Origin of the sequence: Streptomyces sp. NPDC005262, from assembly GCF_042872425.1 — a bacterium.
Lineage (GTDB): Bacteria > Actinomycetota > Actinomycetes > Streptomycetales > Streptomycetaceae > Streptomyces.
Map to the genome: position 1 here is coordinate 158920 of NZ_JBIAKK010000004.1, position 110817 is coordinate 269736.

A 110817-nucleotide genomic window follows, 5' to 3' on the forward strand; every position below is an offset into this window, starting at 1 on the left:
AGGTCGAGCCGGTCGTGACCGGCCCGCAGCCAGTCGTCCTGGCTGCGGGGCACAACCATCACGACCAGGATCTTGTGCACCGACACGGGCGTCCGGGCGAGCTTCACGAGGTGGGCGTTGTCCAGCGTGAAGGCGAACGTCGGTCCGGATGGGTGCGGTGGTATCTGATAGGTGCATTTCAGCTGCACCTTTATGGTCACCTCGTCGTCGACGAGGTGACCGGGGGCGCCGTGGCTGACATGCCAGTCGATGCCGTTGTCGGGGAAGGGTTGCGACAGGGAGCACCCCGCCGCGGCCGCGACCGCGTGCAAGTAGCCCACCTGGAGGGTCTCCATGCAGGCGGTGGTGGCGAGTGTGCCGCGCAGCGGAGCGATCTGCTGGGGCAACAGCCCTCCCCCGTAGCCTTCGGCACGGGAGGGGCCCCCTGATTCGGGCTGCGCGAGCGCCATGGCTCCGTATGCCTTCCGGGCTGTGCCGTTCGGTTTGTTCGGTTGGTGAGTCCTCGGGGCAACTTCCGCGCCCGTCACATGTGTTGTCACCGCACGGAGCGGTCCGCAAACGGCGTATCAGGCAAAGGGCCCGGGTATCACCGAATCGGGCAGGGGAATCACGCCATCTGCCGGTCGGGCACGAGGAGTTCGGGGATGACTCACTGGTATGAGGGGCCACTGGCCGCTTTTGACACCGAGACAACAGGGGTGGACGTCGAGGAGGACCGCATCGTTTCGGCGGCCCTGGTCGTCCAGGACACGGCGGGCGGGCGCATGCGCGTGACCCGCTGGCTGGTGAATCCGGGGGTGCCGGTGCCCGTGGGGGCCACCGAGATCCACGGTCTGACCGACGATCACCTCCAGCGCAACGGCCGCTGGCCGGCGCCGGTGGTGGAGGAGATAGCCAGGGCGCTCGCCGAGCAGTGCGCGGCCGGGCGGCCTCTCGTCGTGATGAACGCGCCGTTCGATCTGACGCTGCTGGACCGGGAGCTGAAGCGGCACCGGGCGTCGTCGCTGGCCGGGTACCTGGAGAACACGCCGCTGTGCGTACTGGATCCGCGGGTCCTCGACAAGCATCTGGACCGCTACCGCAAGGGCCGGCGCACGCTCACCGATCTCTGTGCGCAGTACGAGGTGGTGCTGGACGGCGCCCATGACGCGGCGGCCGACGCGGCGGCGTCGCTGGAGCTGGTGCGGGCGGTGGGGCGGCGCTTCTCGTCGCGTCTGGAGCGGTTGTCGCCGTCGGAGCTGCATGCCTTGCAGGCCGTGTGGCATGCGGCGCAGGCGCGCGGGCTGCAGGCGTGGTTCGCGAAGAGCGGTACGCCGGAGGCGGTGGACCCCGCTTGGCCACTGCGCCCGGAACTTCCGGCGGCGGCATGATCGCGGGCCTGCGGAAGCAGGTCCCATGACCGTGATCCGGACATGCAGAGGCCGGTCCGTCGATGACGCCGACGGACCGGCCTCTCCCCGGGGTGGGCGATACTGGTTTCGAACCAGTGACCTCTTCGGTGTGAACGAAGCGCTCTCCCACTGAGCTAATCGCCCGGGAACGCAATGAACCATACAGGCCCCGGCGGGTGTGGTTCAAACTGCTTCGAGGCGGGCCACCAGTCCTCGGCGTCCGGCCCGCATCATCAGCGCGTGGTTCGCCCGGAACACCGCGCGTCCCGGCACCGCGAGCAGCCGCATCATCGTCCGGCGCACCTCGACCTCCTGCTCGTACGTGGCGCGGGTGCCGGTGCCGTGTGCGGTGACGGTCCAGCGGGCCCAGCCGTCGAGGTCACCGTCGAGGGTCACTTCGAGCACTCCGGCCGCCGGGTCGCGGCGGCTCTCGCGGACGGTCATGACGAGGTCGTACGGGAGGAAGGAGCGGATCCGCATGGATCCGGTGGCGTCGTCGACGGTGGCGACCTCGCGGATCTGCGGCCACCATCGCGGGTACTCCTCGGCGCGTTCGAGGACTCCGTACACGGCAGCGGGTGGGGCGGACACGTCCCAGGTGCTCACAAAGCGGTAGTGGCTCCAGTCCATGGGTCCCAGTTTGCGCGTACTCAGTCCCCCGACTGAGTATCCGAGCGCATGTCCGAAGCTGTGGGCCGCGCCACACTCCGCTCATGGAACATGTGCCGCCGCCCGCAGAGGAATTGGCGCTCCTCGACCGTGAACTGGCCCGGCTGGACGCCCGCCGGATGCAACTGCTGACCCGTCGTGCCTGGCTGCTGAGTGTTCTGCAGCCGCCGGCCACGCCTCCCGCAGCACCGCCCGGACAGCCGGCCCCGGCCCCGCGCACACCCTCGTCCTCCTCGGCGGCCCCCGTGCCGCCGCGCAGTGCACAGAATCTGCTGCTGACCCTGGGCGGTCTGCTGCTGACGATCGCGGCGATCGCATTCACCCTGGTCAGCTGGGGTCAGATGGGGATCGGCGGCCGCTCGGCGGTGCTCGCACTGGTGACGGTCGCCGCCCTGGCCGCGCCCGCCGTGCTGCTGCGCCGTGGGCTGTCGTCGACGGCCGAGTCGCTGGGCGCGCTCGCACTGGTGCTGATGGTGCTGGACGCCTATGCGCTGCACCGGGTGGCGGCGCCGGACACCGGCGGTCTCGGGTTCGCCTCGGCCGCCTCGGCGGTGCTGGCCGTTCTGTGGGCGGCCTACGGTCTGGCGCTCGGCAAACTGCGTCTGCCGCTGCCGATGGCCGTGGTGAGCGTGCAGTTCACGCCGGTGCTGTGGAGCTGGGCGGTGGGTGCGCAGGCGTCGGTCGTCGCCGGGGCGCTGCTGCTGACGGCGACCCTGGACTGCGCAATCGCCCTGCGGGGCAAGGGTGTCGCGGTGCGGGCGACCGCTGCCGTCGGTGGTTGTCTCTCAGGGGCGGCCGGGCTGCTGGTGGCTCTGGCGCTGTCGGTGACGGCCGGTACGCCGGCGGCGGCGGTGGCGCCCGGGGCGCTGCTGCTGACGGGGGCGGCGGTCGCGCTGTTCGGGGTGTGGCGGGCACCGAAGGAGTTCGCGGTGGCCGGTGGGGTGACGGCCGGGCTCGCCGTGGTGGCCGGGGTCGGCGGCGTGCTGCGTGCGGGGGCGGCTGAGGACTGGTCGGTTCCGGTGTATTTGCTGTGCGGTCTGGTGCTGCTGACGGCGGTAATCGCTCCGCTGCCGCGACCGGCAGGGCAGGGGGTGCTGTGGGCGTCGGGCGTGGTGGTCGCCGGGTCGGTGCTGTCGGCGGCGCCCGCGGTCGGGATGACGCTGGTGGGTCCGGTGTCGCGGTTGACGGCGGCGTGGTCGGGTGTGCCGGAGGGACGTGTCCGCGGTGCGCTGGGGCCGGCGGGGATGGAGTGGTCGCAGTTCTCCACGGCTCCGGTGATTCTGTTGGTGGTGGCCGGTCTGACGGGGGCGGCGTACCGCTGGTGGACGTGGTGTGCGCGGGCGGCCGGAGCGGTGGTCTCCGCCGGTCCGGCATGGCGGGGTGCGGCGGGTGCGAGTGCGCTGGTGCTCGACTGGGCGGGGCTGCTGGTGCTGCCCGTTGCCCTGGACGCTCCGTACGCGCCGGCGGTGGCGGTGCAGTCGGTGCTGATCGCGGTGCTCCTCGCTGTGACGGTACGGGCGGTGCGCCTCGGCACGACCCTTGTGGCGTCGGCCGCGCTGGTGTGCGCCGTGGTCGGAGCGGTGAGTGCGGGGACGCTGTCCCTGGCCGTGGAACCCGCCACCTATGGGGTGTTCGGCGCGCTGCTGGTGCTGTTCGGGGCGGCGGCGGTGGGGACGCGTGCCGATGCGGCGCCGGCGGCGCGAATGGCCCGGCTGTTCCAGGCGGTGCCGGCGTGTGCGGCCGTGGTGTGCGCGATGGTGCTCGCCGGTGCGCTGGGGGCCTCGCTGGAACTGGCGACGTACCGGGCCGCGCCGCTCATGCTGGTCGTCCCCACGGTGACGGTCCTCCTCGGGGCGCGGCTGCGGGGCGGCCCGTCGGCGTTGCCGGTCGAGCTCACCGGCGCCGTCGCCGGTGCGGTGGCGGTCGCGATGGCCGTACCGGATGCGCCGTTCCTGGCTCTGGTCCTCGCGCTGTGCGGGGTGCTGGCGGCGGGCACCGCCCTGCGTGCGGAGCGGCGGCCGGCGGCCGGGTATCTGGCGGTGGTCCTGTTCGTCCTGGCCACCTGGCTGCGGCTGTCGGCTTCGGATGTGTCGGCCCCGGAGGCGTACACCCTGCCGGTGACGGTGCCCGCGCTGGTGGTCGGTGTGCTGCGGCGGCGCCGTGATCCGGCGGCGTCCTCGTGGACCGCGTACGGGGCGGGGCTGGCGGCGACGCTGGTGCCCAGTCTCTTCGCGGCCTGGATCGACCCGTCATGGGTGCGGCCGCTGCTGCTCGGCGTGGCGGCGTTGGTGATCACGCTGGCCGGGGCGAGGCTGCGGCTGCAGGCGCTGCTGCTGCTCGGTGGTGCGGTGCTGGCCATGGACGCGCTGCACGAACTGGCGCCGTATGTGATCCAGGTCGTGGGTGCGCTGCCGCGCTGGCTGCCGCCCGCGCTGGCCGGTCTGCTGCTGCTGGTGGTCGGGGCTACGTACGAGAAGCGGCTGCGCGACGCGCGGCGGCTGAAGGACGCCCTGGGCCGGATGCGCTGACGAAGGTCGTGGTCGGCGCACCGGCCCGGGGCGTGCTCCGGCTGCCTCAGGCCGGCATCCGGTCACCGAGGAGCGCGAGGTTCTCGATGGCGGCGAGTCCGTGCAGCGCGGTGTCGTTGGTGCAGACCCAGTTGGCCTCGCTGCCGGCGACGGTGGTGACGGGTCCGCTCACCTTCTCCGTCTTCCAGGGGGCTGACTCCTGGTAGCCGTCGCTCTTGTAGAACTTCTCCCAGGCGCGGGCCGCGGGCTTCCCGTCGACGTTCCCGGCCTTCTCCAGTCCGGCGCGGAAGTTCTCCATGCTGAGATTTCCGGCCTTGACCCGGGAATTGAGGTCGAGCAGCACACGCTTGTCGTCGTACTTGCGCAGAAATGCGACGGAGTTCTGGAAGACATGGGGGGCATTGCCCGCGGAGGCCTGGGTGTTGAACTTCTTCCAGAAATTCTCGCAGTCCTGGAAGTCCGTCTTGACCTTGATGTTCGGATGCTTCTTCTCGAACAACGCGATCGTCTTGTTGATCAGCGTGGCCCGCTCCTGGCCGCCCCACCAGGAGTAGCGGATCTCAACCTTTCCGTCGGCCCCCGCTCCCCCGCCGTCACCGCCGCAGCCGGAGGCCATCAGCCCCGGCAACCGCCACACCGATGCCGCCGCACGCAGCCCCTGGGCACTCCGCCAAGACCTCATGACACACCCCTCCCGGGCGGCCAGCCCCGCCACCACGGTCGATTGAATCGTTTTAGAAAGCGCTTGCTGGGCTGCTAGAGATCCGATGGGGTTGCGTCGACGACTCAGACGAAATCGATCGAAGCGCTTCGACCGGAGCGCGGCGACGGAGGCCGGCGGCGCCGGATCGGGCCCGGAAAACGCAGAGGGCCCGTGAGACTTTGCAGTCTCACGGGCCCTCTGTCCGGGTGGGCGATACTGGTTTCGAACCAGTGACCTCTTCGGTGTGAACGAAGCGCTCTCCCACTGAGCTAATCGCCCGGGCGCACCGCAAACATTACCCCATGTCAGCGGCGCCCTCCGACCACCGTCGGGTCACTCGTGGATCTTCCACGGCATCGTGATCCCGAACTTCCAGACATAGATCCCGACCAGCACGGCGACGATCACCAGACCGACCACGGTGAGGATGATGTTCCGTCGCCGGACCTTGGGGTCGAGTGCCTTCTGCGCCGCCTCGGTGACCTTGCGACGGGTCCAGCGCAGCACCAGCTGCGCCCAGACGAACTCGGTCGCCCAGATCGCCATGCCACCGAAGATCACCAACCAGCCGGGCCCTGGCAGCGGCAGCATGATGATGCCCGCCACGACCACGGCGAGGCCGACCACGAAGACGCCGACCTGCCAGCTCACATGGAGCGCTCTGGACGCCTTGATGAAGCCGGGCGCCCGCGATCCGAGCTCCCGTTCCTCCTTCGTCACACCCTCCGTGACGCCTGGCGTCACGCCCTCCGTCACGTCCCCCGTAGCGGGCGCCGGGGCTGCCGGTGCGGCCGCCTCGTCCCGCGCGTCACTCTCCGCATTCATAGGCCCCAACTTACCGGAACGGTCTTTGTCACCGGAATGGCCGCATAACCCAAAGTTACACACCGCTGCACGAGCTACCTGAAGCGCCACAAAAAGGTCAGAGGGGTTTACAACGCCACCGTAGGTGGCATGTCGATTTCGCCGACGTGCGAATCCCCGAGCGCACACTGAGCGAAAGGCCCTGGCGCTTATGAACACCACGGTCAGCTGCGAGCTGCACCTGCGCCTCGTTGTGTCGAGCGAGTCCTCACTGCCTGTACCCGCGGGCCTGCGGTATGACACGGCCGATCCGTATGCCGTGCACGCCACCTTCCACACCGGAGCGGAGGAGACGGTCGAATGGGTATTCGCCCGCGACCTCCTTGCCGAGGGGCTGCACAGGCCCACCGGCACCGGAGACGTTCGTGTCTGGCCATCTCGAAGTCACGGCCAGGGCGTCGTCTGCATCGCGCTGAGCTCCCCAGAGGGCGAAGCCTTGCTCGAGGCCCCGGCGAGGGCCCTGGAGTCGTTCCTGAAGAGGACCGACGCCGCGGTGCCGCCCGGCACCGAGCATCGTCATTTCGACCTCGATACGGAGCTCTCACACATCCTGGCCGAGAGCTGAGCCAGATCGAGAGCTGCAGGGTGCCGTCCGACTCGGGGCGACGGTGCCGCGCAGACAACCGCATAGGGCAGACACCGGCGCCGTGACCACGGAAACCACCGTGGTGACGGCGTCGGTGCGATGTGCGCCGGTGCGCACCTGCGCACATCCGGCCCACCGATCCGCGCCTGACATGCCCAGCGCGCCCCCAGTGCCCCCGTACGCCTTCGCAGCCCCTTGGTGCCCACCCGGGGCCGGTAAGCGCTCCTCGCCGGCTCCACGGGCCTTCTCGGGCCCCTGTGCGTCTTCGCCGAGCCAGTAGAGTCAGCCGGCATCGGCGGGCGCCCGCTCGCCGGAGGCCAGGGAGCGAAAGCGTGCTGATCCCCCACGACACCCGGATCGCCCTCGACACGGTGGTCGATCTGGTGAACACCGCACCGGAGACGGACCGGCCCGAGGACGAGCGGAACGACGGCCTAGCCGGCGTCGAAGCGCTTTACGAATTCGCCCTGCGACACCGCATCAGCGGCGTGGGCGACCTCGGCGAGAAGGACCTGCGGGCCGTACAGGACGTACGGACCCGGTTCGCGGAGATCTTCGCGACGCAGGACACCCGGATGGCCGCCGGTCTCGTCAACAGCCTCGTGGCCGCCGCGGGCACCACGCCTCAGCTGAGCAACCACGACGGCTATGACTGGCATGTGCACTACTTCGCGCCGGACGCGTCGATCGCCGACCATCTCGCGGCCGACTGCGGCATGGCGCTGGCCTTCATCGTCGTGGCGGGCGAGCTGGAGCGGCTGCGGCGCTGCGAGGCACCGGACTGCCGGGACGCGTTCGTGGATCTGTCCCGCAACCGCTCCCGCCGGTACTGCTCCAGCCGCACCTGCGGTAATCGGCTGCATGTCGCCGCGTACCGGGCGCGCCGCAGGGAAGCGGCCGGCTGACCGCTCACCCCGCTCACAGCAGGAAGAGATCGTGCAACGCGGCCATCAGCAGCAGGCTGCCGACCACCGCGAGGAAGATCATCAGAGGGGGCTGGGAGAGCGCGAAGAGGCAGCCACGCGGCTCTTCGTCGGGGGGTGCGGGGGCATCGCCCCGGGAGGTGTCCACCATCTCGGGACGATCATGACGCAGGCCGGACCCCGTTGGCGATCAACACGCCTTTTTGTGACGGGAGTTCACTCCCGTCGCGACGGAGAGGATTCGCTCCGGCGTCCGATTCGCCGTCACATATTCGGGGCCGTGTCCGGCTTCCCCGCGCACTCCCCCGCCCCGTACCGCTCAGCCGAGGTCGCGCAACATGCGCAGCTGGACGGCCCGGTGGGCCGATGAGCCGCCCTCGTGGTTGTTCCAGGGGTAGACCTCGATCTCCTTCGGACCCGCCCAGTGGTTGTAGGCGGCGAAGACCGTCGATGGCGGGCAGATGGTGTCCATCAGCGCCACCGAGTAGAGCGCCGGGGCGGTGGCCCGCGCTGCGAAGCTGATGCCGTCGAAGTAGGAGAGCGTGCGGAACACCTGCTCGGCGAGCCCGTGTTGGGTGGCGAGGAAGCGCACGATCTCCTGGTACGGGTCCTTGTCCGTGATCTCGACGGCCCGTCGGAAGTGGGACAGGAAGGGTACGTCGATCAGCGCGGCCTTCACGTGCGGGCTGAGCCCGGCCACCGCCTGGGCGATGCCGCCGCCCTGGCTGCCGCCGTGCACGACGATCCGGTCCGGGTCGACGGACGGATGCGTACGGGCCACCTCGACCGCGCGTACCGCGTCGGTGAACACGCGCCGGTAGTAGTACGCGTCGGGGTCGAGGATGCCGCGCGTCATGAATCCGGGCGACTGCGGGTTGGCGCCGCCGTGCGGGTCGGGCGTGGAGCCCGCCGAGTGGCTGTTGACGGCACCCTGGCCGCGGGTGTCGACGAGCAGAGTGGCCCAGCCGGCCGCGGGCCAGACCAGGTGGTCGTGCGGCAGTCCGCGACCGCCGCCGTAGCCGAGGTAGTGGACGACGCACGGGAGGGGCCCCTCGGTGCCCGCGGGAACGTTCAGCCAGGCACGTATGCGGTGACCGCCCCAGCCGGAGAAGGTCACGTCGTGTACGTCGACGGTGCTCAACGCCCCGTCGTACGGCTCGAATTCGGCGTCGAGCGGGAACGCCGACGACTCGTCGAGGGTGCGCTTCCAGAAGGCGTCGAAGTCGGCGGGTTCACCGGACTCCGGCCGGTAGTCGCGGAGTTGATCCAGAGGAAGGTCGAACAGGGGCACGGCGTCTCCGTTTCGGACATGTGACGGGAAGGGACGGACGGACAGGAACACGGGAGGAGGCGAGCCCCGGGCGCGGACCGGGGAACCGGGCGCCGGCCCGGTCAGTGCGCTGCCGCGCTGGAGGCGCGGACGACAAGCTCCGGCTGGAGCACCACGCTGCGGTGCTCGTGCGTGTCGTCCTCCTCGTCCGCCTCCTCCAGCAGGAGCTCCGCGGCCAGCCGGCCCATCATGACGGCGGGCTGGCGGACCGAGGTGAGCGGTACGGCTGCGGCGGCGGCGAATTCGATGTCGTCGTAGCCGACGATGGCGATGTCCTGCGGCACCCGCACGCCGGCCGCGTACAGCGACTGCAGTACGCCGAGAGCCAGCAGGTCGTTCGCGCAGAACACGGCGGTCGGCCGGGGTACGAGTCCGAGCAGCCGGGCTCCGGCGTCGCGGCCCGCCGCCACGTCCAGGCGCTCGGACGGGATCTCGACGAGCGCCTCGGGTCCCAGCCCGGCCCCGGCGAGGGCCGACAGGGCACCCTCGCGGCGGTCCCTGATCTGGTGAAGGTCGCCGGGGCCGCTGACATACGCGACCGCGCGGTGGCCGGCCGAGACGAGGTGACCGACGGCGAGGGCGCCGCCCCGCACGTCGTCGACGGAGACCGCACAGGTCCCGGTGGAGGACGCGACCCGGTCCACCAGCACGAAGGGGATGCGGTGGCGCCTGAACGCCTCCAGATTCCGGCCGGTCGCATCGGCCGGCGTGACCAGCACACCGCACACCCGCTGCTCGGCGAGGAGTCCCAGATACTCGGCCTCCTCCGCCGGGCTCTGGCCGCTGTTGCAGACCATCACCCCGAGGCCGGCCTGCCGCGCGGCGCGCTCGGCACCCCGGGCGACGTCGACGAAGAACGGGTTGCCCATGTCGAGGACCAGCAGCGCCATGATCCGGCTGCGGCCGGCCCTGAGCTGGCGCGCGGACTCGCTGCGTACGTACCCGAGGTCCTCGATCGCGGCCAGGACTCTGGCCCGGGTCTCCGGCAGCACCGCTTCGGGCCGGTTGATCACATTGGACACGGTGCCCACGGAGACTCCGGCCTGCCGGGCCACATCCTTGATCCCTGCCACACGCGCCACTTGCCCTGCCCTACCTGAATTGTTTCAATCCGACCGGGACGCTAGCCCCAACCCCGTAGAGCGTCAAGGATCACGGGACGGCGTCAAGGGTCACATGTGAATCGATTCACTCTCGATTCGTCTCTGCCCGGCCACCGATTCCCTGCCTGCGGGATCTCAGATGCCGTGCTTCTTCAGGATGGCCTCGATGTCGCTGAAGTCTTCGCCCGCTGCGGTGGCCTGCTGCTTCGGCTTCGACTTCGCCTGCGGCTGGGCCGCCGGTACGCCACCCCCGAGGGAGGGCGCCGACGCGGCGGGCGCGACGGCGTCACGCTGCACCGCCTGCGCGGCGGCCTTGCGTTCCTTGCGGGTGCCGACGCCGCGGCGCTCGATCGCGCGCGTGGTCATGAAGAGCAGCCAGGCCACCCCGAGCAGTCCGAAGCCGAGCCAGACACTGGGTTTGAAGGCGATGTCGGAGACCCACTGGACGACCCCGGTCATCACCAGACCGATCGGGACCAGGGAGTAGGCGGCGATCCGGGTCGCGGCCAGGAAGCGCTTCCGGTACGCGGTCACGGCGGCGATGCCCAAGCCCGCCGCGGACACCGCGGAGCAAATGGTCTCGGCAAGCATCGGGGCCTCCAGGCGCGCGGGGAAACGTCCCTTCCATCCTGCACCGCCCACCCGGCGGGTGGCCATGATCCAGGACCACATCAGGGACATTTCAGGGACGGGAATCCTCCCCAGGTGCCGACCGGAGTCCGGTCGCACACCCAACGGGGCCGGGGCGGATGCCCTCCGCGGCCGGGGCTGAGGCCCACCGCGGCCGGGGCGGATGCCGATTGGGATGCGCACGCGGGCCCTGGGAGACTGGCTCCATGAGCGATTCCACCCCCGCAGCCCCGGTCGTCCTCGATGTCTGGTGCGAGCTCCAGTGCCCCGACTGCCACCGCGCCCTCACCGATGTGCACGCCCTTCGCGCCCGGTACGGGGACCGGCTCGACGTGCGCCTGCGGCACTTCCCGCTGGAGAAGCACAAGCACGCCTACGCCGCGGCGCAGGCCGCCGAGGAGGCCGCGGAGCAGGGCAAGGACTGGCCGTACATCGAGGCCGTGCTCGCCAGGACCGACGAGCTCGGCCGCGCGGGCGAGCCGCTGCTGATCGATGTGGCACGTGAACTCGGCCTGGACGCCGAGGAGTTCGACACCGCCCTGATCGACGGGCGGCACATGCTGATGGTCGACGCCGACCAGGCCGAGGGCAAGGCCATCGGCGTGACGGGCACCCCCACGTATGTGATCGGCGGCGAGACGCTGGACGGCAGCAGGAATCAGGACGGGCTGCGCGAGCGGATCGAGGAGATCGCCGACCGGCTGCTCGCCGAGCGGGCCTGAAGGCACCCCTACGCGGCCGGCCCGGACCTGCCGACGACTACAGGGGCTTGACGAGGTTGTACCGGGTCGCTGCGTAACCGAGCGACTCGTACAGCCGGACCGCCGGAGTGTTGGACGAGAGGACGTGCAGACCGATCCGCTCGTGCCCGGCGTCCAGCGCGATGCGTTCCGCCTCGAGCATCAGCGCACGGCCGAAGCCCCGGCCGCGGAAATCCTCCCGCACCTCGACGTCGAAGACGTACCCGACGACCGTCCCGGGGTGCATCTCGAACCGCGACACCCAGACATGCCCCACGGTCCCGTCCTCCTCATGGACCAGGGTGTGCAGGTGCGCGCCCTCCGTGGCGAGTCCGTGCGGCAGATACGTCCGGTGGGAGATCTCGGCCTTCCGCATGGCCTCGGCCTCCGGGACGCCGCGGGCGATCCAGGTCCCCGCGTAACCGGTGATCGCGGTGCTCTCCCACTGCGCGAAATCCTCCGGCGTCATCGGTCGCCCGGTGACGCCGTCCGGCAGGACCGGAGGGGTCTGCGGCAGATCCTTGATCATGTTCTTGCTGCGCTCGGTGTAGCCGAGCGCAGCGGCGAGCCGTCGTCCGGCGGTGTTGTCCGGCTCCACCGAGAGCGCCAGCCGGGAGCATCCCCAGCCGCGCAGCACTTCCTCGGCGGCGAGTGCGGCGATGGTGCCGCGGCCGCGCCTGCGGCTCGGTTCGTCGATCCGCAGGGAGTGGAGCACCCCCGCCGTCGCTCCGAACCCCGGGTCGGTGCCGATCTCGACGGCCCCGACCGGGCGTCCGTTGTCGCACACGTCGTACGCGCGGGTCCTCGCGCCGTCGGCGCCTTGCTGGATCGGCCCGGTCGGCCGGATGGTCGTGGTCATCACCGGTGTTCTATCCGCTGCGCCGCCGCCCGTCACCCGATTTTGCGGATCCGGCCACGGGACGGATCGGGCTCACGGATCGAGGTCGTGCCCGGCACGCTCGTCGAAGACCCGCATGGCCTTCGCCGTCACCGGCCCTGGCGTGCCGGGCAGTTCGCGGCCGTCGATCCGGTGGACGGCCTGGACGTCCCGCAGGCTCGAGGTCACGAACACCTCCTCGGCGTGCTCCAGCACGTCCATGGACAGTTCGGTCTCGTGCGCCCCCGCCCATTCGACGACCAGTGCGCGGGTGATCCCGGCGAGGCAGCCGGAGGCGAGCGGCGGGGTGTGCAGCCGACCGTCGAGGACGACGAAGACGTTGGTTCCGGTGCCTTCGCAGAGCTGCCCGACGGTGTTGGCGAAGAGCGCCTCCGAGGCGCCCTGCTCATGGGCGCGGGCGAGGGCGACGACATTCTCCGCGTACGAGGTGGTCTTGAGCCCGGCGAGCGCGCCGCGCTCGTTGCGCGTCCAGGGGACGGTGATCACGGCGGTGGTGTCGTGGCGCCGGGTGGATTCCCCGAGGGCGACGACCAGGCCCGCCCCGTCGTTGCCACGGTCGGAGCCGAGAGGGGAGAGCCCGCCGGTGTACGTGATGCGCAGCCGTCCGAGCTCCATGGGGTTGGCGTCGACGACCGCGGCGCAGGCGCGGCGCACCTCGTCGAGGTCGGGATCCGGCAGGCCGAGACCGCGGGCCGAGCGGGTCAGCCGGTCGAGGTGCCGGGTGAGGGCGAAGGGCCGGCCGGCGGTGGTCTTGACGGTCTCGAAGATGCCGTCGCCCACGGTCAGTCCGTGGTCGAACACGGACACCCTGGCATCGGCCTCGTCGCGCAGCGCGCCGTTGACCCAGATCCTCATCACGCGGTCCTTCCAGTCGCTTGGTGGGCGCCCGACGCTACAGCGAGCAGCCGGGCCGCCTTCAGCTCGGTCTCGTCCCATTCGCGCTCCGGGTCCGAGCCCCAGGTGATGCCGGCGCCGGTGCCGAACCGGAGGACCGGGGCGGCTTGGGTGCGGTCGACCCAGAAGGTCCGGATACCGACGGCGAGGCCGGCGGTGGAGCGGTCGGCGTCGACCCAGCCGATGCCACCGCAGTAGGGACCGCGGGGCGCGGTCTCCAGTGAGTCGATGATGCGGAGGGCGCTGGACTTGGGTGCCCCGGTGACGGAGCCGGGCGGGAACGCGGCGGCGAGCAGCTCGGGCCAGCCGACGCCGTCGGCAAGGCGGCCGCGCACGGTGGAGACGAGATGGACGAGCCCCGGGTGCTTCTCCACCACGCAGAGGTCGGGGACGGTGACCGATCCGGTGGCGCAGACCCGGCCCAGGTCGTTGCGGACCAGGTCGACGATCATCACGTTCTCGGCGTGGTCCTTCTCCAGCAGATCGGCTTCGGTACGGCCGGTGCCCTTGATCGGTCCGGACTCGACGGTCCGGCCGTCCCGCTTCAGGAAGAGTTCGGGGGACGCGGTGGCGACCTCCACGCCGTGCGCGGGCAGCCGGATCGTTCCCGCGTAAGGGGCGGGGTTGCCGAGTGCCAGCAGCGCGGTGAGGGCGTCGACGTCCGCGGCAGCCGGGTCCGGCAGCACCGCGGTCATGACCCGGCAGAGGTTGGCCTGGTAGACCTCGCCCGCCGCTATGTACTCGCGGATGCGACGTACTCCGGCGGTGTACGCGGCCCGGTCCAGCGACGAGATCCAGTCGCCGGCTCCGGGGCCGCGCCAGGCGCCGGGTACGGGCGCGGGCACCGGCGCGGTCCGTACGGTGCCGAAGCGGGCGCAGACGAGACCGCCCTCGAAATCGGCACATACGGCCCAGAAGCCGGACGAGTCGAGGGCGGCGGGATCACTGGTCACGTCCTGCAGATCGGACGCGATGAGGCCGTCGAAGCGGGCCATTGGGGCGAGGTCGTGCACGTTGCTGAGTCTAGGACGGCCCGCGATGACCTGCGCCGGGGCGAACGCACCGCAGCACGCTGCACAAACGCGTTTTTGTACTGGCCCGGGAATCCGCTAGAGTTCAACACGTCGCCGGGACACGCAAGTGAAACGGAAACGACAAGCGGACGTGGCTCAGTTGGTAGAGCATCACCTTGCCAAGGTGAGGGTCGCGAGTTCGAATCTCGTCGTCCGCTCGAAGTGGGGGATCTTTTCCCGAACCCCTGCACTCCTGGTGGAGTGGCCGAGAGGCGAGGCAACGGCCTGCAAAGCCGTCTACACGGGTTCAAATCCCGTCTCCACCTCCAAGGACGATTAGCTCAGCGGGAGAGCGCTTCCCTGACACGGAAGAGGTCACTGGTTCAATCCCAGTATCGTCCACTGGTCCGCAAGGATCCCCCCGCGCGATTAGCTCAGCGGGAGAGCGCTTCCCTGACACGGAAGAGGTCACTGGTTCAATCCCAGTATCGCGCACGCAGTACACGCAGGTTCACCCTGCGCGATTAGCTCAGCGGGAGAGCGCTTCCCTGACACGGAAGAGGTCACTGGTTCAATCCCAGTATCGCGCACCAGCCGAAGCCCCGGTCGTCGAGACGACCGGGGCTTCGTCGTATCCGCGGCGGGGGCCGACCGACCGGGGTCAGCCGGTGAAGAGTTGGGTGGCCTTACGGATCAGTTCGTACAGCCCGTAGGCGAACGGCAGGGCGACCCAGAGCCAGACCACGGCAGTGAGTGTTCTACGACTGCTGGTGTGCACGGGTCTTCCTCTCCGCTGCCTCGTGGAAGCGTGGATGGACGGGGCGTACGAGCTCATTGGCGACGAAGCCGACGATCAGCAGTCCGATCATGATCGCCAGCGATGTCGTGTAAAGGTCGGACCCGCTGCGGCCCGCCCGCTCGCCCGCGTCCGCCACCCAGTTGACGATCAGCGGGCCGAGGACGCCGGCGGTGGACCAGGCGGTCAGCAACCGGCCGTGGATGGCGCCGACCTGATACGTGCCGAAGAGGTCCTGCAGATAGGCGGGGATCGTGGCGAATCCGCCTCCGTAGAACGAGAGAATCACCAGCGCGCAGCAGATGAAGAGCGGTTTGGAGCTGCCGAACTCGACGATCGTGAGGTACATCAGGGCGCCGACGCCCAGGTAGATGCGGTACATGTTCTTGCGGCCGATGAGGTCCGAGGTCGAGGACCACAGGAGCCGGCCGGTCATGTTGGCCAGGGAGAGCAGGGCCACGAAGCCTGCCGCGGCGGAGACCGTGACCGGGGCCGAGGTGCCCGTGAAGAAGTCCGAGATCATGGGCGCGGCCTTCTCCAGAATGCCGATGCCCGCGGTGACGTTCATGCAGAGCACCACCCACAGACACCAGAACTGCGGTGTCCGCAGCGCGTTGCGGGCGGACACCTGGGCCGTGGTGACGAGGCGGCGGGGCGCCGCCTCCGGCCGGTGGCCGGCCGGGAGCCAGCCGTCCGGCGGCACCCGGACGAGGAAAACGCCGAGCGCCATGAAACCCGCGTAGGCCACACCGTGGACCAGGAAGGCGGTGGCGATTCCCGCGCTGTCGGAGCCGAAGGATTCGAGCATCCCGGTCGACCAGGGTGAGGCGATCAGCGCTCCCCCGCCGAAGCCCATGATGGCGATGCCGGTGGCCATGCCGGGGCGATCGGGGAACCACTTGATGAGCGTGGAGACCGGCGAGATGTAGCCGATGCCGAGTCCGATACCACCGATGAAGCCGTAGCCGACGACGACCAGCCAGAACTGACCGGTGGCCACGCCGAGGGCGGCGACGAGGAAACCCGAGGAGAAGCAGACGAGGGAGACGAACATCGCCCAGCGCGGTCCGTTGCGTTCGACGAGGGTTCCGCCGAAGGCCGCGGAGAGGCCGAGCATGACGATGGCGAGTTGGAAGGGCAAGGCGCTGGCGGTACCGGAAAGGCCGAGAGCCGACTCGAGCGGGGGCTTGAACACGCTCCAGGCATACGCCTGCCCGATCGAGAGATGCACCGCGAGGGCGGCTGGCGGGACTAGCCAGCGGCTCCAGCCGGGTGGCGCGACGGTCCGGGACCTGTCGAGGAAGGTCATGGGCCGGAACTTTAAGGATCAACCATGTCGGTGCCTAGAGGTGCGACAAGACTTTGTCCACGGTATGCACTACGGCCGGGCCGTGCGCAGTGCGCGCTGCGGGCCCGGACACCGTGCGTCCGGGCCCGCAGCGTGGCCTCGGCCCGATCAGGACGAGAAGAGCATGTGGCCGAAGCTCTTGTGCCGGTAGTGACCGCCGTGGTGGCCGCCGTGGTGCTGCGGAGCACCCCAGGCGGGGGCGGGTGCGGCCGGGTATGCCTGAGGGGCCGGCGGCACGGGCGGCGCCTGCTGCGTCCACTGCGCCTCGATGCGGGTCAGGGACTCCAGCTCGCCGTAGTCGAGAAATATCCCCCGGCAGCCGCTGCACTGCTCGATCTGGATGCCATTGCGGTTGTATGTCTGCATCTGCGCGTGGCACTTGGGACACTGCATGGTCGGCTCAGCTCCTCGCCGTCGGTTCGCCGTCCCGGAATTCATGCCCGGAGACGATCGGTTCACCCTACGACGAGTGTTCGGCGGCCAACTCGTGCGGGAGGGACGCAATTCGGGCACAGGCGTCGATCATCATCTGTTCCACTTCATCCGGAGTTCTCCCCTCCGTGGCAGACTTGGCGAACGCCAGCGCGGCGGTCTGCACCGTCAGGGCGCGGGCCGGGGCGTCCAGGTCGGGCCAGGGGTCGCCATCGGCGCGTACGGCCGGCCCGCCGGCCGCCCGGTAGGCGTCCAGGAAGCGCAGCCAGACGTCGGGAGGCAGCAGCCCGGCCGCGTACCAGGCGGCGGGGCGCGCCAGGTCCCAGGCGGGGTCACCGAGGCCCAGGTCGTCGACGTCGATCAGCAGCCAGGGGCCGTGCGGGGCGGGGTGGCGGACGAGCTGGCCGAGATGCAGATCGCCATGGCAGAGGAAGCGCGAGCGGTGCGGGGGCGCGACGTCCTCGCCGCGGGCCCAGGCGGGCAGCCGCCGCCATGCTTCGCGTATGGGGACGGTGGCCGGGTCGCCGGGCCGGGCCCGGCACATCCGGGCAACGGCGAGTGCGGCCTTCGCGGGGCCGCGCATCGCGGGGAAAGCCCGCATGGCCCGGGGCGGGGTCGGTGGTGCGGTGCGGTGGAGGCGGGCCAGGAGCACGGCCGCATCCTCCCAGGGCGCGGCGTCGGGGTCTGCGGGGTCGACGGGTTCGCCATGGGGCCACAGCGTCACGGAGCGGCCGTGCACCGTGGAGTCGGGGGCGGTGGGCCGGGGTACGGGTGGCAGGAGGATGCCGGTCAGGGCTGGGGACGCCGCCAGGGCGAGGCGGGCGGCCAGGGCGGTGGTGTCGGTGTCCGGGGCGTGGGCCTTCGCGACCACCGGACCGCTGCGGACGACTGTGCCGTCGGCGCGGTCCGCGAGCACCGCCGGGGCCGGGCAGGTGCACGGAGCCTCGGCACCCGTGGGCGGGTGGGCCGCGTCATGAGCGAGGGCGCCCAGCGCGCGGACGACTGCGGTGGTCACGGTCTCCCCCGGTGGCAGCAGGTGCGGCCCGGTTCCGACCGGGCCGCCGATGAGCGTACGCGCAGCCGCGCACGCCGCGGTCCGGCGCCGAGGGCCGGCGCCGAAAACTCCGGCAGTGCGTGCCGGGCGCGAGGTACCCCGGAAAGCGCGATGTCCGGTCAGCTCCCCAGCTGACCGGACAAACGCTGCCGTCCGCCGCACCCCCGTCCCCACGGGGCTGTTGGCCCGATGTCCCGGTCCGGACCGCTCTTCCGGACCCGGGGCGCCGCTCAGCGCCCCAGCATCACACCTACGGACGACGCCTGTGTGACCACTGCGTCCCAGCCGCCGAAGACGACTACGAGCAGGGCCGCCAGAGGAAGAACCATGGCCGTCGCCACCAGCGGGTGGCGCGTACCGGACGACGGGCGGCCGCCGAACGCGGCATGTGCCCTGCGCCCCTCCGTACGGATCATCGTCCGCGCTGCCGTGTGCGCCATGGTTCCTCTCCTGACCTGTTGTGGGAGCGGCGGGCATCTGACCTCGGGGGACGAGTGCAACGCCCGCCGCTCGAATTCAACATTAGGGACGCCCGGGGCGCGGGTCGTCATGCCCGCGTATCGAATGCCGGGCCTCCCGGAGGATGAGCCGTCGGTGCTCGGCGTACTCCTCTGGGTGGAGATCGGGCACTAGACCTTGGGGTCTTCCCGGAGGGGGCGCTCGGACGCGTCCTCCCGGGGGACCGGCTGTTCGACCAGGGCGAGCACCCTGGCCGCCATGAAGCGGGCGGTGCGCACCACGGAGCCGTTGCGAGTGACTTCACTCACTTCGACCACCCCTCGGCGGACGGCCGTCTCCACCCGGCGACCCGCTCGGCCGGCCACCACTTCGTAGGTACGCGTCGTGTCCCCGGCGTCCACGACTATTTCGACTCGATCGCCCTTCACTGATCCAATCCCCCTTCTGCGACGGACCTTTGAGATCTCGCACGGGCCGGAGAGCGTGGATCCGCGGCTCCCTGACCACCCTTCAAGTTTCCCACCCGGCACTGACAATCGATGGGCGGACGAGGGCGCGGCCTCTGAGCGCGCCGGGCCACGGGTACGTAAGCTGTGCCACGTCAGGCGGACCAGGCAGCGGGGATGGGCAGACATGGCGATGATGCGGCTCCGGCGCGAGGACCCGCGTGTCGTCGGCTCGTTCAGACTGCACAGACGGCTCGGAGCGGGCGGCATGGGTGTCGTCTATCTGGGTTCGGACCGGCGCGGCCAGCGGGTGGCGCTCAAGGTGATCCGCCCGGATCTCGCCGAGGACCAGGAGTTCCGTTCGCGTTTCGCGCGCGAGGTGTCGGCGGCGCGGCGGATCCGCGGCGGCTGTACGGCACGTCTGGTGGCGGCCGATCTGGAGGCCGACCGCCCGTGGTTCGCCACGCAGTACGTCCCCGGCCCCTCCCTGCACGACAAGGTGGCCGAGGAGGGCCCGCTGTCGGCGGCCGAGGTGGCGTCGATCGGGGCGGCGCTCTCCGAGGGGCTGGTGGCGGTGCACGAGGCCGGTGTCGTCCACCGTGATCTGAAGCCGTCGAACATCCTCCTCTCCCCCAAGGGCCCCAGGATCATCGATTTCGGGATCGCCTGGGCGACCGGGGCGAGCACGCTCACGCATGTGGGTACGGCCGTGGGCTCGCCCGGCTTCCTGGCGCCCGAGCAGGTGCGGGGCGCGGCGGTCACCCCCGCGACGGACGTGTTCTCGCTCGGTGCCACGCTGGCGTACGCGGCGATGGCCGACTCGCCTTTCGGGCACGGCAGTTCCGAGGTGATGCTGTACCGCGTGGTGCACGAGGAACCGCAGTTGTACGACGTTCACGACGCGCTGGCGCCGCTGGTGAGCGCCTGCCTGGCGAAGGACCCGGAGGAGCGGCCGAGCACGCTTCAACTCTCCATGCGGCTCAAGGAGATCGCCGCCCGCGAGGCGCAGGGACTGCACGAGAGCCGGCCGCCCGCGCAGCGCTCGGCGCAGGAGCTGGACCGGCCGACCGGCCGGCTCGACGGCCCGTACACCGAACAGCAGACCCGGCGCGCGGCGAGCCCTGCGGCGCCGCGTCCGCAGACCCGGCAGACGGCACCCTCGCGCACGACGGCCCCCCGTACGGGGGGCTCACGGCCGCAGCCACCGCGCAACACCACCCGCTCCGGCAAGCGCCCCCAGGCCACCAACGGCACGAACGGCACGAAGGGGCGTCCGGGCACTCGGCCCGGGACCCGTACGACATCGACGGGCCGGCGTCCGGCCAACCCGCGGCTGCTTCGGCAGCGTCTTTTCGTCTTCGTCGTGGTGACGCTGCTGGTGGCGCTGGGGATCGCGGCGGCGCAGGGTTGCCAGGGACCGGCCCGTGGGCTGGGCGCCACACAGGCCCCGGGACAGCAGGAGCAGCACGGAGTGCAGGAACAGCCCCAGGGGCAGCGCCTGCTCGCCCGGCGGTAGGGGCCGGCAAACAGCCGGTCAGTCCTGCGGGCGGCCCGTCGCCACCGCGTAGAACGCGACTGCGGCAGCCGCGCCCACGTTCAGCGAGTCGACGCCGTGCGCCATCGGGATGCGTACCCATTCGTCGGCAGCGACCAGGGCCTGTGTGGACAGCCCGTCGCCTTCGGCGCCGAGCATCAGCGCCACCTTGTCCATCCGGTGCGGCGCCGCCTCGTCGATACTGCTGGCCTTGTCGTCGGGGGTGAGCGCCAGGAGCTTGAAACCCGCCTCCCGTACGGTCTCCAGGGCCTTGGGCCAGCTCTCGAGACGCGCGTACGGGACGGAGAAGACCGCGCCCATGGAGACCTTGACGGAGCGCCGGTACAGCGGGTCCGCGCAGTCCGGGGAGAGCAGCACCGCGTCCATGCCGAGGGCGGCGGCGCTACGGAAGATGGCGCCGATGTTGGTGTGGTCGTTGACCGACTCCATGACGACGACCCGGCGGGTCGTCGTCAGCAGTTCGTCGGCCGTCGGCAGTGGTTTGCGCTGCATGGAGGCCAGCGCGCCGCGGTGCACGTGGTAGCCGGTGACGCGCTCGGCGAGCTCCGGGCTGACCGCGTAGACCGGGGCCGGGACCTCGTCGATGACGTCACGCATCAGATCGACCCACTTCGCCGAGAGCAGCATGGACCGCATCTCGTACCCGGCGTGCCTGGCGCGTCTGATCACCTTCTCGCCCTCGGCGATGAAGAGTCCCTCGGCGGGCTCTCGCCTGCGTCGGAGTTCGACGTCGGTCAGGCCCGTGTAGTCGCGCAGGCGCGGGTCGTCGGGGTCGTCGACGGTGATGAGATCTGCCACAGGTTGATACTGCCTTGTCCGGTGTGTGGTGCCAACGGCTCGGAAGAAGATCCGTTACCGCTGGTTACTCGGCGGGGTTCGGGAGGGTGGCCGTACCGACCGCGACGACGTCACCGATGACGATCACGGCCGGCGGGCGTACCTCTTCGGCGGCGGCCCGTTCACCGACGGTCGCGAGGGTCGCGTCGACCCTGCGCTGTGCCGCCGTGGTGCCCTCCTGGATCAGGGCGACCGGTGTACCGGGCGACTTGCCGTGGGCGATGAGGGCCTCGGCGATGGCGCCGATCTTGTCCACGGCCATCAGCAGCACGAGGGTGCCACGGAGCTGTGCGAGGGCCGCCCAGTCGACCAGCGAACGCTCGTCGTCGGGGGCGACATGACCGCTCACCACGGTGAACTCGTGGGCGACCCCGCGGTGGGTGACGGGGATACCGGCCGCGCCGGGTACGGAGATCGAGCTGGAGATGCCGGGGACGACGGTGCAAGGGATGCCCTCGGCGGCGAGCGCCTGTGCCTCCTCCATGCCCCGGCCGAAGACGAACGGGTCGCCGCCCTTGAGCCGTACGACGGCCTTGCCCGCCTTGGCGTGCTCGATGAGCGCCTGGTTGATCGCCTCCTGCGCCATGAAGCGGCCGTACGGGATCTTCGCGGCGTCGATCACCTCGACGTGCGGCGGCAGTTCGTCGAGCAGGTCGCGCGGGCCGAGCCGGTCGGCGATGACGACATCCGCCTCGGCGAGGAGGCGCCGCCCGCGCACGGTGATCAGGTCGGGGTCACCGGGGCCGCCGCCGACGAGGGAGACACCAGGGGTGGGGCGGGTGCGGTGGTGCGGTGCGGCGAGCGTGCCGTCGCGCAGACCCTCGACGATGGCGTCGCGGACGGCGGCGGAGTGGCGCGGGTCGCGGCCCTGCGCGTCGGTGGAGAGTACGGCGACGGTCACGCCCTCGCTGCGTCCGGTGGCCGGGGTCCAGGCGGTGGCGACATCGGCGTTGTCGCTGCGCACGCACCAGGTGCGGGTGCGCTCGGCCTCGGCGGACGCGGCCTCGTTCGCGGTGGCGTCGTCGGAGGCGATGAGCGCGTACCAGGTGTCGGTGAGGTCCCCGTCCTCGTACCGGCGGCGCTCCCAGTGGATCTCACCGGCGTCGGCCATCGCCTCGACGGACGGCGTCGCGGACGGAGATACGAGGGTGATGTCGGCGCCCGCCGCGATGAGTGCGGGGAGGCGGCGCTGCGCGACCTGACCGCCGCCGACGACGACGACGCGGCGCCCGCTCAGGCGCAGTCCGACGGGGTACGCGGGGTGATCTGCGTGCTCGGCCATGGCGGTGCGGGCTCCTCGGGCGATACGGGGTGCGTGCGGGCCGCTACGGCGGTGGAGCGGCTGTGACGTGCGGTTTTGTGGGGTGTGAGTCCACGATACGGGGTGCGGCGGGGCGGGCCGGTGGGGGTGGGGGCCGCTGCACAGAGCTCTCCCCCACCCACCCCTTCCGGGAACCCGGGCTCCGCCCCGGCCCCCGCGCCTCGAGCGCCGGCGGGGCCGGCCCTGCCCGGGCGCTACTTCTCGGTGACGCCCGCCGAGTCGAACGTCGCCACCTCGTGCATCGCCCGCGCCGCACTCTGCACGATCGGCAGCGCCAGCAGCGCACCCGTGCCCTCGCCGAGGCGGAGGTCGAGGTCGACCAGCGGGCGCAGGCCCAGCTTGTTGAGCGCGGCGACATGGCCGGGCTCCGCGCTGCGGTGACCGGCGATGCATGCGGCGAGGGCCTCGGGGGCGATCGCCCGGGCGACCAGGGCAGCGGCGCCCGCGCTCACCCCGTCCAGGACCACCGGCGTACGCAGCGAGGCACCGCCCAGCAGGAATCCCGCCATCGCGGCGTGTTCCAGGCCGCCGACCGCGGCAAGTACGCCAATCGGGTCGGACGGGTCGGGCTGGTGGAGTTCGAGGCCACGGCGGACCACGTCGACCTTGCGCGCGTGCATCTCGTCGTTGATGCCGGTGCCACGACCGGTCACCTCGGCCGGGTCCATGCCCGTGTACACGCAGATCAGCGCGGCGGACGCGGTGGTGTTCGCGATGCCCATCTCGCCGGTGAGCAGGCCCTTGTTGCCCGCTGCCACCAGATCGCGGGCGGTCTCGATGCCGACCTCGATGGCCGCGAGGACCTCCTCACGGGTGAGGGCGGGCCCGGTCGTGAAGTCGGCCGTTCCCGCACGCACCTTGCGCGGCAGCAGACCGGCGGTCGCGGGCAGTTCCGTGGCGACGCCGACGTCGACGACACACACCTCGGCGCCTACCTGGGCCGCGAATGCGTTGCAGACCGCGCCGCCGCCGAGGAAGTTGGCGACCATCTGGCCGGTGACCTCCTGCGGCCACGCGGTGACGCCCTGGGCGTGCACCCCGTGGTCCCCGGCGAAGATCGCGACAGCCGCGGGCTCCGGGATCGGCGGCGGGCACATCCGGGAGAGACCCGACAGCTGCGCGGAGATGATCTCCAGCATGCCGAGCGCACCCGCCGGCTTGGTCATCCGCTTCTGGCGTTCCCAGGCCTCACCCAGCGCCTTGGCGTCCAGCGGACGGATGTTGGAGATGGTCTCCTGCAGCAGGTCGTGCGGCTCCTCGCCGGGCAGCGCGCGGCGACCGTACGTCTCCTCGTGGACGACCCAGGACAGCGGGCGCCGCTTGGACCAGCCCGCCTGCATCAGCTCGGGTTCCTCGGGGAACTCGTCGACATAACCGACACACAGGTACGCGACGACTTCGAGGTGCTCGGGCAGGCCGAGGGCGCGGACCATCTCGCGCTCGTCGAAGAAGCTGACCCAGCCGACGCCGAGACCCTCGGCGCGGGCTGCGAGCCACAGGTTCTCGACGGCGAGCGCCGAGGAGTACGGGGCCATCTGCGGCTGGGTGTGCCGGCCGAGGGTGTGGCGGCCACCGCGGGTGGGGTCGGCGGTGACGACGATGTTCACCGGGGTGTCGAGGATGGCCTCGATCTTCAGTTCCTTGAACTGCTTGGCCCGGCCCTTGGGCAGCGACTTGGCGTACGCCTCGCGTTGACGCTGCGCCAGTTCGTGCATGGAACGGCGGGTCTCCGCGGAGCGGATGACGACGAAGTCCCAGGGCTGCGAGTGGCCGACACTGGGCGCCGTGTGCGCGGCCTCGAGGACGCGGAGCAGGACCTCGTGCGGGATGGGGTCACTACGGAAGCCGTTGCGGATGTCACGGCGTTCGCGCATGACCCGGAGCACCGCTTCGCGCTCGGCGTCGTCGTACCCGGAGGCGGCGGCTCGGTCGGAAGTCTCCGCGGAGGGCTGCGGCACCTCGTCGGCCGGCGCCTCGGCCACCGGGGCCTCCTCGGCAGGGATCCGTACCGGCCCCGCGGGCTCCTGGTCCGGCGCGGGCGCCGCGATGTCCGGGCCGGCGTCCGTGAACGTGAGGTCCGGGGTCTCGATGACCTCGGGGCCGGTCTCGGGCTCGGGCACGAGGACCGGTTCGGGAGCCGTCCCGGCGGCGGGCGCGAGGACGGGTTCCTCCGGAGTGGCCAAGGGTTCCGGCGCGGCCACGAGTACGGCGGCGGGCGCGGCCACGACCACGGGCTCGGGGACGGCCGCCGGCTCCGGCGCGGGGACCGGTCCGGGCGCGACCACCGGTTCGGGCGCGGGCACTTCGGCCACAGCGGGCGCGGCTGCGACGGGCTCGGGGGTCTCGAAGGTCTCGTGGGTCTCGACAACCGGGGCCGGTACCGGCTCGACGGCGATCGCGACCTGCTCGGGCCGGGCCTGGGGCTCCTGGAGGGTCACGGGCTCGGGCGCCGGCTCGACGACGGCTTCCGGCTGCGCGACCTGCTCCGGGACGACCTGCTCCACGACGGCGTGTTCCACGACGGCCTGCTCCACGACCGGCGTCGGGGCCAGGTGCGGAGTCGTCGGCACGGATCCCTCCACGGGCACGAACCGGCCCAGGGACGCGCCGTCCGCAAAAGCCTCGGCAGCGGTGGGTACGGCCTCCGGGGCGGCCTCGACCGGCTGTGCGACCGGCACCGGCTCGGCAACCGGCTCCGGGACGACCGTTTCTGCGGCCGCTTCCGCAGTCACGGCTTCCGGTTCCACCGCCACGGGCGCCACGACCTGTTCGGGTGCGTGCGCCGCCCACGGGCTTCCGGCCTGCGGCGGGATCTCGCCGAGCTGAGGGCCCGGCAGGTCGAGGTACTCGGGACCGGTGGTGGGCGGTCCCGCGTGCCGTGCGGGCATCGGGTTCTGCGGCGCCTCGGCGGGTCCGCGGTCGGCGAGCGAACGGACCACACCGCCGGTCGGTGTCCCGCCGTACGACAGGCTCGACTCGCCCGAGGCCGGGCCGCGGTGCAGCGGCCGGCGCACGGGGGTGGCCGCGACCGGTGCGGCAACGGAAGCCACGGCCGGCATGCGTACGCCATTGAGATCGACGGCACCCGAGTCACGACCGCCCGACTCGTGCGTGCCCTGCCCGGTCTCGGTCATCGCTCCGGCCACCGCCTGCTGCACGGCGTACACGGCCGGGTCCGGCGCCTCCTGGACCTGCACGGTTCCCTGGGCCCGCACGGCCTGCACACCACCGACGTAGCCCTGCGGCTGTGCCTGGTAGGCGGCCTGCCCCTCCAGTAGCGCCGGTGCCTGTACGGCGCCGCCGTCCACCGGCTGACCGGGGACCGGTGCGACCTGCGGTTCGCTCCAGGCGCCCTGTGGGCTCGGCATCAGCAGAAGATCGTCGTCCTCGGGCGCATGCTCGGAGGGAGCGAGGAAGGTGTACGCACCCGGGGCGGGGTTGCCCGGCTGCTCCACCATGCCTGCGTTCTCCGGCAGTCCCTCGCCCGGGATCTGGCCGGTGTCACTCATGCGTACCCCTCGCCCATCGTCAGTGCTCCTTCGGCCCTTCGCCCGGGACGCCCGAACACGGCACGCCGGCGCTCGTCATGAAGAACGAGCGGGCTCGCCGCGCGGCACGAATCGGTCGCGGACACACATCATTCTCGCGGCCGTTCGCCGCCGCGGCAGGCAGTTCCGCCACGGCTCGCTGTGGACTGCGCCACGTTGCGCATCCCCCGGGTCCGCCGTACCACAACGGGGCCCAAAACGGTCCCCTTTTCCGGACATTGACGAACGAAGCGACGAACGGCCGGGTGCGGTACAACGATCGGCCAGCCTACCCCGCGCCGTGCACCGACCGGGTCAGGGGGCGAGGTCCGACCGCAGCGCCGAGAGCAGAAACACGACCGAGCGTTCGCGCTCCGACCATGCGGCCGTGTCGAGTTCGACGGACTGGAGGAGGGCGCACTCGACGATGTAGCCGTTCTCGGCGAGTGCCGCACCGAGCGCCTCGGCCTCGTCCCGGGTCGACGCGTGGGTGACGATCCGCTCCGGCCTGCGGTCGGCGACAGCGGTGACGACGGGGACCCCGCCGCCGCCGATGCGTACGACATCGGGCTCCGGCAGCCGCTCCAGCACGTGCGGGGCGCGGCCCTGGACGACCTGGAGCTGTACGCCGAAGGCCCGGCCCGCGGCCGCCGTCCGGGCGCAGGCGTCCGGGTCGCTGTCGACGGCCAGCACCGCCGCACCGAACCCTGCGGCCTCCACGGCAAGTGCTCCGCTGCCGGAGCCGATGTCCCAGACGAGGTCGCCGGTACGCGGGCCGAGGCGGGCCAGTTGGGCGGCCCGCAGCCCCGGGGACTCGCCCTCGCCCGACTCCCCTCCCGGGTCCGTCGCTCCGCCGGGGTATGCGTCCGAGGGCAGTGCCCAGCCGCGTACGCCCTGGGGGTGGCGGCCGGCGATCCAGGAGCCGGTGCCGGTGGACTGCTGCTCGGGGCCGCCACCGATGACGATCACGACGTTCGGGTCGCGCCAGACGTGGTCGGCGGCCTTGTCGGAGGTGACGACGGCGACCTGTTCGCGTGCGGTGCCGAGTTCCTCGCAGATGACGAAGGTGCGGTGCACGCCTTCGAGGAGCAGGGCGAGTTCGGCGGGTCCCGCGCCGGGCGAGGTGAGGACGGCGACCTTGTGGTGGGCCCGGCAGACGTTGACGGCGCGGCGCAGGGTGCGGGGGTGGGCGACGACGATCTGGGCGTCCTCCCAGGGCATTCCGGCGCGGGCGAACGCGGTGGCGACGGCGGACACGGCGGGCACGACTTCGACTTCCAGGCCGTGTTCGGGTGCGCGGAGATTGCGTACGACTCCGAAGAAGCCGGGGTCGCCGTCGGCGAGGACCACGGCGCTGCCGCGGTGGCCGGCGATCCTGCGGGCGGCGAGGTCGATGGAGCCGAGACGGATCCGTTCGGCGGTCGCCGGGACTTCGGGGAGTGCGAGGTGATGGGCGGCGCCCGCGACGAGGGTGGCGGCCGAGAGCGCGGCCCCGGCCGCTGCGGTCAGTGGCGAGCCGTCCCAGCCGATCACCGTGACCCGGTCGGCCATCTTTCGTCAGTCTCCTGGAGTTGTCGCAGGTGGGGCTGCCCACGCGCGGCGGGCACGGTGAGAGTACCTGGTCCCCGTCCGGTCCGGACCGGTGCGGTCCCCGGCGTCGGTTCCGGCATCAGTTCCAGTCGCTGTAGGTGCCGTAGCCGCCTGCGTCGGCCAGCTGCTCGGCGACTCCTTCGAGGTCCTCGGGAAGCAGCCCCCAGACGATCAGATCGGTCCTGATGTCGGTCCAGCCGCCGTCCTCGGTCTGGGTCCTCGCTATCCGGGCGTTGCGCAGGACCCCCTCGCTGATGCAGCCGAGCTTCTGGGCGACCTGCTGGGACGCGGTGTTGTCGGCGGCGGTGCGCAGTTCGATGCGTTCGAAGGCCTGGTCGCGGAAGAGCCACTGGGCGACGGCGAGCAGGGACTCGGTGGCGTATCCCTCGCCGCGAGCCCAGGGGGCGGTGATGTACGCGGCTTCGGTGGCGAGCGTGCGCCAGTCGGTGTTCCGGAGCCGCACCGAGCCGACGAGGCGCTGGGTGAGGAACTCGGTGACGGCGAAGACTATCCCGTCACCGCTGGTGCGCTGCGCGGGGGCGATCCGGCGGACCCAGCGTTCCGCGTCGACCTGGGTGTAGGGGTGGGGCGCCTCCGTCCAGGCGGTGACGAGTTCGTCGTTCATCATCTCGATGTACGCCGGGACGTCCGTCATGTCGAACGGTCGCAGCACCAACCGATCCGTGCTGATGGAGATGGACGGAAAGGTGGAAGTCATGCGCAGCTCCATGCCGAAGACCGTGTAAAGGCACAGCATGCAGCATCGGGCGGACGTTGTGCATGGCCGGGTGCGCACGGCGGAGCCCCGCGCACCCGGGTGGGGTGCGCGGGGCTCGGCCACGCTCGTGCGGTTCGGGTGTCAGGAGTTGACGAGGGGGCCGAAGTCAGGGATGACCGAGCCCTGGTAGGTGTCCTCGATGAACTTCTTCACCTCGGCGGAGTGGAGGAGCTTCACGAGCTTCTCGACGCGGGGGTCCTTCTCGTTGCCCTTCTTCACGGCGAGGAGGTTGGCGTACGGGTTGCCGTCCGCCTTCTCCAGCACCAGGGCGTCCTTGGCGGGCTTGAGCTTGGCCTGGATGGCGTAGTTGCCGTTGATGACGGCGGCGTCGACATCGTTCAGGGCGCGGGGCACGGTTGCGGCCTCCAGCTCCTTGAACTCCAGGCCCTTCTTGTCCGTGATGTCGCTGATCTTGGCGTTGGTGCCGACACCGTCCTTGACGGTGATCAGGCCGTTCGCGGCGAGCAGCTGGAGGGCGCGGCCCTCGTCGGTGGTGTCGTTCGGTACGGCGATGGTCTGGCCGGCCTTGATGTCCTTGAGGTCCTTGACCTTGTTGGAGTAGAGGCCGAGCGGCTCCAGGTGCACGTTGGCGACCGCGACGATGTGGGTGTTGTTCTTCTTGTTGAAGTCGTCGAGGTACGGCCGGTGCTGGAAGAAGTTGGCGTCGACCTGGCCGTTCTCGGTGGCGGTGTTCGGCAGGACGTAGTCCGTGAACTCCTTGACCTCCAGCTTGAGGCCGGCCTTGGCCGCCAGGTTCTTCTTGACGAAGTTCAGGATGTCGGCGTGCGGCGTCGGGGACGCCGCGACGACGAGCGCCTTGGACGTGTCGGCGTCGGCGCCGGTCCCGCTCTTGGAGGCCGGGTCGGACGACGTGCCGCAGGCGGTGAGGCCGAAGGCGAGGGCTGCGGTGGCGGCGGCAGCTGCGGTGATCTTGATGTTCTTACGCACGAAAAGTGCCTCTTTCTGATGGTGAGGGTGGTGCGCCCGGACAAGGAGTTCGGGCTTGTGAGCGGAGAGAAGGTCTCAGGAGGCGGTGCGGCCCCGGCGGGCCAGCAGGCGTACGGCGACATCGCCGATCAGCTGGACCACGGTCACGATGACGATCAGCAGCGCGACGGTGATCAGCATGAACTGGTTGTCGAAGCGCTGGAATCCGTAGGTGACGGCCTTGGAGCCGAGCCCTTCGCCGCCGACCGCGCCGGCCATCGCGGAGTATCCGATGAGCACGATGACGGTGGTGGTGACCGCGGAGACGAGCGACGGCAGGGCCTGCGGCAGCAGGACCTTGCGCACGATCGTCGGGATGGATCCGCCCATCGACTGGACGGCTTCGACGAGCCCGTGGTCGACCTCGCGGACGGCCGTCTCGACGAGCCGGGCGAAGAACGGGATGGCGCCGACGGCGAGCGGCACGATCATCGCGGTCGGGCCGATGAAGGTGCCGACGACCCAGGTGGTGAAGGGGATCAGGGCGATCAGCAGGATGATGAACGGCAGCGAGCGGCCGATGTTCACGATCACGCCGACAGCCTTGTTCACCACGGTGTTCTGGAGCAGTCCACCCTTGTCGGTGAGGACCAGCAGTACGCCGAGCGGCAGTCCGACGAGAACCGTGACGACCGCGGACCACAGCACCATGTAGAGGGTGTCGACGGTTCCCTGGGACAGCAGTGGCTGCATTTCGGACCAGGTCACTTGGCCACCTCCTTGGTGAGCGGGGTCCGGGTGAGTGCGGCGGGGGTCTGCGCGGGGATGCCGTCGGCGGCGGCCGCGTCCACGACCTCGGCCTGCAGTCCCTGCTCGCGCAGGAAGCCGATCGGGACGACGTTCTCCTCGAAGCGGCCGGGCAGCTCGATGCGCATCCGGCCGACTTGGTTGCCGCCGACGGTGTCCATCGCGGCACCCAGGATCGAGATGTCGATGTTGTACGTGCGGGAGAGCTGGGAGATCACCGGCTGGGTCGCGGCCTCGCCGTGGAAGGTGACGTCGACGACCGTGCGGTCGGGACCGGAGGCCGTACCGCCGACCGGGAACAGCTCATGGGCCAGTTCGGAGCCGGGGGTGGCGAGCAGCTCGCCGACGGTGCCGGACTCGACGATGCGGCCCCTCTGCATGAGAGCTGCCGAGTCGCAGATCGTCTTGACGACGTCCATCTCGTGCGTGATGAGCAGGACGGTCAGACCGAGCTGCTGATTGAGGTCGCGCAGCAGTTGGAGGATGGAGCGGGTGGTCTCCGGGTCGAGGGCGGACGTCGCCTCGTCGGAGAGCAGCACCTTGGGGTCTCCGGCCAGCGCCCGGGCGATGCCGACGCGCTGCTTCTGGCCGCCGGAGAGCTGGCCGGGGTAGGCCTTCGCCTTGTCGGCCAGGCCGACCAGGTCGAGAAGTTCGAGGGCCTTGCGGGTGCGGTCGCGACCGGAGACGCCGAGGATCTCCAGCGGGAGCTCGATGTTGTCCTGGACGTTGCGCGAGGCCAGCAGGTTGAAGTGCTGGAAGACCATGCCGATACGGCTGCGCGCCTCGCGGAGCTCCTTGCCGGCCCGGCGGCCCCGGCCCGCGAGGGCGGTGAGGTCCTGACCGGCCACGGTCACGGTGCCCGAGGTGGGGCGTTCCAGCAGGTTGATGCAGCGGATCAGGGAGGATTTGCCGGCGCCGCTCTGTCCGATGACGCCGTACACCTCTCCCTCGCGGACATGCAGGTCGACGCCGTCCAGAGCGGTGACCTCTCGGCCGCGCGACTGATAGACCTTCGTGAGGCCCGTAGTGGTGATCACAGGGGTTTCCGTCACTGTCGAGTGCACGACGCGGTGTCCGCCGGGCACGGGGCATTCGTCTGAAGAGACTGTTCGGACTCGGGTGTTCGGCCGGTGGGTCTCGGCACGGCTGCGGCGGCGCTCGGCCGGGACAGGTACGTGCTGGAGCAGCTCGTTCCGCTGGGTGCGGACGGCGTGGGCTCGGTCTCGCTTCGGGGCGCGAGGCTCAGGCGGGGGCCCTCAGAAGGCGCGCATTCGACACATACAACGAGCACCGGGCGTCGTGATCGCCTCGGTCGCAAGGGTGCGGCTGCTCGTCGTGGTCATGCGCCAAGTAAAACAGACGTAACGTTCCGGCCTGCCCGCCTGTCCGTATAGCGGACAGCCATGGACCGTCGCGGCGCCCGGTTCAGTCCGCAGTGGAGATTTCCACTCCCGCAGCTGTGACCTGCACCGATATGGCGGAGAGATCAGTGACGACCGCATCGGCGACCAGCTCGGCGCGTTCGTGCGTTGTGGCCAAGGCCACGGTCGTCATCCCGGCCGCCCGTCCGGCCCGCAGTCCGGCGGGGGCGTCCTCGAAGACCACGCAGCGGGCCGGGTCGACGCCGAGGCGACGGGCCGCGAGGAGGTACGGCTCGGGGTCCGGCTTGCCACGGGTGATGTCCTCGGCGGCGATCATCACCGGGAAGTCGATGCCTGCCTCGCGCAGCCGCGCCTCACCCAGCGGGCGGGTGGCGGAGGTGACGACGGCCCAGCGGTGCGCGGGCAACGAACCGAGCAGCTCCTTGGTGCCGGGCAGCACCACGACGCCGCCGGGGACGTCCTCGACCTCCAGCTGTTCGATACGGGCCAGAGCCCCGTCGACCCGGTCCGCGGGCAGCAGCTCGGCGATGATCTCGACGGCCGTACGGCCGTGCAGTTCGATGCCGGAGAAGTCCTCCGCCGTGACGCCGTACTCCTGTGCCCACCTGGTCCAGCAGCGGCGGACGGACTCGATGGAGGAGAGCAGCGTTCCGTCGTTGTCGAACAGCAGGGCCTCGGCGTGGATCTTCATGTTCGCCGACCCTAGCGCCCGGGTACGGGGGCGCACGCAGGGGGCCGATTGGTCCGTAATACCCTCGGCTCATGCTTGACGCCCTGACGATCACGGTCTCCGTGACCGCGCTCGCCCTCGCCGCCTGGTGCGGTTTCGCCGCCTACCGGGACCAGCCGACCAAGGACTGGCACTTCATCGGCATGGCCGTGGTGTCGCTGCTGGCGCTGGCCCAACTGGTGGTGGGGATCGTGCAGCTCGCCCGGGGCGAGCGGCCGGACCAGGGCATGACGATCTTCATCTGCTATCTGGTCGGGGCGTTCGCCGCCGTGCCCGCGGCAGGTTTCCTGTCGCTGACCGAGCGGACCCGATGGGGTTCGGTGACGGTGGCGGCGGGCGCGGTCGTGCTGGCCGTTCTGCAGGTACGGCTCTACGACATCTGGGGAAGCTGACCGTGACCGAGACCGACACCACATCCGGTTCCGCATCCGGGCAGAAGGCCCGGTTCGAGCTGGGGACCGGCCCCGGCCGCGTACTCGTCTGGTTCTACGGGGTGTTCACCGTCGCGGCCGCCTCCCGCTCGATCGTCCAGATGATCCTGGACTTCGGCAGGGCGCCGCTCGCCTACGTGCTGTCGGCCGTCGCCGCTCTGGTGTACGGCTTCATCACGTACTCGCTGGTCCGCGGCGGCGAGAAGGCCCGCAGGACGGCGCTGGTGTGCTGCGCCGCCGAGCTCGCGGGCGTCCTTCTCGTCGGTACGTGGACCCTGGTCGAACCGTCGGCCTTCGCGGACGCCACCGTCTGGTCGTATCTGGGCCGGGACTACCTGTTCATCCCGGTGATCCTGCCGGTCACCGGGATGATCTGGCTGCGTCGCGCCAAGAACGTGTGACGTCCGCTTCGTCGCCGGTCAGGCGCTGGCGACGTAGGCCCGCGCGGCGGCGTCCTTCTCCAGCAGGATGAGCCGGATACCGTCCTGACCGGTCGCGTTGCCCACGGGGGCGTAACCCGCCCGCCGGTAGAGCCGCAGGTTGGTCTCGCTGCGGTGCCCGGTGTGCAGCCGGAAGCGGGTGGCCGACTGCTCGTCCGCGAGCGCGGACTCGGCGGCCCGCAACAGCCGGGCGCCGAGGCCGTGCCCCTGGAGCCGGGGGTGGACGCAGAGCTTGGCTATCTGCCCGGTGCCGTCCGGATCAATGGATCCGCGTACCGCGCCGACTACTTCGTCCCCGAGCCGCGCCACGAACACCAGATTCGCGGTCAGTTCGTCACGGACCGATTCGAGAGTCTGCACAAGCGGGTCGATCCGGTAGTTCCCGTACAGCTCCGCCTCGCTCTGAAAGCTGAGGTACTGGAGCTTCAAGATCTGTTCGGCGTCCTCTGTCGTCGCCGCCGAGATGATCACACTCATGCCCATGTGTGCATGCCTCCCGCTCACCTGATCCGCCGGTTGCCTAAGAGCTCCTATCCCCGCAGTTCAGGAACGACAACCTCCGCCGCGAGCATTCTGCGCAGACATCCAAGGCATCGGGAACGGATCGGACCCAAACTGCCTTGTGACATACCCAACTTCCCTGCGATCTCCCGGTAGGTGGGGTCGCCCGGAGCGAGCATCGCGGCGAGCAGTCCGGCGCACCGCCCCGGCAGTCGGCCCACCGCGGCGTGCAGCACCCTGCGTTCGTCGGCGCCGACCGCCAACCGCTCGGGGCTGCGGGCAGGCTCCGCGATGGTCTCGTCGGCGTAGGGACGTTCGCGCCGGGCGGTACGGCGAGCACGGCGCACCTCCGCCCGTACGGTGTCACGGACCCAGCGCGCCGGGTCCGCCGGAGGTCGCTGATCCGCGAGCAGCTCCAGCAGCCGCAGCCAGACAGCCTGTTCGAGATCGGCGGGTTCGACGGCCGCGCCCGCCGCCGCGTCGCTCGCCTCGGCCGTCGCCTCGGCGCTGACGAGGGGGTACAGGGCGTGGACCACGGCGGCGGGAGCCTGGGCGCCGGCGTCTGCGAGTAGCGTCATACCTCACCCGACGTGGACCGGCGGACGGCGGTTGCCGTCCGCGGGACGCACCACCCGACCGGGGCATGCCCGGCCGGGTGCTGACGTGCGCGGCGGAGTCAGTTCCCGGTGAAGTCGGCCGCGGCGAGCAGAGCCGTGTCCGGGTTGTCGGAGAAGATGCCGTCGATGCCCGTCGCGAAGTACGTCTGGAACGCGCCGAATGCGTCGCCGTACGCGTTGGGGTCCGTACCGCGCCTGAAGTCGGCGGGCAGGAAGGTGTTCTCGTTGCGCATGGTGTACGGGTGCAGGATCAGGCCCTGCGCGTGCGCGTCCTTCACCAGGGTGGTCGGCGTGGCGAGCCGGCCCGACGCGTCCTTGGGGATGATCAGGTCCAGGGTGGGGCCGATGCCCTGCGCGAAGGACGCCAGCCACGTCAGCCCCGTGGGCTTCACGAGATCGTCGACGGTGCGCGGGTCACCGGTCGCCACGAAGTCCCAGGGCTTCGATCCCGCACCGGAGAGCAGGACGACACGCGGGGTGGCGACGAGCTTCGCCAGCCGCTGGATGCTGGTGGGCTCGAAGGACTGGAGGATGAGCGGCGACTGCTTGCGGTGGCGGTCGTAGCGGCGCAGCAGCTTGGCGAGCGGCTCCTCCAGTCCGAGGCCGAGGCCGCGGAAGTAGGTGGGGTGCTTCGTCTCGACGTACAGCCAGACCTGCTTCCCGCGCCTGCGGCCCTCACGGTCGGCCCACTGGAGCACCTCCTCGAAGGTGGGGACCTCCCAGCGCCCGTCGTAGAGCGTGTTCTTCTGGCGGTTTCCGGGGATGCGCTCCTTGGCGCGGAGCGTCTTCAGCTCGGCGAGGGTGAAGTCCTCGGTGAACCAGCCGGTGAGGGAGACGCCGTCGACGGTCTTGGTCGTCCTGCGGCTCGCGAACTCGGGGTGCGCGGAGACATCGGTGGTGGCGGTTATGTCGTTCTCGTGACGGCAGACGAGGTGGCCGTCCTTCGTGGGTACCAGGTCCTGCTCGATGATGTGCGCACCCATGTCGAGCGCCAGCTGGTACGAGCCGAGGGTGTGCTCGGGACGGTAGCCGCTGGTACCACGGTGCCCGATGACGGTCGGCACCGGCAGGTCCAGCCGGTGGCCGTGGCCGCCGGACCGTCCGTCGACGGACCCGGCCGTGTTCTCGGCGGCGTTCGCCGTGCCCGGCAGTCCGAGGGCGGCCGCCCCCAGGACGGCCGCACCCGCTCCCAGGACGGTCCGCCGACCGGGGTTCGCCTGCGCACGCTCTGTCATGACTGCTCCCTCGCATGTGATGTGTGGCACCGTCGAGCGAGGCCCGATCGTAGGGAACTGCGCCATCCGCGTGGCAGCCCGTGGACGAACATGGCGGAAACACACGTCAACACCGTGTATCCACTCGATGAACCCGATGTGCGATCAGCGAGTACCCGCGAGTATCGTCCTCACCTGCATATACCGTCACGATCCCGTACCTCGGCCGGCCCTGGCCACTACACCGGAGGAACCGTTGTCCCGACACGCACTCATCAAGGCAGTGCTCGGACCGCTCTTGCGCCTGATGTTCCGCCCCCAGGTGGAAGGCGTGAAGAACATCCCCGGAGACGGTCCGGTGATCCTCGCGGGCAACCATCTGACGTTCATCGACTCGATGATCATGCCGATCTGCTGCGACCGGCCGGTGTTCTACATCGGCAAGGACGAGTACGTGACGGGCAAGGGAATCAAGGGCCGGATGATGGCCTGGTTCTTCACCGGCTGCGGCATGATCCCGGTGGACCGGGACGGCGGACGCGGCGGTGTCGCGGCGCTGATGACGGGCCGTCGGGTGCTGGAGCAGGGCAAGGCCTTCGCCATCTATCCGGAGGGCACCCGCTCCCCCGACGGGCGGCTCTACCGGGGCCGTACGGGCATCGCGCGGCTGACACTGATGACGGGCGCGCCGGTGGTGCCGTTCGCGATGATCGGCACGGACAAGCTGCAGCCAGGTGGTGCGGGCCTGCCCAGGCCCGGCAAGGTGACGGTCCGGTTCGGTGAGCCGATGGAGTTCTCCCGATACGAGGGCATGGACCGCGACCGCTACGTGCTGCGGGCGGTGACGGACTCCGTGATGGCCGAAGTGATGCGGCTCTCCGGCCAGGAGTACGTCGACATGTATGCGACGAAGGCGAAGGCCGCCTGATCGGGCGGATCCGCAGGACATCCGAAGGGCCCGTACCCCGCTTGGCGGTACGGGCCCTTCCGTATCTCACAACCACTCGTACGGCCGAAGGCGCGGCAGCTCGCGGGCGGATCTACGGATGCTCGATCTCCTCCTCCAGCGCCTGGCCGCGCAGCAGGAACCAGGCGGCGGCCGCTGTCGCGATCAGGACCACCGCGCCGATGCCCGAGGCGATGTGCAACCCGTCGACGAACGAGTCCTGTGCCGCCGAGACCAGTGCGTGCGCCTGCTCCGCCGGGAGGCCGTGGGCCGATTCGACGGCGCCGCCCAGGGATTCGTGAGCCGCCGCGGCGGCATCGGCCGGGACGCCGTGCGGGGTGACGAAGTCCTGGTAGACGCCGGTGACGATGGAGCCGAGCAGGGCGATGCCGAGGGCCGCGCCGAGTTCGTACGCCGTCTCGGAGACCGCGGACGCGGAGCCCGCGTGCTCCTTCGGGACGCTGGAGAGGATCACGTCCGAGGTCACGGTGAAGGCGAAGCCCGCGCCGATGCCGACGACCAGCAACAGAAGGCCGATCAGTGGATAGCCGGTCTCCTGGTGGACGAAGGTGACGGCGGCGAGCGAGAGGCCGACTGCCGCGAGCCCGGCGGACACCACGAACCGGACCGTGAACCGGCGGGCGGCCCGACCGGCGATCAGACCGCAGGTCACCGCGCCGACGGCGGCCGGCAGCTCGGCGAGTCCGGCCTCCAGCGGGCCGCGCCCCTGGACCAGTTGCAGGAACTGGGAGAGGAAGAAGACCAGCCCGGACAGGCCGAGGATGGTCAGCAGATCGGCGAGGACCGCGCCCGAGAAACCCCGGTGGTGGAACAGCCGCATGTCCAGCAGCGGATCCGGCAGCTTGAGCTGCCTGCGTACGAACCACCAGAGCGCGGTCGCGCCGCCGATACCCGCGACGGCGACCTCCCAGCTCGCCCCGTGCGCGGCCAGATCCTTGATGGCGTACACGACCCCGATCATGCCGACCAGGGAGAGCGCGACGCTCATCAGGTCCCAGGGGCCCGGCGCCGGGTTCCTCGACTCGGGGATCATCCGGATGCCGACGACCACGAGGACCGCCATCACCGGCAGGTTGATCAGGAAGACCGACCCCCACCAGAAGTGCTCCAGCAGGAACCCGCCGACGACCGGGCCGACGGCCGCGCCCGCGGAGGCCGCGGCACCCCAGATGCCGATGGCCAGTGAGCGCTCGCGCGGGTCGTTGAAGAGGTTGCGGATCAGGGCGAGGGTGGACGGCATCAAGGTGGCGCCCGCGACGCCGAGCAGCGCCCGCGCCAGGATCATCGTCTCGGGGCTGCTCGCGTACGCGTTGAGCACGGAGACCGCGCCGAACGCGGTGGCGCCGCTCAGCAGCAGCTTCTTGCGGCCGATGCGGTCACCGAGGCTGCCCATGGAGACCAGGAGCCCGGCGATGACGAACGAGTAGACGTCGCCGATCCAGAGCAGCTGGGTGCCGGTCGGCTCGAGGTCCTCGGTGAGGAACGGCGTCGCAAGGCCCAGGACCGTGGCGTCGATGGCCACCAGCAGCACGGCGAGGACGAGCACCGCCAGCGCGATCCACCGTCCGGGGCGGCGCAGCTCGTCCGAGGTCTTCGCGTGCTGTTCGATGCTGGTCATTGCTCCACGCTCCGGCGTGCTCCGCCGAGCAACAACTCGACGATCATGAATTGGAAGTCCTGTCCGGCGACCCGGCCCGCCTGGACGGCCCAGGCGCCGGTGGAGACGAGCCCGTACAGGGCCTCGGTCAGCCAGGCGGGGGTCAGGTCGATCCGGAACTCGCCGCGCTCCTGACCGCGCCGGAAAAAGGCGGAGACCCGCGCGTCAAGCCGGTTCCAGCCCTCGTTCACCTCGTCGCCCTCGAAGAGCTGGTTCTCGGTGACGAGGAAGGACAGCAGTCCGGCGCTCGGTTCGACAGCCGCGATCAGCCGGCGCAGTGCCTGCTCCGCGGGGCCTTCGTCGAGCGCGGCGGCGTCCAGGGCCGCTTCGAACTCCTGGATCCCCAGGTTCTCCAGCGCTCTGACCAGGGCATCGCGTCCGGCGAAGTGCCGGTGCAGGGTGGCGCGTCCGATGCCCGCGGCCTTGGCGACCTCATCCATGGTGGCGGTCGATTTACGGGTCAGCAGAGCGGCGGCGCTGCGCAGCACCTGCTCGCGGTCGACAGTCATGAGACAACTATAACCCAAATGAGACACCATCGTCTCATTCTTGATCGGGTTCCCCGGTGCGCGGCGCTGGTCGCCGGCACCGATCCGGACGCCGGGGCGGCTTCAGGGCACCGGAAAGAGTGAGATGCGGGTCAGCCGCGGCACCACGGTCGCGGCCGACCTCGGCTTGCCGCGCCGGCTGATGCCTGCCAGGTCGATGGTCGTCATGCGGGCGACCCTAAGTTCCGGCGGGACCGTCTGCGGCACGTCGTGACCGGGCGAGTCCGCGATTCACCGGTTCGCGCGCCGTCGCGCCTCCACGCGCCGACCGCTTCATGGCCCGGGTCGCAGGCATCCACCGGACGGGCGGAGAGCCTCGGGCTGATGGCCGCCCTGTGGCCCGTGCAGAGCCGGCCGCCGGTGACTCGTGAAATGCGTGAAGGACTTCTCGTTCCGCGGCTGCATCCGTAGGCCCGTGGGAATCCTCCTGGGCCGACAGTGCCGTACAAGACGCGGCGCTTCCCGAGGAAGTTGTCCGTCCGCAGCGGACGAGGAAGGGGGAAAGGGGGAGTACCCGCTCCTTTCCACTCTCAACGTATAGCGCATGGGGGGCCTTGCGGCAAGGCCCTGGTCATGCCGCAGAATCGGCGGCCGAAGCCGGAACCGACGGAATCGGGAGAGTCACGAAGTGCGTGTGTTGCTGTCTACGTATGGGTCGCGCGGGGACGTCGAACCGCTGGTGGGACTCGCGGTGCAGTTGCGGGCACTCGGCGCGGAGGTGCGGGTGTGCGCGCCGCCGGACGAGGACTTCGCGCGGCGGCTGGCCGATGTCGACGTGCCGATGGTGCCCGTCGGCCGGTCGGCGCGCGCGCTGACGACCGCGGCGGCGGCGCCGTCGTCGGCGGACCTGCCCCGGCGCGCCGCCGAGTTGATCACCAGTCAGTTCGCCGCGGTCACCGCGGCGGCCGAGGGGTGTGACGTGCTGGTGGCGACCGGCGCGATGCCGGCCGCGGCCGGCGCTCGGTCGGTGGCCGAGAAACTGGGCATCCGCTCGGTGTCCGTGACCTTCCAGCAGCTCACCCTGCCGTCGCCGCACCACCCGCCGCTGGCCTATCCGGGCCGGCCGTTCCCGCCGGACGTGACCGACAACCGGGTGCTGTGGGACCTGGACGTCCAGAACATCAATGCGCTGTTCGGTGAGGCGCTCAACGTCAACCGGGCGTCGATCGGCCTGCCCCCGGTGGGCAATGTCCGCGACTACGTCATCGGCGACCAGCCGTGGCTGGCGACGGACCCGGCACTGGACCCGTGGCAGGAGACGCCGGACCTCGACGTCGTGCAGACCGGCGCGTGGATCCTGCCGGACGAACGCCCTCTCCCCGACGGCCTGGAAGCGTTCCTCGAGGCCGGCGAACCACCGGTGTACGTGGGCTTCGGCAGCATGCCCATGCGCGCCTCGAAGGACGTCGCCCAGGTGGCCGTCGAGGCGGTCCGTGCGCAGGGCCGCCGCGTACTCGCCTCCCGCGGCTGGGCCGGCCTGGCCCTGGTCGACGACCAGGACGACTGCTTCGTCGTCGGCGAGGTCAACCAGCAGAAACTGTTCGGCCGGGTGGCCGCCGTCGTGCACCACGGCGGCGCGGGCACGACGACGACGGCCGCCCGGGCCGGCGCGCCTCAGGTGGTGGTACCCCAGTCGGCGGACCAGCCGTACTGGGCCGGCCGGGTCGCCGACCTGGGCGTCGGCGCGGCACACGACGGTCCTGTCCCGACCACCGAGTCCCTGTCCGCCGCGCTCAGGACGGCCCTGACACCTGAGACCCGCACCCGAGCGAGCGCCGTGGCCCGCACGATCCGCACCGACGGCGTGACGGTGGCCGCGAAGCTGCTGCTCGACACGATCAGCCGGGAAGGAGCGCCGATGCCCGTGTGAACCACGCGGGGATCACCGAGCCAGGACCCGGAACACACGAACCCGCAAACCCTGACGACCTCGGCCGACAACGGCCACGGGTCCACGCCGGGCGGAGCGTTGCTCGTCATGGCCACCCGAATCGTCAGGCCAGTCCAGACGCCTTGCCACACGCACATGGTCGCGAGCGACCTCAGATCGGAGCCGATTACGTGAACCCGCTGACCACCAGCGTGTTTGACCTTCCCGACCACCTCTCCCCCAAGGCCGACCCGGCGCTGATCGCCGGTGACGAGCAGCACTTCGCGGCCCTCGCGGAGAGCCTTGAGCAGGCGATCACCGAACTGTCCGACCGCCTCGATGCCGAACGCAGGGCTCCCGGCGGCGTGGGCCGGCAGGCGATGGACCGGGACGCGGAGATCCACCGGCTGACCACTCGCCTGCGCGCACTGCGTCGCTTCGGCCTCGACCTGTGCCTCGGACACATGGTCGGCGCGGACAGCTCCGAGCCGGTGTACGTCGGACGACTCGGCCTTACGGACAGCACGGGCCGTCGGCTGCTGCTCGACTGGCGCTCCCCCGCGGCCGAACCGTTCTTCGGAGCCACCCATGCCAACCCGATGGGTCTGGCAAGCCGCCGCAGGTATCGCTGGACCCGCGGCCGGATCAGCGACTACTGGGACGAGGTCTTCACCTCGGACGGGTTCGCCGGGCACGCCGCGCTCGACGACCAGTCCGCCTTCATCGCCAGCCTGGGCAGCAACAGGTCGGCACGGATGCGAGACGTGCTCGGCACCATCCAGGCCGACCAGGACGCCATCATCCGTGCGGGATCCCGCGGCGCTCTCGTCGTCGACGGCGGCCCGGGTACGGGCAAGACCGTCGTCGCTCTGCACCGCTCCGCCTACCTCCTCTACTCCGACCCTCGCCTCGGTCACCGACGGGGCGGTGTGCTGTTCGTCGGCCCGCACCGGCCCTACCTGGCCTACGTGGCCGACGTCCTCCCCAGCCTCGGCGAGGAGGGCGTGCAGACCTGCACCCTGCGGGACCTCGTCACCGAGGGAGCCGCAGCGGCGGTCGAGGCCGACCCGGACGTGGCCGCCCTGAAGTCGTCCGCGAACCTGGTGAAGGGGATCGAGACGACCGTCAGGTTCTATGAGGAGCCGCCCACCAAGGGAATGACGGTCACGACCCACTGGTCCGACATCTGGCTGAGCGCCGACGACTGGGCCGTGGCGTTCGAGGCGGCGGAACCCGGTACTCCGCACAACGAGGCACGCGACCAGGTCTGGGAGGAGCTGCTCACGATCCTGGTGGACAAGCACGACGGAGACGTCTCGGCCGACCTGCTCCGCAAGTCGCTGCGGCAGAACAGGGAACTGCTCACGACCTTCGACCGCGCGTGGCCGCTGCTCGAAGCGGCTGACCTCGTCGGAGACCTGTGGTCGGTACCCGCCTATCTGCGGATGTGCGCTCCCTGGCTCGGCCCCGACGACGTCCGGAAGCTGCAGCGCGGGGACGCCCAGGCCTGGACCGTGTCCGACCTGCCGCTCCTGGACGCGGCACGGCAGCGGCTCGGCGACCCGGAGGCCGCGCGGCGCGAGCGTCGGCACAAGGCCATCCTCGCCGCCCAGCGCGAGCGCATGACCCAGGTCGTCGACAGCCTGATCGAGGCCGTGTCCAACTCCGGCGCCGACGGTGACGAGGGCGAAGGCCTGGTGACGATGCTGCGCGGCGAGGACGCCCAGGTCAGCCTGGTCGACGAGTCCGAACTGACCACCGTCGACCCGGACCTGCTCGCCGGCCCGTTCGCGCACATCGTCGTGGACGAGGCTCAGGAACTGACCGACGCGGAGTGGCAGATGCTGCTGGTGCGGTGCCCGTCCCGGAGCTTCACCATCGTCGGGGACCGTGCCCAGGCCAGGCACGGGTTCACGGAGTCATGGCAGGAACGGCTCGAGCGGATCGGACTCGACCGGATCAGCCTGGCCTCCCTGAGCATCAACTACCGGACGCCGGAAGAAGTCATGGCGGAAGCCGAGCCGGTCATCCGGGCCGTGCTCCCGGACGCCAACGTGCCGGCCTCCATCCGCAGCAGCGGCGTTCCCGTCGTACACGGGTCCGTTTCAGATCTGAGCTCGATCCTCGACACCTGGCTCGCCGCACATGCCGAAGGGATCGCGTGCGTCATCGGCGATCCGACGTTCCGGACGACGTCCCGTGTCCGGTCGCTGACTCCGGAGCTGTCGAAGGGGCTCGAGTTCGACCTGGTCGTCCTCATCGACCCGGAGGAGTTCGGCGAGGGCATCGAAGGAGCGGTCGACCGCTATGTCGCGATGACTCGAGCGACCCAGCAACTCGTCATCCTCACGAGCTCCTGACCTCGCCCGGGCGGCCGTCGGCCCGGGCCGACGACTTCGCCCGGGCCGACGACGAGATCACCGAGCGGGACCGGGTCGGACAGGGCGCGGCACTGCTGTACCGGATCCACCCGTGGACCGGCCTCGGGCCGGCGGACTTCGACGCGCCGGCGCAGTTGGTGCGGGCCGGAGCGGGAGCTGACCCCCGCCCCGGTCCTGGCCGGTCCAGCCCGGCCTTGACCGGTACAGCCCGGTCCTGCCCGGCCGTCGTCGTCAGTCACCGAGGACGGTCAGATCCAGCTCGGGAAGGCGGGCCGGATCGTTGACCACGTACAGCTCGACGACCCTGTCACGCTCGATCGTGAAGCGCATGACCGAGAACCGCTGCCCGTCGCGGACCGAGATGACTGCCGGGGCCCCGTCGACCAGTGCCATCCGGGACGACTGCGCGAACGGCGCGAACATGATCGCCTGGCGGGCGACCGAAGCGGCCCCGCGCACCACGGACGGAGCGCCGACGCCACCGGCGCCGCCGTCGGACCGTGCCACCACGTCCGGGTCGAGCACGGCGACGAGCGCCTCGAAGTCACCGCCCCGGGCGGCCGCCAGGAAAGCGTCGACGACCTCACGCTTGCGGGCGAGACCGGAGTCCGGCACCCGGTCCACACCCTGGACGCGGCGACGAGCCCGGCTGGCGAGCTGCCGGGCCGCGGCCGGGGTCCGGTCCACGATGCGACCGATCTCGTCGAACGGCACCGCGAACATGTCGTGGAGCACGAAGGCGAGCCGTTCGGCGGGGTCCAGGGTCTCCAGGACCACGAGCAGCGCCAGCCCCACCGAGTCGGCGACGAGCGCCTGTTGTTCGGGGTCGCTTCCGGACTGCGGGCCGAGAACCGGCTCGGGTACGCCGGCACTCGCCTGATGCGTCTCCAGGGACTCCTCGCGCCGGGACCGTCGCGAGCGCAGCATGTCCAGGCAGACCCGGCCGACGACCGTGGTCAGCCAGCCGCTCAGGTTCTCGATCTGCCGGTCGTCGGAGCGGCCTAGCCGGATCCAGGCTTCCTGCACGGCGTCGTCCGCCTCGGTCTGTGAACCGAGCATCCGGTAAGCCACGGCCTTCAGACGGGTCCGGTTCTCCTCGAAGCGTTCCGCCAGAAACTCGTTCTCGTCCACAGGTCCATTCCTCCGTCATGTTCCGTCACTGCACTGACGGATCGAACGAGAACGATGTGACACGCCGATGTGAGGAGGATCCGGGGATCAAGGAATCGGGGCGCGCTTCGCCGGTCAGCTCCAGGGCAGCCCGGCGCGGTGGCGCCAGTACGCCTCCGGCTCCTCCACCAGCGCGTCCAACCGTTCCCGCCGCTGCTCGTCGAGGTCGAGGACGGGGGCGTGGAGGTTGCCGACGAGCTGGGTGACGGTCGCCGCGCCGGAGAGGACGACGCCGGCCCACGGCTGGTGCAGGATCAGCGCCAGCGCGACCGCGTCGCTGCCGAGGCCCGCCTCGGCAGCGATCTCCCGGACGACGGCGGGAGCGTCCGTTCCGGCGAGCCGGCCGTTGGCCATCGCTTCCTTGACGATCACGGTGAGCCCGGCGTCATGCGCCTCGGTGAGCGCCTGTCCGGCCGACGTCTCCAGGGCGTTGTAGGTGGCCTGGACCGTACGGAAGAGGGGCTCGCCGTCGACGGTGACGGCCAGGGCGGCGCGGATGGCGTCCGCCTGGCCGGGGCCGCTGGTGGACAGGCCGACGGTCACCCCGTCGGCGGCGAGGGCGGCGAGCCGCTCGTGCAGTTCCTTGTCGGTGAGGGCCGGACTGTCGGCTGTCACGGAGTGGATCTGGTAGAGGTCGAGCCGGTCGCCCAACAGTGCCGCGGTCTCGGCACGCTGGCGTTCGAAGGTGGCGAGGCTGTGGTCCTTGACCTCGTGCGCCTCGGCGTCGACGCTCCAGTCGGCGGTGTAGGTGTAGCCCCATTTGCTGCCGATGACGACGTCGCGCACATCCGGGCGGGCGGTCAGCCAGTCGCCGAGGAACTCCTCGGCGCGGCCGTAGGAGCGGGCGACGTCGAAGTAGCGGACGCCCTGCGCATAGGCGGCGTCGAGAAGTTCATGGGTGTGCTCGCGCAGTGCCTCGACGCCGCGGGTGCCGGGCAGGTCCCGGTCGCGGTGGAGATTGATGTAGGCGGGCCTGCCGACCGCGGCCAGGCCGAGCCCGATATGGGCGGTCGGGGTCGTCGCTGAGGCCAGGCGGGCGAAGGGCATCGCGGGCTCCTCGTGGGTCGGGTCCGTAACTCCGTCCCGACCAACGTAGCCCGCGATGCCGTTCCCGTGAGCTACTGACGGGCGGTGGCCCACGCGTGCTGTGCCGCCAGGTCGTTCTTGATCTCGGCGAGCTGTACGGCGACGGCCGATGGGGCCGTGCCGCCGCGTCCGTCACGGGCGGCGAGCGCCCCCGGCACGTTGAGGACCGTACGGACCTCGGGGGTGAGGTGCTCGGAGATCTTCGCGAACTGCTCGTCGGTGAGCTCGTCGAGCTCGATGCCGTGCTGCTCGCACTCCTTGACGCACTCGCCCGCGACCTCGTGCGCGACGCGGAACGGGACGCCCTGCTTGACCAGCCACTCGGCGATGTCAGTGGCGAGCGAGAAACCGGCCGGGGCGAGCTCCTCCATCCGCTCGCGGTTGACGGTGAGCGTCGCCATCATGCCGGTGAAGGCGGGCAGCAGGACCTCGAGCTGGTCGCAGGAGTCGAAGACCGGCTCCTTGTCCTCCTGGAGATCGCGGTTGTACGCGAGCGGGAGGGCCTTGAGCGTGGCCATCAGGCCGGTCAGATTGCCGATCAGCCGGCCGGACTTGCCGCGGGCGAGCTCGGCGATGTCCGGGTTCTTCTTCTGCGGCATGATCGAGGAGCCGGTGGAGAAGGCGTCGTGCAGGGTGACGAAGGAGAACTCCTTCGTGTTCCAGATGATGATCTCTTCCGCGATCCGGGAGAGGTTGACGCCGATCATCGCGGTGATGAACGCGAACTCGGCGACGAAGTCGCGGGAGGCCGTGCCGTCGATGGAGTTGGCGACGGAACCGTGCTCGAAACCGAGGTCCGCGGCGACCGCCTCCGGGTCGAGGCCGAGCGAGGAGCCGGCCAGCGCGCCGGAGCCGTACGGGGACACGGCCGTCCGCTCGTCCCACTGCCGCAGCCGCTCGGCGTCCCGGGACAGCGGCTGCACGTGGGCCAGGACGTGGTGGGCGAAGAGGACGGGCTGGGCGTGCTGGAGATGCGTACGGCCCGGCATGGCGACGTCCGGGTGGGCCTCGGCGAGGCCCACCAGCGCGTCCTGGAGCTCCGCGATCAGCCCGCCGATGATCCGGGCGTGGTCACGCAGGTACATCCGGAAGAGCGTGGCGACCTGGTCGTTGCGGGACCGGCCGGCGCGCAGCTTGCCGCCGAGATCCGGGCCGAGACGCTCCAGCAGTCCACGCTCCAGCGCAGTGTGGACGTCCTCGTCGGCGATGGTGCCGGTGAACGACCCGTCGGCGACATCGGCTTCGAGCTGGTCGAGACCGGCGATCATGCGGGTCAGCTCGTCCTCGGTGAGCAGCCCGGCCTTGTTGAGGACGCGCGCGTGGGCACGGGAGCCGGCGATGTCGTACGGCGCGAGCCGCCAGTCGAAGTGGACGGAGGCGGACAGCTTCGCGAGCGCCTCGGCCGGACCGTCGGCGAAGCGGGCGCCCCAGAGGCGTACGTTGCTGCTGCCGTTGCTCACTGCGTGCTCCTCAGGAGACAAGAGGGTGGATGTGCGACCGCCTCCCCGCCGCGGAGGAACGGGGAGGCGGTGACGTAAACGGGGTGGCGTCAGGCCAGGTCACGCTTGGCGGCGATCTTCGACGAAAGGCCGAAGATCTCGATGAAGCCCTGCGCCTTGGACTGGTCGAAGGTGTCGCCCGAGTCGTAGGTGGCGAGGTTGAAGTCGTACAGCGACTCGCTGGACTTCCGGCCGGTGACGACGGCGCGGCCGGCGTGCAGCGTCATCCGGATGTCGCCGGTGACATGCTGGTTGGCCTCGTTGATGAAGCCGTCCAGGGCGCGCTTGAGCGGGGAGAACCACAGGCCGTCGTAGACCATCTCGCCCCAGCGCTGCTCGACCTGCCGCTTGTAGCGGGCCAGCTCGCGCTCGACGGTGACGTTCTCCAGCTCCTGGTGGGCGGTGATCAGTGCGATCGCGCCGGGGGCCTCGTACACCTCGCGGGACTTGATGCCGACGAGCCGGTCCTCGACCATGTCGATCCGGCCGATGCCCTGAGCGCCGGCCCGCTCGTTGAGCTGCTGGATCGCCTGGAGGACGGTGACGGGCCTGCCGTCGATGGCGACCGGGACGCCCTCCTTGAAGGAGATGACGACCTCGTCGGCCTCGCGCGGGGTGGCCGGGTTCTGGGTGTACTCGTAGATGTCCTCGATCGGGGCGTTCCAGATGTCCTCCAGGAAGCCCGTCTCGACGGCGCGCCCGAAGACGTTCTGGTCGATCGAGTACGGGGACTTCTTGGTGGTCGCGATCGGGAGGTTCTTCTCCTCGCAGAAGGCGATCGCCTTGTCCCGGGTCATCGCGTAGTCACGGACCGGGGCGATGCACTTGAGGTCGGGGCCGAGCGCGGAGATGCCGGCCTCGAAGCGGACCTGGTCGTTGCCCTTGCCGGTGCAGCCGTGGGCGACGATGCCGGCGTCGTGCTTCTTGGCGGCGGCGACGAGATGCTTGACGATGGTCGGCCGGGAGAGGGCCGACACCAGCGGGTAGCGGTCCATGTAGAGGGCGTTGGCCTTGATCGCCGGGAGACAGTACTCCTCGGCGAACTCGTCCTTGGCGTCCGCGACCTCGGCCTCGACGGCACCGCAGGCGAGCGCGCGCTTACGGATGACGTCCAGGTCCTCGCCGCCCTGGCCGACATCCACGGCAACGGCGATGACCTCGGCGCCCGTCTCCTCGGCGATCCAGCCGATGGCGACGGAGGTGTCCAGGCCGCCCGAGTAGGCGAGTACGACGCGCTCGGTCACGGGTTTCTCCTTACGGTGCAATCACTGTTGGGTATAACTATGCAGTCCTCTGTATGGTTTGTCAAAGCTACTGGTGAACGGCTCACCCGAACGCTCGAGCCCGGACCGAAAATGCCAGGCCCGGACACCGTGCGGCCGTCCGTGCCCCCCCACCAGCCGTCGTCCGGGCCGTGACGCAGGCACTGCTGCCGGACGCCGACCGGATACCGCACGAGTGGCTGCTCGTCAGGACCGGGGCGGACCAGCCACGTGCGCTGCGTGTGGCGGCGGAGCGGCTCCTGCGAGCCCATGTCCGCGCGACGGTCCGGCAGCGGTGGCCCGCAGGCTGAAATGCCCCTGCCGCGCGCCGCACCGGCGCCGATAATCGCCGCATGGGAAAGACCTACGCACGTATCGACGGACGGCTCAGGACCTTCATCGAAGAACAGCACATCTTCTTCACCGCGACCGCCCCACTGGGCGGCGACGGCACGATCAACCTCTCCCCCAAGGGTGTCAGCGGCTCCTTCGCGGTCCTCGACGAGCTGACCGTGGCCTATCTGGACTTCGCCGGGAGCAATGCGGAGACCGTCGCCCATCTCCGGGAGAACGGTCGCATCACTCTGATGTGGTGTGCCTTCCAGGGGCCGCCGAACATCGTGCGGGTGCACGGCCGCGGCGAGCCGGTCTTCCGTGACGATCCGCGGTTCCCGGGACTGCTCGGCCGGTTTCCCGTCGACCCGGCCCCGCACGGGCTGCGCGCGATCGTCGTGGTGACGGCCGAGCTGATCCGGGACACCTGCGGGTTCGGGGTGCCGTACCTGTCCTACGAGGAGGACCGGCCGCTGCACGCCCAGCGCTTCGCGCGCGAGGACGACACCTCGCTCAGCGAGTACTTCGGCAAGAAGGAGAACATCGCGACGAGCATCGACGGGCTGCCGGGACTGCCGCTCCCGCTGCCCGTGATGCCAACCGTGGACTGAGCCACTGGACCGAACGGAGTACGGTGCCCGGTGGGCCGGGCCGTCGGGTCTACCGTCCGGTCCATGCGCACATCTCTGGTGACCGGGTCGGTTCTGCTCGCCCTCGTGGGTTCGTCGGCGGCCCGCCCCGCCGATACGCCCCCGCTCCCGGAGCGGCTGGCCGACACGGGCGGCGGCTCGCAGCTGATCACGGCCGAGGCGCCCGGCACAGGATCCACCACGGGCACCGTCACCTGGTGGAGCCTGCAGTCGGGGACGTGGGTACGGGCCGGGTCCGCGCCGGCCCGGTTCGGGGCGAAGGGGCTGACCGAGGGGGACAAGCGGGTCCAGGGCACGGACACCACGCCCACCGGTCTGTACGACCTGCCATACGCCTTCGGCGTCGAAGCGGTCCCTGCCGGGACCCGCTATCCGTACCGCAGGGTCGGCGACCGGTCGTGGTGGTGCCAGGACAATGCGGCGCGCGACTACAACCGCTGGGTGGAGCCGCTGCCCGCGGACTGCGGGGCCGGCGATGCCGAGCATCTGGTCGCGTACCCGAAGCAGTACGCCCGCGCACTGGTCATCGGGTTCAACTACGACCGGCCGGTGCGCGGGCGGGGTGCGGGCATCTTCCTGCATGTGAACGGAAGCGGTGCGACCGCCGGCTGTGTCTCGGTACCGGCGCCCTCGATGGACCGGATCCTGGCCTGGGCGGACCCGGCCCGCCGCCCGCATATCGCGATCGGGACCCACTCGGGCACGACCGCGATCACCCGTTACTGATCCGTCTCTCCGGACCGCTCAGCGACCGTTCTGCGCCAGCCGCAGCAGGTGGTCGGCGAGCCCCTGACCGCCCGCCGGGTCCCGGCTGATCAGCATCAGGGTGTCGTCGCCCGCGATGGTGCCGAGGACGTCGTGCAGCTCCGCCTGGTCGATGGCCGAGGCCAGGAACTGGGCCGCGCCCGGGGGCGTACGCAGCACCACGAGGTTGGCCGAGGCCTCCGCCGAGATGAGCAGTTCGGAGGAGAGGCGCCGCATCCGCTCCTCCTTGGCGGACTCGCCGAGCGGTGCCTGCGGGGTGCGGAAGCCACCTTCGCTCGGCACGGCGTAGATCAGCTCGCCGCCGGTGTTGCGGATCTTCACCGCGCCCAGTTCATCCAGATCGCGGGAGAGCGTCGCCTGGGTGACGCTCAGGCCGTCGTCGGCCAGGAGCTTCGCCAACTGGCTCTGCGAACGCACCGGCAGCCGGTTCAGGATGTCCACGATCCGGCGGTGGCGTGCCGTGCGGGTCTGCGGCACGGACGGCCCGCCGAACTCGGATTCCTGCGCCTCGGTCATCGTCGTCGCCTCATTCTCCGGAGCGCTTCTCTCCGGATCGTCCGTCCCCGTGTGCCGCGTCGAGAGCGCCGGACAGTGCCGCCAGGAACGCGTCCACCTCTGCGTCACCGATGATCAGCGGCGGCATGAGCCGTACGACATCGGGGGCGGGCACGTTCACCAGGAGTCCGGCTCCCTGAGCCGCCTGTTGCACCTGCGGCGCAAGGGGCTCGGTGAGCACGATACCCAGCAAGAGACCTGAGCCACGGACGTGGGAGACCAATGGGTGCCCCAGGGCTTCGACACCGTCCCGGATCCTCTCGCCGAGCCGCTTCACCCGGTCCAGGGCGCCGCCCGCGGCGAGCGTGTCCAGAACGGCGAGACCGGCGGCGCAGGCGATCGGGTTGCCGCCGAACGTCGTGCCGTGCTGGCCGGGCTTCAGCAGGTCGGCCGTCGCGCCGAAGGCGACGGTCGCGCCGATCGGCAGACCGCCGCCGAGCCCCTTGGCGAGGGTGACGATGTCGGGCTCGACGCCCTGGTGGGACTGGTGCTCGAACCACTGGCCGCACCGGCCGATACCGGTCTGCACCTCGTCGAGGACGAGCAGGGTGCCGGTGGCCCGGGTGATCTCCCGGGCGGCCTCCAGATAGCCCTTGGGCGGGACGACCACTCCGTTCTCACCCTGGATGGGCTCGATGATCACCAGCGCGGTGTCGGTGGTCACCGCGGCCCGGAGGGCGTCGGCATCGCCGTACGGCACATGTGTGACGTCACCGGGCAGCGGAAGGAAGGGCTCCCGCTTCTTCGGCTGGCCGGTGAGGGCGAGCGCGCCCATGGTCCGGCCGTGGAAGCCGCCGGCGGTGGCGACCATATGGGTCCGCCCGGTGAGCCGGCCGATCTTGAAGGCGGCCTCGTTGGCCTCGGCGCCCGAGTTGGAGAAGTAGACGCGGCCGGTCCGGCCGAAGAGCTGGAGGAGCCGTTCGGCGAGCACGACGGGCGGTTCGGCGATGAAAAGGTTGGAGACATGGCCCAGCGAGGCGACCTGGGTGGAGACGGCCTCGACGACGGCGGGGTGGGCGTGGCCCAGCGCGTTCACCGCGATGCCACCGACGAAGTCGAGGTACTCGGTGCCGTCGGCGTCCCACACACGGGCGCCTTCGCCGCGGACCAGGGAGAGCTGCGGGGTGCCGTAGTTGTCCATGAGCGAGCCCTGCCAGCGCTGCGAAAGCTCGGCGTTGGTCATGCTTCCCCCTGTGCGTCGGGTACGTCGGCTGCGTCGGGCACGACCATCGTGCCGATGCCTTCGTCGGTGAAGATCTCCAGCAGGATCGAGTGCTGGACCCGGCCGTCGATGACACGGGCGGTCTCGACACCGTTGCGTACGGCGTGCAGGCAGCCCTGCATCTTCGGGACCATGCCGCTGGACAGCTCCGGCAGCAGCTTCTCCAGCTCGGTCGCGGTGAGCCTGCTGATCACGTCGTCGCTGTTGGGCCAGTCCTCGTAGAGGCCCTCGACGTCGGTGAGGACCATCAGCGTCTCGGCGTTCAGCGCGGCGGCGAGTGCGGCGGCCGCGGTGTCGGCGTTGACGTTGTAGACGTGGTTGTCGTCGGCGGAGCGCGCGATGGAGGAGACGACCGGGATCCGGCCGTCGTCGAGCAGCGCCTGGATGGCCCCGGTGTCGATCGCGGTGATCTCGCCGACCCGCCCGATGTCGACGAGTTCGCCGTCGATGGTGGGGCGGTGCCGGGTGGCGGTGATGGTGTGGGCGTCCTCGCCGGTCATGCCTACGGCGAGCGGGCCGTGCTGGTTGAGCAGGCCGACGAGCTCACGCTGGACCTGTCCGGCCAGCACCATCCGTACGACGTCCATCGCCTCGGGCGTGGTGACGCGCAGCCCGGCCTTGAACTCACTGACCAGGCCCTGCTTGTCGAGCTGGGCACTGATCTGCGGGCCACCACCGTGCACGACAACGGGCTTGAGGCCGGCCTGCCGCAGGAAGACGACGTCCTGGGCGAAGGCCGCCTTCAGTTCCTCGTCGATCATGGCGTTGCCGCCGAACTTGATGACGACGGTCTTGCCGTTGTGCCGGGTCAGCCAGGGCAGCGCCTCGATGAGGATCTCCGCCTTCGGGAGTGCGGTGTGTTTCCGTGCCGCACTCATGAGCTGTACGCGCTGTTCTCGTGGACGTAGTCCGCGGTGAGGTCGTTGGCCCAGATGACGGCGGACTCGGTTCCGGTGGCCAGGTCGGCGGTGATCTCGACCTCCCGGAAGCGCATGTCGACGAGGTCGCGGTCCTCGCCGACGCCGCCGTTCTTGCAGACCCAGACGCCGTTGATGGCGACGTTCAGCTGGTCGGGCTCGAAGGCCGCCTTCGTCGTTCCGATCGCGGAGAGGACCCGGCCCCAGTTTGGGTCCTCGCCGTGGATGGCGCATTTGAGGAGGTTGTTACGCGCGATGGAGCGGCCCACCTCGACGGCGTCGTCCTCGGTCGCGGCGTTGATGACCTCGATCCGGATGTCCTTCGAGGCACCCTCGGCGTCACCGATCAGCTGCCGGGCCAGGTCGGCGCAGACGGTCCGAACGGCCTCCGCGAACTCGCCGTGCTCCGGGGTGACACCGCTCGCACCGGAGGCCAGCAGCAGCACGGTGTCGTTGGTCGACATGCAGCCGTCGGAGTCGACCCGGTCGAAGGTGGTGCGGGTGGCGGCGCGCAGCGCGGAGTCGAGACCGGCCGCGTCCACATCGGCGTCGGTGGTGAGGACGACCAGCATGGTGGCCAGTCCCGGCGCGAGCATGCCCGCGCCCTTGGCCATGCCGCCGACGGTCCAGCCCTTGCCGTCCGCGACGGCGGTCTTGTGGACGGTGTCCGTGGTCTTGATCGCGATGGCGGCCTTCTCGCCGCCGTGCTCGCTCAGCGCCGCGGCGGCGGTCTCGATACCGGGCAGCAGCTTGTCCATCGGGAGCAGCGTGCCGATCAGCCCGGTCGAGGCGACGGCGATCTCACCGGCGCTGTGGCCGACGAGCACCTCGGCGGCCTTCTCGGCGGTGGCGTGGGTGTCCTGGAAGCCCTGCGGGCCGGTACAGGCGTTGGCGCCACCGGAGTTGAGAACGACGGCGGTGACTTCGCCGCCCTTGAGGACCTGCTCCGACCAGAGGACGGGGGCGGCCTTCACGCGGTTGGAGGTGAAGACTCCCGCGGCGGCGCGGCGCGGCCCGTTGTTGACCACGAGGGCCAGATCCGGGTTGCCGCTCTCCTTGATCCCCGCGGCGATACCCGCCGCTGAGAACCCCTGTGCTGCCGTGACGCTCACGGTGCCACTCCGATCGTGGAAAGACCAGTGTCCTCGGGGAGTCCGAGGGCGATGTTCATGCTCTGCAGGGCGCCGCCGGCGGTGCCCTTGGCAAGGTTGTCGATGGCGCTGATGACGATGATCCGGCCTGCCGCCTCGTCGTAGGCGACCTGAATCTGTACGGCGTTGGAACCGTAGACGGACGCTGTGGCGGGCCACTCCCCCTCGGGGAGGAGATCGACGAACGGTTCCTCGGCGAACGCCTTCTCGTACGCGGTACGAACCGACTCGGCACTCACACCCGGCTTCGCCTTCGCGCTGCACGTGGCGAGGATGCCGCGGGGCATCGGCGCCAGGGTCGGCGTGAAGGAGACCGTGACCGGCTCGCCGGCCGCGGCGCTGAGGTTCTGGATCATTTCCGGGGTGTGCCTGTGGACACCGCCGACGCCGTACGGGGACATGTTGCCCATCACCTCGGAACCGAGCAGATGCGGCTTGGCCGCCTTGCCCGCCCCGGAGGTACCGGACGCGGCGACGATCACGGCCTCGGGCTCGGCGAGCTGGGCCGTGTACGCCGGGAAGAGCGCGAGGGAGACGGCCGTCGGGTAGCAGCCGGGCACCGCGATCCGCTTGGACCCCGCCAGCGCGGCGCGGGCACCGGGCAGTTCGGGGAGCCCGTAGGGCCAGGTCCCGGCGTGCGGCGACCCGTAGAACTTCTCCCAGTCGGCGGCGTCCGTCAGCCGGAAGTCGGCGCCCATGTCGACGACGAGCACCTCGTCACCGAGCTGCTGCGCGACGGCGGCGGACTGCCCGTGCGGCAGAGCGAGAAAGACGACGTCGTGCCCGGCGAGGACCTCGGCGGTCGTCGGCTGCAGCACCCGGTCGGCGAGCGGCCGTAGATGGGGCTGCAGGGTGCCGAGCCTCTGCCCCGCGTTGGTGTTGCCGGTGAGGGCGCCGATCTCGATCTCGGGATGAACCAGCAGCAGACGCAGCAGTTCCCCGCCGGCGTATCCGCTCGCTCCTGCTACCGCTGCACGTACCGGCATCGAAATCCTCCTCGTCGATGGCATGACTATACGCATCGCTGCAGTTTTATGCAAAGCTCGCAACGAAGTCTTCGTTTCTACCGCGCTCCGCCGGTGAGTCGCTTTTCGAACCAGTGGTGGGCGTAGGGCTCGTCGTTGAAGGCGGGGACCTCGGTGTACCCGCCGGCGCGGTAGAGGCGGGTGGCCGCTTCCAGGGCTCTGTTGGTGTCGAGTCGCACCAGGTCGCTGCCGTGCCGGGCGGCGCGTTCCTCAAGGTCGGCCAGGAGACGCCGGGCCAAGCCGAGCCCTCTGACACGGGGGCTGACCCACAGCCGTTTGATCTCTGCGGGGGCTCCGGCCGGCAGCTTGAGCCCGGCGCAGCCCACCGGCTCGCCGTGCAGCCGGGCGACGAGGAACAGGCCGCGTGGCATGCGCAGTTCGCCCGGGTCGGGCAGCAAGCTGTTTGCGGGGTCGAAGCCGCCGTCGAAGAGCTCTTGCAGTTCGACGGCGTACGACCGCAGGCAGCGCGCGGCGTCCGGGTGGCCGGGATCGAGCACTTCCAGGGAGACCACCGAAGCCGTCAGCAGTCGCTCGACCTCCGCCATGGCCGAGGTCAGCCGGTCCCGCTGCCCGGCATCGAGCGGGTCGAGGAGCGATGCGGCGAGTGCGTCACTGCGGTCGTCGAGAAGAGCGCGCTCCTCCCGCCCGGCCTCGGTCAGTCGCACGGTGCGTACCCGCCGGTCGCCAGGGTGGGGCTCGAGGGCGACGAGGCCGTCACGCTCAAGCGCGCGCAGCAGCCGGCTCACGTAGCCGGAGTCGAGGCCGAGCCGGGCCCGCAGGCTGCGGACGTCGTCCGTGCCCTCGTCGCCGATCTGCCAGAGCAGCCGGGCCTGCCCGTAGGGGCGTGAGCCGCCCAGATACCGGTCATGCAGCACCCCCACACGCTCGGCGACCGTCCGGTTGAAGCGCCGCACCTGCTCCACCTGCTCCGTCATTCTCTGACTTTAGTCAGGCAATAAGGACGGGGCAATGCGGGTGCGTGGGGCGACCAGGACGGCCGAAGACCTGCAGGGACGCGGTCGGCCGAGGCGGCCCCACGGTGTCACGGAGACGGGCGACGCGCCCGGCCGCGCAGGTCGCGTACGGAGCCCGGTCGCACCCCCAGCGACGTCACGCGATCGACGGGTCCGACTCCTCCTCCACCGTCCAGGACAGCCCTTCGGGCAGCGCCCGGCTCGCCTCTCCCGAACCGCGCAGCGCGAGGACGACCAGGGTCGCCGCCGCCGAGACGCACAGGAGCCAGTCGAGAACGGCCGGCAGCCGGTCGGGGCCGAAGTAGAGGACGGGCGCGATGAGCAGGGCGGCGAGCAGGACGCCGCCGAGAATCCGGGTGTGGACAGGTGCGGCGAACTTGGCGGTGCGGGGCAATCGCCGGACCGCGCGCTCGGACGACGGAGGGTGTGGTCCGGTCAGGTACGGGCGCGCCTCGTCCGGGTCCGTGAGCCCCATGAGCACCTCGCCGCCGTCGGAGACGAATGCCGCGGGCAGCTCCGCCTCGATCAGCTTCCACCGCTGGGGCCAGCAGAGCCAGCCTTCCTGACCGCCGAGGCGCAGGACCGCCCGGCCCACCTCCTCGGGGGCACTGCCGAGCCTGATCGCACGTTCGCCGTCCTGGAGGACGAGCCAGTGGTACTGAGTGACGTCGAGTTCGCCCGGCTTGCCGCCACGCCGGAGGTAGCGCATCCGGACGGGTTCACCGACCCTGACACGCACGGCATGGAGCTCGCCCCGCATGGCGTCGTCCGCCAGTACGCGGAACTTGCTGCGCGTCTCACCCTGGCCGGCCCTGCGGCGAGCGAAGGCGAGGGTTTTCACCGTCACGAGGAAGACCAGGATGATCAGCAATCCGGAGAGCACCCCGCCCGAACCGGCGGCCAGCCGGGTCAGGACGAGCGGGGTCAGGACAAGGAGGACGGTTCCGGTCGCCCGGCCCACGTCACGGGCGGGCAGCGGGAGCCGGCGCGGCAGCGGTGGCCGTTCTCCCCCGCCGGACGGCGCGGCGCCGAGCGGCGGCGCCGTACGGCAGGCGAGCGCCCACGCTCCGGCGGTGACGACGGCCGCCCCGAGCGCGCCGGCCATGTCCCAGCGCGGGGCGGGGGCGTCGTGGCGCACGAAGACCAGGGACAGGGCCACGGCGGCGCAGACCAGAGCGGTGCTGCCGAGGGCCCGGGTGATGAAGGTGGAACGTCGCATGGGCGTCCTTGACCGGTGAGGTGGAGCCGGGGGTGGGGCACCGTCTCGCGGGGCTGGGTGTGCACACACCGGTCACACCCGCGGTGGGATGCGGGAGGGGGAGCGGTGGCCGTGCGCGACACATCAGTGTGGACCGCGATCCCGGGCGAGGCAAAGGGGTTCCGTGCAAGCTCTTCTGATGCTGCGTCAGCTCATTCTGCCGCCTCCGCCCGCAGGGATCCCGCTTCCGGCCCGCCTGGTCGCCCCGGGCGATCGGACCCTCGGGCCACCCCGTGCGGTGGTGACCGACAGCCCGGATGTCAGGATGGAACCATGACGACCAAGGTTTTTTTCGACATCACCATCAATGACGAGCCCGCCGGGCGGATCACGTTCAACCTGTTCGACGACGTGGTCCCGAAGACCACGGAGAACTTCCGCGCGCTGGCGACCGGCGAGAAGGGCTTCGGCTACAAGGGCTCTTCCTTCCACCGGGTCATCCCCGACTTCATGCTCCAGGGTGGCGACTTCACCAGCGGCGACGGCCGCGGTGGCAAGAGCATCTACGGCGAGAAGTTCGCCGACGAGAACTTCAAGCTCACGCACAACAAGCCCGGTCTGCTCTCGATGGCGAACGCGGGCCCGAACAGCAACGGCTCGCAGTTCTTCATCACCACGATCGTGACCTCGTGGCTGGACGGCAAGCACGTCGTGTTCGGCGAGGTCGACGGCCAGGAGAGCATGGACCTGGTCAAGAAGATCGAGGGCTACGGCTCGCAGAGCGGCAAGACCCGGGCGAAGGTCACCATCGCCGACTGCGGCGTCCTCTGACCGCACGCGGGATTCGCGGGCGCACCTGAGGCGCCGGGCCGGGACGGACCACAGCTCCCGGCCCCCTCCTGACGCGACACCGCACCTCTCCTCGCGAACCGCACCCGAGCGCGTCGGGCCGGCCACCTGCCGGTCCGGCGCGCTCCGTGCGTCTGCGCACACCTTCCACCTTCCATGCAGTGTCAACCGATGGTTGACACCACACGACCGTCAACCTACGGTTGACACATGACGAAACCCGTACGCATGACGAACCCGGTCCGGCTCGACGACCTGATCGAGGCCATCAAGAATGTCCACTCGGACGCTCTCGAACAGCTCTCGGACGCGGTCATCGCCGCGGACCACCTCGGTGACGTGGCCGACCACCTGATCGGCCACTTCGTCGACCAGGCCCGGCGCTCCGGAGCCTCCTGGACGGAGATCGGCAAGAGCATGGGGGTCACCCGGCAGGCGGCCCAGAAGCGCTTCGTCGCCAAGGCTCCCGGCGAGCCGTCGGACCTCGACCCCGGTCAGGGGTTCAGCCGGTTCACCCCGCGGGCGCGGAACGTCGTGATGGCCGCGCAGAACGAGGCCCGCGCCGCAGGCAACGACGAGATCCTGCCCGAGCACCTGGCACTCGGGCTGCTCAGCGAGCCGGACGGGCTCGCCGCGGCATACATCAAGGCGCAGGGCATCGCGCTGGACTCCGTCCGCCAGGCCGCGACCGCGGCGCTGCCGCCCGCGGGCGACGAGCCCCCGGAGCTCATCCCGTACGACGCCGGGGCCCGCAAGGTGCTCGAGCTGACGTTCCGGGAGGCCCTGCGGATGGGCCACAACTACGTGGGCACGGAGCACATCCTGCTCGCCCTGCTGGAGCACGAGGACGGCTCGGGCGTGCTGAGCGGGCTGGGCATCGACAAGGCGACCGCGGAGACCGGCCTCGCCGAGGCCGTCATGCTCGCCGCCGGCGCACGCCAGGAGGACTGACCCGGCGCGAACGGTCGCAATAGAGTGGAGGGGAGCAAGGAGGTGCCTCATGCGGAAGGTCACCGACTGCCAGGAGTACCCCAGCGAGACGAAATGCACCCTTGCCCTCTCCGGTGAGCCGGAGGAAGTGGTCCGCGCCACCAGTGATCTGGCCGTGTCGGTGCACGGTCACGCGGACGACCGGGAAATCCGGGAGCAGACCGGGGCCGGACTGCGGGACGAGCCCATCCAGCTCGCCTGAACCGCACCCCGCACCCCGAACAGACACACGCACACACGAGCCCGCCGCGGCCCACGTCTCCTCGTGGCCCACGCCGAGGGCCCAGTGCCCGACACTTGTGAAGCGACCTCACGGCCGGGCCGGGGAACCGGCCCGGCCGACGCGTCAGAGCGCCTCGTACACCGCCTCGATCAGCGCCATCTTGCGCGGGTCGTCGGCGATGCGCGGGCCCATCCGGTTCATGACGTATCCCAGGGCGACGCCTGCCTCCGGGTCGGCGAGACCGCAGGATCCGCCCGCACCGTCGTGACCGAAAGCGCGTGGGTTGGGGCCGTACGAACCCTGTGGGCCGCTCAGCCACAGGCCGAGGGCGATCTCCGTCTCGTGGTCGAAGCCGATGCCGAGCACCAGGTCCCGGCAGCTGCCCTGACCCTCGCGGGCCCGCTCGGCGGCCTCCTCGGAGAGGATCCGCCGGTCGCCGAGCCGGCCCCGGCCGGCGAAGATCCCGTACAGCGCGGCGACGGCGCGGGCGGTGCCGTGGCCGTTCGCCGCAGGGATCTCGGCGGCCCGCCACTCGGGTGTGTTGGCTGCGGGCGCACCGGTGGGCGGGTTGAGCAGCGAAGCGACGGCCACCGGCGCCATCCGGGCGAAAAGCGCCGCCTGCTCGCCCGCGGCGGACTTCGGCACGACGAGCTCCGCGACGCGGTCCGCCTCCTTCTCCGGAAGCCCGATGGTGAAGTCGATGCCGAGCGGTCCGGTGACCTCCTGCCGGAGGAACTCCCCCGGCAGCAGTCCGGTGATCCGGCGGATGACCTCACCGACCAGGAAGCCGTACGAGAGCGCGTGGTATCCCGACCGGGTTCCGGGCTCCCACCACGGCTCGGTCGCCGCCAGCCGGGTGGTGGTCACCTCCCAGTCGTACAGATCGGCCAGACTGTGCGGCTCACGCAGCCCGGCCACGCCCGAGCGGTGCGAGAGCAGATGGCGTACGAGAACGGCTTCCTTGCCGGCTGCGGCGAATTCCGGCCAGTACGTGGCGACGGGCGCGTCGAGGTCGAGCAGCCCCCGGTCGGCGAGGATGTGGGCGCAGAGCGCGGTCGGGCCCTTGCTGGTGGACCAGACGTTGACCAGGGTCTCCCGTTCCCAGGGGCGGGTACGGGCCTCGTCGGCCCAGCCGCCCCAGAGGTCGGCCACGGGTTCCCCGCCGACCAGGACGGTGACGGCCGCGCCGAGTTCGTCACGCTCCCCGAAATTCGCTTCGAATGCGGCGCGCACACCTGAAAATCGGTCGTCGCAGTGGCCGTGGATCTGCGGCACGGTGGCCTCCCTCGCCTGGGCATGCCTGGTGGTGCAGGGTCGAGGGGCAACATACCGACTGGTCGGACCGGCGGGAAGATGTCGGGCACCCTCATGGCGGGACGGTTCACCGGATCAGCGGGGGCCCGCCTCGAGGCGCAGGCTCCAGCGGCCCGGCAGGCCGGTGAGCGTGACGGTGGAGAGCGGGCGGACGTCGACGTTCCAGTACGTCGAGGGCGGCGCCCCCAGCGCGTAGACGAGGGCGGCCCGGACGACGGCCGGCTCCGCGACGGCGACGATCGAACCCTCGCTGGCGGGGCGGGTGTCCAGCCAGCCCCCTATCCGCGTGATGAACGCGAGCAGGGGTTCGCCGCCGTGCGGGGCCGAGCGCGGGTCGGCGAGCCAGGCGTCCACCGCGGCCGGTTCCCGGGCCGCCACATCGGAGAGGGTCAAGCCGCGCCAGCGGCCCATGTCGCAGTCGCGCAGGGCCGGTTGGGCCATCGGCGCGTAACCGAGCGCCTCCCCGGTGGCGCGGCTGCGTGCCGTCGGCGAGCAGTAGCGCAGTTCGGCGGCGCCCAGGGGCACCAGGGCCTGCGCGGCGAGCTGCACCTCGTGCCAGCCGGCCTGGTCGAGCGGCCGGTCGTCGTCGAAGCGCTCGGCGAGCAGTGAGGAGCTGCGCGCCGCGGCGACGAGCGAGACTCGAACACTCATGGCGGAGATCGTGGAGCGGATCGCCGCCCAGGTCAAGGGCTCCCCTCGTCAGACGGATCCGACGGCGTCGAGCCGGAGGTACATCCACTTCTCGGGGTTCCTCAGCGGCTTGAAGCCGACCTTCTCGTAGACCCCGTGGGCGTCGTCGGTGGCGAGCGTGAGCCGGCGGATACCGGTAGGGGCGAGGTGGTCCCGCACGGCGCCGGCGAGCCGGGTGCCCAGACCGTGACCGCGGGCCGGCCGGTCGACGTACACATCGCAGAGCCAGGCGAAGGTGGCGTGGTCCGTCACCACCCGGGCGTAGCCGACCTGGCCCCCCGAAGCGGTGTCGTACGCGCCGAAGTTGAGCGATCCGGCGATGGCCAGGTCCTGCTTCTCGCGGGTACGGCCGAGGGCCCAGTAGGCGTCGGTGGAGAGCCAGCGGTGGATGCGGGCCGGGTCCAGCCGGGCCGGATCGGACGAGATCTCGTAACGCTGCCGGGGGCTGTCAGTCATGTCCGGAGGATAGGTGGTGCGGTCCGGGCGCGGCGAAGAGTTTGTCGCAGGCGGCGCGCAGTCGCCGCACGCCCTCGGCGATCTCGCCCGTTCCGGCGACCGCGGCGAAGCTCAGCCGCACCTGGGCGGACGGAGGTTCGGCGCAGTAGTACGGACGGCCCGGCGCGATCGCCACGCCCGCGAGCAGCGCGGCCGAGACGAGCGCCGCTTCGTCGGCGCTCGTTGCGGCGTCCGGCAGCCGCAGCCAGAGGCTGCCGCCGCCCGCGGGAATGTGCGGGAGCGAGAAGCCGGGCAGTTCCAGCCGCAGCGCGGCCGTCATGGCGGTCCGCCGTTTCTTCAGCTCCACCGGTACGGACCGCAGATGGTGACCCCAGGCCGGGGAGCCGACCAGTTCCAGGGCGGCTTCCTGGAGTGGGCGGGGGACGAAGAAGTTGTCGACGACATGGAGGGCACGCAGCCGTTCCAGGACCGGCCCGCGGGCGGCCAGCGCACCCACCCGCAGGCTGGGTGAGGTGATCTTGGTGAGGGAGCAGACGTGCACGACGACGCCGTCGGGGTCGTCGGCGGCCAGCGGAACCGGCAACGGGCCCGCGTCGTCATGGACGAGACGGCGGGCGAAGTCGTCCTCGACGACGAAGGCCCCCGCTTCGCGGGCGATCCGGACGACCTCGCCGCGCCGGTCCGGGGCGAGGACCGCACCCGTCGGGTTCTGGAAGAGCGGCTGGCAGACCAAGACGCGGGCGCCGGTGGCCCGGAAGGCTGCGGCGAGCAGATCGGGTCGCACCCCGTCGGCGTCGACCGGCACCGGGACCGGCCGCAGTCCGGTGGCGCGGGCGGCCGCCAGCATGCCCGGGTAGGTGGGCGATTCGACGAGGACGGGGGCGCCCGGCGGGGCGAGGGCGCGCAGGGCGGTGGCCAGGGCGCTCTGCCCGCCCGCGGTGATCAGCACGTCGGCGGCGGTGAGCGACGGCCCGATCTCGCGGGCGAACCAGGCGCGCAGTTCGGTGAGGCCGTCGGTGGGCGGGCGGCCCCAGGCGCCGGGGCGTCGGCCGGCCCGGGCGAGGGCCGCGGCGAGTGCCCGTTCGGGCTGGAGCGAGGGGTGGAGGTAGCCGCCGTTCAGTTCGATGACGCCGGGCGGCGGTGCGGCGAGGGTGACCAGGACACCGGACGCGTCGACGGTACGGGGCACGACCTCGGGGCCACCGTCGCCGCTGAGGGAGATCTCCTGCCAGGAGGTGTCGCCGGGCGGTGATGCGTCGGTACGGGGCTGCGCCCGGAAGGCGCCGGAGCCGGGACGGGTGACGACGAGCCCCTCGGCGGCGAGCTGCGCGATGGCCCGGGAGACGGTCACGGGGCTGACCCGGAAGCGCTCCACGAGGGCCCGGCTCGACGGCAGCTTCCCACCTGGCGAGTAGCGGTTCAACTCACCTCGGAGGGAACTGGCCAGCCCGGCAACGCTGCTACGCTCTTGCATGACAGCACAGGATAGCGCTACCCGATCGACATCGATAGCGGTTGCCCCGTCGGCGGGCAGGAGCGGCACTCTTCTCGCCGGACTGGGCGTGGTCGCCTTCTCACTGACGTTCCCGTCCACCGTCTGGGGGCTGGAGAGCTTCGGCCCCTGGTCGCTGGTGACCTTGCGCAGCCTGCTCGCCGCGCTGATCGCGGGCTGGGTGCTGCTCGCGGGTCGGGTCCCGGTACCCGACCGCCGCCACTGGAGCGGGCTCGCGGTCGTCGCGGGCGGTGTGGTGATCGGCTTCCCGCTGCTGACGACACTGGCCCTGCAGACCTCCACGTCATCGCACGCGGCGGTCGTGGTGGGGCTGCTGCCGCTGACCACGGCGGTGCTCTCGTCGCTGCGGACCGGGACGCGCCCGCCACGTACGTTCTGGATCGCGGCGCTGGCCGGGGCGGCCGTGGTCATCGCCTTCACGGTGCAGCAGAGCGGCGGCGCGCTGTCCGCGGGCGATCTGTATCTGTTCGGCGCGCTGCTGGTGTGCGCGGCGGGGTACACGGAGGGCGGCAGGCTGGCGGGGGTGATGCCGGGCTGGCAGGTGATCGGCTGGGCGCTGGTCCTCGCGGCGCCGCTGATGGTGGCGGGCGCGGCGGTCGCGCTCCCCTTCGAGCCGGTGCGGCTGAACGCACACGGGGTCATCGGCCTGGTGTGGGTGGCGGCGGGTTCGACCTTCGTCGGCCTGTACGTCTGGTACCGCGGCATGGCGGAGATCGGTGTTCCGCGGGCCAGCCAGCTTCAGCTGGCGCAGCCGCTGCTGACCCTGGTGTGGTCGTTCCTGCTGCTCGGCGAGGAGGTCTCGGCGGCCGCGCCGGTGGCGGCGGTGGCCGTGCTCGTCTGCATCGCGGCCACCCAGCGTTCGGGGGCCAGGCGGTAGCCCGTCCGGTGGGCAAGGGCGTCCGGTCATAGACTTGTCGACAAGGACCGCCACCCGTGAGGAGGTCACTCCCGATGGAGGCACACCCGGGCGACCGGCTGCTGACGCACGGCAGGACCGTGGGACAGCACGACAGGGTCGCAGAGATCGTCGAAGTGCTCGGTGCCGGGGGCGCTCCCCCGTACCGTGTCCGCTCCGACGACGGACACGAACACCTGGTTTCACCAGGTCCCGACGCCGTCGTCCAGCACACCGTGGTCCGGCACCGGGGCCCGGAGACCCCGTAGGGCCCCCGGGCGGACCATCCCCGACCGCACCACACGAGGTGCGCTCCCTCCGGCCCCTCGGGGTCAGCGAGGAGGGCGCACCCTGTGGCGGTAGTGGTCGGCGACCACCTGGGCCATCGTGCCGATCCGATCGGTCACGACGTCCTTGCCCGAGAAGTAGACATGGCCGCGGACCTGGTCGTAGGCGGCAGCGAAGTCGAGATGGCGGGAGAGTTCGGCCGGGTCCTGCCAGGCGGCCGGCTGGGCCGGGTCGCCTGCCTTGTAGAGCGCCTCTCCGACGAAGAGATCGACGCCGGTGCCCCGTACGACGTCGTCCCACCAGGGCAGCAGCTTGGCGTAGTCGGCGGCGGCGAAGCCGATGTTCCAGTAGATCTGCGGGCAGATGTAGTCGATCCAGCCCTTCTTGACCCAGCCGCGGGTGTCCGCGTGCAGATCGTCGTAGGTCTGCACACCCGCCTTGGTGTCCGAGCCGAGCGGGTCGGTCGCGGCGTTGCGCCAGACTCCGAACGGGCTGATCCCGAACTGGACGTTCTTCTTGATCTTCTTGATCCGCTCGGCGGTCTCGCGCACCAGCTTGTCGGTGTTGTCGCGGCGCCAGGCGGCCTTGTCAGGGAAGTTCGCGCCGTACTTCGCGTACGTGGCGTCGTCGTCGAAGACCTGTCCGGCTACCGGGTACGGGTAGAAGTAGTCGTCCCAGTGGACGGCGTCGATGTCATAGCGGCGGACCGCGTCGAGCATGGCGTCCTGGACGAAGCGGCGGACCTCGGGCAGTCCGGGGTTGTAGTAGAGCTTCCCGCCGTACGGCAGGACCCAGTCGGGATGCAGCCGTGCGGGGTGGGTGGGGATCAGTCGGGACGGGTCGGTGTGGTTGGCGACCCGGTACGGGTTGAACCAGGCGTGCAGTTCGAGGCCGCGCCGGTGCGCCTCGCGGACGGCCGTGCCCAGCGGGTCCCAGCCGGGATCCTGGCCCTGGACCCCGGTGAGGTACTGGGCCCACGGCTCGTAGGGCGACGGCCAGAACGCGTCGGCGGTCGGGCGGACCTGGAGGATCACGGCGTTCAGCCGCCGGTCGACCGCCTCGTCGAGGTAGGCGATCAGCTCGGCCTGCTGCTCCGCCACCGTCAGGCCGGGCGCGGACGGCCAGTCGATGTTCGCCACGGTGGCGACCCACATGCCGCGCAGCTCACGCCGGGCGACGGAGTGGGAACGGGCCTGCTGCTCGGACGACGCGCCTGTCCGGGCCCTCGGAACAGTCTGCGGTACGGCCACGGCCTCACCCGCCCCCGCGGTTCCTGCAACTACCCCCGCGACCACTCCGGCCGCACCCGCCACAAAGCCCCTTCGGGCGATTTGCCGCATTCCGTTGCCACCTGCCGTCTCTGTGTCCTCATTCATCACCCTGTTATCGGGCGTAACGCTGAGCATGCCCGCCCCGGCCCGTCATGGTCCATAGGTCGCGGAGTAACGTCGGGGGGTCGAGGCAGGGCCCGGAATCAGACGGGTGTCCGCCGAACGGAGATCAGCGAAAGGCACGAGGTGACGGACTCTATGGCCGACATTGCACGCGTCGGAGTGGTGGGCTGTGGCCAGATGGGCGCAGGCATCGCGGAGGTGTGCGCCCGCAGCGGCCTCGAGGTCAAGGTGGCCGAGACCACCGGCGAGGCGCTGGAGATCGGTCGCACCCGGCTCCACAACTCCCTCTCCAAGGCCGCCGAACGCGGCAAGATCACGGAGGAGGAGCGCGACGAGACACTCGGTCGCCTCAGCTTCACCACCGACCTCGGCGAGTTCGCGGACCGCGATCTCGTCATCGAGGCCGTCGTGGAGAACGAGCAGGTCAAGACCGAGATCTTCCAGGTGCTCGACCAGGTGGTGACCCGGCGGGACGCGATCCTGGCCTCCAACACCTCGTCCATCCCGCTGGTGAAGCTGGCCGTAGCGACCTCCCGCCCGGACCAGGTCATCGGCATCCACTTCTTCAACCCGGCCCCGGTGCAGAAGCTCGTCGAGCTGATCCCCGCGCTGACCACGTCCGACGAGACGGTCACCCGCGCCGAGGCCCTGGTGCAGGACGTGCTCGACAAGCACCCGATCCGCGCCCAGGACCGCTCCGGCTTCGTCGTCAACGCGCTGCTGATCCCGTATCTGCTCTCCGCGATCCGGATGTTCGAGTCGGGGATCGCCAGTCGCGAGGACATCGACAACGGCATGGAGCTCGGCTGCGCCCACCCGATGGGCCCGCTGAAGCTCTCCGACCTGATCGGTCTGGACACCGTGGCCTCGGTCGCCGACTCGATGTACGCCGAGTTCAAGGAGCCGCTGTACGCCGCTCCCCCGCTGCTCCAGCGGATGGTGGACGCGGGCCGGCTCGGCCGCAAGACGGGCTCGGGCTTCTACCCGTACTCCTGACCGCTGATCGGGGCCGCACGGGGCCGGCCGGGGACGCCCCGGCCGGCCCCGCGTGCGTGGCTGTCACGGAGCCCTGGTGCCGTCCCGGCGGGGGTCCGGGCTCACCCCAGCCGTAAGTGATGGAGCATCATCAGCCCGGCCACCATGTTGGCGGCCGGGACCTCGCCCCGGGCGATCATGTCGGGCACCAGCTTGAGCGGTATCCACTCGCGTCGCGACGACTCGAAGTCGTCCTGCGGGTGCCCGGTCCAGCTGGCCTCCTGAGCCCAGTAGAGGTGGTGCCGGGCGTCGGTGAGGCCGTTCGACGGCTCCACGGTCAGCAGCGGGCGCAGCGGGCCGGGGCGCCAGCCGGTCTCCTCCTCCATCTCCCGGGCGGCCGCGGCGGCGATGTCCTCGCCGTCCTCGACGACGCCCGCGGCCAGTTCCCACCCCCAGCTGTCGGTGATGAACCGGTGCCGCCACAGCAGGAGTACCTCATTGGCCTCGTTGACGACGGTTGCCGCGGCGACAGGGCGCAGCCGCACGAGGTAGTGGTCGAGGTGTCGGCCGTCGGGGAGTGCGACGTCCGCCAGATTGACCCGGAACCAGCGGTTTTCATACACGGTTTGTTCGTTCAGATTCGTCCACTGCACGGTTCTGCCACCTTCCGACGTGTTGGTGGCTACATCGCAGCAGGAGCAGCGCCGGAGGGGAACGTTCAGATCGGTACGCGCAGCGCTCCTTCGATGAGTTCGGCGGCCCGATCCGCGTCGGCGCAGCCGCTCGCGATCAGATCCTCGCGCACCGCCCGCAGCCGGTCCCGCAACCGCTGCGACTCCACCCCCCGGACCCGTTCCGCCATCTCGGCCGCCGTGCGGGCCGCCCGGTCCGCCTCCCCCTGCCTCAGTTCGATATGGGTCAGCATGGCCAGCCTGTGCACGCGGCCCCGGTCGTGCGCCGGCGTCCGTACCGCCGCTGCGGCGTGCTCCCGCGCCCCCGACAGATCACCGAGGCGGAGCAGCGCCTCGGCCACCTGCACATTGACCAGGCCCGGCTCGACGTACCCCGTCTCGTCGGGCTCGCGCCCGGGACGGATCCGTCCGGCCTCCGACTCGGCGCGCCGGATGCACTCCAGGGCGCTCCGGCCGTCGCCGAGATGGGCGTACGCCTTGGCCTGCATCGCGTACAGATCGGCGGCCAGCGCGGGTGTGATGTCCCCGCCCGCGGCCCGCAGCGCCGCCTCCGCGAACGCGACGGACTGCCGGTACTCCGCCAGGAACAGCGACTGGTTGACGAGCAGGGCGATCACATACCCGCCGAGCCCCCGGTCCGCGCTCGCCTTGGCCAGCCGCAGCGCCTGGTGGAAGTAGCGCTGGGCAAGACCGTGCGCGTCGGAGTCGTAGGCGCAGATGCCCGCGACGGCCACCAGCCCACCGGTCGCCCGGTGCAACTGGCGGCCCAGCGCATCGCTGTAGCCGCCGCGCAGCAGCGGGGCGGTCTCGGCGTTGAGGAAACCGACGATGCGGGAACGGGTCGCGATGCCGCCTGCCCTGCGGTACATCAGTTCGTAGTGGGAACGGGCCGCACGCAGCATCGCTATGTCGGCCGGGGAGACACGGGTCGTACCGGCACGGGAGACATCGGCGTCCTCCGGCGGGTTCTCCCACTCCCAGACCGGCATCACCGCCGTCGTACCGGTGACGGCCGCCGAGGCGAGGACGTGCGGGCGCTGCTGTTCGTCGGAGCGCCACAGCGCGGTGGCCCGCTCGACGAACCCGGTGAGCGTGGAGGCCGGAACGGGTGCACTGCCGCCGGCGCACGCCATCCCGACGTCGTCGAGTGAAACCGGCCGGTGCAGCCGGTCGCCGAGCACCTCACAGATCAGGTCGGGCACCTGGCCGCGCGGACGCTGGCCCTTCAACCAGCGTGCCACGGCGGTGTGCTCGTACCGCAGGGACAGCCCCCGGGCACGCCCGGCCCGATTGACGTGCGCGGCGAGGCCCGCCCGGGAGACGCCCGCCTCGTCGATCAGGGCCTCGAGCAGAATATTGGGCTCCATTGCCCCTCCTCCGCCGGACACGCCTTGAGGCGTGTCGCCCCAGTGGAGCACGTTTCACACGGGGTGTGAACGGAATGCCCGAACCGTCCCGCTGCGCACTCTGTTGCGCCCGGGCGCCGATCGGTTGAATCAGTCGCCTCGCAAGAGGCGGCCGGGTCGTCTGCTCCCCCTCGTACAGTCGACGACCCGCACCCGCGCCGTTCGCCCTGCCGACCTGCCCGACACTCCGTGGCAGCGCGGGCGGCGCCGGATCGCACGACCCACTGCCCACTGATCGGAGGGTGGCTGCGGGGCCGTACCGGAACCGGGTTCCCCCGGGCCGGGACGGGGCCCGCGTGCGGTCCCCCGCCGTTCGGCGAGCACAGGAGGAGGGGGCGTATCCGTCCACCGGATACGCCCCCTCCTCACCACTGCCTCCGGGCCCGTCGCGGGTTCCCTCCCATGCCGCCAAGGCCATGGGCGAGATCGCGTCCGGAGGGCACGCGCACCCTCCGGACGGTCGCCGTGGGCCTACTACGCTCCGCGCAGCACCGCACCGGTCCGCTCGGCAGCCAGCGCGACCGCCGCGTCGCGGGCGGCCGTGGCCTCGTCGACGGTCAGCGTGCGGTCCGGGGCCCGGAACCGCAGCGCGTACGCCAGCGACTTCTTGCCCTCGCCGATCTGCTCGCCGGTGAAGACGTCGAACAACCGCAGCGATTCGAGAAGTTGACCGGCGCCGGCACGCAGTGCCTCCTCCACCGTGGTGGCGGGCACGTCCTGCGCGACGATCAGCGCGACGTCCTGGGTCGCCACCGGGAAGGTGGAGATCCGCGGCGCCTGGAGCGCACCGTCGACGGCCTGCTCCAGGAGGTCGAGCTCGATCTCCATGGCGCAGGTCCGCTCGGGCAGGTGGAGCTCCTTGATGACACGCGGGTGCAGCTCTCCGGCGTGTCCGACGAGCGTCTCCTCGCCGCCGAGCGTCACGAACAGCGCGGCGCAGCGGCCGGGGTGCCACGGCGCGTGCTGGTCGCCGCGGACGATCAGCTCGACGCCGGCCTCACGGGCGATCGTGCGGGCGGCCTCGATGGAGTCCGCCCAGTCGGCCGGGCGTCCCTTGCCCCACCAGCTGGCCTGCTCACGCGCCCCCGCGAGGACGACCGCGGCGCGGCGCGGCTGACGCGGCAGTGCGGCATTCAGGCCGGCGATCTCGTCGTCGGTGGGACGGCGGTCGACGGTCAGCCGCTCGGTCTGCGTCTCGTCGCCGGTCGGCCTGAACACCAGACCGGTCTCGAAGAGCGCGAGGTCGTGACTGCCGCGGCCGTCGTTGCGCCGCAGTGCGCCGAGCAGGCCCGGCAGCAGCGTGGTGCGCAGCGCCGGCTCCTCGTCGGAGAGCGGGTTGACGAGCTTGACCGTACGGCGGCGGGCGTCGTCGGCGTCGAGTCCGAGCTGGTCGAGCACGGCGTCGCCGATGAACGGGTAGTTCAGCGCCTCGACATAACCGGCTCCGGCCAGGGCCCGGCCGAACCTGCGGTGCAGCCGCTGGCGGTCGGTGAGTCCGCGGCCGGACGGCGGCGTCGGCAGGGTGGACGGAAGGTTCTCGTACCCCTCGAGCCGGATGACCTCTTCGGCGAGGTCGTTCGGCTCGCTCAGGTCGGGCCGCCAGGACGGCACGGTGACGAGGAGCTCGTCCTGCCCGTAGACGTCGCAGCCGACCTGCTGGAGGCGGCGTACGACGGTCTCGCGGCCGTATCCGACACCGGCCACCCGGTCGGGATGGTCCGCGGGCATCGCGATGGTGCGGGGCGCCGACGGGGCGGTGACCTCGGTGACACCGGCCTCGGCGGTGCCGCCGGCGAGCAGCACCAGCAGGTCGACGGTGCGCTGCGCGGCAGCGGCCGCGGCCTGCGGGTCGACGCCGCGCTCGAAGCGCTTGGACGCCTCGGAGGCCAGCTTGTGGCGACGCGCGGTCCGGGCGATCGAGATCGCGTCGAAGTGGGCGGCCTCGATGACGATCTCGGTGGTGTTCTCACCGTTCCTGACGTCGGCGATCTCCGTGTTGGCGCCGCCCATGACGCCCGCGAGGCCGATCGGGCCGCGGTCGTCGGTGATGACCAGGTCCTCGGCGTCGAGGACGCGGACCGCCCCGTCGAGCGTGGTGAGCTTCTCGCCCTGCTGGGCGCGGCGCACCCCGATCGGTCCTTCGACGCAGGTGCGGTCGTAGGCGTGCAGCGGCTGGCCGAGCTCCAGCATCACGTAGTTGGTGATGTCGACGGCGAGCGAGATCGGGCGCATCCCGGCCTTCTGCAGCCTGCGCTGCAGCCAGATCGGGGAACGCGCCTCGGGCTCCAGGCCGACCACGGTGCGCGCGGTGAACCTGTCGCAGCCGATCGGGTCGGCGATCTTCACCGGGTAACCGAACGCGTTCGGCGCGGGAACGTCCAGGAGCGCCGGGTCGCGCAGCGGCAGCCCGTACGCGATGGCGGTCTCGCGGGCCACGCCACGCATGGAGAGGCAGTAGCCGCGGTCGGGCGTGACGGCGATGTCGAGGACCTCGTCGACGAGCTCGAGCAGCTCGATCGCGTCGGTGCCGACCTCGTGCTCCGGCGGCAGCACGATGATGCCGTGCGTACCGTCGTCGCCCATGCCGAGCTCGTCGGTGGAGCAGATCATGCCGTGCGAGGTCCTGCCGTACGTCTTGCGTGCGGCGATCGCGAAGTCGCCGGGCAGCACGGCGCCCGGGAGGACCACGACGACCTTGTCGCCGACAGCAAAGTTACGGGCTCCGCAGACGATCTCCTGCGGCTCACCGGTGCCGTTGGCGGAGCCGACGTCGACGGTGCAGAAGCGGATGGGCTTCTTGAACCCCTCCAGCTCCTCGATGGTCAGTACCTGTCCGACGACCAGGGGGCCCTTGAGACCGGCGCCGATCTGCTCGACGGTCTCCACCTCGAGACCGACGGCCACGAGCTTGGCCTGTACGTCACGGCCGGTCTCCGTCGCCGGCAGGTCGACGTACTCCCGCAGCCAGGAAAGCGGGACGCGCATCAGATCTCCATCCCGAACGGCCGGGTGAACCGGACGTCACCCTCGACCATGTCTCGCATGTCTTCTACGTTGTGGCGGAACATCAGCATCCGCTCGATGCCGAACCCGAAGGCGAACCCGCTGTACTTCTGGGGGTCGACACCGCAGGCGATGAGCACCTTGGGGTTGACCATGCCGCAGCCGCCGAGCTCGATCCAGCCCTCGCTGCCGCAGGTGCGGCAGGGGCGGTCCGGGTTGCCGACGGACTCGCCGCGGCAGACGTAGCAGACCATGTCCATCTCGGCGGACGGCTCGGTGAACGGGAAGAAGTTCGGCCGCAGCCGGGTCTTCATGTCCGGGCCGAAGAGCGCCTGGACCATGTGGTCGAGGGTGCCCTTGAGGTCGGCCATGGTGAGGCCCTCGTCGACGGCGAGCAGCTCGATCTGGTGGAAGACCGGGGTGTGTGTCGCGTCGAGCTCGTCGGTCCGGTAGACCCGGCCCGGGCAGACGACGTAGACGGGCGGCTCGCGGTCGAGCAGGGTGCGGGCCTGGACCGGCGAGGTGTGCGTGCGCAGCACGACGCCGGACTCGTCGCCCGTGGTCGGCTTCCCGTCGGGCGTGGTGCCCTGGACGAAGAAGGTGTCCTGCATCTGCCGGGCCGGGTGGTCGGGCACGAAGTTCAGGGCGTCGAAGTTGAACCACTCCGCCTCGACCTCGGGGCCCTCGGCGACCTCGTAGCCCATGGCCACGAAGACGTCAGCGACGCGCTCCATGATGGTCGTCAGCGGGTGGCGGGCGCCGGCCGGAGTGCGGTCGTACGGCAGCGTGACGTCCACCGCCTCCTCGACCAGCACACGGGCGTCCCGCTCGGCCTCCAGCTCCGCCTGACGGGCGGCGAGGGCCTTGCTCACGGCGCCGCGGGCCTGGCCCACGCGCTTGCCCGCCTCGGCCTTGGCCTGCGGCGGCAGGGCGCCGATCTCCCGGTTGGCGAGCGACAGGGGCGAGGTACCGCCGGTGTGCGCGGTCTTCGCCTGGGCGAGCGCGTCGAGGTCGCCCGCGGCGGCGAAGGCGGCGAACGCCTCGTCCCGCATGCGCTCGATCTCTTCCGGTTTCAGTGCCTCGACCTCGACTGGGTCGTACGACTTGTTCGGTGCCGACATCTCTTCCCGTGCTTCCGATTGGCTGATACTGCTCTTACCGGGGGATACCCCCGGACCCCCGTGGCCCCGCTCGACGACTGGAGGACACAAAGGTGCCAAAAGTCGAGTCTAAAGGGCCGCGAGGGGTCGAAGAAGCCCGCGGGCTGCTCAGGCCCTCCCGTCGCCCACCGCCACCCTGCCTGATTGCTACGCAAGCTCGCCTATTTCAGGTAGGCCGGCGCCCCCACGGGCAGAATAAATCGGAACTCGGCACCGCCGCCGGGCCCGCGGCCGACCGTGATCGTGCCGCCGTGCGCCCCCACGATGCCCTTGACGATGTAGAGGCCCAGGCCCGTCCCGCCACGCTTGCTCCCGCGCCAGAAGCGGGTGAAGACACGGCCCATCGACTCCTCGGGGATGCCAGGGCCTTCGTCGCTCACGGTGACGGACGTTCCCTTCTCGTCGCTGGTCGCGGGTGCGGGTGCGACCTCGATGGTGACGGTTCCCTCGCCGTGGCGCACCGCGTTTTCCAGCAGGTTCCCCAGCACCTGGTCGACCTTGTCCGGGTCGGCCCAGACGGCGGGCAGCGGCTGCCGGGTGCGGACGAGGAACCGCTCGGGGGCCAGTCCGGTCGCGGTGAGGGCCTGGACGTGCCGTTCGACGGCGGCCGAGAGGTCGACCGGCTGGCGGCGCAGCTCCAGGCGCCCCGAGTCGATCCGGGAGATGTCGAGCAGTTCGGCGATGAGCCGGGTGACGCGGTTGGCGTCGGCGTCGACGGTCTCCAGCATCAGCCGCTTCTGGTCGTCCGTGAACCGCTCCCATTTGGCGAGCAGGGTCGCGGTGAAGCCCTTGACCGAGGTCAGCGGGGAGCGCAGCTCGTGGGCGACGGTCGCGATCAGCTCGGCGTGGCTGCGCTCGGTGCGGCGGCGGGCCTCGGTGCCGCGCAGGCTGATCACCAGCCGGCGTACCGGCCCGGTGGGGCACTCGCGCACGTACCGGGCGGAGACCAGCACCTCACGGCCGCCGGGAAGCAGCAGATTCCGCTCGGGCTGTCCGACCCGGGTGGCGAGGCCACCGTACGGGTCGGTCAGCGCCCACCAACGGCGGCCCTTCAGGTCCTCCAGCGGCAGTGCGTGTTCCAGCGGGCGGCCGAGAGCGGCGGCCCGGGGGACGGCGGTGATCCGGGCGGCGGCGGAGTTGAAGCAGATGACCCGGCCCGTCTCGTCGGCGATGACGAGACCGTCGGGGAGGTCGTCGGGGTCGATGGCTCCGTCCGCGAGCGTGATGACGGCCGCGTCCGCGCGGTCGATGTGCGACTCGCGTGGCCTGCTCATGCCGACTGCCATATTGCCGTACCCCACCTCTCGAACCGGTGCAGTGGGCCCCGAGTCCGTCACCCTACTAGTCGTCGGTGACAGAGCGACACCCTGTGGCAGCGCACCGCTGCGATGCGCCGGGCGGCCGGGTACGGGCCGGGGCCGCGGGACGCGGTCAGCCGGTGGTGCGGCGGGGACGCTGGGCGCGTGCCGAGGCGTACAGACAGACGGCCGCGGCGGTGGCCAGGTTGAGGCTCTCCGCCTTGCCGTGGATCGGTACCCGTACGACGGCGTCGGCAAGGGCCCGGGTCTCCTCCGGCAGGCCCCAGGCCTCGTTGCCGAAGACCCAGGCGGTCGGCCCGCCCATGGTGCCCGCGTCGAGCTCGTCGTCGAGGTCGTCGTCGCCCGCGCCGTCGGCGGCGAGGATCCGTACGCCCGCGTCCCGCAGCCCCTGCACCGCCTGCTCGACCGGTACACCCACGGCGACCGGCAGATGGAAGAGCGAACCGACGGACGCACGCACGGACTTGGGGTTGTACAGGTCCACGGAGGCGTCCGTGAGCACGACGGCGTCGGCGCCCGCGGCGTCGGCGCAGCGCAGCACCGTACCGGCGTTCCCGGGGTCTCGTACATGGGCGAGGACGGCGACCAGGGCGGGCTTCGCGGCGAGGATGGACTCGAACGGCGAGTCGAGGAAGCGGCAGACACCGATCAGGCCCTGCGGCGTGACGGTCTGCGACATCTCGGCGAGCGTGTCGCCGTCGGCGAGGTGCACCCGGGCGCCGGCCGCGTGGGCGGCGTCGACGATGCCGGCGTACCGCTCGGCCGCCTCGACGGTGGCGAAGAGCTCCATCAGCGTCGGCTCACCGTCGCTGCCGCGGTGCTCGGCGGCCTCGCGCACGGCCTGCGGCCCCTCGGCGATGAACCGTCGCTCCTTGCCGCGGAAGTTGCGCCTGGCAAGGCGCCGGGCGGCGGCGACACGCGGCGATCGCGGGGAGATCAGTTCGGGGGTGCCCATGGTCGGCGGCGGGCCTCTCTGCGTGCGGAGGTACGGATCGGGCGGCGGTGCGGAACACGTCGTGCAACGCACCGGACCCGCAGACGACGAGCGCCTGCGGGTCCGGCTCAAAACCAAGAAGTGTGCCCTGGATCAGGCGGCCTTCGGGGCGTTGACATCGCTCGGGAGGGCCTTCTGGGCAACCTCGACGAGGGCGGCGAACGCGTTGGCGTCGTTGACCGCGAGCTCGGCCAGGATCTTGCGGTCCACCTCGATGTTGGCGGCCTTCAGACCCTGGATGAGGCGGTTGTACGTCATGCCGTTCTGGCGGGCAGCGGCGTTGATGCGCTGGATCCACAGCTGACGGAAGTCGCCCTTGCGCTTCTTGCGGTCGTTGTAGTTGTAGACCAGGGAGTGGGTGACCTGCTCCTTGGCCTTGCGGTACAGGCGCGAGCGCTGACCGCGGTAACCGCTGGCGGCCTCGAGGATTGCCCGGCGCTTCTTGTGGGCGTTGACTGCCCGCTTGACGCGTGCCACTTGTTAACTCCTTGTAGCGGGGCTGGTGTTCACGGTATCGACTCACCCAGCCCGGAAACGAATTGGTCCCGGTGTGACAGAGGTCGTGCCCCCGGATTCACCAGGGGCCCGGCCTCACTTGCCGAGAAGCTTCTTGATCTTCTTGGCGTCGGCCGGAGCCACGACGACCGTGCCGGTCAGCGAGCGGGTCTTCTTGGACGACTTGTGCTCGAGCAGGTGGCGCTTGCCGGCCTTCTCACGGAGCACCTTGCCGGAGCCGGTGATCTTGAAGCGCTTGCTGGCACCGCTGTGCGTCTTGTTCTTCGGCATCGCGCCGTTCTCTCCTCGTCAGTGGCGCCCCTCGCGGTGCGGGCACCGGACAGCAGGGGCGTCAGATCTTGGTGGGAATTCCGGGGGGACCCGGGGCCGCCTGGATGGCGCCCCCTGAGGTCACGCCTCGGAAGGTGTATCGGCCGAAGCCTCAGGCTGCGCTTCGGCCGGAGCCTCGGCAGCCTCTTCCGCAGCCTCGGCGTCGGGCGTGTAGCCCTGACGCTCCGCCTTGCGGGCGGCCTGGGCCTCACGGGCCTCGGCCATGGCTTCGGTCTTCTTCTTGTGCGGGCCCAGAACCATGATCATGTTCCGGCCGTCCTGCTTCGGATTCGACTCGATGAAGCCGAGTTCCTCGACGTCCGAAGCGAGACGCTGAAGCAGTCGGAAGCCCAGCTCAGGACGGGACTGCTCACGACCACGGAACATGATCGTGATCTTGACCTTGTCGCCCTGCTTGAGGAACCGAACGACGTGACCCTTCTTGGTGTCGTAGTCGTGCGGGTCGATCTTCGGCCGGAGCTTCATCTCCTTGATGACCGTGTGCGCCTGGTTCTTGCGCGCCTCACGGGCCTTCATGGCCGACTCGTACTTGAACTTCCCGTAGTCCATGAGCTTGCACACGGGCGGACGGGCGGTCGCCGCCACCTCGACCAGGTCGAGGTCGTACTCCTGTGCGAGTTCCAGGGCCTTGGCAAGCGGAACAATCCCGACCTGCTCGCCGCTGGGACCGACAAGTCGCACCTCGGGAACGCGAATCCGGTCGTTGATGCGGGGCTCGGCGCTGATGGATCCTCCTCGGTAGCACCACGCGGCCGCCTGGCGGACAGCCACGTAACGTCTGTTTTCCTGAGACCAACCGCACCAGCACATCAAAAATGCCCCGGACGGGACACAGGCGGGGCTCCTGGAAAACCGGAACACCGCCGCGGTCAACCGCGGGGCGCATCGGGCGGCTCCATCGTCCGTACGGAACGATGGGCGCCACCTGACCGGTGACCTGCCGTCCCGGAGGATGGTCAGGTGGGAGATCGGAGCCTCCACTTGTGGGCCGGACACATAGATGCCCAGCCGGTCGTTACACAAGGTTAGCAGCTCCCCCGGGGTGGTGCGACCCGTGCACCGCGTGCGCAGCTCCCGCGGACGGGGACCGGCAGGCGTGGGCCTATCGTATGGCTCATGAGTGACGCGACCCCCAGCAGTGAAACCCCCGGCTTCGACGACATGGCCCGCGACATCGCGGAGGTCCCCGCGGTCGAGGTGATCGTGACGGTCGCCGTCAATCTGATGAGCGCCGCCGCCGTGAAGCTCGGTCTGACCGAGGACGGCGACAAGCACAAGGACCTCGACGAGGCCCGCAAGCTGGTCCACGCGCTGGCCGGCCTGCTGGACGCGAGCACCACCGAGATCAGCTCGTTCCACGCGGCGCCGCTGCGGGACGGTCTGAAGTCGCTGCAGCTGGCGTTCCGCGAGGCGTCGCTCGTTCCGGACGAGCCGGGCCAGGGCCCCGGTGAGAAGTACACCGGCCCCGTCTTCGGCTGAGCCCGCCCCGCCTCTTTCCTTCCTCCGACGACCGTGAGCCCCCTGCCCGTCCGGGCAGGGGGCTCACGGTCGTTCGCGGGCCGGTCGGGTGATCAGCGTGCGAAGAGGGGCTCACCGGGCGTGATCGCGTCGGCCGGAAGCAGCGCCAGGTCCAGACCCCGCACCAGCCGGGCGCGCAGCACCTCGTCGGCGGCCAGGGCCTCCGCGACCCGGTGGGCCGCTTCGGCAGGGGCCGCGTCGGGCGCCAGGACCAGGGCGAGTGTGCCGCCGGCCCGGCCCGGGACGAGATGGGCGCGGATCACCGCGGGCTCGGCGGCGACCGCCTCGCGTACCGCGGAGGTGACCGCCGGGTCGTCCAGCGGGTCGGCGCTGGTGCGGCCCTCGGCGAGCGCGAGCAGCGCGGAGCCGGTCAGCTCGAACGCGACGGGACCTGCGAGATCGAGCACCACCGTGTCCGCCTTCTCGTGCGCGGCGGCCTGCAGCGCCTGGTGCAGGGGTACGGCGACGGGGCGGGCCTGCGGGTCCCAGAGCGCCAGCGAGGCGGTCGAGGTGAAGGCCGGCAGCGCGCGACGGTCCCCGGCCTGGAGCGTGGGCACGGCCATGTCACTGGTCTTCTCCCGGCGCAGCCCGGTCTCGTCCTCCTCCACTTCCCCGAGGACGGCGACGACGGGGACCAGGAGGCGGGCGCCCTTGAGCGCTTCGAGGACTGGGCCGATGGCCGTACGGTCCTCGGCCCAGGCGGCGAGTGCCGCGGTCAGTGCGGGGTCGGCCGTGCCATCGTCGTCGGAGTAACCGGAGTCCGGAATGTTCTTCTGCGCCACGGGGTGAGCGTAGTCGGTGCGGTTTCTCACGAAGCCCTCAGGTGGACCACAGCCCGTTGCCAGGTGCCCTTCCTAGCGTCCGGTTCCATGACCCTGCCGATACCGAAGACAAGTACGAAGATGCGTACGTCCGTACTGTCCGCGTCCATGACCACCGCGTTCCTGCTGGCCGGATCCGTCGCCGGCGGCATGTATCTGGTGGGCCGGTGGCCGGAACCGGGACCCGGCCCCGTCGCCTCCGTGTCGTCGGCCGCGGACCCGCCGGCTCCGGGCCCGCCGGCTCCGGTGGTGACGAGCGAGGAGCCCGAGGTGGATCTGGACGCGGAGCTGGCCGCCGCGGTGGCGCCGCTGGCCGGTGACTCGAGCGTGTCGGTCGCGGTGCTGGACGCCGCGGTCGGGGCCGGTGCGGTGTACGGGACCGGGACCTACGCCACCGCGAGCATCGTCAAGGTCGACATCCTCGCGGCGCTGCTGCTCCGGGCCCAGGACCAGGGACGGGAGCTCACCGCGTACGAACGCAGCCGTTCCGTCACCATGATCGAGAACAGCGACAACGACGCCGCCACCGCGCTGCTGCGGACGGTCGGCGGCGCTGCCGGGCTCGACGCGGCCAACACCCGGTTCGGCCTGGCCGGCACGACCGCCGCGGCCGCGTGGGGACTGACCCGGACCACGGCGGCGGATCAGCTGGTGCTGCTGAAGACGGTGTTCGGTACGGACTCGAAGCTGACCGAGGACTCCCGTGCCTATCTGCAGGGGCTGATGCGGAACGTGGCGGCGGATCAGCACTGGGGGGTGTCCGCGGCGGGCAGCGACTGGGCGCTGAAGAACGGGTGGATGCCGCGGAGCGCCACCGGCCTCTGGGACATCAACAGCATCGGGCAGGTGAAGAGCAACGGGCACACGTACCTGGTGGCGGTGCTCTCCGCCGGGCAGCAGACGATGGCGACGGGGATCGAGCGGGTGGAGTCGGTCGCGAAGGCCGCCGTCGGGGTCCTCGACGGGGCGCGCTGAGGGCGTACGGGCTTCGCGGCCGGACGAGATCACCGGGTCGCCGCCACGGCCTCAGCGGCGTGCGGGGGTTCTTCTGTCGCGCCACAGCAGCACGGCCAGCGCCAGCAGTACGGCTCCCAGGCCGCCCGCGGCCGGGGCGAGCCAGCCTGCGGGTCCGCCGTCACGGTGCTGTGCGGTGGGACCGGGACCGAAGTACCGCTTGCGGTAGCCGGCCTTCGCGGAGTCGGCGGACCCGGCCGACTCCGCCTCTGCCCGCAGACCGGCCTTGCGCAGCTCGCCGCCCGCCTTGATCGCGGCGGCCGGGTCGACGATGCCGTAGCCCCGGGAGTCGTCGCGGCCGCCCTCCGGGGAACTGCGGGCGGTGTCCGTCAGGAGCTTCTTCACCTGGGCGGGCGTGAGTCCCGGATGTGCGGCCCGGACCAGCGCGACCGCTCCGGAGACGAACGCGGAGGCGGCCGATGTGCCCCACTCGATGTAGTAGTGACGGTCGGGGGCCGGGACGACGATGTCGACGCCGGGAGCGCTGACGGTGGCGTACCAGTGACGGGTGGAGAAGGCCGCGTGGGTGCCGTACCGGTCGACGGCGGCGACCGCGATCACACCGGGGTAGGCGGCGGGGTACGAGATGTGGTCACCCTTCTCGCCCCCGTTGCCCGCCGACGCGACGACGACGGCACCCTTCTTCAGCGCGTACTGGATGGCGGCGTCCTCGCCGCCCTCGGGGTGCGCGGACGCGCTGTCGTCGCCCAGGGAGAGGTTGATGACGTCGGCGCCGTGGTCGGCGGCCCAGCGGATGCCGTCGGCCAGGGCCGTACCGCGGGACTCGCGGGCCTTGTCGCGGGACGGGTCGGAGGCTTCGAGGATCACCCGGACCGGGAGGATCTTCGCCTCGGGTGCGATGCCGAGCACTCCGTCGGCGCGGCCGACACCATGGCCGCGGCCCGCGATGATTCCGGCCATCGCGGTGCCGTGCCGGGCCCAGGAACGGTCGCCGCGCCCGGCGCCGAAGCCGATCAGGTCCTTGCCGGGCAGCACCTGGCCCGCCAGGTCGGGAAGGCTGTCGTCGACCCCGGTGTCGACGACGGCGACGGTGATGCCCCTGCCCTTGGTGGTCTGCCAGGCCCGGTCGGTGTGGAGCGCCTGCAGCCCCCACTGCTGCGGCCGGATGGTGTCCGCGCGGGCGGGGACGGCGGGGAGCAGGGTGAACGCGGTGGCGGCGCAGAGCGCGCCGAGGGCGCGGCGGTGGCGGCGGCTGTTCATCGGGGCTGCTCCGAGAGGTCGGTGACGGTCCGGCGCAGCCCGCGCTCGATCCGGTCGGCGATGCCCTTGGCCTCATGGCCGAGGCCGGCCTGGGCGGCGGCCGTGGTCGCGTCCGCGGCGATCGCCTTCGCGACCGGCTGCGGATCGCCGACCTCACGTCCGTCCGCGAACCCGGAGACGGCGAACACGACGACCGGCACCTCGGTCAGCACATGGACGGTCCAGCTGGCGCGCTGCCGGTCGCCGAAGCCGGCGGCGACCGTGCCCTTGACCGCGTACGTACGCGGCATCAGATCGGTGCGTGCGTCGAGGTGCTGATCGGAGAATCTGGTGCTCAGCGCTCTCATGGCGTCGGTGGAGCCCTCGGTGAAGATCATGCCGACCGTGGTGACGCTGCTGGAGGTGGCGTCCACGTAGGTGGCGCGCAGCAGCCGACCGCAGCCGACCGGGCGGATCGTCTTGAGCAGCAGCGGGTCCAGGGCGGTCGTGCAGCCACTGTCCGGGGCGACGGCGATCCGGGTCCAGACCCGGTCCGCGCCGCCGGGCCCCGCGCCGTCCCCCTTGAGGGTGCGGGGGAACAGGGTGTCCACGGGGACGTTGTGCCAGACGGTGCGTCCGGTGGCATAGGGATTGCGCGCACCGGCGTCGGCCGAGGAGTCACTGGTGAGCCAGCTGCCGGTGACCGCTCCGCCGATCAGTCCGAGCCCGAGCACCACACAGGCCGCCGCGGCGGCGGTCCGTGCGGGGCGGCGGGTACGGACGGGACGCAGCCGGGTGGTGGTCTCGGCGGGCGTCTCGGGCCTGGGGTACGGCAGGGCGTGGGAGTGCGGCTGCGCGGGCGGGAAGTAGCCGCCGGGATGCGGCGGGGTCGCGCCGGGACGCGGGGTGAGATCCACTGCTCCCACGGGTCGCCGTCGGGTCGGCGGGGGCGGCGTCGCGCCGGGGCGGGGCGGGCCGGTGGGGGCCGGGGCTGCAGCGGCAGCGGGCACGACGCGGAGCCGAGTGGCCGTCTCCACCCGTTCCGGCTCAGGCGGGTGCGGGGATCTCGGAGCTGCGGCGGGGGCATGCGGTTCGCGCGTCGGCGCGTCCTGCGCGGGAACGGCGGGTGCGGGCGCGCCGAACGCCGGCGCACCCGGAGCCTGGTCGGCCGGGCCCGTTCCATGGCGGGCCGGAGCCGTCGGCTGCGGGTCCTGGGTCGGGGGCGTCGCCCCGGTCGTACGCCCCGGTCTCCCGTGGGCGTCCGGTGGTGCGGCGGGGCGTGGTGGCGCCGTCGGTCGGGGCGGCACGGGAGCGCGCTGCGCCTCGGTACTCATCCGCCCCCCTGGTCCACGTTCCGTACCGCTCCCGGATCACCTTCACAGGCAGGCCTGTTGGTCACCGCGTCCCGTTACTCTACGGGCTGCGACGGGCCCGGCGGGAGTCGGGCGTCGCGCCCCGGGGAGATCTGCCCCGATCGTCCCCCTACCCAGTGGTAGAGGCGTCTGGCAAGCTGCCGCCATGACTGCGCGTGCCGCTGACCGGACCCGTTACGACCGGGCCACCGCACATCTCGACGCCCCGATCGCCGTGGTCGATCTGGATGCCTTCGATGCCAACGCCGACGACCTGGTCCGCCGGGCGGCGGGGAAGCCGATCCGGGTCGCGAGCAAGTCGGTGCGTTGCCGGACGCTGCTGGAGCGGGTGCTCGCGCGGCCGGGGTTCGCCGGGGTGATGTCGTTCACGCTCGCCGAGTCGCTCTGGCTGGCCCGAGCCGGTTTCGACGACGTACTGCTGGCCTATCCGTCGGCCGACCGGTCCGCCTTCGCCGAGCTGGCCGGGGACCCGAAGCTGGCCGCCGCGGTCACGGTGATGGTGGACGACCATGCGCAGCTGGAGCTGATCGACGCCGCTCGGGCCGGTGGCCAGGAGGAGATCCGGGTCTGTCTGGAGCTGGACACGTCGCTGCGGCTGCTCGGCGGCCGGGTCAGGATCGGGGCGCTGCGTTCGCCGCTGCGCTCCCCCGCCCAGCTCGCGGAGCTGGCCCGCTCGGTGGCCCGCAGGCCCGGTTTCCGGCTGGTCGGCCTGATGGCCTACGAAGGGCATATCGCCGGGGTCGGGGATTCGGTCACCGGCCGGCCGCTGCGTTCCAGGGCCATCCGGCTGATGCAGGCGACGGCCCGCAAGGAGCTGGCGGCCCGGCGGGCGGAGGTGGTCCGGGCCGTGCGGGCGGTGGCACCGGATCTGGAGTTCGTGAACGGCGGCGGCACCGGCAGTGTGCAGCACACGGCGGCGGAGCCGGCGGTGACCGAGATCGCGGCCGGGTCGGGGCTCTACGCACCGCGGCTGTTCGACAACTACACGTCGTTCGCGGCCCGCCCGGCGGCGCTGTTCGCGCAGCCCGTGGTGCGGCGGCCCGGTGTGGGAGTGGTGACGGTGCTCGGTGGCGGCTACCCGGCGTCGGGGGCCGCGGGGGCGGACCGGTTGCCCGTTCCGTATCTGCCGGAAGGGCTGCGCTACGACCCGCAGGAGGGGCCCGGCGAGGTGCAGACACCGCTGCTCGGTGCCCCGGCCGACGATCTGCTGATCGGCGACAAGGTGTGGTTCCGGCACGCGAAGGCCGGTGAGCTGTGCGAACGCTTCGACGAGCTGCAGCTGATCGAGGGCGACCGGGTGACGGCGACCGTGCCGACGTACCGCGGCGAGGGGCAGACGTTCCTCTGACCTTCTGGCTCCCTGACCTCCTGACCGGATGTCAGGGGGCCACGGAGCTGCCGACGCCGCCGCTGGTCCCGCTGTCGTCGACCGGCCGGATGGCCCGGGTGAGGGTGTCCATGAGGGAGAGCGGCGGTCCGTCGGGTCCCGCGTCGAAGGCGTAGCGCACGATGGCCGGCGATTCGCTGCCGACCGTCGACGGGAAGACGAGCGACTGCACATAGCCGCCGGGTCCCTTGGCCGTGTGGACACGCCAGCGCACCTCGTAGCCCGTGCGGCCCGCCACGCTGACCGATGCGGCTCTCAGCTGCACATGGGATGTGATGCCTCCGTGGATCCGGTCGCCGACGATGTTCTCCTCGTACGCCTTGTCGGCCGCGGTGGTGATGTCCTGCTTGGCCAGGGCCTCGACGGAGGTGAGGTCCGTCTCGCTCGCCGTACGGGTGGTCACCGTGCCGTGGTAGCAGAAGGCGGAGGAGTCGCCGGGGCAGGCGTAGGAGTCGGCCGTGCGCATGGTGAGCGCCTTCTCGACGGTGCTCTGCGGCTTCTCCCAGCCGTCGGGGATGGGCAGGGTGATGCCGTTGAGCTGGTCGACGAGCAGCGTCGGGTCCGTCGCCGGACCGTCCCCGCCGGTCGTGGTGGTGGCGGTGGGGAGCGGTGCGGAGCGGGTCGGCCCGGACGACTTGGATTGCGTACCGTCGTCGTCCCTGCCCAGCAGGACGGCCCCGGTGACGGCCGCGCCGACGACGACCAGGGCCGCCGTCGCGATCGCCACGGTCCGGACGCCGCCCCCGCCGCCGCCTCCTCCGCTTGCGTACGGCGAGGGGACCGGCTGCTGCGGTGCGGGCGTGTTCGGCCGGGTGTGAGCGGTCCATGCCGTGCCGTCCCACCAGCGGTCGGTGCCCGGGGCCGCGGAGTCCGGGTACCAGCCGGGCGGTGTCGCGTCGCTCATGCCTCCACTCTAGGGTTCCGTCGTCGACAGGGACTCGGGGCGGGCGGTTCGACGTGGGCGGGCACGGGAGCCATGAGCACGCACGTGACGAGGGGACGGTCAGACGGGCGTGACGTAGGCGCCGGAGATTCCACCGTCGACAAGGAAGTCCGTGGCGTTCACGAACGAGGAGTCGTCGCTCGCGAGGAACGCGACCGCCGCCGCGATCTCGGTGGCCTCGGCGAACCGGCCGACCGGGATGTGCACCAGCCGTCGGGCCGCGCGCTCCGGGTCGTTGGCGAACAGCTCCTGGAGCAGCGGGGTGTTGACCGGCCCTGGGCAGAGCGCGTTGACCCGGATGCCTTCGCGGGCGAACTGGACACCGAGCTCGCGGGACATGGCGAGCACGCCGCCCTTGGACGCGGTGTACGAGATCTGGCTGGTGGCCGCGCCCATGATGGCCACGAACGACGCGGTGTTGATGATCGAGCCGCGGCCCTGGCGCCGCATGTAGGGGAGGGCGGCCTTGCAACAGAGGTAGACGGAGGTGAGGTTGACGTCCTGGACGCGCTTCCAGGCCTCCAGTCCGGTGGTCAGGATGGAGTCGTCCTCGGGCGGCGAGATTCCCGCGTTGTTGAAGGCGATGTCGACGGAGCCGTAGGTGTCGTACGCGGCTTTGAAGAGCGCCTCGACCTGTTCGGGGTCGGTGACGTCGGTGCGTACGAAGATGCCGCCGGCCTCGTCGGCCGCGGCCTTGCCCGCGGTCTCGTCGATGTCCGCGCAGACGACGTGGGCGCCCTCGGAGGACAGGCGGCGCGCGGTGGCGAGGCCGATGCCGCTGCCGGCGCCGGTGATGACGGCGGTGCGGCCGACCAGGCGGCGGCAGATGTTCCCGGTGTCGGTGGTCATGCTGGTTCAGGCCTCCGTACTGATGAAGACGTTCTTGGTTTCGGTGAAGGCGGTGAGGGCGTCGGGGCCCAGTTCCCGGCCGAGACCGGACTGCTTGTAGCCGCCGAACGGGGTCCAGTAGCGGACGCTGGAGTGCGAGTTGACGGACAGGTTCCCGGCCTGGACCGCCTGGGAGACACGCAGCGCGCGGCCGACGTCCCGGGTCCAGATGGAGCCGGCGAGGCCGTACTCGGTCGCGTTCGCGAGCCGGACGGCGTCGGCTTCGTCCTCGAAGGGCAGGACGACGGCGACCGGTCCGAAGACCTCTTCGGTGGCCACGGGCGAGTCCGGGCGGGCGTCGGTCAGCACGGTCGGCGGGAACCAGAACCCGGGGCCCTCGGGTGCGCCGCCCCGGATCGCGGTCGCGCCCTCGGGGACGTACGACCGTACGCGTTCCAGCTGGGCCCTGGAGATCAGCGGCCCCATCCGGGTCTTCTCGTCGGAGGGGTCGCCGACGACGACCGAGGCGACGGCCGGGGCGAGGAGTTCGAGGAAGCGGTCGTACGCGGAGCGCTGGACGAGGATGCGGGTGCGGGCGCAGCAGTCCTGGCCGGCGTTGTCGAGGAAGGACATCGGTGCGGCGGCCGCGGCGGCCTCGATGTCGGCGTCGGCGAAGACGATGTTGGGGCTCTTGCCGCCGAGTTCGAGGGTCAGCCGTTTCACACGCCCGGCGCACCTGGCCATGATCTGCTTGCCGACCCGGGTGGAGCCGGTGAAGACGATCTTGGCGACGCCGGGGTGCTCGACGAGGGCGTTGCCCGTCTCGGCACCGGCTCCGGGCAGTACCTGGAAGAGATGCTCGGGAAGGCCCTCGTCCAGGGCGAGTCGGGCGAGCCGCAGAGCCGTGAGCGGGGTGGTCTCGGCGGGTTTGAGGAGGACGGCGTTGCCTGCGGCGAGGGCGGGGGCGACGCCCCAGGCGGCGATCGGCATGGGGAAGTTCCACGGCGCGATCACGCCGACGACGCCGAGGGGTTCGAGCAGGGTGAGGTCGATGCCGCCGGGGACCGGGATCTGCCGGCCGCTGAGCCGCTCGACTCCCCCGGCGGCGAATTCGAGGAGATCGCGGACGTTGCCCGCTTCCCACCGGGCGTTGGCGAGGGTGTGGCCGGCCTCACGGACCTCCAGCCGGGCCAGCTCCTCGCGGTGTTCGTCGACGGCCGCGGCGAAGCGGCGCAGCAGGCGCGCGCGGTCCGCGGGGGCCATCGCCGCCCAGATCCGCTGGGCGGCCGCTGCCCGGCGCACGGCGGTGTCGACCTCGGCCGCGGTGGTGGCCGGGACGGTCGCGACGACTTCTTCGGTCGCCGGGTTGAGTACCTGGTGCTCGGTGGTCACGGAGTGCCTCACAGACGTTCGAAGGAGCGGCGGAGCTCCCAGTCGGTCACCGCTGCGTCGAACGCTTCGAGTTCGACGCGCGCCATGTTGCGGTAGTGCGCGACGACGTCGTCGCCGAAGGCCGCCTTCGCCAGGTCGCTCTTCTCCCAGAGGCCGGCGGCTTCGCGGAGTGTGGTGGGGACGTGGTCGTACGCGGTGGTGTAGGCGTTGCCCTCGCAGGGTTCGGGGAGTTCGAGCTTCTGCTCGATGCCGTGGAGGCCGGCGGCGATCAGACCGGCGACGGCGAGGTGCGGGTTGACGTCACCGCCGGGCAGCCGGTTCTCGAACCGGGTCGAGCGGCCGTGGCCGACGACGCGGAGCGAACAGGTGCGGTTGTCGTGACCCCAGGCGACCGCGGTCGGGGCGAACGAGCCGGGCTGGAAGCGTTTGTACGAGTTGATGTTCGGCGCGTAGAGCAGGGAGAAGTCGCGCAGCGCGGCGAGCTGGCCGGCGAGGAAGTGGCGCATCACCGGGGACATTCCGCCCGCTTCGCCCGCCATGACGTTGCGTCCGTCCGCGTCCTGGAGGGAGAGGTGGATGTGGCAGGAGTTGCCCTCGCGCTCGTTGAACTTGGCCATGAAGGTGAGCGCGACGCCCTCCTGGGCGGCGATCTCCTTGGCGCCGGTCTTGTAGACGGCGTGCTGGTCGCAGGTGACCAGGGCCTCGTCGTACCGGAAGACGATCTCGTGCTGTCCGGGGTTGCACTCACCCTTCGCGGACTCGACGGTCAGGCCCGCGGCCGCCATCTCGTTGCGGATGCGACGGAGCAAGGGTTCGATGCGGCCGGTGCCGAGTACCGAGTAGTCGATGTTGTACTGGTTGGCCGGGGTCAGATCGCGGTAGTTCCGGTCCCACGCCTGCTCGTAGGTGTCCTTGAAGACGATGAATTCGAGCTCGGTGCCGACCTGCGCGGTGAAACCGTGCTCGGCGAGACGCTCCAGCTGGCGGCGGAGGATCTGGCGGGGCGCGGCGACGACGGGTGCGCCGTCCTCCCACGCGAGGTCGGCGATGACCATGGCCGTGCCGTCGTTCCATGGGACGCGTCGCAGGGTGGTGAGGTCGGGGTGCATGGCGAAGTCGCCGTACCCGCGCTCCCAGGAGGACATGGCGTAGCCGTCGACGGTGTTCATGTCGGTGTCGACGGCGAGCAGATAGTTGCAGCCCTCCGTGCCGTGTTCCAGGACCTCGTCGAGGAAGAAACGGGCGGCGAACCGCTTGCCCTGCAGCCGTCCCTGCATGTCGGGGAAGGCCAGGACGACGGTGTCGATCTCACCGCTCTCGACGAGGATCCGTAGTTCCTCGACCTCCAACGGGGGTGTGCGGTCTGCCACGGGAAGATCCTCCTTCGGTCAGCCGGAAGTCATAAGGTATGGGCAAGAACCATTGTTGGGAAGAGAGGTCGGGACGTGGCGCAGGAGAGCGAGTCCGGCCGGCACGGGTCCGCGCGGCAACTGCGACCCGTGCTGCGGCCGGTGCGCGCGGGCAACGGCTTCGAGGAGGCGCTCGAGCAGATCCTCCAGGTGGTCAGGCTCGGCCTGGTGCCCGGCGGTGAGCGGCTGCCCGCCGAGCGCGACCTGGCCGAGCTGCTCGGGATCAGCCGGGTCACGCTGCGCGAGGTGCTGAAGGTGCTGCAGGACCAGCGTCTGGTGGAGAGCAGGCGAGGGAGGTACGGCGGCACCTTCGTGCTCCCCCGCACCGACAGCCCCGGCGAGGACGAGCTGCGCCGCCGGGTGGCCGCCGTGGACGTCGAGGACGTCCTGCGCTTCCGTGAGGTGCTGGAGACCGGTGCGGCCGGACTGTGCGCCACGCAGGGGCTGACGGACGAGGGCGCGGAACGGCTGCGTACGGCTCTGGCGGCGACACACGATGCACCTCTGCCCGACTACCGCAGGCGCGACACCCTTCTGCATCTGACACTGGCCGAGCTGTCCGGCTCCGCTTCCCTGTCCGCGCAGTACGCGGCCGTCCGGGCCACCGTGAACGACCTGCTCGACTGCATACCGCTGCTCGTGCGGAACCTGGAGCACTCGCAGCATCAGCACACCGCGCTCGTCGAGGCGGTGCTCGACGGCGACGCGGAAGCGGCGCGCGCCGTGATGCGCGAACACTGCGCGGGTACGGCGGCGCTGCTGCGCGGATTCCTGGCCTGACCGCTTGCGCGGCGGCCCACCCCGAGGCAAAGGTATTCCTCATCACCATTGAACCGGATCCGCCCGCAGGCGGCCGACCGGAGGGTTCGCCATGTCCGTACCGCTCATCGGCGTCACCACCTATCTGGAGCCCGTCGCCCGCTGGGGCGTGTGGGAACTGCCCGCCGCCCTGCTCCCGTCCGCCTACCCGCGGCTGGTCCAGCGCTCCGGGGGCATCGCCGCTCTCCTGTCGCCGGACGCCCCGGCCCGGGCGGCGGCCGCCGTGGCCCGGCTGGACGGTCTCGTCATCGCGGGCGGCGCCGACGTCGAGCCCGCGCGGTACGGCGCGGAGCCCGGGCCGAGGACCGGACCGCCGAACCGGGAGCGCGATGCCTGGGAGCTGGCCCTGCTCGATGCCGCCCTGGCGTCCGGCACACCGGTGCTCGGCATCTGCCGTGGCATGCAGCTCATGAATGTGGCGTTCGGCGGCACCCTCATCCAGCATCTGGACGGGCATGCCGGCCCGCACGGGAAGGCCGGGGTCCTCGGCGAGCACCCGGTGACACCGGTGCCGGGGACGCGCTACGCATCGATCGTGCCCGAGGAGTCCGCCGTACCGACCTACCACCACCAGGCCGTGGACCGCCTCGCACCGGAACTCGTGGCGTCTGCCCACGCGGCGGACGGCACGGTGGAGGCGGTCGAACTGCCGGGGGCGCGGTGGGCGCTCGGGGTGCAGTGGCATCCGGAGATGGGTGACGACCTGCGGGTCATGCAGGCGCTGGTGACGGAGGCGGCGCGCGGCTGATCGTTCGACGGCCGGCGGCTACCGCGTGCGCCGTCCGAGCCTGTCGCGCAGCCATTCCAGCGCCGCCGCCCCCTGCGCGCCCTGGAACGCCCTCACGGTCGGCAGTCCCGGCGGGTCCGGCATCAGCGAGTGCGCGACGAAGTAGCCGGCGAGCGCGGCAAGTACCGCGTTCACTCCCTCCGGGTCGGCGGCGCGCCCCAGGGGGTGGGTGGTGAACACGGTGTCCGGGTCGGGGCCGCCCTGGGCCGCCACGCACGGCAGCATCACCAGCAGATCGAACCAGGGCGCGGCTCGCAGCGCGTGCGGCCAGTCGACGAACACCACCCGGTCGTCGGTGAGCAGGATGTTGTCGGCGCGCAGATCCCCATGGGCGAGGCTGTCGCCGGTGGCGGCCCCGGCCCAGCCGGACTCCAGCTCCGCGAGTACGTCGAGGTGGCGTGCGGCCCACGGGTCGAGCCGCCCGGGCAGACCGTCGAAGTCACGCGCGGCAAGCAGGGTCCGCCAGCCGCTGAACGCCTCGGCCTCGCTGTCGGCGACCGCGGGCGCCTCGATCGGGGCCGGGGTCAGGGTCCGGTTCAGCTCGCCGACCGCTGCCAGGACCCGGTCCAGCTCCGCCGATGTCCAGGGGATGCGGGGCTGGCGGCCGTCGATGTCCTGGAGGACGAGGGCGACCCGGGTTCCGTCGTCGTACGAACCGAGCAGCCGGGGCACGGGGGCGCCGGGCGGGAGAGCGGCGGTGTTCCGGGCCTCGGCGCGGTGCAGGTCCGGGCTGCCCGGGTTCGCCTCGGCGCTGACCGCCTTGACGAACGCGCGCCGCCCGTCCGCGAGCCGGACCCGGGCGGCGACCCCCGGTGAGAACCCGCCGCTCTGGCTGTGCGCGTGGACGACGCGGCCACCGAGGATGTCCTCGACGGCGCTCCGCACGGAGTCCGGGAGGTCGGCCCAGTGGTGGCGGACGCCGGCGGCCGGCGGGGCAGTCACTTTCATCTGTGCATCCTTGGCCCCCGGGCACACGACGGCCAACCGATTTTCGCCGGGGTGAGGCGTCTCTCCGTCCCTGTCCTGGCCCTGTGTCCTCAACCGCCGGGCGGGCTCGATCGGCCCGTCAGCGACAGCAGGTCGCGGGCCGGGCCCGCCGGCCGGTGTCCCGAGGGCCAGACCGCCCGCAGCTGTCGCCTCAGCCGCACCCCCGCCACCGGGATCTTCACCAGCCGCCGCGAGGACAGTTCCTCCCCCAGCGCCAGTTCGCTCAGCACGCACGGCCCCGCACCGCTCTCCGCCGCCCCCTTCACTGCCGTCGTGGACGACAGTTCGAGCAGCGGCTGCGCAACACCGCCGTGCACGGCGAGTGCCGCGTCCAGGACCTGCCGGGTACCGGAGCCGCGCTCGCGCAGGATCAGTGGGGTCGCGGCGAGTTCCTGCGGGGTCAGCGGGGTGCGGCGGCCTGCCCACGCATGGGACGGGGCGACCACGACGACGAGCCGGTCGTGTGCGATCACCGTGCCGTCGAGGCCCTCCGGTATGAACAGTCCCTCCACGAATCCGAGGTCGGCCTCCCCGGCGAGCAGGCGCCCCGCGACCGCCGCCGAGTTGCCCGCGAGCAGGGAGACCGCGGTGTCCGGACGTGCGGCGCGCAGCGCGATCAGCCAGCCGGGCAGCAGATATTCGGCGATGGTCATGGAGGCGGCGACCCGCAGCCGGGAGTCGCGCCGGTCGCGCAGCGCCTGCGCGCCCACATCGAATGCCTCGGCGGCCTCGACGATCCGGCGCGCCCAGTCGGTGACCAGCGCGCCCGCGTCGGTGAGCCGGGAGCCGCGCGGCGAGCGGTCGAGGAGGGCCACGCCGAGCTGTCGCTCCATCGACCGGATGCGGCTGCTGGCGGCGGGCTGGGTGATGCCGACGTCCCGTGCCGCCCGTCCCAGGCTGCCGTGCCGGGCGACGGCCAGCAGCAGCTCCAGCGCTCCGAGGTCGGGGACCCGGTGGGACAAAAGGGCTGGTGCGGGTGCGTCGCTGGACATAAAGCCAGCTTATGACCTCATAGAGACAAGCTCCCTGGTGGGGGACGGCCCCCGGAACGAAGATCGTGGGATGGCCATCTTCCCGCAGACCCGCGCCCGGACGGGCGCCCCGTCCTCCGCCGCTGTGCGGCTTCCTCATCTGCGGTACATCGGCCCCAACTGGTACGCGATGGTCATGGGCACCGCGATCGTGGCCGGCGCGGGTGCGGCGCTGCCCGTGCACGTGCCCGGGCTGCGCGCTGCCTGCACCGTGGTGTGGGCGCTCGCGGCGCTGCTTCTCGTGGCGGTTCTCGCCGCCCGCGTCGGGCACTGGTCCGCCCACCGCGACCAGGCCCGCGCCCATCTCCTCGACCCGGCCGTCGCCCCGTTCTACGGCTGCCTCTCGATGGCGCTGCTGGCCGTCGGCGGCTCCACGATGGTGGTCGGCCGGGATGTCGTCGGGCATCGGGCCGCCCTCGCCGTGGACGTGGTGCTCTACAGCGCGGGCACGGCGGTCGGCCTGGCCGTCGCGGTCGCCATCCCGTATCTGATGGTCGTACGCCACCGTCCGGCACCCGGGACGGCGTCGCCGGTCTGGCTGCTGCCCGTGGTGGCGCCGATGGTCTCCGCGGCACTCGGCCCGCTGATCGTGCCGGAGCTGCCCGCCGGCCAGTGGCAGGAGGCGATGCTGCTCGCCTGCTACGCGATGTTCGGGCTGAGCCTGCTGGCGACGCTGACGATGCTGCCGCTGATCTTCGCGCGGCTGGTCCACCACGGTCCGCTGCCGCTCGCCCTGACCCCCACCCTGTTCCTGGTCCTCGGCCCGCTGGGCCAGTCGACGACCGCGGTCGGTCAACTCGCCGATGTGGCGCCGGGTGCGATCGGGGAACCGTACGCCGCCGCGCTCGGGGCGTTCGCCGTGCTGTACGGGGTGCCGGTGATGGGCTTCGCGCTGCTGTGGCTGGCGCTGGCCGCGTCGATGGTGGTGCGCGCGCTACGGGGCGGCATGACGTTCAGCATGACCTGGTGGGGCTTCACCTTCCCGGTCGGCACGTGTGTCACCGGCGCGGCAGGGCTGGCCCGGCACACCGGACTGACGGCGTTCACCTGGCTGGCCGTCGCGCTGTACGTGCTGCTGGTGTCGGCGTGGGCGGTCGCCGGGCTGCGGACGCTGCGCGGGCTGGTCAGCGGAGCGCTGCTCGCAGCGCCGCAGGCGCCCCGGCCAGTGACGGCCCGTACCACGTGAGATATCGCCCGTCGACGAGTGCGGCGGGCAGCGCGGGGAAGGCCTCGGGTCCGTCGCCCGCGGTGAAGCGGTACGGCTCGTCGGGCAGGACGACCAGGTCCGCGCCCGCCGCGTTCAGTTCGTCGAGCGGGATGCGGGGGTAGCGCTCGGCGTGACCGGCGTACACGTTCCGCACACCGAGCCGGGCGAGCAGATCGCCCGCGAACGTGTCGCGGCCGAGCACCATCCATGGCCTGCGCCAGATCGGCACGATCGCGCGGCGCGGCTCGTCCGCCGGCAACAGCGCCGCCCAGGCGGCCTCGGCCTCGTCGAGCCAGCGCGGCCTGGCCAGCCCGCAGCCGGTCACCAGGACCCGGTGCAGTTCGGCGAAGGCCTGGTCGAGGCAGCGGATCTCGGTGGTGAGGACCTCGATTCCCGCGGCACGGAGCGCGGCGAGGTCGGGTGCGCGGTTCTCCTCCTCGTTGGCGACGACGAGATCCGGGCGGAGCGCGACGATCGCGGCCACGTCGGGGTTCTTGGTTCCGCCGATACGCGCGGCGGCCAGACCGGCCGGACGGGTGCACCAGTCGGTGACGCCGACGAGGAGGCCGGGGGCGGTGGCGGCGACGGCTTCGGTGAGCGAGGGGACGAGCGAGACGACGCGGAGCGCCGGGGCCGGGACAGACACCGATTCGGACACCGGGTCTCAGCGTCTCGGGTCGTTCGTGGCGTCGACATGTTCCGCGACCGCGACGACCAGCAGCCGGGTCTCCGGCATCGTGGCCCGCCAGCGGTGCCGTACACCGCCCGACAGGAACAGGGTGTCGCCGCGCTCCAGCCGGTACGCCTGCCCCTCCGCCTCCACCTCGACGGCGCCCTCCACGACGTACATCACCTCGTCGTTGCGGTGCTGGAACTCCCGCCCGAGATCCATTTCGCCGGTGAACTCCAGCGCGCTGAGCTGATGCCGCCCCCGCACCACTCTGCGCGCCCCGTCGCCCGTGCCCGCCCGGACCAGCTCGACGGCGCGCGCCGAATCGGCGGCGGCGCGAAGCCGTGCCGTGGTGGTCTCCAGGGCGTCGGCCACCCGGTCCAGCGACCGGGCGCTGGGTCTCGCCCGCTCGTTCTCGATCTGGCTGAGGAACGGCACGGACAGGCCGCTGCGGGTGGCGACCGCGGCCAGTGTGAGCCCCAGAGATCTGCGCCGTCGGCGGACCGCGGCACCCACGCGGAGTGTTTCCTTGTCGTCCATGTCCGGCTCCCTCCCGACTCGTCATCCTTCCGGCTGCCAGCACCTTACGCACACGGTTACGCAAGGACGGCCGGTAAAGGAACATCACACAGCCGGAAGGGGTGGGTCCGCCCATCGGCGGCACCCACCCCTTCCGGCTGTGTCGAGCTCCTGCTACTGGGGAGCCATCTTGTCCGCGATGCCCGGATTCTTGTCCATCCAGGCCTTCACGGCTTCTTCCTCGTGTCCCGTCCCGCGCTTCTGGATCTCGTTCTCCAGGCCGGCCAGCTGCTGCTCGCTGAGCTTGAAGTTCTTGAACCACTTGGTGAGCTGCGGATAGTTCTTCGGAAAGTCCTTGCTCGCGATCGTACGGATGGTGTCGCCGTTGCCGAAGGCCTTCTTGGGGTCCTTCAGCTTGGTGAGGTCGTACTGGTTGTACGCCCAGTGCGGCGTCCAGAGCAGAACCGCGATCGGCTCCTTCTTGGCGTACGCGCGCTTCAGCTCGGCGAGCATCGAGGGCGTCGAGCTGTCGACGACCTTGTACTCCTTGTCCAGGCCGTAGGCGGGCAGCACGTTGTTCTTCAGGTTGGCCATGGTGGCGGTGCCGGGCTCGATGCCGATGATGCGGTTCTTGAACTCGTCACCGCGGCCCTTGAGGTCCTTGTACGACTCGATGCCCTTGACGTACGAGGGGACGGCGATCTCCAGCGAGGTCGGCCCGTACCACGATCCGAGGTCGGTGAGCCGGGAGCCGTACTTGTTCCAGTAGTTCTTCTGGGTGTACGGCAGCCAGCCGTCGAACTGCACGTCAAGCTGGCCTCGGGACATCGCGGCATACATCGGACCGACCTCGAACTGCTTCAGGTCGATCTTGTAGCCGCGGTCCTCCAGGACCGCCTTCCACAGGTACGTGGCGGCGATGTCCTCCTCCCAGGGGAACCAGGCCATCTCGACGGTACGGTCGCGCTCGTCCTTGCCGCTCGCGCCCTTCGCCGTCTTGGCCACGGGCGTCCACTTGTCGGCGACATCCGGGTTGTCCTTCAGCCAGGCGCGGACGGCGTCCTGCTCCTTGCCCTTGCCGGTCGTCTGGATCTTCGCCTCAAGACTCGTGAGCTGGCCCTCGCTCATCTTGAAGTCCTTGAGCCACTTGCCGACCTCGGGGTTGTCGTCGGCGAAGCCCTTACGGGTCAGCGTGTGGATGCCGTCGCCCTTGCCCCAGAGGTTCTTGGGGTCCTTGAGCTTGGTGAGGTCGTACTGGTTGTACGCCCAGTGCGGCGACCACAGCGGGACGACGATCGGTTCCTTCTTGGCGTACGCGCGCTTCAGCTCGGCGAGCATCGACGGCGTCGAGCCGTCGACGACCTTGTACTCCTTGTCGAGGCCGTAGCCCGGCAGGATCTTGTCCTTGAGCAGGCCCGTCTCACCGGCGCTCGGCTCGATGCCGACGACCCGCCCCTTGAACTCGGATCCCTTGCCCTTGAGGTCGTCGAGCGAGTCGACGCCCTTCACGTACGACGGGACGGCCAGCTCCAGGGAGGTGGGGCCGTACCAGGAGCCCATGTCCTCCAGGCGGTCCTGGTACTTCTTCCAGTACATCGCATGGGTGACCGGGAGCCAGGAGTCGGTCTCGAAGTCGATCTGGCCGCCGGCCATACCGGTGTAGAGCGCGCCGGCCTCGTACTGCTTGACGTCGACCTCGAAGCCGCGCTGTTCCAGCAGCTCCTTCCACAGGAAGGTGGAGGCGATGCCCTCGTCCCACGGGATGTATCCCATGCTGATCTTCTTGCCCTTGCCGATGTTCGCGGCGTCGGTGACGTTGCCGGTCTCCGACTTCGACGCACCGAACATGCCCATGCCGCCTGCGACGAGGGCCAGGACGACGACGCCGACGACCGCGACGGCGGGCTGCGGCCGGTGGTTCCAGATCTTCAGTCCGCCGGCCATCGACTGGGCCCTGGCGAGCGCGCGACGGGCCAGCGGGGAGACCTCGCGGCCGAGCGCGCCGGTCATCCGGTCCAGGTACATCGCCAGGATGACGATGGAGACGCCCGCCTCGAAGCCGAGGCCGACGTCGACGTTGCCGATGGCACGGTAGACGGAACCGCCGAGGCCGCCGCCGCCGACCATGCCGGCGATGACCACCATGGACAGGCCCAGCATGATGACCTGGTTGATGCCCGCCATGATCGTGGGCAGTGCCAGCGGCAGCTGGACCCGCAGCAGGGTGTTGCGCGAGGTGGTGCCGAAGGCCTCGGCCGCCTCCACGAGCTCACCGTCGACCTGACGGATGCCGAGCTCGGTCATCCGGACGCCCGGGGGCAGCGCGAAGATGATCGTGGCGATGATGCCGGGCACCACGCCGACACCGAAGAAGATGACGCCGGGGATCAGGTAGACCATGGCGGGCATGGTCTGCATGAAGTCGAGCACCGGCCGGGTCACCGCGGACACGGCCTTCGAGCGGGCGGCCCAGATACCCAGCGGCACGGCCAGCACCAGCGTGACGATGGTGGCGACGAGCACCAGGGTGAGGGTGTCCATCGCCTCGTCCCACAGCTCGACGGAGTCGATGAGCGCGAAGCCCACGAAGGCCAGCACACCCGGGAGCAGACCGCGCAGCCACCAGGCTATGACGGCGAGGATGCCCGCGAAGAGCAGCGGGGCGGGGGCGGAGAGTACGGCGGCTATGCCGTCGAACATGCCGCTGACGACCGAGCTGATCGCGTCGAACAGCCAGGCCAGGTGGGTCTGCAGCCAGTCGACCGCGGTGTCCACCCATTCACCGAGCGGGATCCTAAACATCGGCGGCCACCTTCTTCTCGGTGGTGGCGGCGTCCTGCGGGACCTCGGTGGGGCTCATCGGCTCGCCGAGGACGGCGAGCAGCCGGGACCGGGGCACGACCCCCACGAGCTCACCGTCGGCGCCGGTCACGGCAACGGCGACCCCGCTGCGCGAGCAGGGCGTGAACAGCTCGATGATCGGGGTGGACTCGGAGACCGTGGCCGGCGCCGACCGGAGGATGTCGGCGGGCGTACGGAGTTCCGTGCCGTCGTCCGCCTCGGTGCCCAGGACGGTGTACGGCTCGGCCATGATGGCGCCCGCGGTCAGCACCCGGGCGCGGTCGACGTCCTGGGTGAAGGAGGCGACGTAGTCGTTGGCCGGGGTGACGAGGATGTCCTCGGCCGTCCCGAGCTGAACGATCTTTCCGTCCCGCATCACCGCGATCCGGTCACCGAGGCGCATGGCCTCGTTCAGGTCGTGGGTGATGAAGACGATGGTCTTCTTGAGCCTCTTCTGGAGTTCGAGCAGCTGGTCCTGCATGTCGCGGCGGATCAGCGGGTCGAGCGCGCTGAAGGACTCGTCCATCAGCAGCAGATCGGCGTCGGTGGCGAGGGCACGGGCCAGGCCGACGCGCTGCTGCATGCCGCCGGACAACTCGTCGGGCCAGGACTTCTCCCAGCCGGCGAGGCCGGTCAGCTCCAGCGCCTCGGCAGCGCGCTTCTCACGCTCGGCGCGCGGCACACCCTGCACCTCGAGGCCGTACCCGGCGTTCTCCAGGACGCTCCGGTGCGGGAAGAGAGCGAAGTGCTGGAAGACCATGCTGATCTTGGAGGAGCGAACGGTGCGCAGTTCGCGCGGGCTCAGGGCGGTCAGGTCCTGGCCGTCGAACAGCACGCGTCCGGCCGTGGGATCCAGCAGGCCGTTGAGCATCCGCAGCAACGTGGACTTGCCGGATCCGGACAGACCCATCACGACGAAGATCTGTCCCGGTTCGACGGTGAACGAGGCGTCGATCACCGCTGCGGTCGTTCCGTCGGCGCGCAGCTCGTCGCGGTCCGTGCCGCTCTCGAGCTTCTGCACGGCTTGATCGGGTCGTCTGCCGAACACCTTGTACAAGTGTTCGGCTTGCAGCCTTGACACATACACCTCACGCGTTGAACCGAAAACGGTCTGCCACCCCCTCCGGCAGACCGTGGAGCGGCGCGGGTTCGGCCCGCTTGACACGCGCTGGAGTTGCAATTGCGACGTGATCCGCTCCGGTGGCGCGCCTGCCCACACTTACCCGGACCAAACAGAAGAGTGACCCAGTTCACTTCCGGGCCGGTGTCAGTGGGGTGCGGCATGATCGGGGTGTGACGCGACGCCTGATGCTCCTCGACACCGCTTCCCTCTACTACCGCGCCTACTTCGGGGTCCCCGATTCGGTGCGCGCGCCGGACGGCACGCCGGTCAACGCCGTGCGCGGACTGCTCGACTTCATCGGGCGGCTCGTCCAGGACCACCGGCCGGACGAGCTGGTGGCCTGCATGGACGCGGACTGGCGGCCACACTGGCGGGTGGAGCTGATCCCGTCGTACAAGGCACACCGCGTCGCCGTGGAGACCGCCGAGGGACTCCCCGACGAGGAGGAGACCCCTGACACGCTGGCCTCGCAGGTCCCGATCATCGAGGACGTGCTCGATGCGCTCGGCATCGCCCGGATCGGTGTCACGGGGTACGAGGCGGACGACGTGATCGGCACGCTCACCGGCCTGTCCACCGGCCCGGTGGACATCGTCACCGGCGACCGGGACCTCTACCAGCTCGTCGACGACGCTGGCGGGGTGCGGGTGCTCTACCCGCTGAAGGGGGTCGGGTCGCTCCAGCTCACGGACGAGGCGTGGCTGCGCGAGAAGTACGGGGTGGACGGCTCCGGCTATGCCGATCTGGCGCTGCTGCGCGGCGACCCGAGCGACGGGCTGCCGGGGGTTCCCGGCATCGGCGAGAAGACGGCGGCGAAACTGCTGGACACCTTCGGCGACCTGGCCGGGATCATGGCAGCGGTGGACGATCCCGCGTCCAGGCTGACACCTTCGCAGCGCAAGCGGCTCGACGAGGCGCGGGACTACGTGGCCGTCGCACCGACGGTGGTCCGGGTCGCCGGTGACGTACCGCTGCCCGAGTTCGATCCCGCACTGCCCGCCGAGCCGCGCGATCCCGCCGCCCTCGAGGCACTGGCCGACCAGTGGGGCCTGGGCGGCGCCCTGCGGCGCCTGCTCTCCACCCTCCGGGCGTGAGGTGCTAACTTAGGCAAGCCTAAGTATTTGGAGCAGGGAGAACCTCGTGACAGAACGACCGGCGCGGCAGGCACCCACGGCGCAGGGGGCCCAGGTCCTGCGTACCGAGCGGATCACCCCGCACATGGTGCGCGTGGTACTCGGTGGCGATGGCCTGGCGGGCTTCGCGCTGTCCGGGTTCACCGACCACTACGTCAAGCTGTGCTTCGCGCCCGAGGGCGCGGACTATGCGCACCCGTTCGACGTGGCCCGCATCCGCGACGAGTACCCGCGTGAGCTGTGGCCCACCACCCGCACCTACACGGTCCGCTCCTGGGACCCGGTCACCCGGGAGCTGGCGATCGACTTCGTGGTGCACGGCGACGAGGGCCTGGCCGGCCCGTGGGCGCTCCGGGCGGCTCCGGGCGATCAGGTGACGTTCCTGGGCCCCGGGGGCGGGTACGGGCCGGACGCGTCTGCGGACTGGCACCTCCTGGCCGGTGACGAGAGCGCCCTGCCGGCGATCGCGGCGGCACTGGAGCGGATGCCCGCAGGCGCGGTGGCGCACGCGTACATCGAGGTGGCGGACGCCTCCGAGGAGCAAAAGATCGAGACGGCCGACGGGGTGGAGCTCACCTGGCTGCACCGCGGCGAGCGCCCGGTCGGCGCGGCCGTGACCGCGGCGGTGAAGTCGTTGGACTTCCCCGCGGGCGAGGTCCAGGCGTTCGTTCACGGCGAGGCGGGGTTCGTGAAGGAGATCCGCCGGCACCTGCGTCTCGACCGGAAGATCCCGCTGTCGCGGCTGTCGATCTCCGGCTACTGGCGTCTCGGCCAGAACGACGACACCTGGCGCTCGGTGAAGCGGGAGTGGAACGAGCAGGTGGAGCGCGAGCAGGAGCGCGCGGCGTAGGGCACCGCACCCCGGCGCCCCCTGCGGGTAGGTACGCCCCGGTCACCGTCCAGGAAGGACGGCGGCCGGGGCGTATGCGTGCCGCGGGCTCCCGGACGGTGACCGGGGCGTGTGTACGTGTCCCGGTCAGCCGGCGCCGTGCGGCTCCCTCGGCCCGTCGTCGCCGTACGCCCTTGCCGACGCGTCCACGTGCGCGAGCCGGCGCAGTGCGCTGAACATCGCCTCGCCCAGCACCGTACCGACGACCACACTCTCCACCAGGTCCTCGCGCGCCACCCGCCGCCCCACATAGTCGAGGTCGGCCCGGGCGACCGGTTCCGCGGCGGCCGCGTAGTCGTCGAGCAGTTCGACGAACCCCCCGTGCCCCGCCCGCCGCAGCGCGACCAGCACTCCGGCCAGGGTCTCGCCGGCCGGACTGTGCGCGTCGGCCCGCCAGCCACGCCGGACCAGCAGTTCGGCCACCTCCTCGCGGGCGTCCTCCAGTTCGGGCCCGGGTTCGCCGCCCTCCAGCGCCGTGATCCGCTTCGCCGCCGCGCCCAGCACGTTGTGCACCGGCTGCGCGGGGTCGTCGATCGTGTGCAGGACATCCCCGATCGCGGCGAGCGAGAGGCCGCCGACGTCGAGCAGGGCGCGGATCAACTTCAGCCTGCGCTCGTGCCCGGAGTCGTACGACGCCTGATTCGGGCTGGTCAACTGCCCTGCGGGCAGCAGCCCTTCACGTACATAGAACTTGATCGTCGGTACCGGAACCCCGGACCTACGACTCAACTCGCCGATGCGCACCGCGTGTTGCTCCTTCCGCTCTTGCCAACTCCGCACCCATCATAGATAGTTCCACTATCGGATAGCGGAGAGTGCCACTATCTATAATGATCCTTCACCGTCACAGGGGGTACATCCATGTCGTCATGGCGTTCCTGGCACCGTCCCTTAGTCCTTTTCGCCGCGGCAATGGTCGTCATGGCCGTCGTGTCCGGGGTGGGACTACTGGTCGACGACCGGGTCCTCGCGGGCTCGGCAATCTGGTTCAAGCCCTTCAAGTTCGCGGTCTCGTTCGTGGTGTACGCGCTGGCGCTCGCCTGGATGCTGACCCTGCTCACCCGTGGCCGGCGCGCCGGCTGGGTGGCCGGGACCGTGGTCGCGCTCTCCGGCCTGGTCGAGATGGCGATCATCACCGGGCAGGTGATCCGGGGCAGGCGGAGCCACTTCAACCACGCCACCCCTTTCGACGAGCGGCTGTTCACCGTGATGGGCGCCACCGTCGTCATCCTCTGGACCGGAACGCTGGTCATCGCGATCCTGCTGCTGCGTGCCCGTATCCCGGACCGCGCCGCCGCCCTGGCGATCCGCTCGGGTGTGCTCACAGCCCTGGTGGGAGCCGGATTCGGCTTCCTGATGACACAGCCGACGCCGGGGCAGCGAGCCGCAGGCAACCTCGACACCGCCGATGTGGTCGGCGCGCACTCCGTCGGCGTACCGGACGGCGGCCCCTCGATGCCGCTCACCGGCTGGTCGACGACCGGCGGCGATCTGCGTATCCCGCACTTCGTCGGGATGCACGCGCTCCAACTGCTCCCGCTCTTCGTCTTCGCCCTGGCCGCGCTGGCCCCGCGCCTGCCCCGACTGGGTGATCCGCGAGTGCGGCTGCGTCTGGTGCGGGTCGCCTCCGGGTCGTACGCGGCGGTCGTCGCCCTCGTCGCCTGGCAGGCACTGCGGGGGCAGCCGCTGATCCATCCGGACGGCGCGACGCTCGGCGCCGCGGCCGCTGTCCTGGCCGCCACCGCCGCCGGTACGTACACGGCACTGCGGCCGATTCCCCCGTCCCGCAAGGCCGATGCCGACAAGAAGGAGCTCGTGGCATGACCGGCGCACTCTTCGAAGTCTCGTTCTGGCTGACCGCACCCTTCTGGATGCTGATGATCCTGGCCCCGCACTGGCGGACCACAGCGCGCCTCGCCTCGTCACCGCTCACCGTGCTGCCGGTGCTGGTCGTCCATCTCGTCATGGCCGTGCCGGTCTTTCCCGAACTCTGGTCCGCGGTACTCAGTCCCGACATCGACACGTTCCGCGACCTGACCGCGCTGGCGAACGGTGCGGGGGCGATCTGGGCCCAGGTCATCGCCTGGGATCTGCTGCTGGGCCAGTGGATGTTCCTGGAGGGGCGCCGCCTGGGCATCCCCGCCCTGGTGATGAGTCCCCTGCTGGTGCTGACGATTCTGCTGTCGCCGTTCGGCCTGCTCGTCTTCCTGGTCGTGCGCACCGTCCGCAGGCCGCGGAGCCGGCCCGGGCAGACGCACCCGGACCGGCTCCCTGACTCGGCGCTGTCGTAACCCCCGCGCACTCCTGACCGTCAGACGGACTTCTGGTACGAGCGGAAGGTGCGGGTCGACAGCCAGACCGCCGCCACCGCGAGGACCAGCAGCGCTCCCCCGCGGCTGAGCACCAGACCCCAGTCGGGGTCGGCGGTCAGCGCCGAACGGCCCGCCACCATCGCCCAGTTGACCGGGTTGAAGTCCGCGATCTGCCGCATCCACGACGGCATCTGACTCGACGCCATGAAAGAGGACGAGAGGAAGGTCAGCGGCAGCAGGAGAAACGTATTGATGCCGATGATCGACTCACGCTGGCGGACCAGCATCCCCAGGGCGTTGGAGAGCGCGCCGAAGACCGTACCGAGCAGGATCGACGCGACGAGAAGGATCAGCAGTCCGCCCGCCCCGCCCGGGTAGGTGGCACCGGCGGCCCAGCCGAGCAGCACGATGATCACCGACTGCACGGCGGTACTGATGCCGTTCTGCACGACGTTGGCGTTCATCAGCGCGTTCCGGCTGACCGGGGTGGTCAGGAATCGGTTGAGCGTGCCCCGTTCGATCTCCTCCAGGGTTCCCATCCCGGCCCACATGCTCGATCCGAGGGCGCTCATCACCACGATGCCCGGGATCAGGTAGTCCAGATAGGACGTGGTCCCGAAGCCGCCGAGCTCGACGACCTTCTTGAAGAGGTTGCCGAACAGGAACAGCCAGATCACCGGCTGGATCAGGGAGATCGCCAGGAAGACCGGCTGCCTGATGATCGCCATCAGCTGCCGCTGGGTCATGTACCAGGTCTGGGCGAGGGTCTGGCTGCTCATCGGGGGCCTCCTGCGGCGACGGGAGCGGGGGCTAGCCCGTCATCTGCGGCCTCGGCCTCGGAGAAGCGGCGTCCGGCGTAGCGCAGATAGACGTCGTCGAGGGAGGGGCGGGCGACGGTGGCGGCGGCGACCGACGCACCGGCCTGCTCCAGGGCGGTGAGCAGCACAGGGACGGCGGCGGCGCCGTCCTCGGCGCGGACGCTCACCCGGCGGCCGTCGGCCTGCACCTCGTACACCCCGGGGACTGCGGTGAGGGCGGCGTTGATCGCCGTACGGTCGCCGTCGGCGCGCAGCTCCATGTGGACCGCGTCGCCGCGGAGTTCACCCTTGAGCTCGTCGGGGGTGCCCTCGACGACGATCCGGCCGCGGTCCACGATCGCGATGCGTTCGGCCAGCCGGTCGGCCTCCTCCAGGTAGTGCGTGGTGAGCACGATCGTGAGCCCCTCGTCGCCGGCCAGCCGGGAGATCTCGTCCCACATGGCCGTCCGGGCCTCGGGGTCGAGTCCGGTGGTGGGCTCGTCGAGGAAGAGCACCTCGGGCCGGTGGACCAGACCGAGCGCCACGTCGAGGCGGCGCTGCATACCGCCGGAGTACCCCTTGACCTGGCGCTTGGCGGCGTCGGCGAGATCGAAGCGGTCCAGGAGCTCATCGGCGCGGCGCTGGATCGCAGCGCCCCGCATCCCGTAGAGCCTGCCCTGCAGCACCAGGTTCTCCCGGCCGGTGGCGACGGGGTCGGCGCCGGACTTCTGAGCGACGACACCTATCGCGCGGCGGACCCGGTCGGGGTGGCGCAGGACGTCGTGTCCGGCGACCGTCGCGGCGCCGGAGTCCGGGCGGGCGAGGGTGGTGAGGATCTTCACGGTGGTGGACTTTCCGGCGCCGTTGGGGCCGAGGAGTCCGAAGACCGTGCCGGCACCGACGGTGAGGTCCATACCGTTCAGTGCGGTGACATCGCCGGGATAGGTCTTGATCAGTTGTCGCGCCTCTACTGCGGGCGCACGGGTGCTCATGGCAGAGCTCTCCTGTGGTCAGCGGGGTGTTCGGGCATGCCGAGCCGATCCGCGTCGAAAGGAGCCGGGCTATCCTGGGTGTGCCGCACCTCGATCGCCTGGCTCGCCCTCACGGCGTGACCGGTCCGGGGTTCGAGACCCTGGCGGGCGCTGCTCCAACAGTCCCCTGCCAGGGTCCTTCTTCGTCTCCGGTACTTCTTCTCCGGTAGTGCTCCTGTGCTCGTGCGGTCCTCGTCGCGCTACCGCTCCGGGTCGAGGACGATCTCCTGTTCGTCCAGGTCCTGCCAGTCCTGCGGCACTTCACCGGTCTCGTGGAAGGACTTCCACTCCTCGATACCGCTGATCGTGGCGTCGGCGAGTTCTGTGCGGAATTTCTTGATCCACTCCAGCTGTGCGTCGATCATGTGGAGCTGGTACTCGGTCTCCACGACGAACACCCGGGGCAGCTTCCCCGTCAACTGACCGAGGACACCCCGGAGCGACGCGGACTGGAGCTCCAGTGCCGCCTCCCGGGTCTCCAGCAGCTCCGACACGTCCTCCGGCGGCAGCACCGGCAGCAGCGAGAGCGCGGTCCCGAAGACCGGGTACTCGGCAGCCGGCGCGGCCAGCAGATCGGAGAGCCAGTCGATCATTTCGACGCGCCCCGCCTCGGTGAGGCCGTAGAGCGTGCGCTCGGGGCGGTTGCCCTGGCGCTGCACACCGGCCACCTCGACGTAACCGTGCTTCTCCAGGTTCTGGACGACGGTGTACAGCGAGCCGAAATTGATCTTGACGCTGTGTTCCTTGCCGCGTCGGCGAAGCGTCTGGGCGATCTCGTACGGATGCATGGACCGCTCCGCGAGCAGCACCATCACCGTCAGCGCCAGTGGATTGGTGAGCTTGCGCCGTTTGGCCACCACCCCCACCACCCTTTACTCCGCCATCGAATACTCGTGGACGAACATATCGCGAGTGTCATGACACGTCAACCACGATGTATCGCGAATTCGAGGCGGCGTGGAAAGATTCTCCGCACTGACCAATCCGCGCTGCCGTCGGCTCCGAATCACCCCACGGAACCGATGCGCATCCTGGGAGGAAGCCCGCGTGAAAGTAGCCGTGCACATCAGCGGAGCGCCATCGGCGGGGCCCGATCTCCAGGAGCTCCTGGAGCTGGTGGCCCGGGGCGACCAGGATGCATTCGCCAGGGTGTACGACGCGGTCTGCGGCCCGGTCCTCGGTCTGGTACGGAGTGTGCTGCGCGACCCCGCGCAGTCGGAGGAGGTGGCGCAGGAGGTGCTGGTCGAGGTGTGGCGGACCGCCCCGCGCTTCCAGGCTTCCCGCGGCAGCGCCATGAACTGGGTACTGACCCTGGCCCATCGCCGGGCGGTGGACCGGGTGCGCTCCGTCGAGGCGACGACGGCCCGTGAGCACCGGGCGGCGCTGCTGGACCGTACGCCCGAGTTCGACGAGGTCGCCGAGCAGGTCGAGAGCCGGCTGGAGCGGGAGCAGGTACGCCGCTGCCTGCGGACCCTGACCGAGCTGCAACAGCAGTCCGTCACACTGGCCTACTACCGCGGTCTGACCTACCGCGAAGTGGCGGAACTCCTCGCCGTACCGCTCGGGACGATCAAGACACGACTGCGCGACGGGCTGATCCGGCTGCGCGACTGCCTCGGGGTGAGCGCATGAGCAAGGTGGATCGCAGGAGCGGGGCCGAACTGCACACGCTGACCGGGGCGTACGCCCTTCACGCGCTGCCGGACGCGGAGCGCGGGGAGTTCGAACGCCATCTCGGCGACTGCGAGGCCTGCGCCGTGGAGGTGCGGGAGCTGTCCGAGACCGCCACCCGGCTCGGGCTCGCGGTGTCCGCGGCCGCGCCGCGCGAGCTGCGCGACCGGGTGCTGCGGGAGATCGCCACCGTACGCCAGGAATCCCCGTCGCACGACCGGGGCTCCCGCTCGGCCCTCCCCGCCCAACGGGCGCGCCGCTGGCCGAAGTTCGCGCTCGCCGCGGCTCTGGCCGCCGCTGCCGGGTTCGGCGGGATCGCGGTGTGGCAGAACCAGGTCGCCCGGAACGCACAGCAGGAGGCGCACCGGGCGCAGCAGCAGAGCGAGCGGGTGGCGCAGGTCCTCGCGGCGCCGGACGCGAGGACGAGGTCCGGCGCGCTGAAGGACGGGGCGAAGGGCACCGTCGTGGTCTCGCAGAGCGAGAACAGGGCCGTCTTCGTGGCCTCGGGGATGGCGCCTCCCCCCAGTGGCAAGGTGTACCAGTTGTGGTTCGACGACGGCGGGACCATGCGGTCCGCGGGGCTGATGAACCGGGTCGCGACGAGCGACACCGTGCTGCTGGACGGACCGGTCGACGGGGCATCGGGCATAGGGATCACCGTCGAGCCGGCCGGCGGCTCCGCGCAGCCGACGTCCGCGCCGCTGGCGCTGCTGACCTTCCCGACCGTATGAAGGGCCCCCTGTCATGACCGTCTCGGTCGCCCTGTTCACCTCCGATCTGCGGCTGCACGACAACCCGGCCCTGTCCGCGGCGGTGCGCGGGACGGATGCCGTCGTCCCCCTCTTCGTCGAGGACGACGGCATCCGCCGGGCCGGTTTCGACGCGCCGAACCGGCGGGCGTTCCTCGCCGACTGCCTCGTCGGTCTCGACGCGGAGCTGCGTCGCCGCGGTGGCCGGCTCGTCGTCCGCCGCGGCGACGTCGTCCCCGAGGTATGCGCCGTGGTCGCGGAGACGGGTGCGCGGAGTCTGCACATCGCGGCCGGGGTGAGCGGGTACGCGCGGGAACGTGAGGACCGTCTGCGTACGGCTCTCGGGGCTGCCGGCTGCACCCTGCACGTCCATGACGCGGTGGTCACCGCCCTCCCGCCGGGCCGGGCCGTCCCGGCGGGACGCGACCATTTCGCAGTGTTCACCCCGTACTTCCGCCGTTGGGAGGCGGCCGGTGTCCGGGGCACACTGACCGGTCCCCGGACGGTACGGGTGCCGGACACCGTGTCCTCCGCACCGCTGCCGGCGCGAGCGGAGGTCACGGGCGTCTCACCGGGTCTCGCCGAGGGCGGCGAGACGGCAGGGCGCAGGCTGCTCGCCTCCTGGCTGAACGGCCCGATGGCCGACTACGGGACCGGCCACGACGACCTCGGCGGGGACGCGACGTCCCGGCTGTCGCCGTATCTGCACTTCGGCTGCCTCTCCGCGGCCGAACTGGTGAACCGGGCACGTGAGAAGGGCGGGCCGGGCGCCGACGCGTTCGTGCGGCAGCTGGCCTGGCGGGACTTCCACCACCAGGTCCTCGCCGCCCGGCCGGACGCGGCATGGGCCGACTACCGTCCACGGGGCGACCGGTGGCGGTCCGATCCCGACGAGATCGAGGCGTGGCGTGCCGGACTCACCGGCTATCCACTGGTCGACGCGGCGATGCGACAGCTGGCGCACGAGGGCTGGATGCACAATCGGGGCCGCATGCTGGTTGCGAGCTTTCTCACGAAGACGCTGTACGTGGACTGGCGCGTCGGCGCCCGTCACTTCCTGGATCTCCTGGTCGACGGGGATCTGGCGAACAATCAGCTCAACTGGCAGTGGGTGGCGGGCACCGGTACGGACACCCGCCCCAACCGGGTGCTCAATCCGGTGGTCCAGGGCAAGCGGTTCGATCCGCGGGGCACGTACGTACGGCGCTGGGTGCCGGAGCTGGCGGACCTGGCGGGCACTGCGGTCCACGAGCCGTGGAAGCTCGCCGGCCCGGACCGGGCGCGGCTCGGCTATCCGGATCCGGTGGTGGACCTGGCCGAGGCCCGCGCCCGCTTCGAACGGGCTCGCGGCCTCGGCTGAAGGCCGGCTGTCAGCGTTTCCGCGGCGGCCGGGGGGAAGAAGCCGCTGGTCCGGGCGGTGTACCCGGCATAGCCCGGCCGCCCCGCCATATGCCGTTCCAGCAGCGCTTTCCCACTGCCCCGGGTCAGCAGGAAACTCATCACCAGCGGTGAGACGACCGTGTCCGCCGCCGCAGCCGGCTCCGCGCAGACGATCAGGGCCCTGAGCCATCACCCTCGTCCCCGGTGTCGAGCAGCAACCGTGCCGCGCGTGGAAGCGCGGCACCTCGGCCAGCATCCGGAGGTAGGACGCGCGCAGTGCGGTGCCCGGCCGGGCGAGGAGTCCGGCGGGCCCGCGCCCGCCCGCGTACTCGATACCGCAGCCCTCGCACCGGATGGACATGCTCATCTCGGACTCCTGGGTGGCCACACCGAGTTCGGCGAAGAGCCGCAGAAGGTACGGGTACGTACGCCCGTTGTGCACGATGAATCCCGAGTCGACGCGGTGCGAACGCACCGCCGGCAGCAGCGATGTCATGGGTGTGTGCATGACCTCCGATCCGTTCGTCGGACTCGTACAGCGTCACGTCGTGCGCCCGGGCGAGCACATACGCGGCGGTCAGTCCCGCCACCCCGCTGCCCACCACAGCTGTCCGCCGGCGATTGCGCGCCATGCCGGTTCCTCCGGTCCATCGGTGCCGGGCGGAGCCCGGTGCGCGGCGAACGGGCCCTCTTTGAGCACCCCTCGGAGGTGATCCGTAGCCGGAGCCGTGAGGGATTGGTCGATGACCGCTTCTCCTCCGGTCGGGTGATGGACCAATCCGCAGGCCGTCCGGTGACGAACCCCAGTTGTGAGCGAAGAACAGAACGATGTGCAGGAGCACGGGGCCACCCGGCCCCGGCGGTCCCGCTGGACACGTGCCGGTCTCGCCGGGCTCAGCGGTCTGATCGCCGGGTTCTGCGCCCTGGCCGTGGCCGAACTGGCCTCGGCTGTCGTACGTCCTGAGGCGGGTCCGGTCGCGGCGGTGGGCGGGGCGGTCATCGACCGCACGCCCCCGGCCGTGAAGGACTTCGCCGTACGGCACTTCGGCACCGCCGACAAACTGGTGCTCCAACTGGGCATCCTGGCACTGCTGGCGGTATTCGCCGTGGCGGTCGGGATCCTGGCGTCGCGGCACCGGCTGCTCGGCTCGGCGGCCGTTCTGGTCTTCGGCGTGGTCGGCGCGGTGGCGGCGGTGGGACGGCCGGAAGGCAGCCCCGCCGATGCCCTGCCCTCGGTGGTGGGTGCCGTGGTCACCGCAGGAGTGCTGTATCTCCTGGCCGGACGGCTCGGTTCGGTGCTCCGTCCCTCTCCTGCGGCTGGAGTGCGGGACGGGCAGGGGGACGGCACCTTCGACCGGCGCGGTTTCGTGATCGCGGCGACCGCTGCGGCGGCGGCCTCGGCCGGTGCGGGGTTCCTGGGACGGCGGCTGACGTCCTCGGTCCAGGCCGGTGCCGCCGCCTCACGGCGTGATCTCGTCCTCCCGGTACCCGAGTCGCCGGCGCCCGCCGTGCCGCCCGGGGCGGATCTGCGGATTCGCGGGCTGAGCTCGTTCATCACCCCGAACAAGAGCTTCTACCGGGTGGACACCGCCCTGGTCGTGCCGCGCGTCGACGCCGATCCGTGGCGGCTGCGGATCCACGGCAAGGGGGTCACCCGCCCTCTCACGGTCAGCTTCCGGGACCTGCTGAGGCGGGAGATCATCGAGCGCGACATCACCCTGGCGTGCGTCTCCAACGAGGTCGGCGGCCCCTACGTGGGCAATGCCCGGTGGATCGGTGTACGGCTGGCCGATCTGCTGCGAGAGGCCGGGGTGGAACCGCCTTCGCGGGACGGTCCCGCCGACCAGATCGTGGCGCGTTCCGTCGACGGCATGACGATCGGCACGCCGGTCGAGGCGGTCATGGACGGGCGCGACGCGATGCTCGCCCTCGGCATGAACGGCGAACCCCTGCCGTTCGCGCACGGCTTCCCGGTCCGCATGGTGGTGCCGGGACTGTACGGGTACGTCTCGGCCTGCAAGTGGATCAAGGACATCGAGCTGACGACGTTCGCCTCCTACGACGCCTACTGGGTCAGGCGCAGCTGGGCCCGGCAGGCGCCGGTGAAGACGGAGTCCCGGATCGACACACCGCGCCCGTTCGCCTCGCCGAAGCCAGGCATCGTGCCCGTCGCCGGGGTGGCCTGGGCCCAGCACCGGGGGATCTCCCGGGTGGAGGTCCGCGTCGACGGCGGTGTGTGGCATCCGGCCCGCCTCGCGGCACAGGACAACCGGGACACCTGGCGCCAGTGGGTGTGGGAGTGGCCGGCCACTTCCGGCCGTCACACGCTGGAGGTCAGGGCGACCGACGGGACCGGGGCCACTCAGACCGTAGAACGCGTCGGCACCGTCCCGGACGGTGCGACCGGCCGGCACTCGGTGGTGGTCGACGTGTCCTGACCCGAACACCCCCCGCACGCGCCCTCATTCACTTCTTCGTTCTCAACCGTCTCGCGCGCCTCGCGCATCTCGATTCAGGAGAATCACATGCCCCCTCTGCACCTTCGCCGTGCCGCCGTTGTCGTCTCCGCCGCCGCGGTACTGCCGCTGGCCCTGACAGCCTGCTCCAGCGACTCCAAGGACTCTGCGTCCGGCTCCGCCGCAAGCTCGGCCAAGACATCGCCGTCGGCCACGGCGAGCGGGTCGATGAACATGAACGAGCCCTTCGGACCCGGCTGTTCGTCCGTACCGAAGGACGGTGCGGGCAGCTTCGCGGGCATGGCGAAGGACCCGGTCGCCACGGCGGCCTCGCACAACCCGGCGCTCTCCACCCTGATCGCCGCGGTGAAGAAGGCCGGTCTGGTCGACACCCTGAACAACGCGGAGAACATCACCGTGTTCGCCCCGACCGATGACGCGTTCGCCAAGATCCCGCAGGCCGACCTGGACAAGCTGCTGGCGGACAAGGAGCAGCTCACCAAGGTCCTGACCTATCACGTGGTGGGGCGGAAGCTGGCGCCGCAGCAGCTGGACAAGGGCTCCTTCGCCACGCTGGCCAAGAGCGAGCTGACGACTTCCGGCTCGGACATGGCCTACACGGTGAACGACAGCTCGAAGGTCGTCTGCGGCAATGTCCCGACCGCCAACGCCACGGTGTACATCGTCGACACCGTGCTGATGCCCCCGCAGTAGCGCCACGGCGTCGCCATCGGCCGGCCGGGGCCGCGTCACCGCCCCGGCCGGTCTCTTCCGTGCGCGACCGCAGTGAGCACTTCGGCGCCGCACGGACACGGCCGTGTCATTCAGC

The 110817-nt window shown here is 71.1% G+C and carries 107 protein-coding genes, 7 tRNA genes and 2 pseudogenes (1 of these 116 only partly in view); 40 read left to right on the top strand and 76 right to left on the bottom strand.

The genetic code is table 11. From position 1 onward, the window contains the following. Positions 1-449, bottom strand: partial view of a DUF4365 domain-containing protein gene (locus tag ACFYP5_RS13795; protein WP_389034738.1) — the 5' portion only. Its footprint begins 148 nt before the window's first position; 449 of the gene's 597 nt are visible here — the first part of the coding sequence; it begins with the start codon at positions 447-449; its stop codon lies off the left edge, out of view. Positions 450-644: 195 nt separating this feature from the next. Here ACFYP5_RS13795 and ACFYP5_RS13800 point away from each other — a divergent pair, with 195 nt between their 5' ends. After that, the gene (locus ACFYP5_RS13800) at positions 645-1370 is read left to right on the top strand and encodes a 3'-5' exonuclease (RefSeq protein WP_030968691.1); all 726 of its coding nucleotides are present in this window, start codon (positions 645-647) and stop codon (positions 1368-1370) included. Positions 1371-1463: 93 nt separating this feature from the next. Here ACFYP5_RS13800 and ACFYP5_RS13805 read toward each other — a convergent pair. Both ACFYP5_RS13805 and ACFYP5_RS13810 read right to left on the bottom strand, forming a co-directional pair. Then, positions 1464-1535 (bottom strand) — tRNA-Val (locus ACFYP5_RS13805). Between the two features lie 39 nt (positions 1536-1574). Continuing rightward, the gene (locus ACFYP5_RS13810; protein ID WP_389034741.1) at positions 1575-2021 is read right to left on the bottom strand and encodes an SRPBCC family protein; all 447 of its coding nucleotides are present in this window, start codon (positions 2019-2021) and stop codon (positions 1575-1577) included. 83 nt (positions 2022-2104) lie between these two features. Between ACFYP5_RS13810 and ACFYP5_RS13815 the strand changes: the two genes are divergently transcribed. Then, positions 2105-4588, top strand: coding sequence for an SCO7613 C-terminal domain-containing membrane protein (locus tag ACFYP5_RS13815; protein WP_389034744.1), 2484 nt, complete (start codon positions 2105-2107; stop codon positions 4586-4588). A 46-nt stretch (positions 4589-4634) separates the two neighbouring features. On the opposite strand, the gene ACFYP5_RS13820 is transcribed toward ACFYP5_RS13815, so the two are convergent. From ACFYP5_RS13820 to ACFYP5_RS13830, 3 genes are all read right to left on the bottom strand, one after another. Then, on the bottom strand, positions 4635-5270 hold the full coding sequence (locus ACFYP5_RS13820; RefSeq protein WP_389034747.1) for an extracellular solute-binding protein: 636 nt from the start codon (positions 5268-5270) through the stop codon (positions 4635-4637). Positions 5271-5498: 228 nt separating this feature from the next. Then, positions 5499-5570: transfer RNA gene (locus ACFYP5_RS13825), tRNA-Val, on the bottom strand. A 54-nt stretch (positions 5571-5624) separates the two neighbouring features. Beyond that, positions 5625-6116 carry a TIGR02611 family protein gene (locus ACFYP5_RS13830; RefSeq protein WP_389034750.1) on the bottom strand — a complete coding sequence of 164 codons (492 nt, stop codon included), beginning with the start codon at positions 6114-6116 and terminating at the stop codon, positions 5625-5627. A gap of 190 nt (positions 6117-6306) precedes the next feature. Between ACFYP5_RS13830 and ACFYP5_RS13835 the strand changes: the two genes are divergently transcribed. Together ACFYP5_RS13835 and ACFYP5_RS13840 are read left to right on the top strand one after the other, a co-directional pair. Next, positions 6307-6720 (top strand): SsgA family sporulation/cell division regulator, encoded by a 414-nt coding sequence (locus tag ACFYP5_RS13835; protein ID WP_003959770.1) that lies wholly within the window; start codon positions 6307-6309, stop codon positions 6718-6720. Between the two features lie 353 nt (positions 6721-7073). Beyond that, the gene (locus ACFYP5_RS13840) at positions 7074-7646 is read left to right on the top strand and encodes a CGNR zinc finger domain-containing protein (protein WP_389034753.1); all 573 of its coding nucleotides are present in this window, start codon (positions 7074-7076) and stop codon (positions 7644-7646) included. Between the two features lie 13 nt (positions 7647-7659). Here the strand turns inward: ACFYP5_RS13840 and ACFYP5_RS13845 are convergent, their stop codons facing one another. The 4 genes from ACFYP5_RS13845 to ACFYP5_RS13860 form a co-directional block, all read right to left on the bottom strand. After that, the gene (locus tag ACFYP5_RS13845) at positions 7660-7815 is read right to left on the bottom strand and encodes a hypothetical protein (RefSeq protein WP_176902249.1); all 156 of its coding nucleotides are present in this window, start codon (positions 7813-7815) and stop codon (positions 7660-7662) included. Positions 7816-7983: 168 nt separating this feature from the next. After that, a complete protein-coding gene (locus ACFYP5_RS13850) occupies positions 7984-8955 on the bottom strand; it encodes an acetylxylan esterase (protein WP_389034756.1) in 972 nt (323 codons plus the stop codon). A gap of 101 nt (positions 8956-9056) precedes the next feature. Next, positions 9057-10076, bottom strand: a complete 1020-nt coding sequence (locus tag ACFYP5_RS13855) for a LacI family DNA-binding transcriptional regulator (RefSeq protein ID WP_389034759.1) — start codon at positions 10074-10076, stop codon at positions 9057-9059. Between the two features lie 156 nt (positions 10077-10232). After that, positions 10233-10688 (bottom strand): hypothetical protein, encoded by a 456-nt coding sequence (locus ACFYP5_RS13860; protein ID WP_389035324.1) that lies wholly within the window; start codon positions 10686-10688, stop codon positions 10233-10235. A gap of 245 nt (positions 10689-10933) precedes the next feature. Here ACFYP5_RS13860 and ACFYP5_RS13865 point away from each other — a divergent pair, with 245 nt between their 5' ends. Beyond that, a complete protein-coding gene (locus tag ACFYP5_RS13865; RefSeq protein ID WP_389034761.1) occupies positions 10934-11449 on the top strand; it encodes a DsbA family protein in 516 nt (171 codons plus the stop codon). A 37-nt stretch (positions 11450-11486) separates the two neighbouring features. Here the strand turns inward: ACFYP5_RS13865 and ACFYP5_RS13870 are convergent, their stop codons facing one another. The 3 genes from ACFYP5_RS13870 to ACFYP5_RS13880 all read right to left on the bottom strand — a co-directional run bounded on the left by ACFYP5_RS13870 (position 11487) and on the right by ACFYP5_RS13880 (position 14254). Then, complete coding sequence (locus tag ACFYP5_RS13870) at positions 11487-12326, bottom strand: GNAT family N-acetyltransferase (RefSeq protein WP_389034764.1); 840 nt, start codon at positions 12324-12326, stop codon at positions 11487-11489. Positions 12327-12398: 72 nt separating this feature from the next. Continuing rightward, complete coding sequence (locus ACFYP5_RS13875) at positions 12399-13220, bottom strand: aminotransferase class IV (protein WP_389034766.1); 822 nt, start codon at positions 13218-13220, stop codon at positions 12399-12401. Then, positions 13220-14254, bottom strand: coding sequence for a chorismate-binding protein (locus tag ACFYP5_RS13880; RefSeq protein ID WP_389035327.1), 1035 nt, complete (start codon positions 14252-14254; stop codon positions 13220-13222). Before ACFYP5_RS13880 ends, ACFYP5_RS13875 begins: the two co-directional genes overlap by 1 nt. A gap of 163 nt (positions 14255-14417) precedes the next feature. Between ACFYP5_RS13880 and ACFYP5_RS13885 the strand changes: the two genes are divergently transcribed. The 5 genes from ACFYP5_RS13885 (at position 14418) to ACFYP5_RS13905 (ending at position 14865) form a co-directional block, all read left to right on the top strand. Next, positions 14418-14490 (top strand) — tRNA-Gly (locus ACFYP5_RS13885). A 37-nt stretch (positions 14491-14527) separates the two neighbouring features. Next, a tRNA-Cys gene (locus ACFYP5_RS13890) sits at positions 14528-14601 on the top strand. A gap of 1 nt (position 14602) precedes the next feature. Continuing rightward, positions 14603-14674 (top strand) — tRNA-Val (locus ACFYP5_RS13895). A gap of 21 nt (positions 14675-14695) precedes the next feature. Next, positions 14696-14767 (top strand) — tRNA-Val (locus ACFYP5_RS13900). 23 nt (positions 14768-14790) lie between these two features. Further along, positions 14791-14865: transfer RNA gene (locus ACFYP5_RS13905), tRNA-Val, on the top strand. Positions 14866-15030: 165 nt separating this feature from the next. Here ACFYP5_RS13905 and ACFYP5_RS13910 read toward each other — a convergent pair. The 5 genes from ACFYP5_RS13910 to ACFYP5_RS13930 all read right to left on the bottom strand — a co-directional run bounded on the left by ACFYP5_RS13910 (position 15031) and on the right by ACFYP5_RS13930 (position 18789). Further along, entirely contained in the window at positions 15031-16377 is a 1347-nt protein-coding gene (locus tag ACFYP5_RS13910; RefSeq protein ID WP_389034769.1) for an OFA family MFS transporter, read from the bottom strand. 147 nt (positions 16378-16524) lie between these two features. Beyond that, positions 16525-16809, bottom strand: coding sequence for a zf-TFIIB domain-containing protein (locus tag ACFYP5_RS13915; protein WP_030968663.1), 285 nt, complete (start codon positions 16807-16809; stop codon positions 16525-16527). A 67-nt stretch (positions 16810-16876) separates the two neighbouring features. Further along, positions 16877-17863, bottom strand: a complete 987-nt coding sequence (locus ACFYP5_RS13920) for a phosphotransferase family protein (RefSeq protein ID WP_389034772.1) — start codon at positions 17861-17863, stop codon at positions 16877-16879. A gap of 269 nt (positions 17864-18132) precedes the next feature. After that, complete coding sequence (locus tag ACFYP5_RS13925) at positions 18133-18342, bottom strand: hypothetical protein (protein ID WP_389034774.1); 210 nt, start codon at positions 18340-18342, stop codon at positions 18133-18135. Between the two features lie 189 nt (positions 18343-18531). After that, complete coding sequence (locus ACFYP5_RS13930) at positions 18532-18789, bottom strand: hypothetical protein (protein ID WP_030918716.1); 258 nt, start codon at positions 18787-18789, stop codon at positions 18532-18534. 205 nt (positions 18790-18994) lie between these two features. Between ACFYP5_RS13930 and ACFYP5_RS13935 the strand changes: the two genes are divergently transcribed. After that, positions 18995-20323 (top strand): protein kinase, encoded by a 1329-nt coding sequence (locus ACFYP5_RS13935; protein WP_389034777.1) that lies wholly within the window; start codon positions 18995-18997, stop codon positions 20321-20323. Between the two features lie 18 nt (positions 20324-20341). Here ACFYP5_RS13935 and ACFYP5_RS13940 read toward each other — a convergent pair whose 3' ends face one another. From ACFYP5_RS13940 to ACFYP5_RS13980, 9 genes are all read right to left on the bottom strand, one after another. Further along, a complete protein-coding gene (locus ACFYP5_RS13940; RefSeq protein ID WP_030918709.1) occupies positions 20342-21160 on the bottom strand; it encodes an RNA methyltransferase in 819 nt (272 codons plus the stop codon). 64 nt (positions 21161-21224) lie between these two features. Next, positions 21225-22481, bottom strand: coding sequence for a uroporphyrinogen-III C-methyltransferase (cobA, locus tag ACFYP5_RS13945; RefSeq protein ID WP_389034780.1), 1257 nt, complete (start codon positions 22479-22481; stop codon positions 21225-21227). A gap of 233 nt (positions 22482-22714) precedes the next feature. After that, complete coding sequence (cobT, locus tag ACFYP5_RS13950) at positions 22715-26029, bottom strand: nicotinate-nucleotide--dimethylbenzimidazole phosphoribosyltransferase (RefSeq protein WP_389034783.1); 3315 nt, start codon at positions 26027-26029, stop codon at positions 22715-22717. 333 nt (positions 26030-26362) lie between these two features. Next, positions 26363-27598, bottom strand: coding sequence for a precorrin-6y C5,15-methyltransferase (decarboxylating) subunit CbiE (gene cbiE / locus ACFYP5_RS13955; protein WP_389034786.1), 1236 nt, complete (start codon positions 27596-27598; stop codon positions 26363-26365). A gap of 118 nt (positions 27599-27716) precedes the next feature. Then, positions 27717-28394 carry a GNAT family N-acetyltransferase gene (locus ACFYP5_RS13960; protein WP_389034789.1) on the bottom strand — a complete coding sequence of 226 codons (678 nt, stop codon included), beginning with the start codon at positions 28392-28394 and terminating at the stop codon, positions 27717-27719. A gap of 102 nt (positions 28395-28496) precedes the next feature. Next, on the bottom strand, positions 28497-29363 hold the full coding sequence (locus ACFYP5_RS13965) for a MetQ/NlpA family ABC transporter substrate-binding protein (protein ID WP_389034792.1): 867 nt from the start codon (positions 29361-29363) through the stop codon (positions 28497-28499). 75 nt (positions 29364-29438) lie between these two features. Continuing rightward, positions 29439-30110: a methionine ABC transporter permease gene (locus ACFYP5_RS13970; protein ID WP_384111749.1), complete on the bottom strand. Its 672-nt coding sequence runs from the start codon at positions 30108-30110 to the stop codon at positions 29439-29441. Continuing rightward, a complete protein-coding gene (locus tag ACFYP5_RS13975) occupies positions 30107-31186 on the bottom strand; it encodes a methionine ABC transporter ATP-binding protein (protein WP_389034796.1) in 1080 nt (359 codons plus the stop codon). Before ACFYP5_RS13975 ends, ACFYP5_RS13970 begins: the two co-directional genes overlap by 4 nt. A gap of 388 nt (positions 31187-31574) precedes the next feature. Further along, a complete protein-coding gene (locus tag ACFYP5_RS13980) occupies positions 31575-32222 on the bottom strand; it encodes an HAD family hydrolase (RefSeq protein WP_389034799.1) in 648 nt (215 codons plus the stop codon). Between the two features lie 71 nt (positions 32223-32293). On the opposite strand from ACFYP5_RS13980, the gene ACFYP5_RS13985 reads away from it, so the two are divergent. Together ACFYP5_RS13985 and ACFYP5_RS13990 are read left to right on the top strand one after the other, a co-directional pair. Then, positions 32294-32653, top strand: a complete 360-nt coding sequence (locus ACFYP5_RS13985) for a hypothetical protein (RefSeq protein WP_389034802.1) — start codon at positions 32294-32296, stop codon at positions 32651-32653. 2 nt (positions 32654-32655) lie between these two features. Further along, complete coding sequence (locus ACFYP5_RS13990; protein WP_030968637.1) at positions 32656-33093, top strand: hypothetical protein; 438 nt, start codon at positions 32656-32658, stop codon at positions 33091-33093. 18 nt (positions 33094-33111) lie between these two features. Here the strand turns inward: ACFYP5_RS13990 and ACFYP5_RS13995 are convergent, their stop codons facing one another. The 3 genes from ACFYP5_RS13995 to ACFYP5_RS14005 all read right to left on the bottom strand — a co-directional run bounded on the left by ACFYP5_RS13995 (position 33112) and on the right by ACFYP5_RS14005 (position 35485). After that, positions 33112-33615, bottom strand: coding sequence for a GNAT family N-acetyltransferase (locus tag ACFYP5_RS13995; RefSeq protein ID WP_389034804.1), 504 nt, complete (start codon positions 33613-33615; stop codon positions 33112-33114). A gap of 47 nt (positions 33616-33662) precedes the next feature. Then, a complete protein-coding gene (locus tag ACFYP5_RS14000; protein ID WP_389034806.1) occupies positions 33663-34211 on the bottom strand; it encodes a sigma-70 family RNA polymerase sigma factor in 549 nt (182 codons plus the stop codon). A 98-nt stretch (positions 34212-34309) separates the two neighbouring features. Then, on the bottom strand, positions 34310-35485 hold the full coding sequence (locus tag ACFYP5_RS14005; RefSeq protein WP_389034809.1) for a glycerophosphodiester phosphodiesterase: 1176 nt from the start codon (positions 35483-35485) through the stop codon (positions 34310-34312). Positions 35486-35720: 235 nt separating this feature from the next. Here ACFYP5_RS14005 and ACFYP5_RS14010 point away from each other — a divergent pair, with 235 nt between their 5' ends. Further along, positions 35721-36392: a lysophospholipid acyltransferase family protein gene (locus ACFYP5_RS14010; protein WP_389034812.1), complete on the top strand. Its 672-nt coding sequence runs from the start codon at positions 35721-35723 to the stop codon at positions 36390-36392. A gap of 112 nt (positions 36393-36504) precedes the next feature. On the opposite strand, the gene ACFYP5_RS14015 is transcribed toward ACFYP5_RS14010, so the two are convergent. Together ACFYP5_RS14015 and ACFYP5_RS14020 are read right to left on the bottom strand one after the other, a co-directional pair. Continuing rightward, positions 36505-38049, bottom strand: coding sequence for an MFS transporter (locus ACFYP5_RS14015; protein ID WP_389034814.1), 1545 nt, complete (start codon positions 38047-38049; stop codon positions 36505-36507). Beyond that, complete coding sequence (locus ACFYP5_RS14020; RefSeq protein ID WP_389034816.1) at positions 38046-38597, bottom strand: TetR/AcrR family transcriptional regulator; 552 nt, start codon at positions 38595-38597, stop codon at positions 38046-38048. Before ACFYP5_RS14020 ends, ACFYP5_RS14015 begins: the two co-directional genes overlap by 4 nt. 667 nt (positions 38598-39264) lie before the next feature. Here ACFYP5_RS14020 and ACFYP5_RS14025 point away from each other — a divergent pair. After that, the gene (locus ACFYP5_RS14025; RefSeq protein WP_389034819.1) at positions 39265-40506 is read left to right on the top strand and encodes a glycosyltransferase; all 1242 of its coding nucleotides are present in this window, start codon (positions 39265-39267) and stop codon (positions 40504-40506) included. A gap of 191 nt (positions 40507-40697) precedes the next feature. Continuing rightward, positions 40698-42866: an RNA polymerase recycling motor ATPase HelR gene (gene helR, locus ACFYP5_RS14030; RefSeq protein WP_389034822.1), complete on the top strand. Its 2169-nt coding sequence runs from the start codon at positions 40698-40700 to the stop codon at positions 42864-42866. A 252-nt stretch (positions 42867-43118) separates the two neighbouring features. Here helR and ACFYP5_RS14035 read toward each other — a convergent pair whose 3' ends face one another. The 4 genes from ACFYP5_RS14035 to ACFYP5_RS14050 all read right to left on the bottom strand — a co-directional run bounded on the left by ACFYP5_RS14035 (position 43119) and on the right by ACFYP5_RS14050 (position 47886). Next, on the bottom strand, positions 43119-44018 hold the full coding sequence (locus tag ACFYP5_RS14035; protein WP_389034824.1) for a sigma-70 family RNA polymerase sigma factor: 900 nt from the start codon (positions 44016-44018) through the stop codon (positions 43119-43121). Between the two features lie 114 nt (positions 44019-44132). After that, positions 44133-45104 carry an aldo/keto reductase gene (locus tag ACFYP5_RS14040; RefSeq protein ID WP_389034826.1) on the bottom strand — a complete coding sequence of 324 codons (972 nt, stop codon included), beginning with the start codon at positions 45102-45104 and terminating at the stop codon, positions 44133-44135. A 71-nt stretch (positions 45105-45175) separates the two neighbouring features. Continuing rightward, positions 45176-46603 (bottom strand): argininosuccinate lyase, encoded by a 1428-nt coding sequence (argH, locus tag ACFYP5_RS14045; RefSeq protein ID WP_389034829.1) that lies wholly within the window; start codon positions 46601-46603, stop codon positions 45176-45178. A gap of 89 nt (positions 46604-46692) precedes the next feature. After that, the gene (locus ACFYP5_RS14050; RefSeq protein ID WP_389034832.1) at positions 46693-47886 is read right to left on the bottom strand and encodes an argininosuccinate synthase; all 1194 of its coding nucleotides are present in this window, start codon (positions 47884-47886) and stop codon (positions 46693-46695) included. Positions 47887-48056: 170 nt separating this feature from the next. Between ACFYP5_RS14050 and ACFYP5_RS14055 the strand changes: the two genes are divergently transcribed. From ACFYP5_RS14055 to ACFYP5_RS14065, 3 genes are all read left to right on the top strand, one after another. After that, positions 48057-48215 carry a hypothetical protein gene (locus ACFYP5_RS14055; RefSeq protein WP_389034834.1) on the top strand — a complete coding sequence of 53 codons (159 nt, stop codon included), beginning with the start codon at positions 48057-48059 and terminating at the stop codon, positions 48213-48215. Positions 48216-48257: 42 nt separating this feature from the next. Then, positions 48258-48848: a pyridoxamine 5'-phosphate oxidase family protein gene (locus ACFYP5_RS14060; protein WP_389034837.1), complete on the top strand. Its 591-nt coding sequence runs from the start codon at positions 48258-48260 to the stop codon at positions 48846-48848. A gap of 63 nt (positions 48849-48911) precedes the next feature. Beyond that, the gene (locus ACFYP5_RS14065; RefSeq protein WP_389034839.1) at positions 48912-49613 is read left to right on the top strand and encodes a L,D-transpeptidase; all 702 of its coding nucleotides are present in this window, start codon (positions 48912-48914) and stop codon (positions 49611-49613) included. Between the two features lie 18 nt (positions 49614-49631). Here the strand turns inward: ACFYP5_RS14065 and ACFYP5_RS14070 are convergent, their stop codons facing one another. From ACFYP5_RS14070 to ACFYP5_RS14100, 7 genes are all read right to left on the bottom strand, one after another. Then, a complete protein-coding gene (locus tag ACFYP5_RS14070; RefSeq protein ID WP_030918639.1) occupies positions 49632-50168 on the bottom strand; it encodes an arginine repressor in 537 nt (178 codons plus the stop codon). Positions 50169-50178: 10 nt separating this feature from the next. Then, the gene (locus ACFYP5_RS14075) at positions 50179-51390 is read right to left on the bottom strand and encodes an acetylornithine transaminase (RefSeq protein ID WP_389034841.1); all 1212 of its coding nucleotides are present in this window, start codon (positions 51388-51390) and stop codon (positions 50179-50181) included. Further along, complete coding sequence (gene argB, locus ACFYP5_RS14080) at positions 51387-52307, bottom strand: acetylglutamate kinase (protein WP_030968605.1); 921 nt, start codon at positions 52305-52307, stop codon at positions 51387-51389. Before argB ends, ACFYP5_RS14075 begins: the two co-directional genes overlap by 4 nt. Beyond that, complete coding sequence (gene argJ, locus ACFYP5_RS14085) at positions 52304-53458, bottom strand: bifunctional glutamate N-acetyltransferase/amino-acid acetyltransferase ArgJ (protein ID WP_389034844.1); 1155 nt, start codon at positions 53456-53458, stop codon at positions 52304-52306. The genes argB and argJ overlap by 4 nt, the downstream gene beginning before the upstream one ends. Further along, positions 53455-54483: an N-acetyl-gamma-glutamyl-phosphate reductase gene (argC, locus tag ACFYP5_RS14090; protein ID WP_389034846.1), complete on the bottom strand. Its 1029-nt coding sequence runs from the start codon at positions 54481-54483 to the stop codon at positions 53455-53457. Before argC ends, argJ begins: the two co-directional genes overlap by 4 nt. Positions 54484-54560: 77 nt before the next feature. After that, positions 54561-55457: a GNAT family N-acetyltransferase gene (locus ACFYP5_RS14095; RefSeq protein WP_389034848.1), complete on the bottom strand. Its 897-nt coding sequence runs from the start codon at positions 55455-55457 to the stop codon at positions 54561-54563. A gap of 175 nt (positions 55458-55632) precedes the next feature. After that, positions 55633-56715, bottom strand: a complete 1083-nt coding sequence (locus ACFYP5_RS14100; protein WP_389034851.1) for a hypothetical protein — start codon at positions 56713-56715, stop codon at positions 55633-55635. Between the two features lie 312 nt (positions 56716-57027). On the opposite strand from ACFYP5_RS14100, the gene ACFYP5_RS14105 reads away from it, so the two are divergent. The 3 genes from ACFYP5_RS14105 (at position 57028) to ACFYP5_RS14115 (ending at position 58735) form a co-directional block, all read left to right on the top strand. Further along, positions 57028-57525, top strand: coding sequence for a peptidylprolyl isomerase (locus ACFYP5_RS14105; RefSeq protein ID WP_389034853.1), 498 nt, complete (start codon positions 57028-57030; stop codon positions 57523-57525). A gap of 228 nt (positions 57526-57753) precedes the next feature. Then, positions 57754-58494 carry a Clp protease N-terminal domain-containing protein gene (locus ACFYP5_RS14110; RefSeq protein WP_389034856.1) on the top strand — a complete coding sequence of 247 codons (741 nt, stop codon included), beginning with the start codon at positions 57754-57756 and terminating at the stop codon, positions 58492-58494. Positions 58495-58543: 49 nt separating this feature from the next. Next, entirely contained in the window at positions 58544-58735 is a 192-nt protein-coding gene (locus tag ACFYP5_RS14115) for a DUF1059 domain-containing protein (protein WP_389034859.1), read from the top strand. A gap of 144 nt (positions 58736-58879) precedes the next feature. On the opposite strand, the gene ACFYP5_RS14120 is transcribed toward ACFYP5_RS14115, so the two are convergent. From ACFYP5_RS14120 to ACFYP5_RS14135, 4 genes are all read right to left on the bottom strand, one after another. Further along, entirely contained in the window at positions 58880-60031 is a 1152-nt protein-coding gene (locus ACFYP5_RS14120; protein ID WP_389034861.1) for a serine hydrolase domain-containing protein, read from the bottom strand. A 114-nt stretch (positions 60032-60145) separates the two neighbouring features. Then, the gene (locus ACFYP5_RS14125) at positions 60146-60721 is read right to left on the bottom strand and encodes a histidine phosphatase family protein (RefSeq protein WP_389034863.1); all 576 of its coding nucleotides are present in this window, start codon (positions 60719-60721) and stop codon (positions 60146-60148) included. A 48-nt stretch (positions 60722-60769) separates the two neighbouring features. After that, positions 60770-61216, bottom strand: a complete 447-nt coding sequence (locus tag ACFYP5_RS14130) for a GNAT family N-acetyltransferase (protein WP_389034866.1) — start codon at positions 61214-61216, stop codon at positions 60770-60772. Next, on the bottom strand, positions 61209-62690 hold the full coding sequence (locus tag ACFYP5_RS14135) for a PLP-dependent aminotransferase family protein (protein ID WP_389034869.1): 1482 nt from the start codon (positions 62688-62690) through the stop codon (positions 61209-61211). Before ACFYP5_RS14135 ends, ACFYP5_RS14130 begins: the two co-directional genes overlap by 8 nt. Here ACFYP5_RS14135 and ACFYP5_RS14140 point away from each other — a divergent pair. Beyond that, a complete protein-coding gene (locus tag ACFYP5_RS14140) occupies positions 62689-63606 on the top strand; it encodes a DMT family transporter (RefSeq protein ID WP_389034872.1) in 918 nt (305 codons plus the stop codon). The two genes, ACFYP5_RS14135 and ACFYP5_RS14140, sit on opposite strands and share 2 nt — an antisense overlap. Before the next feature lie 74 nt (positions 63607-63680). After that, positions 63681-63893: a DUF1918 domain-containing protein gene (locus tag ACFYP5_RS14145; RefSeq protein ID WP_389034875.1), complete on the top strand. Its 213-nt coding sequence runs from the start codon at positions 63681-63683 to the stop codon at positions 63891-63893. Between the two features lie 63 nt (positions 63894-63956). Here the strand turns inward: ACFYP5_RS14145 and ACFYP5_RS14150 are convergent, their stop codons facing one another. Next, a complete protein-coding gene (locus tag ACFYP5_RS14150) occupies positions 63957-65252 on the bottom strand; it encodes a glycoside hydrolase family 10 protein (RefSeq protein WP_389034877.1) in 1296 nt (431 codons plus the stop codon). Positions 65253-65441: 189 nt separating this feature from the next. On the opposite strand from ACFYP5_RS14150, the gene ACFYP5_RS14155 reads away from it, so the two are divergent. Continuing rightward, the gene (locus tag ACFYP5_RS14155) at positions 65442-66302 is read left to right on the top strand and encodes a 3-hydroxybutyryl-CoA dehydrogenase (RefSeq protein WP_384111828.1); all 861 of its coding nucleotides are present in this window, start codon (positions 65442-65444) and stop codon (positions 66300-66302) included. A 101-nt stretch (positions 66303-66403) separates the two neighbouring features. On the opposite strand, the gene ACFYP5_RS14160 is transcribed toward ACFYP5_RS14155, so the two are convergent. The 9 genes from ACFYP5_RS14160 to infC form a co-directional block, all read right to left on the bottom strand. Further along, positions 66404-66934 carry an NUDIX domain-containing protein gene (locus ACFYP5_RS14160; protein ID WP_326602612.1) on the bottom strand — a complete coding sequence of 177 codons (531 nt, stop codon included), beginning with the start codon at positions 66932-66934 and terminating at the stop codon, positions 66404-66406. A gap of 65 nt (positions 66935-66999) precedes the next feature. Then, positions 67000-68340 (bottom strand): transcriptional regulator, encoded by a 1341-nt coding sequence (locus ACFYP5_RS14165; RefSeq protein WP_389034879.1) that lies wholly within the window; start codon positions 68338-68340, stop codon positions 67000-67002. Between the two features lie 513 nt (positions 68341-68853). Beyond that, positions 68854-71364 (bottom strand): phenylalanine--tRNA ligase subunit beta, encoded by a 2511-nt coding sequence (pheT, locus tag ACFYP5_RS14170; protein ID WP_389034881.1) that lies wholly within the window; start codon positions 71362-71364, stop codon positions 68854-68856. Continuing rightward, entirely contained in the window at positions 71364-72503 is a 1140-nt protein-coding gene (gene pheS / locus ACFYP5_RS14175; protein WP_352304593.1) for a phenylalanine--tRNA ligase subunit alpha, read from the bottom strand. The genes pheT and pheS overlap by 1 nt, the downstream gene beginning before the upstream one ends. 200 nt (positions 72504-72703) lie before the next feature. Next, positions 72704-73816 (bottom strand): ATP-binding protein, encoded by a 1113-nt coding sequence (locus ACFYP5_RS14180; RefSeq protein ID WP_389034884.1) that lies wholly within the window; start codon positions 73814-73816, stop codon positions 72704-72706. 157 nt (positions 73817-73973) lie between these two features. Continuing rightward, on the bottom strand, positions 73974-74816 hold the full coding sequence (locus ACFYP5_RS14185) for a TrmH family RNA methyltransferase (RefSeq protein WP_389034887.1): 843 nt from the start codon (positions 74814-74816) through the stop codon (positions 73974-73976). 132 nt (positions 74817-74948) lie between these two features. Beyond that, complete coding sequence (rplT, locus tag ACFYP5_RS14190) at positions 74949-75332, bottom strand: 50S ribosomal protein L20 (protein WP_003970214.1); 384 nt, start codon at positions 75330-75332, stop codon at positions 74949-74951. A 114-nt stretch (positions 75333-75446) separates the two neighbouring features. Continuing rightward, on the bottom strand, positions 75447-75641 hold the full coding sequence (gene rpmI / locus ACFYP5_RS14195) for a 50S ribosomal protein L35 (protein ID WP_030918579.1): 195 nt from the start codon (positions 75639-75641) through the stop codon (positions 75447-75449). 120 nt (positions 75642-75761) lie between these two features. Further along, a complete protein-coding gene (infC, locus tag ACFYP5_RS14200; RefSeq protein WP_327123966.1) occupies positions 75762-76511 on the bottom strand; it encodes a translation initiation factor IF-3 in 750 nt (249 codons plus the stop codon). A gap of 306 nt (positions 76512-76817) precedes the next feature. Here infC and ACFYP5_RS14205 point away from each other — a divergent pair, with 306 nt between their 5' ends. After that, positions 76818-77180: a DUF1844 domain-containing protein gene (locus ACFYP5_RS14205; RefSeq protein ID WP_030968584.1), complete on the top strand. Its 363-nt coding sequence runs from the start codon at positions 76818-76820 to the stop codon at positions 77178-77180. 92 nt (positions 77181-77272) lie between these two features. On the opposite strand, the gene ACFYP5_RS14210 is transcribed toward ACFYP5_RS14205, so the two are convergent. Further along, positions 77273-78001 carry an SseB family protein gene (locus tag ACFYP5_RS14210; RefSeq protein WP_389034890.1) on the bottom strand — a complete coding sequence of 243 codons (729 nt, stop codon included), beginning with the start codon at positions 77999-78001 and terminating at the stop codon, positions 77273-77275. An 87-nt stretch (positions 78002-78088) separates the two neighbouring features. On the opposite strand from ACFYP5_RS14210, the gene ACFYP5_RS14215 reads away from it, so the two are divergent. Continuing rightward, positions 78089-79015, top strand: a complete 927-nt coding sequence (locus ACFYP5_RS14215) for a serine hydrolase (protein WP_389034892.1) — start codon at positions 78089-78091, stop codon at positions 79013-79015. A 51-nt stretch (positions 79016-79066) separates the two neighbouring features. Here ACFYP5_RS14215 and mycP read toward each other — a convergent pair whose 3' ends face one another. Both mycP and ACFYP5_RS14225 read right to left on the bottom strand, forming a co-directional pair. After that, the gene (mycP, locus tag ACFYP5_RS14220) at positions 79067-80275 is read right to left on the bottom strand and encodes a type VII secretion-associated serine protease mycosin (RefSeq protein ID WP_389034895.1); all 1209 of its coding nucleotides are present in this window, start codon (positions 80273-80275) and stop codon (positions 79067-79069) included. After that, a complete protein-coding gene (locus ACFYP5_RS14225) occupies positions 80272-81171 on the bottom strand; it encodes a hypothetical protein (protein ID WP_389034898.1) in 900 nt (299 codons plus the stop codon). Before ACFYP5_RS14225 ends, mycP begins: the two co-directional genes overlap by 4 nt. A gap of 601 nt (positions 81172-81772) precedes the next feature. On the opposite strand from ACFYP5_RS14225, the gene ACFYP5_RS14230 reads away from it, so the two are divergent. After that, positions 81773-82975 (top strand): amino acid deaminase/aldolase, encoded by a 1203-nt coding sequence (locus tag ACFYP5_RS14230; protein WP_389034901.1) that lies wholly within the window; start codon positions 81773-81775, stop codon positions 82973-82975. 31 nt (positions 82976-83006) lie between these two features. On the opposite strand, the gene ACFYP5_RS14235 is transcribed toward ACFYP5_RS14230, so the two are convergent. The 4 genes from ACFYP5_RS14235 to ACFYP5_RS14250 all read right to left on the bottom strand — a co-directional run bounded on the left by ACFYP5_RS14235 (position 83007) and on the right by ACFYP5_RS14250 (position 87547). Then, on the bottom strand, positions 83007-83918 hold the full coding sequence (locus ACFYP5_RS14235; RefSeq protein WP_389034903.1) for a DUF2510 domain-containing protein: 912 nt from the start codon (positions 83916-83918) through the stop codon (positions 83007-83009). Positions 83919-84017: 99 nt separating this feature from the next. Next, positions 84018-84806 carry a 3-oxoacyl-ACP reductase gene (locus ACFYP5_RS14240; protein ID WP_389034906.1) on the bottom strand — a complete coding sequence of 263 codons (789 nt, stop codon included), beginning with the start codon at positions 84804-84806 and terminating at the stop codon, positions 84018-84020. A 6-nt stretch (positions 84807-84812) separates the two neighbouring features. Further along, positions 84813-86177, bottom strand: coding sequence for an aldehyde dehydrogenase family protein (locus tag ACFYP5_RS14245; protein ID WP_389034909.1), 1365 nt, complete (start codon positions 86175-86177; stop codon positions 84813-84815). Between the two features lie 8 nt (positions 86178-86185). Further along, the gene (locus ACFYP5_RS14250) at positions 86186-87547 is read right to left on the bottom strand and encodes a glutamine synthetase family protein (protein ID WP_389034913.1); all 1362 of its coding nucleotides are present in this window, start codon (positions 87545-87547) and stop codon (positions 86186-86188) included. 75 nt (positions 87548-87622) lie between these two features. On the opposite strand from ACFYP5_RS14250, the gene ACFYP5_RS14255 reads away from it, so the two are divergent. Further along, entirely contained in the window at positions 87623-88366 is a 744-nt protein-coding gene (locus ACFYP5_RS14255) for a FadR/GntR family transcriptional regulator (RefSeq protein ID WP_389034916.1), read from the top strand. Between the two features lie 91 nt (positions 88367-88457). Then, on the top strand, positions 88458-89153 hold the full coding sequence (locus tag ACFYP5_RS14260) for a gamma-glutamyl-gamma-aminobutyrate hydrolase family protein (RefSeq protein WP_389034919.1): 696 nt from the start codon (positions 88458-88460) through the stop codon (positions 89151-89153). A gap of 18 nt (positions 89154-89171) precedes the next feature. Here ACFYP5_RS14260 and ACFYP5_RS14265 read toward each other — a convergent pair whose 3' ends face one another. After that, the gene (locus ACFYP5_RS14265; RefSeq protein WP_389034922.1) at positions 89172-90140 is read right to left on the bottom strand and encodes an aminoglycoside phosphotransferase family protein; all 969 of its coding nucleotides are present in this window, start codon (positions 90138-90140) and stop codon (positions 89172-89174) included. Positions 90141-90229: 89 nt separating this feature from the next. Beyond that, positions 90230-91171 (bottom strand): LysR family transcriptional regulator, encoded by a 942-nt coding sequence (locus tag ACFYP5_RS14270; protein WP_389034925.1) that lies wholly within the window; start codon positions 91169-91171, stop codon positions 90230-90232. Between the two features lie 70 nt (positions 91172-91241). Here ACFYP5_RS14270 and ACFYP5_RS14275 point away from each other — a divergent pair, with 70 nt between their 5' ends. After that, complete coding sequence (locus ACFYP5_RS14275; protein ID WP_389034928.1) at positions 91242-92396, top strand: TDT family transporter; 1155 nt, start codon at positions 91242-91244, stop codon at positions 92394-92396. Here ACFYP5_RS14275 and ACFYP5_RS14280 read toward each other — a convergent pair. The 4 genes from ACFYP5_RS14280 to ACFYP5_RS14295 form a co-directional block, all read right to left on the bottom strand. Then, positions 92335-93075, bottom strand: coding sequence for a helical backbone metal receptor (locus tag ACFYP5_RS14280; RefSeq protein ID WP_389034930.1), 741 nt, complete (start codon positions 93073-93075; stop codon positions 92335-92337). The two genes, ACFYP5_RS14275 and ACFYP5_RS14280, sit on opposite strands and share 62 nt — an antisense overlap. A gap of 6 nt (positions 93076-93081) precedes the next feature. Then, entirely contained in the window at positions 93082-93627 is a 546-nt protein-coding gene (locus tag ACFYP5_RS14285; RefSeq protein WP_389034933.1) for a helix-turn-helix domain-containing protein, read from the bottom strand. A 153-nt stretch (positions 93628-93780) separates the two neighbouring features. Then, entirely contained in the window at positions 93781-96408 is a 2628-nt protein-coding gene (locus ACFYP5_RS14290) for an ABC transporter permease/substrate binding protein (RefSeq protein ID WP_389034937.1), read from the bottom strand. Beyond that, positions 96401-97468 (bottom strand): glycine betaine/L-proline ABC transporter ATP-binding protein, encoded by a 1068-nt coding sequence (locus ACFYP5_RS14295; protein ID WP_389034939.1) that lies wholly within the window; start codon positions 97466-97468, stop codon positions 96401-96403. Before ACFYP5_RS14295 ends, ACFYP5_RS14290 begins: the two co-directional genes overlap by 8 nt. Positions 97469-97755: 287 nt before the next feature. Here ACFYP5_RS14295 and ACFYP5_RS14300 point away from each other — a divergent pair, with 287 nt between their 5' ends. Then, complete coding sequence (locus tag ACFYP5_RS14300; RefSeq protein WP_389035330.1) at positions 97756-98664, top strand: 5'-3' exonuclease H3TH domain-containing protein; 909 nt, start codon at positions 97756-97758, stop codon at positions 98662-98664. A 46-nt stretch (positions 98665-98710) separates the two neighbouring features. Next, the gene (locus ACFYP5_RS14305; protein WP_389034942.1) at positions 98711-99553 is read left to right on the top strand and encodes a siderophore-interacting protein; all 843 of its coding nucleotides are present in this window, start codon (positions 98711-98713) and stop codon (positions 99551-99553) included. A gap of 126 nt (positions 99554-99679) precedes the next feature. On the opposite strand, the gene ACFYP5_RS14310 is transcribed toward ACFYP5_RS14305, so the two are convergent. After that, complete coding sequence (locus ACFYP5_RS14310) at positions 99680-100336, bottom strand: MerR family transcriptional regulator (protein WP_389034944.1); 657 nt, start codon at positions 100334-100336, stop codon at positions 99680-99682. Between the two features lie 168 nt (positions 100337-100504). Between ACFYP5_RS14310 and ACFYP5_RS14315 the strand changes: the two genes are divergently transcribed. Together ACFYP5_RS14315 and ACFYP5_RS14320 are read left to right on the top strand one after the other, a co-directional pair. Then, the gene (locus ACFYP5_RS14315; protein WP_389035332.1) at positions 100505-101416 is read left to right on the top strand and encodes a hypothetical protein; all 912 of its coding nucleotides are present in this window, start codon (positions 100505-100507) and stop codon (positions 101414-101416) included. Continuing rightward, positions 101413-101883, top strand: a complete 471-nt coding sequence (locus tag ACFYP5_RS14320; protein ID WP_389034946.1) for an ABA4-like family protein — start codon at positions 101413-101415, stop codon at positions 101881-101883. Before ACFYP5_RS14315 ends, ACFYP5_RS14320 begins: the two co-directional genes overlap by 4 nt. Before the next feature lie 20 nt (positions 101884-101903). Here the strand turns inward: ACFYP5_RS14320 and ACFYP5_RS14325 are convergent, their stop codons facing one another. From ACFYP5_RS14325 to ACFYP5_RS14335, 3 genes are all read right to left on the bottom strand, one after another. Beyond that, positions 101904-102683, bottom strand: a complete 780-nt coding sequence (locus ACFYP5_RS14325; protein ID WP_389034948.1) for an ABC transporter permease — start codon at positions 102681-102683, stop codon at positions 101904-101906. Then, a complete protein-coding gene (locus tag ACFYP5_RS14330; RefSeq protein WP_389034951.1) occupies positions 102680-103693 on the bottom strand; it encodes an ATP-binding cassette domain-containing protein in 1014 nt (337 codons plus the stop codon). Before ACFYP5_RS14330 ends, ACFYP5_RS14325 begins: the two co-directional genes overlap by 4 nt. Positions 103694-103932: 239 nt before the next feature. Further along, positions 103933-104589, bottom strand: coding sequence for a PadR family transcriptional regulator (locus tag ACFYP5_RS14335; RefSeq protein WP_389035335.1), 657 nt, complete (start codon positions 104587-104589; stop codon positions 103933-103935). Between the two features lie 190 nt (positions 104590-104779). On the opposite strand from ACFYP5_RS14335, the gene ACFYP5_RS14340 reads away from it, so the two are divergent. The 3 genes from ACFYP5_RS14340 to ACFYP5_RS14350 are packed head-to-tail and all read left to right on the top strand — an operon-like array spanning position 104780 to position 107512. Continuing rightward, complete coding sequence (locus ACFYP5_RS14340; protein ID WP_389034954.1) at positions 104780-105364, top strand: sigma-70 family RNA polymerase sigma factor; 585 nt, start codon at positions 104780-104782, stop codon at positions 105362-105364. After that, positions 105361-106134: an anti-sigma factor domain-containing protein gene (locus ACFYP5_RS14345; protein WP_389034956.1), complete on the top strand. Its 774-nt coding sequence runs from the start codon at positions 105361-105363 to the stop codon at positions 106132-106134. The genes ACFYP5_RS14340 and ACFYP5_RS14345 overlap by 4 nt, the downstream gene beginning before the upstream one ends. 13 nt (positions 106135-106147) lie before the next feature. Further along, the gene (locus ACFYP5_RS14350; RefSeq protein WP_389034959.1) at positions 106148-107512 is read left to right on the top strand and encodes a cryptochrome/photolyase family protein; all 1365 of its coding nucleotides are present in this window, start codon (positions 106148-106150) and stop codon (positions 107510-107512) included. 10 nt (positions 107513-107522) lie between these two features. On the opposite strand, the pseudogene ACFYP5_RS14355 reads toward ACFYP5_RS14350, so the two are convergent. After that, a pseudogene (locus tag ACFYP5_RS14355) lies at positions 107523-107721 on the bottom strand (hypothetical protein); the annotation flags it as partial. Positions 107722-107761: 40 nt separating this feature from the next. Then, positions 107762-108164, bottom strand: a pseudogene (locus tag ACFYP5_RS14360) (FAD-dependent oxidoreductase); the annotation flags it as partial. A 198-nt stretch (positions 108165-108362) separates the two neighbouring features. Here ACFYP5_RS14360 and ACFYP5_RS14365 point away from each other — a divergent pair. Both ACFYP5_RS14365 and ACFYP5_RS14370 read left to right on the top strand, forming a co-directional pair. Then, entirely contained in the window at positions 108363-109970 is a 1608-nt protein-coding gene (locus ACFYP5_RS14365; RefSeq protein ID WP_389035338.1) for a molybdopterin-dependent oxidoreductase, read from the top strand. 87 nt (positions 109971-110057) lie between these two features. After that, complete coding sequence (locus tag ACFYP5_RS14370; RefSeq protein WP_389034961.1) at positions 110058-110702, top strand: fasciclin domain-containing protein; 645 nt, start codon at positions 110058-110060, stop codon at positions 110700-110702. Positions 110703-110817 lie beyond the last annotated feature (115 nt).

Excerpts from the sequence above, each read along its gene's own strand:
- ACFYP5_RS14290 (WP_389034937.1), bottom strand. The coding sequence starts at position 96,408 with ATGTTTAGGATCCCGCTCGGTGAATGGGTGGACACCGCGGTCGACTGG.
- ACFYP5_RS14370 (WP_389034961.1), top strand. The coding sequence starts at position 110,058 with ATGCCCCCTCTGCACCTTCGCCGTGCCGCCGTTGTCGTCTCCGCCGCC.
- ACFYP5_RS14205 (WP_030968584.1), top strand. The coding sequence starts at position 76,818 with ATGAGTGACGCGACCCCCAGCAGTGAAACCCCCGGCTTCGACGACATG.
- ACFYP5_RS13815 (WP_389034744.1), top strand. The coding sequence starts at position 2,105 with ATGGAACATGTGCCGCCGCCCGCAGAGGAATTGGCGCTCCTCGACCGT.
- argC (WP_389034846.1), bottom strand. The coding sequence starts at position 54,483 with ATGCCGGTACGTGCAGCGGTAGCAGGAGCGAGCGGATACGCCGGCGGG.
- ACFYP5_RS14105 (WP_389034853.1), top strand. The coding sequence starts at position 57,028 with ATGACGACCAAGGTTTTTTTCGACATCACCATCAATGACGAGCCCGCC.
- ACFYP5_RS14150 (WP_389034877.1), bottom strand. The coding sequence starts at position 65,252 with ATGCGGCAAATCGCCCGAAGGGGCTTTGTGGCGGGTGCGGCCGGAGTG.
- ACFYP5_RS13935 (WP_389034777.1), top strand. The coding sequence starts at position 18,995 with ATGGCGATGATGCGGCTCCGGCGCGAGGACCCGCGTGTCGTCGGCTCG.
- ACFYP5_RS13875 (WP_389034766.1), bottom strand. The coding sequence starts at position 13,220 with ATGAGGATCTGGGTCAACGGCGCGCTGCGCGACGAGGCCGATGCCAGG.
- ACFYP5_RS13960 (WP_389034789.1), bottom strand. The coding sequence starts at position 28,394 with ATGCTGTGCCTTTACACGGTCTTCGGCATGGAGCTGCGCATGACTTCC.
- ACFYP5_RS13845 (WP_176902249.1), bottom strand. The coding sequence starts at position 7,815 with ATGGTGGACACCTCCCGGGGCGATGCCCCCGCACCCCCCGACGAAGAG.
- ACFYP5_RS13980 (WP_389034799.1), bottom strand. The coding sequence starts at position 32,222 with ATGAAGATCCACGCCGAGGCCCTGCTGTTCGACAACGACGGAACGCTG.
- argB (WP_030968605.1), bottom strand. The coding sequence starts at position 52,307 with ATGAGTGCGGCACGGAAACACACCGCACTCCCGAAGGCGGAGATCCTC.
- ACFYP5_RS13835 (WP_003959770.1), top strand. The coding sequence starts at position 6,307 with ATGAACACCACGGTCAGCTGCGAGCTGCACCTGCGCCTCGTTGTGTCG.
- cobA (WP_389034780.1), bottom strand. The coding sequence starts at position 22,481 with ATGGCCGAGCACGCAGATCACCCCGCGTACCCCGTCGGACTGCGCCTG.
- rpmI (WP_030918579.1), bottom strand. The coding sequence starts at position 75,641 with ATGCCGAAGAACAAGACGCACAGCGGTGCCAGCAAGCGCTTCAAGATC.
- ACFYP5_RS13830 (WP_389034750.1), bottom strand. The coding sequence starts at position 6,116 with ATGAATGCGGAGAGTGACGCGCGGGACGAGGCGGCCGCACCGGCAGCC.
- ACFYP5_RS14130 (WP_389034866.1), bottom strand. The coding sequence starts at position 61,216 with ATGACTGACAGCCCCCGGCAGCGTTACGAGATCTCGTCCGATCCGGCC.
- ACFYP5_RS13810 (WP_389034741.1), bottom strand. The coding sequence starts at position 2,021 with ATGGACTGGAGCCACTACCGCTTTGTGAGCACCTGGGACGTGTCCGCC.
- ACFYP5_RS14330 (WP_389034951.1), bottom strand. The coding sequence starts at position 103,693 with ATGAGCACCCGTGCGCCCGCAGTAGAGGCGCGACAACTGATCAAGACC.
- ACFYP5_RS14005 (WP_389034809.1), bottom strand. The coding sequence starts at position 35,485 with ATGACAGAGCGTGCGCAGGCGAACCCCGGTCGGCGGACCGTCCTGGGA.
- ACFYP5_RS14185 (WP_389034887.1), bottom strand. The coding sequence starts at position 74,816 with ATGGGCACCCCCGAACTGATCTCCCCGCGATCGCCGCGTGTCGCCGCC.
- ACFYP5_RS13800 (WP_030968691.1), top strand. The coding sequence starts at position 645 with ATGACTCACTGGTATGAGGGGCCACTGGCCGCTTTTGACACCGAGACA.
- ACFYP5_RS14270 (WP_389034925.1), bottom strand. The coding sequence starts at position 91,171 with ATGTCCAGCGACGCACCCGCACCAGCCCTTTTGTCCCACCGGGTCCCC.
- ACFYP5_RS13870 (WP_389034764.1), bottom strand. The coding sequence starts at position 12,326 with ATGACCACGACCATCCGGCCGACCGGGCCGATCCAGCAAGGCGCCGAC.
- ACFYP5_RS14140 (WP_389034872.1), top strand. The coding sequence starts at position 62,689 with ATGACAGCACAGGATAGCGCTACCCGATCGACATCGATAGCGGTTGCC.
- ACFYP5_RS14180 (WP_389034884.1), bottom strand. The coding sequence starts at position 73,816 with ATGAGCAGGCCACGCGAGTCGCACATCGACCGCGCGGACGCGGCCGTC.
- ACFYP5_RS14315 (WP_389035332.1), top strand. The coding sequence starts at position 100,505 with ATGGTCGTCATGGCCGTCGTGTCCGGGGTGGGACTACTGGTCGACGAC.
- ACFYP5_RS14345 (WP_389034956.1), top strand. The coding sequence starts at position 105,361 with ATGAGCAAGGTGGATCGCAGGAGCGGGGCCGAACTGCACACGCTGACC.
- mycP (WP_389034895.1), bottom strand. The coding sequence starts at position 80,275 with ATGAACAGCCGCCGCCACCGCCGCGCCCTCGGCGCGCTCTGCGCCGCC.
- ACFYP5_RS14165 (WP_389034879.1), bottom strand. The coding sequence starts at position 68,340 with ATGGAGCCCAATATTCTGCTCGAGGCCCTGATCGACGAGGCGGGCGTC.
- ACFYP5_RS13985 (WP_389034802.1), top strand. The coding sequence starts at position 32,294 with ATGCTTGACGCCCTGACGATCACGGTCTCCGTGACCGCGCTCGCCCTC.
- ACFYP5_RS14125 (WP_389034863.1), bottom strand. The coding sequence starts at position 60,721 with ATGAGTGTTCGAGTCTCGCTCGTCGCCGCGGCGCGCAGCTCCTCACTG.
- infC (WP_327123966.1), bottom strand. The coding sequence starts at position 76,511 with ATGTGCTGGTGCGGTTGGTCTCAGGAAAACAGACGTTACGTGGCTGTC.
- ACFYP5_RS14060 (WP_389034837.1), top strand. The coding sequence starts at position 48,258 with ATGGGAAAGACCTACGCACGTATCGACGGACGGCTCAGGACCTTCATC.
- ACFYP5_RS14155 (WP_384111828.1), top strand. The coding sequence starts at position 65,442 with ATGGCCGACATTGCACGCGTCGGAGTGGTGGGCTGTGGCCAGATGGGC.
- pheS (WP_352304593.1), bottom strand. The coding sequence starts at position 72,503 with ATGTCGGCACCGAACAAGTCGTACGACCCAGTCGAGGTCGAGGCACTG.
- ACFYP5_RS14075 (WP_389034841.1), bottom strand. The coding sequence starts at position 51,390 with ATGACCAACGCCGAGCTTTCGCAGCGCTGGCAGGGCTCGCTCATGGAC.
- ACFYP5_RS13995 (WP_389034804.1), bottom strand. The coding sequence starts at position 33,615 with ATGGGCATGAGTGTGATCATCTCGGCGGCGACGACAGAGGACGCCGAA.
- ACFYP5_RS13925 (WP_389034774.1), bottom strand. The coding sequence starts at position 18,342 with ATGGCGCACACGGCAGCGCGGACGATGATCCGTACGGAGGGGCGCAGG.
- ACFYP5_RS14040 (WP_389034826.1), bottom strand. The coding sequence starts at position 45,104 with ATGCCCTTCGCCCGCCTGGCCTCAGCGACGACCCCGACCGCCCATATC.
- ACFYP5_RS14065 (WP_389034839.1), top strand. The coding sequence starts at position 48,912 with ATGCGCACATCTCTGGTGACCGGGTCGGTTCTGCTCGCCCTCGTGGGT.
- ACFYP5_RS14260 (WP_389034919.1), top strand. The coding sequence starts at position 88,458 with ATGTCCGTACCGCTCATCGGCGTCACCACCTATCTGGAGCCCGTCGCC.
- cbiE (WP_389034786.1), bottom strand. The coding sequence starts at position 27,598 with ATGGCCGACCGGGTCACGGTGATCGGCTGGGACGGCTCGCCACTGACC.
- ACFYP5_RS14235 (WP_389034903.1), bottom strand. The coding sequence starts at position 83,918 with ATGAGCGACGCGACACCGCCCGGCTGGTACCCGGACTCCGCGGCCCCG.
- ACFYP5_RS13880 (WP_389035327.1), bottom strand. The coding sequence starts at position 14,254 with ATGGCCCGCTTCGACGGCCTCATCGCGTCCGATCTGCAGGACGTGACC.
- ACFYP5_RS14320 (WP_389034946.1), top strand. The coding sequence starts at position 101,413 with ATGACCGGCGCACTCTTCGAAGTCTCGTTCTGGCTGACCGCACCCTTC.
- ACFYP5_RS14275 (WP_389034928.1), top strand. The coding sequence starts at position 91,242 with ATGGCCATCTTCCCGCAGACCCGCGCCCGGACGGGCGCCCCGTCCTCC.
- ACFYP5_RS14145 (WP_389034875.1), top strand. The coding sequence starts at position 63,681 with ATGGAGGCACACCCGGGCGACCGGCTGCTGACGCACGGCAGGACCGTG.
- ACFYP5_RS13915 (WP_030968663.1), bottom strand. The coding sequence starts at position 16,809 with ATGCAGTGTCCCAAGTGCCACGCGCAGATGCAGACATACAACCGCAAT.
- ACFYP5_RS14000 (WP_389034806.1), bottom strand. The coding sequence starts at position 34,211 with ATGACGCTACTCGCAGACGCCGGCGCCCAGGCTCCCGCCGCCGTGGTC.
- ACFYP5_RS14265 (WP_389034922.1), bottom strand. The coding sequence starts at position 90,140 with ATGAAAGTGACTGCCCCGCCGGCCGCCGGCGTCCGCCACCACTGGGCC.
- ACFYP5_RS14015 (WP_389034814.1), bottom strand. The coding sequence starts at position 38,049 with ATGACCAGCATCGAACAGCACGCGAAGACCTCGGACGAGCTGCGCCGC.
- cobT (WP_389034783.1), bottom strand. The coding sequence starts at position 26,029 with ATGAGTGACACCGGCCAGATCCCGGGCGAGGGACTGCCGGAGAACGCA.
- ACFYP5_RS14135 (WP_389034869.1), bottom strand. The coding sequence starts at position 62,690 with ATGCAAGAGCGTAGCAGCGTTGCCGGGCTGGCCAGTTCCCTCCGAGGT.
- ACFYP5_RS13865 (WP_389034761.1), top strand. The coding sequence starts at position 10,934 with ATGAGCGATTCCACCCCCGCAGCCCCGGTCGTCCTCGATGTCTGGTGC.
- ACFYP5_RS14095 (WP_389034848.1), bottom strand. The coding sequence starts at position 55,457 with ATGACGGAGCAGGTGGAGCAGGTGCGGCGCTTCAACCGGACGGTCGCC.
- ACFYP5_RS14325 (WP_389034948.1), bottom strand. The coding sequence starts at position 102,683 with ATGAGCAGCCAGACCCTCGCCCAGACCTGGTACATGACCCAGCGGCAG.
- ACFYP5_RS14230 (WP_389034901.1), top strand. The coding sequence starts at position 81,773 with ATGACTGCGCGTGCCGCTGACCGGACCCGTTACGACCGGGCCACCGCA.
- ACFYP5_RS14300 (WP_389035330.1), top strand. The coding sequence starts at position 97,756 with ATGCTCCTCGACACCGCTTCCCTCTACTACCGCGCCTACTTCGGGGTC.
- ACFYP5_RS14350 (WP_389034959.1), top strand. The coding sequence starts at position 106,148 with ATGACCGTCTCGGTCGCCCTGTTCACCTCCGATCTGCGGCTGCACGAC.
- ACFYP5_RS13910 (WP_389034769.1), bottom strand. The coding sequence starts at position 16,377 with ATGACCTTCCTCGACAGGTCCCGGACCGTCGCGCCACCCGGCTGGAGC.
- pheT (WP_389034881.1), bottom strand. The coding sequence starts at position 71,364 with ATGCGCGTCCCGCTTTCCTGGCTGCGGGAGTACGTCGACCTGCCGGCG.
- ACFYP5_RS14285 (WP_389034933.1), bottom strand. The coding sequence starts at position 93,627 with ATGGACGACAAGGAAACACTCCGCGTGGGTGCCGCGGTCCGCCGACGG.
- ACFYP5_RS14070 (WP_030918639.1), bottom strand. The coding sequence starts at position 50,168 with ATGACCGAGGCGCAGGAATCCGAGTTCGGCGGGCCGTCCGTGCCGCAG.
- ACFYP5_RS13860 (WP_389035324.1), bottom strand. The coding sequence starts at position 10,688 with ATGCTTGCCGAGACCATTTGCTCCGCGGTGTCCGCGGCGGGCTTGGGC.
- ACFYP5_RS14110 (WP_389034856.1), top strand. The coding sequence starts at position 57,754 with ATGACGAAACCCGTACGCATGACGAACCCGGTCCGGCTCGACGACCTG.
- ACFYP5_RS14215 (WP_389034892.1), top strand. The coding sequence starts at position 78,089 with ATGACCCTGCCGATACCGAAGACAAGTACGAAGATGCGTACGTCCGTA.
- ACFYP5_RS14240 (WP_389034906.1), bottom strand. The coding sequence starts at position 84,806 with ATGACCACCGACACCGGGAACATCTGCCGCCGCCTGGTCGGCCGCACC.
- ACFYP5_RS14020 (WP_389034816.1), bottom strand. The coding sequence starts at position 38,597 with ATGACTGTCGACCGCGAGCAGGTGCTGCGCAGCGCCGCCGCTCTGCTG.
- ACFYP5_RS13820 (WP_389034747.1), bottom strand. The coding sequence starts at position 5,270 with ATGAGGTCTTGGCGGAGTGCCCAGGGGCTGCGTGCGGCGGCATCGGTG.
- ACFYP5_RS14100 (WP_389034851.1), bottom strand. The coding sequence starts at position 56,715 with ATGCGACGTTCCACCTTCATCACCCGGGCCCTCGGCAGCACCGCTCTG.
- ACFYP5_RS14115 (WP_389034859.1), top strand. The coding sequence starts at position 58,544 with ATGCGGAAGGTCACCGACTGCCAGGAGTACCCCAGCGAGACGAAATGC.